The sequence below is a fragment of the Gluconobacter cerinus genome, from assembly GCF_002723935.1.
GTDB lineage: Bacteria > Pseudomonadota > Alphaproteobacteria > Acetobacterales > Acetobacteraceae > Gluconobacter > Gluconobacter cerinus.
The window spans coordinates 171986-287328 of the sequence record NZ_BEWM01000003.1; the positions used below are offsets into that span (position 1 = coordinate 171986).

A 115343-nucleotide genomic window follows, 5' to 3' on the forward strand; every position below is an offset into this window, starting at 1 on the left:
CCGTGCGCCATGGCTGCAATCAGAATGTTCACAAGACCAAGGCCAGCCATAAGAATCATACGGTTTCTGAGAGTGTCAAAAATAGCAGGCTGAGGGCGCATGGCCCGACGGGCTCGCAGGAATGGTCCGCGAACTGTCGTTATGAAAACCACCGCCATGGCAATCCCGATCAACTGCATCGCATTGATCGTCCAGTTTACGGCAGCAAAGCCGCCTTCATGGAAAACAAGCGCCCAGCCGCTCACCAGGGAAAAAGGCACAACCTGCCAGAGGCCTTTGAAAAAGCGTGTGTAGTTCTGCAAAAGAACCGAAGAGCGTGGTCCGGGGTCGAGGAGGCCGACTGTGGAGCGGACAACCAGCGCGGAGTAGATTGATCCGCCGATCCAGTATGTCATGCACAGAAGATGGATTGCGAGCACTAGGCTCCAGAGAAGTGAACCCGTCATTGATCCTCGTCATGGTCAGGTGGGTGAAGGAAGAGCAGGGATATCCCTGATGTATCGGCTGGAGGTTACCCGAGGGGAATGTCCAAAGGCCATAGGGAACGCGGATGTCGCCTGTGCTTTGTGTAAGCATGCCCGCTCATCAGGAGAAAAAAAGAGTTATGCCTCCATACCCTCTTGCGCTGCTAACACCCGAGGAAAGCGACATGATGGATCATGCTGCTTCGGCTGTCGTTCCTGTTGCGCAACTCATGGAAAATGCGGGATGGGCCGTTGCTCGAGCCATTCGCAAGCGGTTTCAGAAATGTCGCGTGGCCGTTGTTTGCGGCCCGGGTAACAACGGAGGAGACGGTTACGTCGTGGCCCGTCTTCTGGCGCGATGGGGATGGTCGGTCCGAGTGGTGGCGATGGGTGCTCCCAAAGAGGGTAGGCCGGCATTTGTCGCTGCGTCAGGATGGGGTGGTCCTGTGCTGCCATTCGAGAAAGCATCTCTGGAAGGAATTGACCTGCTGGTTGATGCTGTTTTTGGGTCCGGATTGAAGCGTCCAGTCAGTGACGACGTAGCTGAAATGCTCGCAGCTGTTCCTCGGCGTGTGGCGATCGATATGCCGAGTGGCGTATCCGGAGAGACTGGAGAAGTGCTCGGTCAGGCACAGGGTTGCGCGTTGACGGTCACGTTTGTGAGGCCACGGCCAGGTCATTTTCTGGAGCCTGGGCGAGGATTGTGCGGGGAGTTGGTCTGCGCCGATATCGCTATGCCTGAGCAGGCATGGAGTGGCCTGACGCCAAAAATAAGTTTCAATTGGCCGGGGCTTTGGGAGCTGCCGGTCTCCGGAGAGGGAGACTATAAATATCGACGCGGTGTTGTGAGTGTCTGTGGTGGTGCTGTTATGCCGGGCGCTACAAGGCTGGCAGCACGAGCCGCACGGCGGACAGGTGCCGGGCTTGTCCGCATCGCAGCCCGAAAAGCTGCCGAAGCCTATCGACTCGGCGACCCGGGACTAATCATTGATGACCAGCCTCTTGGCTCCCTGCTGGAAGATTTGCGACGGAAGGTTTGGATCTGCGGGCCCGGCCTGACCCCTGAAGAGGTTTCCGAAGTTCTCCCTGCGCTATTGGCCGCAAAAAAAACGGTTCTTGCGGATGCTGGTGCTTTGGCATGGGGAGCGGAAGACCTTTCTCGTCTGAAAGGCGTGGCGGCTGTCACGCCGCATATCGGCGAATTCAAAAAGCTGTTTGGCCCTGTGACGGGGAGTCGAACTGAAGCTGCCTTGAATGCTGCGCGTGAGTTGAATGCCGTGATGGTCATGAAGGGGGCAGATACGATCATAGCTGCGCCAGACGGACGCATTGCGATCAATGCGCACGCCACATCGGCGCTTGCTACGGCAGGATCGGGCGACACACTGACGGGGGTGATTGGGACTTTGATGGCTGCGGGAATGGAGACCTGGGAGGCGTGTTGCGCGGGTGTCTGGCTGCACGGTGAGGCGGGAATACAGGCAGCCCGTGATCACGGTGGGTGGCCCGTCGCAGAGGATCTGGATCTTCCCCTGGGAGAGGCGCGGAGCGTCGCGACAGAGCTTTCAAAGGCGGATTTAAGCAAAAACCCGGTGGCCGCCCTGTTGTGAAGTAGCGTTTCATGCGCTAAAGGCCGCGCTTCCAAGGTTCGGTAACACGAACCCCGGAGACGGGGCTGAGCGGGCGTGGTGGAATTGGTAGACACGCCAGATTTAGGTTCTGGTGGCGCAAGTCGTGGGGGTTCAAGTCCCTCCGCCCGTACCAACCCGGTTTCCTGAGAAGAGATTTTAACATACCCGACCGAGAGGATCGCCTGGCTCATGCAGGTTACGCCCACGCTCAACGAAGGACTTAAGCGCGCCTTCACTGTCGTTGTCCCGTCTGCCGACCTGCAGGCTCGTCGCGCAGCCCGACTCGCAGAAGTTGCGCGCACGATCAAGCTTCCGGGTTTCCGTCCGGGCAAGGTGCCGGCATCTCTCGTCAAGCAGCGTCATGGCGCAGCCGTGAATGCGGAACTGATGGAAGAAGTTGTTAACGACACGGTTGGCAAGCTTCTTCAGGAACAGGACGTCCGTCCGGCTATGCAGCCGAAGGTAGAGCTGGTTTCTGCTCCGGACTCTGATGGCGATCTGGAATTCAAGATCGAAGTCGAAGTTCTGCCGGAAATTGCAGTTCCTGACCTGTCTGGTCTGAAGCTGACACGTCTGACCTCCAAGGTTGACGAAGAAGTCGTGAACAAGGCTCTGGCTGACCTCGCCCGTCGCAGCCGCAAGTTTGACGCCATCGAAGAAGATCGCGCTGCCGTAAAGGGTGACGTGGTCTGCGTTGACTTCGTTGGCAAGCATGATGGCACGCCGTTTGACGGTGGCACGGCTGAAGACGTGAACGTCGAAATCGGTGGTGAAGGCTTCATCCCGGGTTTTGCCGAGCAGATGGAAGGCATGAAGGCCGGGGAAGAGCGCGTTATCAACGTGACGTTCCCGGAAGACTATCAGGCTGAAGAACTGGCCGGTAAGGCTGTGACCTTCGACATTAAGGCGAAGTCCCTGAAGAAGCCTGTTGATCCGGAAATCAACGATGATCTGGCCAAGGATATTGGTCTTGAGAGCATCGAGCAGATCCGCTCCCTGATCACGGAACAGGCTGAAGGCGAGTACAAGCAGCTTTCCCGTCTGCGCATCAAGCGCGAGCTTCTGGACGCCCTGTCCGAGAAGACCGACTTTGAAGCCCCGCAGAGCATGGTTGACGCCGAGTTCGGCCAGATCTGGACCCGCGTCGAGCAGGATCGCGAAGCTGGTCGCATGGACGAGGAAGATGCAGGCAAGGACGAAGAGACCCTGCGTGCAGATTACCGTCGTATTGCAGAGCGTCGCGTAAAGCTGGGTCTGCTTCTGGCTGAAATCGGTCGCAAGCAGGAAATCCAGGTTTCCCGCGAGGAACTGCTGGGTGCGATGCAGCAGGAAGCTCAGCGTTACCCGGGTCAGGAAAAGATGGTTTTCGAGTTCTTCTCCAAGAACCCGCAGGCTGTTGAAGGGCTCCGTGGCCCGATCCTGGAAAACAAGGTTGTCGACTATCTGATCGAGCTGGCTGATGTCACCGAAAAGGAAGTCACACCTGAAGAACTCGCAGAAATCCCGCCTGCCGAGCTCTGAGAGTACTGACGTAAGAAGGACGGGCACTCTCAGGAGTGCCCGTTTTGCTGTCTGCTCCCTTTGACGGAACGCTCTCTCGGGTCCATGTTAGAGAGAACAGACAGCCCATCGGGCATTGAGGAACAGACAGTATGACCATTGGGGACCGCGATCCCGTCGAGGTGTTCAACAACTCTCTGGTGCCGATGGTGGTCGAACAGACTGCCCGCGGAGAGCGAGCTTTCGACATTTTTTCACGCCTCCTTCAGGAGCGTATCATCTTCCTGACCGGCCCGGTTTACGATCAGGTTTCATCCTTGATCAGCGCTCAGCTTCTGTATCTTGAGAGCGTTAATCCGACCAAGGAAATTTCGTTCTACATCAACAGCCCTGGCGGTGTCGTTTCCGCTGGTCTCGCGATTTATGACACGATGCAGTACATTCGTTGCCCGGTTAGCACTGTCTGCATTGGTCAGGCTGCGTCCATGGGGTCGCTGCTACTGGCGGGTGGTGAGAAGGGGCATCGTTACTGCCTGCCGAATGCGCGCGTAATGGTGCATCAGCCATCTGGTGGAGCGCAGGGTCAGGCGTCCGATATTGAGATTCAGGCTCGTGAGATCCTGTTGATCCGTCAGCGCCTGAACGAAATCTATCGTGAGCATACTGGGCAGACGCTTGAAGAGATCGAGCGCAAGCTCGAGCGTGACAGCTATCTGTCTGCTGAAGAAGCGAAAGAATTCGGTCTGATTGACGCTGTTGTGCGACGTCACCCCAACGTGGCAGCCAGTCAGGATTGAGTTTGTTTGAAGTGACAGGGGAGCAGGTTGCTCCCCTTGGAAAGAAAAAGCGGCATACCGATATGCCGCTTTTCATGTCTTGGAGCCCAGGGCTTCGGGGTTGCCGAAGGCTGAGACCTCGGCCTAGAGTTTTAAGTGCTTCCGCATGTCTGCTGCCGAAAAGTGGTCGGTGCGTGCGTGAGGGGAAAGAGGAACAGCGATGAGCAACAAATCCGGCGATTCCAAAAACACCCTGTATTGCTCGTTCTGTGGGAAATCCCAGCACGAAGTGCGCAAGCTGATCGCTGGCCCGACAGTTTTCATCTGTGATGAATGCGTTGAGTTGTGCATGGACATCATTCGCGAGGAGCATAAGACGCATCTCGTGAAGTCCCGAGACGGTGTTCCGACGCCAAAAGAAATCTGCAAGGTTCTGGACGATTACGTCATTGGTCAGTTCGAGGCCAAGCGCGCGCTTTCTGTGGCCGTTCATAACCACTATAAGCGTCTGGCCCATGCTCAGAAGAGCAATGACATCGAGATCGCGAAGTCCAACATCCTTCTGATTGGCCCGACCGGAACAGGCAAGACGCTGCTGGCTCAGACGCTGGCTCGTATTCTTGATGTACCGTTTACTATGGCTGATGCCACGACGCTGACCGAAGCCGGTTATGTGGGCGAGGACGTTGAAAACATCATCCTGAAGCTTCTTCAGGCATCAGACTATAACGTTGAGCGTGCGCAGCGTGGCATCGTCTACATCGATGAAATCGATAAGATTTCTCGCAAGTCCGATAACCCCTCCATCACGCGTGACGTGTCGGGCGAAGGTGTACAGCAGGCGCTGCTCAAGCTGATGGAAGGGACAGTTGCGTCCGTTCCACCGCAGGGTGGCCGAAAGCATCCCCAGCAGGAGTTCCTGCAGGTGGATACGACGAACATGCTGTTCATCTGCGGTGGTGCATTCGCGGGCCTGGACAAAATCATTGCCGCTCGCGGCAAGGGCTCGGGCATTGGCTTCGGAGCGGATGTGCGTTCTGATGACGAGCGGCGTCTTGGAGCAATTCTTCAGACCGTCGAACCTGAGGATCTTCTCAAGTTTGGTTTGATTCCAGAGTTCATCGGTCGTCTGCCTGTTATCGCGGCTCTGAACGATCTGGATGAAGCCGCTCTGATCCAGATTTTGAGCAAGCCCAAAAATGCGCTGACCAAGCAGTATGCGCGTCTTTTTGAGATGGAAGGCGTCAAGCTGACATTTACGGAAGATGCACTTTCCGCCATTGCCAAGCGTGCTATCGAACGTAAGACAGGCGCACGTGGTCTTAGATCGATCATGGAGAATATTCTCCTTGGAACGATGTTCGATCTTCCCGGGCTGGACAGCGTTGAGGAAGTCGTCATCAATCGTGAAGTGGCGGAAAGCAAAGCCAACCCTGTTTATGTGTACGGGAAAGGCAAAAGCGAGCCGGCTGAGCAATCTGCCTGAGGATGTTGAAGGGGCCGTCTTGTCAGGCGGCCTTTTCGTTCCGACATTCTGGATAGATGCTGTCTGAATTCGTGCCTTTTCTGCATGAAGAGACATCACGGTGTTCGCGCTGCCAGGCAGGCGGAGGCCGTGGGATCGTCCCTATGGAGATCAAGTGAATGACTGACGATACCAAGCCTAAGACGCGCCGTCGCACAAAGAAGGTGGATGACGCCGCAGTTGTGGAAAAGAAGCCTGCCCGCAAGCCGCGTGCCAAAGCCGCGGCTGCCTCTCCTGTGGAGGCTGTGACTGAGGTAGCCCCGGCTCCTCGCCAGGATGTCATGGCTGTTCTGCCGCTGCGAAACATTGTTGTGTTTCCGCACATGATTGTTCCGCTTTTTGTCGGGCGGGAAAAGTCAGTTAAGGCGCTGGAAACTGTCACACGCGATAGCAAGCAAATCCTGCTTGTTGCGCAGAAAGATGTTTCGCAGGATGATCCTTCTGCTGACGACATTTACCGTTACGGCACGGTTTCCACCATCCTTCAGCTGCTGAAACTGCCAGACGGTACCGTTAAGGTTCTGGTCGAAGGAACCCGTCGTGTTCAGATCACGCGTCTGTTCGATGTGGATGGTCACTTCGAAGCTGAAGTGAAAGAAATTGCGGAGGAGCCTTTGTCGGCTACTCCGGGCAGTGATCTGGAAGCTCTGGGTCGCTCAACGGTTTCCCAGTTCGAGCAGTATATCAAGCTCAACAAGAAGATCCCGCCTGAAGTCATGGTCTCGATCAACCAGATCGAGGATCTGTCAAAGCTGGCAGACACAATTGCCAGCCATCTGAATCTCAAGATTTCCGAAAAGCAGGAAATTCTCGAGATGGCCTCTGCTGAGCAGCGTTTAGAGCAGGTCTTTGCTCATATTGAGACAGAGATTGGCGTTCTGCAGGTTGAGAAGCGTATCCGGAACCGCGTGAAGCGGCAGATGGAGAAGACACAGCGCGAATATTATCTCAACGAGCAGCTCAAGGCGATTCAGAAGGAGCTTGGGGAAGGCGAGGATGGCAAGGACGAACTTGCTGAGCTTGAAGAGAAGATCAACAAGACGCGCCTGAGCCGTGAAGCCAAGGAAAAGGCCCATGCCGAGCTGAAAAAGCTGCGTGGCATGAGCCCGATGTCTGCGGAAAGCACAGTCGTCCGGAATTATCTGGACTGGCTGCTGGGTATTCCGTGGAAAAAGCGTTCCAAGATCACCAAGGAGTTCACGCACGCTGAAGGTGTGCTTGAAGCCGAACATTACGGTCTGGAGAAGGTCAAGGAGCGTATCCTTGAGTACCTTGCAGTGCAGACGCGTTCCCAGAAGATCAAGGGACCGATCCTCTGTCTCGTAGGGCCGCCGGGTGTTGGTAAAACGTCTCTGGCACGGTCAATCGCCAAGGCAACAGGACGTCAGTACGTTCGGATGTCCCTAGGTGGTGTGCGCGACGAATCGGAAATCCGCGGTCATCGCCGGACGTATATCGGGTCCATGCCTGGAAAAATTATCCAAGGCATGAAGAAAGCGAAAACGTCTAATCCGCTATTCCTGCTGGATGAGATTGACAAACTGGGCGCGGATTGGAGAGGCGATCCTTCGTCTGCACTTCTGGAGGTTCTGGATCCGGAGCAGAACTCAACGTTTGCCGATCACTATCTGGAAGTCGATTATGATCTTTCGGATGTCATGTTCGTGACGACGGCTAACAGCCTGAACATGCCGCAGCCACTGCTGGATCGTATGGAGATCATCAATCTCTCCGGCTACACGGAAGATGAGAAGGTCCAGATTGCGCGTCGTCATCTGCTGTCAAAGCAGGCTGAAGCCCACAATCTCAAGCCGGATGAATGGTCTGTCTCCGATGAGACGCTGATGGAGTTGATTCGCTCCTACACGCGTGAGGCTGGCGTCAGAAATCTCGAGCGTGAGATTGCCCGATTGGCTCGTAAGGCCGTGAAGGAAATCATCACGACGGGTGTGACGCATGTTGAGATCACGCCGGACAACCTGGAAAAATACGCAGGTGTCCGCCGCTTCCGTCATGGTGAGACCGAGACGGAAGATATGGTCGGTGTCGTGACCGGACTTGCCTGGACTCAGGTCGGCGGTGAGATCTTGACGATTGAGAGCGTCATGGTGCCTGGGAAGGGGCAGGTGAAGCAGACTGGCAAGCTGGGGGAAGTGATGCAGGAGAGCATCTCGGCCGCCCTGTCTTATGTCCGATCACGAGCTCAGGACTTCGGCATCCGGCCACCTCTCTTCGAGAAGCGCGACATCCATGTGCATCTTCCAGAAGGGGCTACGCCAAAGGACGGTCCGTCCGCAGGTATCGCGCTTGCTACGTCTCTTGTCAGTATTCTGACGCAGATTCCCATCCGTAGAGATGTGGCGATGACGGGCGAAATTACGCTGCGTGGTCGTGTGCTGGAAATTGGTGGTTTGAAAGAGAAGCTGCTTGCAGCGCTTCGGGCAGGGATCAAAACTGTTCTTATCCCGAAGGATAATGAAAAGGATCTTGTCGAGGTTCCTGAGAATGTCCGGCATGCTCTCAAGATTATTCCAGTCAGTCACGTCGACGACGTTCTGAAAATTGCTCTCACGCGTATGCCTGAGGCGATCGAATGGGATGAAAACGTCGATCCTGTAGGCGGAATTTCGGCTGAGAAAGTGGCTCCAAGGGCACTTCCGCACTAACGGTTGGGTTCTTATACGATTCTAACAGTTGACGCGGCCAAAAAGCGCTTCATAGTGCGGCCGCAGATCGAACAAGCGCCTGAGCCGCAAGACTCTTCGGAGGTTGGCTCAGGTGCTCTTAACACCAGAAAGGCACATCATGGAGAAGCCCCTCAACAAGCAGGAACTGATCGCCGCCGTTGCTGACGCCGCCGATCTTCCGAAGGCCAAGGCCAGCGAAGTTGTCGATGCGGTGTTCAGCACGATCGAGAAGACGCTTGCCAAGAAGCAGGAAGTTCGTCTGGTTGGTTTCGGTAGCTTCGTGACCGCTACGCGTAAGGCCGCCAAGGGCCGTAACCCGCGTACGGGCGAAGAGATCGACATTCCGGCATCCACCTCTGTCCGTTTCAAGCCGGGCAAAGGTCTTAAGGACGCCGTAAGCGAATAATTTCGCTTTTTTGGTTCTGAGTGCCTTTACGGGTGCTCAGAACCGTGTATATAGGCCACGTGTTTTCAGAGGGCGATTAGCTCAGCGGTAGAGCGTCTCGTTTACACCGAGAGGGTCGGCAGTTCAATCCTGTCATCGCCCACCACATGAAGACTGTTTTTTGACTATGGCCTGGCGTTTCGAAGTTTATGAGACGTTGGGATCGACTTCCGATCTCTGTAAAGAGAAAGCCGAGGCTGGAGCCCCCGAGAGGCTCGCCGTTCAGGCACTTTTCCAAACATCAGGGCGTGGAACCCGGGGTCGCAGTTGGGTAGATCCCGGCGGTAATCTGGCAATTTCTCTGTTGTTCAAACCGCAAAATCCTGAAATTTTTTTGACTGCGTGCCCGTTTCTGACCGCTTTGGCGCTTTACGAAACAGCGCAGAGTTTCTGCCCCTCAAAAGCAGAATTTTTGCTGAAATGGCCGAATGATTTACTCCTGAATGAACGCAAAATGGCGGGAGTTCTGATTGAGGCGGGTGGTATTGCGTCTAACAGGTGGGTTGTTGTCGGTATTGGTGCAAACCTGGCGCAGGCGCCTGACGTCCCTGGCCGTCAGTTGGCAGCCCTTTCCGAGGTCGCTCCTGCAGTCGATCCCATCAAGTTTGGCGAGGCACTGACGGCGGAAATGGACCGTTGGATTGCTTCGTGGAATGATCATGGTTTCGAAGTCATTCGTCGAGCATGGCTCGAAAGAGCGCATCCGGTTGGACGTCATCTTGCGGTTCAGCGTGGTGAAACTTATATAACAGGTTCATTTTCAGGGTTGGATGAACAGGGGCGACTGCTTCTCGCTCTCCCGGGTGGTGAAACCATACCGGTCGTAACAGGTGATATCCTGCTGGGTTAAAGGGACCGGATCGGAACGTGCTTCTCGTCATTGATGCTGGCAACACCAACGTTGTGTTTGCCGTCCACGACGGTCAGTCGTGGATCGGTCAGTGGCGCATGTCCACCAGCGACTCCCGTACAGCAGATGAATATGCCGTTTGGTTACTGGGCCTTTTCGATCGTATCGGGCTGACGCCTGCGTCTGTCACGCGCGCGATTATCGGAACTGTTGTTCCCGCAGCATTATATGATTTGCGGCGTTTCTGTCGCCAGTGGCTGGATGTGGAGCCACTTGTGGCCAATGCGGGCCTAGATTGGGGCATTGAAGCGCTAGTCGATAATCCGGCAGAACTTGGTGCGGATCGTCGATTGAACGGTCTGGCAGCCCAGCACTTTTATGGTGGCCCGCTCATTGTTGTTGATTTTGGCACGGCAACAACGTTTGATGTCGTGAATGAATACGGTCAATACTGTGGTGGAGCGATTGCTCCGGGCGTCAATCTGTCCATTGATGCCTTGCACAGAGCGGCCGCTCGATTGCCACGGATGAGCATCGGGCGCCCTCTGAACGCAATTGGCCGAAGCACAAGCGTTGCCATGCGTTCCGGACTCTTCTGGGGCTATGTTGGCCTGGTTGAAGGGATCGTAGGAAGAATTTCCGAAGAAATGGGCGGACGCCCCAAGATTGTTGCAACAGGCGGTCTTGCGCCTCTGTTTTCAGAGGGCACCAATTTGTTTGACGTGATGGCCCCGGATCTGACTCTGGATGGCCTCCGTCTTCTGGCGGACCGCAATGCGCTCCTGCCGATCTTAAATTCCCCCGAAGGCATGTAGGCTTTCGGCAATGAATATCGCTCATGATGGTAACACACGTAAGGAATAACTATGACGGATACACCTGACGGTTTGTCCTTCCTGCCTTTGGGCGGGACAGGCGAGATCGGCATGAATTTCAATCTCTACCGCCTCACTAAAAACAGTAAGGAAACCTGGCTCGCCATCGATTGCGGCATTGGCTTCTCAGGTAACGACACGCCTGAAGCTGAAGTGCTGATGCCGGACCCGACGTTTATCGCGGATCGTGCAAAGGATCTGTGTGGGTTGGTCATTACACATGCCCATGAAGATCATCTGGGTGCAGTAGCTCATCTCTGGCCTTATCTGCGCTGCCCGGTTTATGCCACGCCGTTCGCTGCCGCAGTACTGCGTCGCAAGCTGCATGAAGCGCATCTGGTTAATCAGGTAAAAATTCATGTGGTGATGCCGGGCTCGCGCTTCCATGTCGGCCCGTTTGATCTTCAGTTTGTGTCGGTGACGCACTCTGTCGCGGAAGCGCAGGCAGTTGCTCTGCGGACGCCCCATGGCCTGATCGTTCATACCGGTGACTGGAAGCTGGACGAAAATCCGCTTGTTGGCCCGGTCACTGATCTGGAAGAGTTCCGTCGTCTAGGTGACGAGGGCGTTCTGGCGATGGTGGGTGATAGCACCAACGTCATGAAGGAAGGCCGTTCAGAGTCCGAAGCGGACGTCCGCAAAGGCCTGACGGATCTGATCACAAGCCTTCAGGGGCGTGTGGCCGTAACGTGCTTTGCCAGCAACGTGGCGCGCGTTGAGAGCATTGCGAAGGCTGCCATGGCGGCTGGTCGTGCTGTCATGATCGTGGGCCGTTCCCTGCGTAATCTTGAAACTGCTGCCCGTGAGTGCGGTTACTTCAGCGATCTGCCGCCGTTCCTGACGGAGCAGGACGCACGCGACGTCCATGATGACAACCTTCTGATGATCATCACGGGAAGCCAGGGCGAGCCTCGTTCTGCCCTGTCCCGTATCGCGTCCGATACTCATCCGAACATTTCGCTGGGTGAGGGTGACACGGTCATCTACAGCTCCCGCGTTATTCCGGGGAATGAGCAGGCTGTCATGGCTGTGCAGGACAACCTGTCCCGTCGTGGTGTGACTGTTCTGACGGACAAAGACGCGAAGGTTCATACGTCCGGTCATGCAACGGGCGATGATATTCGCGTTCTGTATGGCATTGTCCGTCCGAAATACAGCATCCCAACACATGGCGAATGGCGTCATCTGACGGCTCATGCGGCCTTGGCCCATGAAATGGGTTCTGATCCGATCCTGCTGGAAGATGGTGACATCCTGAACCTGTCGCCGGGTGACGTGAAGGTTGTCGATACGGCACCGACTGGTCGCCTGGCGCTGGATGGCGGTCGTCTTCTGCCCATGACGGGTGGTGTTCTGGCGGCACGTCGCAAGATGCTCTTCAACGGCATGGTTCTTGCGAGCTTCGCTGTTGATGACGAAGGCTATGTGATCGGTGAGCCAAAGATCAGTGCGCCAGGCCTTCTGGAATCGGAAGATCCGGAAAGCATTCGCATTCAGGAAGAATTCGCTGATTCTATTGACGAAATTCCTGATGAACTGCGAAAGGACGACACGGCATTCCGTGATGCGGCCAAGACGGCCCTGCGCCGTGCCCTGGGGCGCAAGCTCCAGAAGCGTCCGCTTGTCGATGTTCATCTGCTGCGCGTCTGAGAGAATAGAGTATGCGTCTGAGTAAAGCCTTTCAGCCGACGCTGAAGGAAGTTCCGGCGGAGGCGCAAATTGCGTCTCATCGCCTGATGCTACGTGCAGGTCTGGTTCGCCAGACCTCCTCGGGTATTTATGCCTGGCTGCCAGCGGGCCTGCGTGTTCTTCGGAACATCGAGCAGATCATCCGCGAAGAGCAGGATACGATTGGCGCACAGGAAGTCCTGATGCCGACACTGCAGTCTGCTGATCTGTGGCGTCGTTCAGGGCGTTATGACGCTTATGGTCCGGAGATGCTGCGCATTCAGGACCGTCATGGTCGTGAGTTGCTTTACGGACCGACGAACGAGGAAATGATCACGGATATCTTCGGATCTTCTGTGAGCTCCTACAAACAGCTTCCAAAGGCGCTGTATCATATTCAGTGGAAGTTCCGTGATGAGGTGCGTCCCCGTTTCGGTGTGATGCGCGGTCGCGAGTTCCTCATGAAGGACGCTTATTCCTTCGATGCAGACTATCAGGGCGCGGTTAACAGCTATCGCCGCATGATGCTGTCTTATCTGAGGATCTTCCAGCGTCTCGGTGTTCGCGCTGTTCCTATGGTTGCTGATACGGGGCCGATCGGTGGTGATCTCAGCCATGAGTTCCTGGTTCTCGCGCCAACAGGTGAAAGCGGCGTATTCTTTGACGCTGCCCTTGAAGAGCAGGATTGGCTGGGCCGCCCGGTTGATTGTGATAACGAGGAAGATCTCGCCGCATTCTTCTCTTCCGTGACGGATCACTATGCCGCAACGGATGAGAAGCACGACGAGGCTGCCTGGGCGGAAGTGCCGGATGACCGGAAGCGGGAAGGGCGTGGCATCGAAGTTGGCCACATCTTCTACTTCGGCACCAAGTACACGGAATCCATGGGGATCGAAGTCAGCGGTGCCGACGGGACGAAATTCTCGCCTCACATGGGGTCTTATGGGGTCGGTGTCTCCCGGCTGGTCGGTGCTATCATTGAGGCATCGCATGACGACGCTGGCATCATCTGGCCGGATTCCGTTGCGCCGTACAAAGCTGCGATCCTCAACCTGCGTCCGGGTGATGAAGCCTGTGATGCGATCTGTGAAGAGATCTACGGGGCTGATCCAGAGAACTTCATGTACGATGATCGCTCCGAGCGCGCGGGCGTGAAGTTTAACGATGCTGATCTGATGGGTCATCCCTGGCAGATCATTGTCGGTCCTCGTGGTGCCAAAGAAGGCAAGGTTGAACTGAAGCGCCGTGCAGATGGTGAGCGGTTCGAGCTGCCGGTGGCTGAAGCGCTGGCCAAGATCGGAGCCGCCTGATGTTTGGCCGCTTCGAGCGTATGGTGGCAGGGCGCTATCTGCGTGCCCGCCGTGGCGAACGCTTCGCCTCGATCATTGCAGTTTTCTCATTGGTCGGAATTGCGCTCGGAGTGGCCACACTCATCATCGTGATGTCGGTGATGAACGGGTTCAAGGCTGATCTGATGGGGCGTATCCTGGGTCTTCACGGAGATCTCTCTGTGTATGGCTATGGCCGCCCCATTGAGGCCTATCAGAACGACGTTGAGGCTATCCGCTCTATTCCCGGGGTCAAATCCGTCACACCCATGGCGCAGGGAACTGTGCTGGTCGAAGCCGGACGGTATTCGACGGGTGCGGAAGTCCAGGGTATTGCACAACAGGATTTTCGTGACTGGCGCGCCTTAAGCAGTGGTATTATCGCCGGGTCGATTGATCGTTTCACGGGAGACGACGCCGTTGCCATTGGGACGACCATGGCGGATCGTGCGGGTCTGACGATCGGTTCTCCAATTACACTCCTTTCCCCGGACGGTCAGGCGACACCATTCGGCACGATGCCGCGCGTAAAAACGTATCATGTGGCTGCCATCTTCGATGCCAATTGGAACGATTATAATTCCAACATCGTTCTGGTGCCGCTTCCGGCTGCGCAAAAGTTTCTGATGCTTGAAAATGCAGTGTCGCTCATTCAGGTTTCGGTAGACGATCCTATGAACGTCCAGCTTACGCGTCAGGCCGTTGTCCAGCGTCTGGATGATCCACGCCTACGCGTTATTGACTGGAAGAACAGCGCAAATGGCTTCCTGGATGCTGTGACGGTTGAGCAGAACGTCATGTTCCTCATTTTGACGCTCATTATTCTGGTGGCTGCTTTCAACGTCATCTCGTCCTTGATCATGATGGTGAAGGACAAGACGCGGGATATCGCGGTTTTGCGGACGCTTGGTGCGAGCCGCGGCGCAGTCATGCGGATATTCCTCATGAATGGCGCTTTTGTCGGGATTGTCGGGACGGCTGCCGGTTCTGCCCTTGGCATTGCGTTTGCCCTGAATATCGAACGCATCCGGCAGTGGCTCCAGTCTCTTACCGGCACCAACCTGTTCAACCCGGAAGTTTACTTTCTCGAGCGTCTTCCGGCGAAGCTGGTCTGGTCGCAGGTTGGAGAAGTGATTGCCATGTCTCTGGTGCTTTCTCTTCTCGCAACGCTGTATCCATCATGGAGAGCAGCGCGAACTGATCCAATTGAGGCGTTGCGTCATGAGTGAGACACAGATGCCAGCATTAAAGCTGGAGAATCTGACGCGTCGTTTTCGGTCAGGTGAAGAAACGCTCGAAATTCTATCGAATGCCGAGTTTACGCTTTATCCCGGTGAAATTGTTGCCCTTGTTGCGCCGAGCGGGACCGGAAAATCTACGCTCTTGCATCTTGCCGGGCTGTTGGAAGCTCCCACCGACGGTACAGTTTATATCGGTGGCAAGGCGGTAAGTGGACTGAGCGATAGCGTTCGCACTGCTGTGCGGCGTGATCAAATCGGGTTTGTGTATCAGTTTCATCATTTGTTGGGTGAGTTCACAGCGCGCGAAAATGTCATGTTGCCCCAGTTGGTTGCGGGTGTGTCCGCAAAGGTGGCGCGGGCGCGTGCCGAAGATCTATTGGGACGTTTTGGATTGTCTAATCGCCTGAATTCTCTGCCCGGCCGCCTGTCTGGTGGTGAGCAGCAGCGGACTGCTATCGCGCGGGCCTTAGCCAACCGGCCAAAACTTCTCCTTGCGGATGAGCCAACCGGCAATCTGGATATTGGGACGTCTGATCACGTTTTTGATGAGCTATTGCGTGCCGTTCGTGAGGAAGGCGTTGCAGCACTGATTGCAACGCATAATCAGGAACTTGCGGCCCGTATGGACCGGACGGTAACGTTACGGGATGGGAAGCTCGTACCGTTTTGAGTTGAGGTGACCGGCAAGAAGAGCGCTGTATCTGCTCGCCGGTCCTGATAGAATAGAGGCATGTCTCATGCCGATTTTGTCCATCTCCGTAATCACTCAGCCTACTCCCTGAGCCAGGGCGCCATTCGCATTCCAGATCTGGTTAGTCTGGCTGTGAAGAACGGTATGCCTGCCGTTGCATTGACGGACAGTGGCAACCTATTTGGTGCTCTGGAATTTTCTCTTTACTGCCGAAGCAGCGGTGTACAGCCGATTGTCGGCTGTCAGCTTTCCCTTCCATCCCGCAGCACCAAGCCCGGAGCTCCTTCTGAGCCGCTGGTAGTGCTGGCCCGGAACGAGACGGGGCTGGCCAATCTCCAGATCCTGTCCTCTGAGGGCTTTCTGAACGGTGATCCGGCTGATCCAACAGTTGCTGTGGATGTGCTGTGCCAGCACGCCGATGGGTTGTTCCTTCTGACTGGCGGCAATCGTGGGCCGATCAATCGGTTGATTTACGACGAGCAGAAAGGTGAGGCAGAAGAACTGCTGCGTCGTCTGGCAGACGCTTTTCCGGGTAATATTGCGGTGGAACTCAATCGCTTCGGCGCGGCGGGTGAACGCGAAATCGAAAGCGTTCTGATCCCACTCGCGGACAAGCTTGATATTCCCCTTGTCGCTACCAATGAGTGCTTCTTCCCGACGCCTCAGATGCACGAAGCCCATGATGCGCTTATCTGTATTGCGCAGGGGCGGACGATGGCCGAAGCCGATCGTTGGCACGTTTCCCCGCAGGCCTGGTTCAAGACGCCGGCCGAGATGCGTGAGATCTTCAAGGATCTGCCAGAAGCTTGTGACAATACGCTTATTATTGCGCAGAAATGTGCCATCGCTGCATGCACGCGAAAGCCACTTCTGCCGATTTGCCCGAAGGTTCGTGAGGGTTCAACGGAAGAAGAAACGCTTCGTGCCATGGCATGGGAAGGGCTGGAGAAACGCCTTGAAGCGATCAGTGCGGACGAAGATAAACGAAAAATCTATTCAGATCGTCTGCAAACTGAACTCGACATCATCGCGAAGATGGGCTTCCCCGGCTACTTCCTGATCGTGGCTGACTTCATTCAGTGGGCAAAAGCGCATGATATTCCCGTCGGGCCTGGGCGTGGATCGGGTGCAGGTTCACTGGTGGCTTATGCACTGACCATCACTGATATTGATCCGCTACCCTTCGGCTTGCTGTTCGAGCGCTTCCTGAACCCGGAACGTGTCTCGATGCCTGACTTTGATATCGACTTCTGTCAGGACCGCCGAGACGAAGTTATCCGCTATGTCCGTGAGGAATACGGTGGAAGCCGTGTCGCTCAGATCATTACCTTCGGTAAGCTTCAGGCCAAAGCTGCCGTCCGTGACGTCGGGCGTGTACTTGGTTTGCCTTACGGCATGGTTAACCGCGTTGCAGAACTGATCCCGAATAATCCTGCCAAGCCAGTGACGCTGGCGCAGGCGATCGAGGGCGAACCGCGCCTTCAGGAGATGCGAGACAGCGATGAAGCTTTGAAACGGCTTCTGGAAATTGCTCTTCAGCTTGAAGGTCTCTATCGGCACGCTTCAACACACGCTGCAGGCGTCGTGATTGGTGACCGAGAACTGGTCGAGCTGGTGCCGCTTTATCGAGACCCGAAGAGCGACATGCTGGTCACCCAGTACAACATGAAGTTTGTTGAGCAGGCTGGACTGGTCAAGTTCGACTTCCTTGGTCTGACGACATTAACAATTCTGAAGCGTGGTCTGGATTTCCTTAAAGAACAAGGAATTATCGTCGATCTCTCACGTATCCCATTAGACGATAAAAAGACTTTTGAAATGCTCGCAAAGGGAGACACGGCCGGTGTCTTCCAGTTTGAAGGCGCGGGCATGCGCGACATGCTCAAACAGATGGCCGCCAGCCGTCTGGAAGATCTGATTGCCGGTGTGTCGTTGTATCGACCGGGGCCGATGGCCAACATTCCGGACTATTGTCGGCGTAAACATGGCGAGGCATGGGAGCCGCCTCACGAAGAAATTCGGGATATTCTGGAAGAGACCTATGGGATCATGGTCTACCAGGAACAGGTCATGCAGATCGCTCAGAAAATGGCGGGCTACAGTCTTGGTGGTGCTGACCTTCTAAGACGCGCCATGGGCAAGAAGATTGCGTCTGAAATGGAGAAGCAACGCGAGATCTTCACTGATGGCGCTACGGCCCGGGGAATTCCAAAAGATAAAGCCGTAGAAGTCTTTGATCTTATGGCTCGTTTTGCGGACTACGGCTTTAACAAGTCACATGCCGCTGCCTATGCTCTGGTTTCGTATCAAACGGCTTGGATGAAAGCGAACCATCCAGTCGCATTCCTTGCTGGCTGTATGTCTCTGGCACGGGAAAAGACGGATAAACTCGCTGCGCTTTGTCAGGAAGCAAAGCGTATGAAAATTTCGGTACTTCCCGTTGATATCAATCGCTCAATGGCGGATTTCTCCATTGAGACACTGGAAGACGGGCGTCAGGGCATTCGTTATGCGCTTTCAGCCATCAAGCGCGTTGGGACTGCGGCCATGGAGGCGGTGGTGGCAGTACGCGGAGACCGTCCTTTCAAAGATCTGACAGATTTTGCAGAGCGATGTGACCCTAAAAGCATTAATAAAATTCAGATAGAAAATCTCGCAAAATCAGGAGCTTTTGATAGTCTCCTTAAAGACCGCCACACTGTATTCGCGAGTGCGGACATCCTCATCCGCCGGGCGCAAGCGAGAGCGCAGGAACAGCAGGTTGGTCAGACGGGTCTGTTTGGCGGGAGCGGACAGGAGCGGGAAATTCTCCGTCTGAATGAGGGGCGCCCTTGGCCGGATTTCGAGCGCCTTTCACTGGAGGCGTCTGCTATTGGTTTCCATATGAGCGCCCATCCTCTGGATGCATACCGCACGGTCCTCAGACGCTTGGGGGTCACGCCGTCGAACGCACTGGAAAATGCTGCAAAAACAGGGAGTACCCGTGTCAAAATCGCTGGATGCGTCGTGGATAAAAAAGAGCGTCCTACCCGAACTGGCAAGAAGATGGCGTGGGTCAATCTTTCGGATAGTGGTGGTGGCTGTGAAGTCACGCTCTTCGCTGAGACATTGATGTCCTGCCGGGATCTTTTGGTCGCAGGGCAAGCTATTCTTGTGCAGGCTGAACTCAAACTGGACGGGGACGCTTTGCGGATTACGGCACAGAGCGTCATGGATCTAGAGGTCGCAGCTGCTGCTGAGCGGTCTGAAATGCGGGTGTGGCTCCGCCAGTCAGCCGCTTTGCCCAGTCTTTCTGAAATGCTTGAAGAAATGCGTGGCGGACATGGGCGTGTCGTACTGCTTCCTTCTCTGGAAGAGACGCAGGATGTGGAAATCCTTCTGCCCGGGACATATCGCGTGACGCCTCGGTTGGCTGAGCGGATGCGAACCATCCGTGGCGTAGAGAAGGCTGAACAACGATAAACCAGAGAAAATTCTTGCAATAAGGGCGCGTATCAGCCATATCGCGCTCGTCCGTTTTCTTCCCTTCAAGGAGGTTGGCGGACAATCCGCACGCATGACCATGAGGTTTTCTGGTGTTCCGCAAGGGACGTCGTCATGCGGAGGTCTAACCAGATGCTAGGAATTTGAATCATGGCAATGCCAGAATTCACCATGCGCCAGCTCCTTGAAGCCGGCGTTCACTTCGGTCACCACACCCGCCGTTGGAACCCTGCAATGGCGCCGTACCTGTTTGGTATTCGCAATCAGGTCCACATCATCGATCTGCAGCAGACCGTTCCCCTGCTGGACCGCGCCCTGAAGCTGGTCCGCGAGACGGTTGCAAACGGTGGTCGCGTTCTTTTCGTTGGAACGAAGCGCGCTGCTGCTGAGCATGTTGCTGAAGCTGCCCAGCGTTGCGGCCAGTACTACGTGAACCACCGCTGGCTCGGCGGTATGCTGACGAACTGGAAGACCATTACGGGTTCCATCAAGCGTCTGCGCCAGATCGACGATATGCTGTCCGGTGACACGGCTGGTCTGACGAAAAAGGAAGTTCTCGACATCACGCGTGACCGTGAGAAGCTCGAGCGCTCCCTCGGCGGTATCAAGGAAATGGGCGGTCTGCCTGACCTGATTTTCGTGATCGACACGAACAAGGAAAAGCTGGCTGTTGAAGAAGCCAACAAGCTCGGCATTCCGGTCATTGGCATTCTGGACAGCAACTCCAACCCGGCCGGTGTCACGTACCCGATCCCGGGCAACGACGACGCTATCCGTGCCATCACCCTGTACTGTGACCTGATTTCTGGCGCAGTTCTGGACGGCATTTCTGCTGAGCTGGCTGCTTCCGGCCACGATATCGGCGCTGAAGAAGAGCTTCCGGCTGAGACCGCAGTTCTTGAAGCTGCCGTCGCCGAAGGTGAGCAGGCTCCAGCCGCTAACTGAGACAGCGTGCCGTGTTCTCTCTGATGGCACGGCAACTGAAAAACATGCATGCGGTCGGGCGTTTACGCTCGGCCGCATGATCTTTTCGAGGGATAAGAGAACATGGCAGAGATCACCGCAGCCCTGGTTCGCGAGCTACGCGAAAGCACCGGCGCAGGCATGATGGATTGCAAGAAGGCTCTGACTGAAGCCTCTGGCGACATGGAAGCCGCCATCGACTGGCTGCGCACGAAGGGCCTGTCCCAGGCTGCCAAGAAGTCTGGCCGTACCACGGCAGAAGGCCTGGTTGGCGTTGTTTCCGGCCCGAACCGCGCCGCTATGGTCGAAGTCAATGCCGAGACGGACTTTGTTGGCCGTAACGAAGCATTCCAGGCTTTCGTTGAGCAGGTTGCTCAGGTTGCTCTGGAAGTTGGTGATGACCTGGAAACCATCAAGGCTTCCAAGGTTCCGTCTGGCCGTACGGTTGCTGACGAACTGACGCACCTGATCGCCACGATCGGTGAAAACATGTCCATCCGTCGTGCCAAGGTTCTGTCCGTAGAGACCGGCGTTGTCGCAAGCTACGTGCACAGTGCACTGCGTCCGGGCATTGGCAAGATTGGTGTTCTGGCTGCTCTTGAAGCACCGTCCGAGAGCGAAGCTATTCTGACGCTTGGCCGCCAGATTGGTATGCACGTTGCTGCAACCCGTCCTGCCGCTCTGGATGTTGCAAGCGTTGATCCGGAATCTCTGGAGCGTGAGCGCGCTGTTCTGATCGAGCAGGCTCGTGAGTCCGGCAAGCCGGAAGCCATCATCGAAAAGATGGTCGAAGGTCGTGTCCGCAAGTTCTACGAAGAAGTTGTTCTTCTTGAGCAGGTCTGGGTGCTGGACGGCGAAAGCCGCGTGTCCAAGGTCGTTGAGAAGGCTGGCGCGAAGCTGATTGGTTTCGAGCGCTTCCAGCTTGGCGAAGGCATCGAAAAGGAAGAAAACGACTTCGCTGCTGAAGTGGCTGCTGCTGCTGGCACGAAGTAACATCTTTCTTTTTCCGGCTGATGGGCTTGCCTGTTCAGTTGGATACGAGAGACTGGAAACTCCCGCATGGTTATCGTGCGGGAGTTTTTCTGTTTTCAGGGGCTGTGGGGCTGTTTTGCAATGATGGAATGGGAAGCCGCTGCGCTTGTTCTCTCCGTTCGACCCTACGGCGAAGGCAGTGCACTTGTTCATCTGTTGAGCGAAGAGCACGGTGTTTCGCATGGAATGGTCCGTGGTGGTGGTTCACGGAAACAGGCCCCGCTTTGGCAAACCGGTAATCTTGTTATGGCCAGATGGCGCGCCCGGTTGTCTGATCAACTTGGAGGTGTGACTGCCGAGCCGGTGCAAAGTGTGGGCGCCAGATTGCTGGACTTGCCGTTGCAACTGGCGATGGTCAGTAGTGCATGTGCCCTCGCTGACGGGGCGCTCCCACAGGGTGAGCCTCATCCTGAGCTTTTCATGCGCTTGATCCGTCTACTTACATTGATTGCTGTTGCTCCCGAGCCGCCTCCCATGGCGGCCTATATTCGCTGGGAACGTGAACTGCTCGGTGGCCTTGGGTACGGTCTGGATCTTTCGACCTGTGCAGTTACGGAGACGACTGAAGATCTGGATTTTGTCTCTCCACGATCTGGCCGGGCTGTCAGCGTTGCGGGAGCAGGAGAATGGCGGGACCGTCTATTGCCGCTTCCGGCCTTCCTGCGACATGATGAAGAAGAAGGTCTGCCTGACGAATGGCTACAGGGAATGACCCTGACAGGTCATTTCCTGGCACGCTGGGTTTTTGGCGTCCGGCATCAACCATTGCCTGCAGCCCGCGAAAGGCTTTTTGAACGTGTCCGTAAATTGACGGAGCCAAACGAGTTTCAGAGCGATGAGGTCAGTATTGTACCTGAACCGGACCTGGGCGAAGGCCACTGACGACATCCGGGTCCGCGCGCCAGTTCCAGACTGACCAGTCCCATCCCGGATGCTGATTAATTTCTGCGGTCATACGGTGTTCTTCATTCGCAGAGACATGGTGGCCGGACTGGTAAGCGTGGTAAGCTGATATATTGCCCATATAGACGCACCCGCAGGCTGTCGGATCCGCATAGAGCAGGACCGGAATATTGCCTTGCATGCGGTACGTCATGGTGTTGGCAGGAAGCAGGTTCATCATTTGCCAGCGGGCTGTTGTGTCGGCCGGATGGGCGACAAAGCCGCTGCGAGCCAGTGTATCCTCCTCATGGAGGATGGGCCGGTAAGGTGAACAGGCCGAAAGAAGAACGAGGGCGGCGCTGGACAGAAGCGGGCGCCAGTGTCTAATTCCTGCGGAGAAAAGGGGAAGTGCATGGGCGTTGATCTGGCGGGTCATATTGAGGATACCAAGCTCGCGGAGGCTCTGAGCGAGCGATATATTGCGTATGCGATGTCGACGATCATGTCGCGGTCCCTTCCGGATGTGCGTGATGGTCTCAAGCCGGTGCACCGGCGCCTCCTCTATGCGATGCAGCAGCTACGCCTTGATCCCACATCAGGGTTTAAAAAGTGTGCACGTGTCGTCGGTGACGTGATCGGTAAGTTTCATCCGCATGGTGATGCGTCCGTTTACGAAGCGCTGGTGCGTCTGGCGCAGGATTTTGCCGTTCGGTATCCGCTGGTTGAGGGGCAGGGCAACTTTGGCTCCATCGACGGTGATGGCGCGGCTGCCATGCGATACACGGAAAGCCGCCTGACGGAGATTGCTCAGACGCTGCTGGATGGCATCAACGATGATGCTGTTGATTTCCGGCCAACCTACGACAACGAAGATCACGAACCGATCGTCCTGCCTGGGACGTTCCCGAACCTTCTGGCCAATGGCTCCGCGGGTATTGCGGTGGGCATGGCGACAAGCATTCCGCCTCACAATGCTGGTGAAATCTGCCGAGCTGCAAAGCTTCTGATTGAGAAGCCTGAAGCAACAGTTGCGGAACTCGTCGATTACATTCCAGGCCCTGACTTCCCGACCGGTGGCATTCTGGTGGAAGATCGGGATTCGATTATCCGGTCTTACGAAACTGGCCGAGGCAGTTTCCGGACACGGGCGCGTTGGGAAGTTGAACAGGGACGTTTCGGTACGTGGTGCATTGTCGTCACTGAAATTCCCTATCAGGTGCAGAAATCCCGGCTGATCGAACAGATTGCCGAGTTGATGGAGCAGCGTAAGCTGCCCTTGCTCGGGGATGTCCGGGATGAAAGCACCATGGAAATTCGTCTGGTGCTGGAGCCCAAGACCAAGGGATGTGATCCTGAAGTCCTGATGGAGACGATGTTCCGCAACACGGCACTTGAGAGCCGGTTCAGTCTGAACATGAATGTTCTGGGCGGGGATCGTGTACCGGGTGTTCTGTCAATCAAGCAGGTCATTCAGGCTTGGCTGGCACATGTGCATGAAGTGCTGGTTCGACGTTCCAACCATCGCCTTGCGGCAGTCCTGCGTCGACTGGAAATTCTTGACGGCTTTCTGGCGGTTTATCTGAATCTTGATGAGGTTATCCGCATCATCAGAGAAGAAGATGAGCCCAAGGTCTGCCTTATGAAGACCTTTACTTTGACGGATATTCAGGCGGAAGCTGTGCTGAATATGCGTCTGCGCTCTTTGCGGCGCCTGGAAGAGATGGAAATCCGCAAAGAACGTGATGCGCTGGCGGATGAGCGGAAGTCTCTTGAAACCCTTCTGGGGTCTGAAAAGCGGCGTTGGACACGGATTGGAAAAGATCTGGACGCCACGATCAAGAAGTTTGGCAGTGGCCCACTAGGTGATCGCCGGACAACAATTGCTGAACCGCCCAAAGCCATCGATATTTCAGCGGCTCTGGAGGTTGATCGTGAGCCTCTGACAATCCTGCTGTCCAGCGAAGGCTGGATACGGGCCATGAAAGGTCACGGATTGGACCCGGAAGGCCATCGCTTCAAGGAAGGCGATTCACCAGGACTGATGGCGGAGTGTCAGAGCACAGACCGGGTCTGTCTGATCGCCAGTGGCGGAAAGGCGTTCACACTCAAGGCTGCGGATCTACCCCGCGGGCGTGGTTTCGGTCAGCCAGTGCGGACACTGATGGATATCGCGCAGGAAGAACGCATCGTGGCGATGTTCCCCGTGACGGAAGATGGCAGACGCCTGATCGCGTCCGAAAGCGGGCGTGGCATGATTGTCTCTGAGGCCGGTATTGTTGCTGAGAAGCGGACAGGCAAGCAGGTGTTCAACGTCAAGAATGGGGAAAGCGTTTTTGCCTGTATTCCGGCAGTTGGAACGCATGTTCTGGCGGTTGGGCATAACAAGCGCGTTCTTATTTTCCCAATGGAACAGGTTCCTGAGATGACGCGTGGATCAGGCGTCTCTCTGCAGAAGCTGGGAGATAGCACGTTGCGGGATCTTCGAGCGTTTACGCTTGAAGAGGGCCTTTTGTGGCAGCCCGGGCAGCGTGTACGACCTGCTGCTGATCTGGCCCCGCTTGAAGGACGGCGCGGTGCAGTTGGGCGTGCTGCCCCGCAATGGATCCTGCGCAAACCAAGCTGATGTCAGACCGGTGCGGCCAACGTTTCCCAGTGACCGCCCTGAAAGATCTCAGCCGGACGGAAGGTGGCCTTGTAAGCCATTTTCCGGCTGCCGGGGACGTAATAGCCCAGATAAAGGTGAAGACTTCCGCGCCGCTTGGTCAGATTGATCAGCGTCAGGATTGAATAGGTTCCCCAGGAGGCCGTCGGGCTGGATGTATCGTAGAACGTATAAACTGCGGACAGGCCGTCAGACATAATATCCACGAGGCTGACGCAGACGAGTTGGCCTTCAGGGGTTCGAAATTCCACGACAACCGTTTCCACCGGCGTGTTGGAAATCAGTTCGACGTAATCCTGCCAGGACATGTGGGCCATGTCGCCGTCCGTGTGACGGCTTTCCTGATAGGCGTGGAACAGGGCAAACTGCTCCTGCGTTGGCACCGGCGGTATGATGACAGCATTGGTATTTTCGTGATGCTTCCAGACGCGCTTCTGGGCACGCGAAGGCGTGAAGAGTCCTACAGGAAGGCGCAGGGGTTTGCAGGCCCGGCAGTCGATGCAGACAGGTGCGTAGGCGATTGTATGGCTGCGCCGGAAGCCAGCCTGGGACAGACGGTCGTGCAATGCTGAAGCATTCGGGCCGGAAAGATCAGTCAGAACCTTGCGCTCCATGCGATCAGGCAGGTACGGGCATGGTGCTGGCTCGGTTGTGTAGAAGAGCTGTGGGCGGTGTTGCACAGGGCCGCTCCTCCAATGGAAAACCAGATGCGTTCTTCAGCCTAACCCAGACAGGACGCTGGCGCATCCATCATCTTTGCGGGAAGAGTATAGCCTCGGCCTGATTGGGAGTTTTATGAGGCACTGGACCATTCTGGATTGTGTTCTGACGTTTTTTCGCTGGGCGCTTCCCATCTGCGTGACGCTCCATGCGCTGCGGCATAAACGGAATACGTCTGCCTGTGCCGGGTGGATTGGCGTGTGTTGGGTCGGGCCGTTTGTCGGGACAGCGCTTTATCTGATGTTCGGCATCAACCGGGTGCATCGCCGGGCCCGGAAGATGATCGATCATCATTCCTGGGAAGGACGGGAGCTGCTCGCCAAATACCGGCAGGTGATGGACGGCCATCTGGCGCCATTGGCGAAGATGCTCGGACGACTGACAGAGCGGCCGCTAATGGGGGGGAACTCCGTCAAAGTGTTGCATGATGGGGATAATGCCTATCCCGTCATGATCGAAGCCATCAATCAGGCGCAGACGTCGATCGTGCTGTGCTCTTACATTTTCCGGGCCGACAGGATCGGAGAAATGTTCGCGGAAGCTCTGGTCGAAGCACACAGAAGGGGCGTCGAAGTTCGTGTTCTGGTCGATGGAATCGGGAGTGGATATTTCAGGTGTGCGATTGAACGCCGCCTGCGACGGGACGGCGTGAAGTGTTCGCGGTTCATGCATTCTGTGTGGCCGTGGCGCATGCCGTTCATCAACCTCCGCAATCACCGTAAAATTCTGGTGGTGGATGGTCGTCTCGGTTTCATGGGTGGACTGAATATTGGTGAGGAGAATATGCTTCGTCTCCGTACCAAACTGCCGGTTGCGGACACGCATTTCCAGCTGCGCGGGCCGATTGTGCATCAGCTTTCCGTAGCATTCGCTTGGGATTGGTCTTTTACAACCGGAGAAGAGCTTCGTGGGGAGCCGTATCTGCCTGAGCCGGTTCCGGTTGGTGATGTACCCATGCGGATTGTTACGTCTGGGCCGGATGCGGATCTGGAGAAGATTGAATACGGAATGCTTCAGGCCATCACGTTGGCAAAGACGCATGTTCGCCTCATGACGCCATATTTTCTGCCAGACGATCGATTTTCAGCCGCATTGAATTTGGCGGCTCTACGAGGCGTGGTGATTGACGTTGTCGTGCCCAGGAGCAGCAACCATGCCATCATTGATTATGCACGAGATGCTAATCTGAGGCCGTTTCTGGATGCTGGATGCCGCGTATGGATGGCCGATCCGCCCTTCAACCATTCCAAGCTTATGGTTGTGGACGATGAATGGAGCTTTGTTGGCAGCACTAACCTGGACGTACGCTCTCTGCGGTTGAATTTCGAAATCAATCTGGAGATTTACGATACAGGCGTCGCGCGGGACCTGTCTGCGTTCATGGATAGTCACCGGAAAAACCGCCTGACCCATCACGATATTGATCGGACGCCGTATCTGATCCAGATTCGCAATGCGGCGCTCCGGCTTTTTCTTCCTTATCTGTAACCGTCAGGGATTGAGGCGCAGCGTCACCGAGATGGGCCGGTGATCAGAGCCAAAGCGTGGCAGGGCCTTCGCCTCAAGACGGTTCACGCCACGCACGAGGCATCGGTCCAGTCGCAAGGGAAGGCGATCCAGCATGCGGTGTGTCTTTTCACGAGGGCCAACGTCGTGAAAGCCAGGTAAAAGCACTGGGCCAACAAGATTGAAGTCCCCCATGATGACGGCACGCCGATGCATGTTGGCTGTCAGACTGCGTAATTGCCTGCGGTTCAGGATCTGACCGTGCGACAGATGGACGTTGGCGAGAGAAAAATTTCCAAAATCGAGAATCTGCGCAGTACGCTTGACCATCAGGCCCCGCGGCAGATGACAGAAAGATGGAGGCTGCGTGAAGGGTAGGCGGCTCCAGCAGGCTGTGCCATGTGGCCTCCCGGGTAGAGGGATGCGATCATAATATCCCCCCAGAATTTCCGGTAGGACGTCAACGGGCTCCTGAGCTTCCTGCATCAGGACGACGTCCGGGTTTTCCGAACGAATGACGGTGAGGATGTCTTCCAGTGATGCGCCGTCCCAGCGCAGAAGGTTCCAGCTGAGAACGCGGAACGGCGCGCCAGACATAAGGGATGCCGTCACTTAGAAGACTCCGAAATATAGAGGGGGCCTGATTGTGGCCTGTGCGGACCAGCAGCGAACTCACTTGTCAGGGTGTAGCCGATGGCCAGAAGAACAGGGCCCAGAAAAATCCCCAGTCCGCCAAAGGCTACCACGCCGCCAAGAACTCCCAGAACGGTCAGGAGATAAGGGAGTTGTGCCCCTCGTGAAATGAAAATCGGGCGGATCAGGTGGTCTGCGCCTGAAATGACGATGACGCCATAAGCCGCCAGAAAAAGGCCATGTCCGACATGATGGGTCATGGCCAGCCAGATCGCGGCAGGAATCCAGATCAACGGTGCTCCGATGGGAAAGACAGCCACGAAAGCTGCGATCCCGGCCAGGAGAACGGGCGATGGGACACCTGCGATCATAAGGCCAATCCCGGTCAGGACGCCTTGAATGATGGCCGTGCCGAGCACGCCGTACACCGTGCCACGAATGGTCCGACCAATGACATTGATGAGCCGTGGTGTAGCGCGTGGGCCAGCAATGCGAGCAATGAGGGCTGTAATGGTCATGCCAAGGGCGTCGCCGTTCAACCAGAGGAAGAATGCGACGAACAGCGCCATGACCAGCTCAACGAGACCGCTGGCCAGTTTTACAAGAACGGCAAGCGTGAAATGAGCGATCTGCCCGAAGTAAGGACGCAGCATTTCCGTGGCGGCACCCACGTCATGCGTCAGATGATACCAGCCTTCGACCAGGTGTGGACCAGCCATAGGGATGCGCCCCATCCATGCTGGGGGTGGGCCAGCTGAGGCGGCCTTGAGAAGCAGCGTGTCCAGGCTGGCGATGGTTGCTGGAATATCGCTGATTCCGGCAGATGTCAGAACGGACAGAGGCACGATAATAGTCACGGCGCTGAGCATCATCATGGTGAGTGCAGCGAGAGCCGGACGAATATGGCGTCGCAGCCACCGATAGATGGGCCAACTCGCAAAAGTCAGGATTGCCGCCCAAAGGATGGCCGAAAGAAATGGCCAGAGGATGATTCCACATCCATAGGCAATTCCGACAAGGACGAAGCCAAGAATGATCCGTTCGGTCTTCATGCAATGGTTTTCCGGACGGTCAGGGGCTTCAAGGCTGGGACCTGCATGTTCATGACTGGACACTGTGCCACGCTCTGGCGTTCTGCGCATCCCTCGACCTATGGTGGATCCATGACGAACTCACCCCTTATCACCGCAAAAGACCTCCTTTCTGGAGGGATGGCGTATGTTCCTCTCGACGCCAGTGTTCTTCTGCCGGGTCAGAAGGGCGATCTGGACGCAGCTTTCCGTGAACGACGCCTTCCGAATGCACGCCGATTCGACATTGATGTTTTTGCCGATCCGGACAGTCCGCTGCCACATACGGTGCCAGGTGCAGCCCGGTTCTCCCGTCTCATGGGTGAACTGGGGCTGAGTGAAGAGACATCACTTGTCTTCTATGATGGCAAAGGAAGTGTCGGGGCATGCCGGGGGTGGTGGTTGGCCCGTCTTTTCGGGCATCAGAACGTGAAGGTTCTGGATGGCGGACTGGCCGCCTGGGAACTCGCGGGCGGCGCATTGGAACACGCTGTACCGCCGCCGCTACAGCCAGCGTCCTACAGGACGCGTCCACAATACCGGCTTCTTGCGGGAAGTGGCGACATTCTGAACGCTGATTCGCACACTGTCGTGCTGGATGCGCGAAGCCATGCCCGTTTCACAGCGTCCGTGCCAGAACCTCGCCCTGGTGTTCAAGGAGGGCATATGCCGGGAGCTCTCAGCCTCGACTGGATGCAGCTTGTGGATGAGGCCGGTTATTTTTTGCCCGTTGAGTCTTTGCAAGATCTGTTTGTTCCGGTCGCTGGGCGGCGGGTGATTACCAGTTGTGGGTCGGGTTTGACGGCGGCAACGCTCCTGGCTGGTCTGGCAATCGCTGGGCTGCCAGATGGCGCGTTATATGATGGGTCATGGGCTGAATGGGGCAGCGATCCACAGGCACCAATCGTGACGGGAGAAGAATAAGACATGAGCGACCTTGAAGCGAAGGTGAGTGCGGGCTGGAACCGTCTGGCGTCAACGCTGGTGCAAGGTGGCCGGGCCGATGTCAGGGAGAGCGGCACGCTTGTGAACCTTCCTGTCACACGGGGCTCGACAGTTCTTTTCCCAAGTCTTGAAGCCATGAACCGGATGGATGGTCGAAGCCATTCGCATAAGGCCGTGTATGGCGCCATGGGGACGCCCGTTCAGCATGAGCTGGAAAAGCTCCTGTCGCTCATTGAGGGGGGAACGCATACGCAGGTCGTCAACTCTGGTCTGAGTGCCTGCACGACGCCGCTTCTGGCGTTTCTGGGGCAGGGCGATCATCTTCTGCTTCCCGATTCGGTTTATGGTCCGACGCGTCGTTTCGCAGATACGATGCTCAAGCGGATGGGCATCAGCACAACCTATTATGCTCCCATGGCGACACGCGCAGAGATTGAGGGGCTGACCCGAGCCGAGACCCGGATTATTCTGGCGGAGAGCCCGGGAAGCCATACATTCGAGGTGCAGGATGTGCCGATGCTAGCAGATGTTGCTCATCAGGCGGACGCACTGCTGTTTCTGGATAATACCTGGGGCATTGGCGTGTTTCAGCCGTTTGAGCATGGCGTGGACGTATCCATTCAGGCTCTGACGAAATATCCCGGCGGCCACTCGGACGTCATTATCGGGTCGATCACGGTTAATGATGAGACACACTGGAAAACCCTGCGGGATGCGTCCATCCAGTTAGGTCAGTGCGCAAGCCCGGATGACTGCTGGCTCACCTTGCGTGGCCTGCGAACCATGGGAGTGCGCCTCACGCATCAGTCGCGTTCGGCTCTTGAGATTGCACAGTGGCTGAAGACGCGCCCGGAAGTTGCCCGGGTTCTGCACCCCGCTCTGCAAGACTGCCCCGGGCATGAATTTTGGAAGCGCGATTTTACGGGGGCTTGCGGTCTGTTCGGTGTTGAACTGCAACCAGATATCAGTGTCGAAGCTGCGGAACGCATGATTGATGGCCTGAGCATGTTTGGGATCGGCGCCTCATGGGGCGGTTACGAGAGCCTTGTTCTGCCGACCACGGGTCATGTCCGACGTGTGACCGAGGCTGGGGTTCCAAAGGCCGCGACGTTCCGTCTGCATATCGGTCTTGAAAGTGTAGATGATCTCAAGGCAGATCTGGCGCGTGGCCTGGACGGCTTGCGGCAGGCCGATCAGTAATGCCACGCAAGGAATGGGTGATCTGGTGGGTCATGGTCTGCGGGTATGTCTTGGTGACTGCGACCCTGCTTTATGGCATCTGGCTATTTGGAACGGCGTTTTTCCTGAGGATTAATTTCTGGATCACGCTGTTCATCATGGCCGCAATGATCCCATCTTTTCTGGATCTGAAGCGTCGCAAGAACGGATCAACGCCGCCGAAACCCTAGCGCTTCTGCCACATGATGACGCTGGATCTGCTGAGTTCCTTCCAGATCAGCAATTGTTCGCGAGACGCGCATCAACCGTGTCAGGCCGCGATTTGAAAGGCGCAGTTTTTCGGCAGCCTGTTCAGCCAGGGACCTCGCATCATCGTCCATGACAAACAGGTCTGGCGAGGCCTGGGCATTGCACACGTTCTGACGGGTAATCTGTCGATCGCGTGCTTTTTCAACGCGGGCACGGACTGTTGCGCTGTCTTCACCCCGAGGCGAACGACTGATCTCGATGGGCGAGAGCGGGTCAATTTGCACGCAGAGATCCATGCGATCCATCATCGGACCTGAGATCTTTGCGCTGTAATCTTCTCCGCATCGAGGGGCTTTGCGGCAACTCCGTTCCGGGTCTCCCAGATATCCGCAACGGCAGGGATTCATGGCCGCGATGAACTGAAAACGGGCTGGGTAGGTTGTGTGCTGGGCAGCGCGGGCGATCGAAATTGAGCCGGTCTCGATAGGTTGTCGGAGAGCTTCCAGACATGACCGCGAGAATTCGGGCAATTCATCCAGGAAAAGCACACCATTATGGGCAAGGCTGACTTCGCCGGGTCGTGCTTTGGCCCCGCCACCGACCATCGCGGGCAAACTGGCGCTGTGATGAGGCGCACGATAGGGCGGCCGGATTGTCAGGCGACCGTCTTTCAAGAGCCCTGACACACTGTGGATCCGGCTTGTTTCCAGCATTTCCTCAGTCGTCAGATCCGGCAAGATACCGGGCAATCTGCACGCAAGCATGGATTTTCCAGCACCTGGTGGTCCGCTCATAAGAACCGAATGTCCGCCAGCGGCGGCAATTTCCAGTGCTCGACGCCCAAGAGCCATGCCCTTTACGTCAGCGAGGTCAGGGCCATAATCCGGGGTGTATCCTTCTGCCGCGGGAACGGGCGTTAAAACCTGTTCGCCACGGAAATGAGACACAACGCCGAGCAGGGTGTCGGGAGCCAGAATGTCTTGGTCTGGATTGCCCCAGCGAGCCTCTCTTCCCTGCAGCGCCGGGCAGATTAACCCTAGAGAATGTGCTGCAGCACCAAGTGCTGCGGATAAAACACCGTTAACCGGGTTGATCCGTCCATCCAGCGAAAGCTCACCGACGGCCGCATAGGCAGAGACAGCTTCGAACGGCAGAATTCCCATGGCGACCAAAAGCCCGAGCGCGATGGGAAGGTCAAAATGTGCACCTTCCTTGGCGAGGTCTGCGGGGACGAGATTGACCAGAATACGTTTTGGAGGAAGGGCCAGGCCCATGGCTGTCAGGGCAGCACGGACACGCTCGCGTGCTTCGCCGACTGATTTATCCGCCATGCCGACCAGCAGAAACGCTGGAAGCCCTGTCGAGACCTGAACTTCAACCGTAACCGGAACAGCTTCGATGCCAGAAAAGGCAAAGCTTTGGATACGGGCAAGGGTAGGAGTGTTCTGGCCAGATGTCGTCATGGAACGAGATCTTAGCCAGAACATATTACTGGATGGTTAACGCTGGTAAATCAGGCGCGCACGAAGCGTTCCATCAAGGGCGCGCAGGCCGTCCAGAAGGTGCTGGTCCATATCGGGGCCCGTCGATTCAGCCTCGACGACAACGTAACCAACTTCACCGTCCGTTTGCAGATATTGCGCCGTCACATTGCAGTTCTCGGCTGCGAACAGCTCGTTGATCTGGCGCATAATGCCGGGACGGTTGGCATGAACGTGCATGAAACGCGTGCCACGTGGCCGCTCCGGGAGCTGCACGCTCGGGAAATTCACGGCACCAATAGTGGAACCAACATCGGAGTAATCCACAAGCTTGCGGGCGACTTCAACGCCAATCCGCTCCTGTGCTTCCATGGTAGAGCCGCCGATATGCGGGGTGAGAATAACGTTTTCCAGGCCCTGAAGCGGAGAAACGAAACGCTCTCCTGCAACTTTGGGCTCCACTGGGAACACATCCACGCCAGCACCCATGAGATGGCCGTCCTTGAGGGCTGCAGCCAGAGCTTCAAGGTCAACGACACTGCCACGGGCGTTGTTGAGAAGAATCGAGTTGGGCTTCATGGCCCGGATCTCGGCTTCTCCGATCAGGAGGTCTGTGTCCGGTGTCTGGGGAACGTGCAGTGTGACGATATCGGACTTGGCAAGAAGGTCCTTGAGCGTCGCAACTGCAACAGCGTTACCGTGCGGGAGGCGGGGCATGATGTCATAATACAGGACGCGCATGCCGAAAGCTTCGGCCAGAACGGAAAGCTGTGAACCGATGGAACCGTAACCGACGATACCGAGCGTCTTACCACGGACTTCCCACGCATTAATGGCGGATTTGTCCCAGCCACCTTGGTGGCACTGTTCAGAACGGGATGGAATGCGGCGCATCAGCATGACCACTTCACCCATCACCAGTTCGGCGACGGAGCGCGTGTTGCTGTAAGGCGCGTTGAAGACCGGAATACCGGCCATGCGGGCAGCGGTCAGATCGACCTGATTTGTCCCGATGCAGAAGCAGCCGATGGCCATCAGTCGATCAGCGGATTCAATAACTTCGCGCGTCAGCTGCGTCCGGCTGCGAATACCCACCATATGCACGCCTTGCAGTGCTTCCTTGAGGGCATCGCCTTCAAGAGCGCCTTTCAGACGCGTGACCTCTGCATAACCCTGCACATTAAAATGCTCGACAGCACTCTCATGGATGCCTTCAAGCAGGAGGATGCGGATCTTGTTCTTGGGGAGAGAGAAGTGCGTTTCCATATTTCCATCCCGGTCCTGAACCGGAAGGCTCCGGCTCTCATTCCAACCTGTCCCGGCCCATGATCACCGGGGCGTCATGCCTAGCCCATCGTTCCCGGATGGGAAAGGTGGTTCACGATGTCTGTGAGCAGGGCAGGGTTGCCGCACGCCAGAACGGTTCCGTCACTTTCGAGCGTAAGAGGCTTGCCCTGCCAGTCCGTGATGCTGCCGCCTGCGCCTTCAATGACTGGAACAAGTGCACCCCAGTCCCATGGGTTCATGGTGCATTCGGCGATTACATCGATCTGGCCAAGCGCCAGTAGTCCGTAAGCGTAACAGTCGCCGCCCCATGATGTCCGCCGGACCTGCTTCTGGAGGCTGGCAAAGCGTGGTGCGTGATTGGGCGTCATGATTTCCGGGGATGTGCAGGACAGTTCAGCCTGCCCAAGAACCGGGCATATGCGTGTGCCAATCTGACCGGGTAGTCGGGCAGACACAAAGCGTGTCCGTTGCCCGGCAAGGCCTATCCACCGTTCGCCCGTCAATGGTTGATCAATCAACCCCAGAACAGGTCGTCCTTTATGGAAAAGCGAAATAAGGGTTCCGAAGGTTGGGCGGCCGGTCAGGAATGCGCGTGTTCCATCAATCGGGTCCAGCACCCAGAGCCAGTCTCCCTCGTGACCGCTCATTCCGCTTTCTTCGCCCAGGATAGCGTGCTCTGGCAGAGCATCTTCCAGAATGGAGCGCATGACTTTTTCAGCCGCCCGATCTGCAACAGTGACCGGGCTGTCATCGGATTTGGCATCAGCCTGTAGTGAGGTGCGGAAATGGGGGATGACCGTCTCGCGGGCAGCGTCTGCACAGGCTTCGGCGACGACAAGTGCCTTTTCCAGAACTGTTTCGCTCATATTTTCTTTCAATTCCTGCCAGAAAGCCGTGTGTGAGATTGACGCCCGATCAGGCGGGCGGCATCAGAAGGGCCATGCGTCCGATCATCGTCATTCCCTCCAGACTTGCCTCGACCCGCCTCCCACGCAAGCCCCTTGCGGATATTGGTGGCCTTCCCATGATTGTCCGCGTTGCGAAACGGGCTTTGGAAGCAAAGATCGGGCCAGTGGTTGTTGCTGCGGGCGATCAGGACATTCTTGATGCCGTCAGTGAGTTAGAGGGCGTGCAAGGTGTCTTGACCGACTCGTCTCTGGCCAGCGGTTCAGATCGTGTGCATGCAGCCATCCAGAAGCTTGATCCGTCTGGAACTTACGACGTGGTGATCAATCTGCAGGGAGACCTGCCTTTGATTGATCCGGCCAGTCTGACTGCCGTGCTCGAGCCGCTGGAAAATCCATCCTGTGATATCGGGACGCTTGCTGCTCCCGTTCAATCAGACTGGGAAAGAGATGCCGAACAGGTGGTCAAGATCGCCTGTGATTTTGGCGACGCCGCGGTGACACGCGCACTTTATTTTTCGCGTATGCCCATTCCGTGGGGCGCGGGGCAGCATTGGCATCATGTTGGCGTATATGCCTGGCGTCGAGACGCATTGGAGCGCTTTGTCAGGCTGCCACCGTCGGCACTGGAGCGGCGTGAAAGTCTGGAGCAGCTTCGTGCGCTGGAAGCAGGAATGAGCATCGGGTGTGCCCGGATAGAACATGCTCCGCAAGGTGTTGATACGCCTGAGGATCTGGAACGAGTGAGAGGACTGGTCTGATGCCGGTAATTGCTTTTCAGGGGCAGCCTGGCGCCTATTCGGACCTCGCATGCCGACAGGCTCGTCCGGGTTGGACGACCCTTCCCTGCGCGAGCTTTGCAGCTGCGATTGAAGCTGTGCATGATGGTCGGGCAGATGAAGCGCTTTTGGCCTGTGAAAATTCGCTCGCCGGGCGTGTGCCTGACATTCATTCTTTGCTGCCGGATGCAGGGCTGCACATCGTTGGAGAGCACTTTCAGCGTGTGGAGCACTGCCTTCTGGCCGTGCCGGGTACGGAAATCTCTGACATCCGGCGTCTTCACACGCATCCAGTTGCACTCGGGCAGGTCCGTAAGCTTATTCATGAGCTGGATCTGGAAGTTGTGCCGGAGTTCGATACGGCTGGTGCTGCCGAAATGGTCGCGAAATGGGGCCGGAAAGAAGATGCTGCCATCGCTTCTTCGCTCGCAGGAGAGCTGAACGGTCTCGTCATCTTGCGGTGTAACGTTGAAGATGCGGCACACAACACGACGCGCTTTTATCGCGTGGCACCTGTGCCAAGTTTTCCCGATTCTCAACGCAATGACACGTTGACTACGCTACTCATGAAAGTCGGCAACAAACCCGGGGCGCTTTACGCGGCATTGGGTGGATTCTCACGTCATGGTATTAATATGACGAGAATTGAAAGTTACATGCTCAACGGCTCATTCGCGGCCACGCAGTTCCTGATGGATGTTGAAGGACATCCAGAGCAGCCTGCATTGGCGGCTGCTTTGAAAGAGCTGGAGCATGTCAGCGATAATTTGAAGATTCTGGGTGCATACCCACGCAGTCTTGCTCGTTCCAGCGCATGACGCTGACGGATCTAGAGAGCAGGATGGTGCGCATGATGAGCAGAGGCAAGGCAATGGTGGAGACGGGCATGTATCAAGGGTCGCTGACGGCTCTGATCACTCCGATGGGTACGGATGGGCGTATCGATTTCGAGGTGGCGACAAAGCTTATTGAGCGCCAGATTGAAGCGGGGACCAGCGGGCTCGTACCGGCAGGGACAACCGGCGAAAGCCCGACGCTGTCGCACGAGGAGCATGGCCAGATCATTGCCCACTGCGTTGAGACATCGAACGGTCGTGTTCCTGTCATGGCTGGAGCTGGCTCAAACAGCACATCTGAAGCTGTGCAGATGGCGCGACATGCTCATTCTGTGGGGGCGAGCAGCCTGTTGGTTGTGGTTCCGTATTATAACAAGCCCACCCAGGAAGGCCTGTATCGTCATTTCATGACGATCGCCGATGCGACGCCACTTCCGATTCACGTATACTGCATTCCAGGTCGGTCTGTGGTGGATCTCACGCCGGAGACACTGGGACGCCTCGCTCAGCATCCCAATATTGCTGGCGTAAAGGATGCTACGGCCAATCTAGCTCGTCCCATCGCTGTGCGACGCAACGTGAAGAAGCCGTTCAACCAGCTTTCTGGTGACGATAACACAGTGGTGTCGTTTCTTGCGGCAGGTGGTGATGGCTGCATTGGCGTGACGTCAAATGTCGTCCCTGCGTTATGCGCAGAAATGCACAGCGCCTGGCAGGAGGGGCGAATCGAAGACGCAATCGAAATTCAGGATCGTCTCTCTCCGCTGCATGATGCCATGTTCATGGAAAGCAACCCGGGACCGGTGAAGTACGCTATGTCTCGGCTGGGTCTGTGCAATGCGACCCTGCGCCTTCCACTCGTGGAGCCTCAGGAGGCAACGCGGAAGGCTATCGATGCTGCTTTACGATCTCTCGATCTATTGGACTGATATTTTTAATGGCCGGAAAAAAAGAGAAGAGCGGCATGATCTCTCACGGGATCGTCGCTCAGAACCGTAAAGGCCGGTTCGATTACACGATTCTGGAAACTGTAGAGGCTGGAATTGTTCTGAAGGGGCCGGAGGTCAAAAGCCTTCGCTTGGGACGTTCAACCATTACCGAGGCCTATGCGGCAGAGCGTGATGGAGAAATCTGGCTCTTTAATTCCTACATTCCGGAATATCAGGGGGGCGTTCTTTCCCGCTTTGAGCCAAGAGCCCCTCGCAAACTGCTGCTGCATCGGAAACAGGTTGCGCATTATCTGTCCGCTGTGACGCGTGCCGGTGCATCGCTTGTGCCGCTGGACATTCATTTTAACGCCCGCGGGGTCGCGAAAGTGACGATTGGTTTGGGGCAGGGGCGCAAGAAAGAAGACAAGCGACATGCAATCGCTGAGCGCGACTGGCAACGTGATAAGGCTCGCTTGATCCGGAATAAGGGTAAGGAATACTGAGTTCTCGCGACACCGCCTTGTTTGGCTAGGGCACGTAATTTTTAGCAGTCATTAAAAAAGCCGCTGTGGAAAAATCCACAGCGGCTTTTTTTAGTGCTCAGCAAGATGCCGAAGCTACCGATCAATCAACGTTGATTGCAGCAGCTTCCGGACCCTTCTGACCCTGAACAACCTTGACGTTGATCGCCTGGCCTTCGTCGAGAGTCGGGAGCTGTGAACGCTCGAGAGCGGAAGCGTGGACGAAGATGTCCTTACCGCCGGAGTCAGGCGTGATGAAGCCGAAGCCCTTGGTGGCGTTGTACCACTTCACGGTGCCGCGGATGTCCTGTGCGTCGGACAGGTCAGGAGCCGGACGGCCCGGACGTGCTGACGGGCCACCGAAGCGCGGCTGCGGAGCTGCACCGAACTGGGCGCGCGGGCGGGGAGCTTCAGCCGTGCTTTCGTCAACGGAAATGACTTCAGCAACCTGGCGACCCTTCGGACCCTGGCCAATGCGAACAACCACGGTTGCACCCGGGTTGACGCTGCTTACGCCAGCGTTGCCAAGAGCGTTGGCGTGAAGGAAGACATCGCCCGAGCCGTCAGCCAGTTCAACGAAACCGAAACCCTTTTCGGTGTTGAACCACTTAACGCGGGAGCTGATTTCTGGGCCGGAAGCGGTAACGAAGCTGCTGCCAGCGCCACGACGAGGTGCGCCGAAGCCACCACCACCACCGCCGCCACCGAAGCCGCCACGATCGCCGCCGCCGAAGCCGCCACGATCGCCGCCGCCGAAGCCGCCACGATCACCATAGGATGGCTGGGACGAATAGTCCCCGTCAAACCCGCCGCGGCGAGGTGAGTTAAAGCTGCGGTCGGTTCTGTTGTTTCTCAACGGTCTAATCCCGAGACTGGGGTGCCACGGAGGGCTTCTATCCCCTGCCATGACGTATTTCAAAAAGGTGAGAAAAGCCTCAGGCCTTCCTCTGAGGGAATCACTAGCATGGTTTTTTCCCGCACTGCCACAACGAAAGTGCGAGAAGTGCCCAACTCGCGCGGATTTTAAGATTGTCTCAGTCCGTCAAGGTGCTCCGAAGGCTTTGCTTTGACGCTCAGTAATGACATAAAGACACAAATTGATAACGTCATTACCCTGATCGTACGCGAGATGCAGAGGTGCCCATGCAGACCCGACTGACTCTTTCCTTCGGGGCTATTGCCCTGCTTGCACTGGCATCCTCGTCCGCATTGGCGACTCCTCTTCAGGATCCACACGGTACCTGGACCATTCAGGGCGAGAACGATGCTGTCTCGACCCTGAAGGGAACGTCTGATCAGTATTACACGTCTGGTCTGCGCATTAACTGGACTTCGGGGACCGATAACCTTCCCGAACCGATTGCGAATCTGAATCATTTCCTGATGGGAAATGGCATGCAGCGTATCAGCATCGGTTTGCAGCAGCTGATCTATACCCCGCGCCAGACCCAGATGGCCCAGCCGCCACTGGGAGACCGTCCTTACGCAGGTCTGATGCTCGGCACCGTTAACCTTATTAATGATACAGATCTGTCCCGTACCGTCATGGGTATTCAGTTTGGTGTCATGGGCCCTGCAGGTCTTGGGCGTCAGGTGCAGAACGGATTCCATAATCTGATCAGCGACACGCCGAACAAGGGATGGGTGCACCAGCTGGCGAATCAGCCAATCATGCAGATTCAGGCTGGTCGAATCTGGCGTCTGCCAGTCGTGAATGTTTACGGCATCGGCATGGACGTTTTGCCTGCAGTGTCGGGTGCCGCGGGTGATTACCGAACCTATGCAGATGCGGCTGCCACCTTCCGGGTCGGACAAGGGCTGGACAGCGATTTCGGTAACTCGACGATTGGGCCGGGACTGGATGGTACAGATGCGTTCCGTGGAACGCGTCCTGTCGCTTGGTACTTTTATGGTGGTGTAGAGGGGCAGGCCGTTGGGTACGACGCCACGCTTCAGGGTAATACCGTGCGTCCCGACTCGCCTCACGTCGAAAAAGTCTGGGATGTAGGCGAAATTCATGCCGGCGTGGCCGTGATGTGGCACGGTGTGCGCCTCTCTTACAGCCAGAACTGGCAGACGGCTCAGTTCAAGTCGCAGAAAGCGGGCCTGTTTAACTATGGGTCGCTCAAGCTCTCTGTTAAATTCTAAAGCGTAATTCTTAGCTGGATCTTCGGATCAAGAAAAAAGCCCGACCGCAAAAGCGGGACGGGCTTTTTTCTTAAGCGGACTGTGACGCAGGCTTGGCCTGATCTCGAACCGGAGAGCCAAGAAGATATCCTTGGACCTCTTCGCACCCATAAGCATCCAAGAAGGCCATCTGGGACTCGGTCTCTACGCCTTTGGCACATGTCGTGATGTTCAAGGCGCGTGCCAGGGCGAGAATCGCGCACATCACTTCATTTGCGCGGTTGTTTTCGCCGAGGCTGTTAATGAATCTGCGATCAAGCTTGATCTGATCCAGCGGATAGAAGCGAAGGCGCTCAAGGGACGAGAAGCCAGAACCGAAATCATCAAGCGCCAGCCTGACGCCGAGCGCGCGGACGCGGGACAATTCACGGAACGTGATGTCTTCTGGCCCGAAGAAGCGTGGCTCCGACATTTCAATTTGCAGGCGTTCAGGGGCGAGGCCGCTTTCCTGAAGGATTTCCTTGACGAGTTTCGAGAGACGCTCACTCACGAGCCAGACTGGCGAAATATTGACGCAGACCCTGTGGGGGACGTCCCAGCTCGCCGCAGCCATGCAGGCTGTTTTAAGGCTCCAGCTATCGAGCATTTCAACCAGGCCGGCTTCTTCTGCGCAGCGAATAAAGAGGGCCGGCGGGACTTCGCCGTAGCCTGGTCTATTCCATCTTAGCAGCGCCTCATGAGCCACGATTTGCTGTGATGCGGTGTCAACAACCGGCATCCAGTTCAGAAAGAGTCCGTTCTGTTCCACGGCAACGGCAAGATCCTGCTCCAGGCTGGAGGACAGGATATGCATCCGTGTTGTTTCTTCGTCCGCGCGTCTCTCGTGACCGCCACCCAGGCGTTGGGCTTCCATAAGCGCAGCTTTGGCGCTGGTGAGAAGGTCATCAACCGTGTGGCCATCTTCCGGAAACATGCTCCAGCCGATGGACAGGGAGAATGGAAGAGAAGAGCTGGCAAGGGCAACAGAGGCTTCAGAAATCCGAAGAATGGATGTCATCAAGGATCGTGTCGTAACCTGCGTGTAGCCTGGTGGCGTCAAGACAATGAAGTTGCCACCCCCCATACCGCCAAGGAATGCGCCCTGAGGTAGGAGCTTCTCGATCCTCCGGACAATCTCTTCCAGAATGATGTCGGCGACATCCCAGCCGTAGCGCTCATTAATGAAAGACAGATGGTCCAGGTTGAAGCGAATTAAGCCGAATTTTGCTCGTTTCGTCAGGCCCGCAGTCTGCTCAATGTACCACTGAACAGATTCCATGCTCTGCATGCGGTTCGGCAGGACTGAACCGCTATTGTAAATCGGGTTCCGGGTCAGGTCTGCGAGGTCTGCGAGTGCATCCAAAGTCTGCTGGCTTGAAAGGTCAGTTGTCTCACACGCAGCAAAAAGGAAGAGAGATGTGGAAGTGCGCTTTTGTCGGGGCAGGCTTCCAACATTGATCCCGGCAACAGATCGCCCTGCTATGCTGAATGTCTTAGGCGAAGTGCTTTCTGAAAGTTCTTCGCACGGCAATTCACCCAGCGCATCGGCTAAAAATACACCAACGGAGGCAATTTCAAGGGGCGCAGAGTCCTTTGACAGGGCCACTATTCCCGCTGACGAAGCGCCAGTGAGCAGGCGTGCCAGTCTCAAGAGAGGCAGGTAACTGGCGGACGACGTCCCTTTCAGGAAAGAAGCTGCATGCTGATCGTCACCAGTTGAGAACATACTGTAAACCCGATTATGGATAAGTCGTAAAACCGTCAAAGAACGATAAAGTTCCTTCTCGGAAGGCAGATTAACAATTCTTTCTTAAAGGTCCTTTAACCAGAAATCAAAAGCCTGTCGGGTTCGGAGCGGTCAAAGAGCGTTAGCATAATTCTCAATCCGGCCCCGCGCGGGCCTTCCAGCGACGGATTGCGCATAAGTTCTCGCTCGCTGTCCTGTTGCATTGCCGCCAAAAGCAGCGAAATTCTTGCGCCTTGAGCTAATCGGAAGCCAGGCAGTCCAGACTGACGGTCTCCAGCAAGGTCGCCGCCGCCGCGGATTCGATAATCCTCGTCAGCAATCATGAATCCATCGTTAGTGTCTCGCAAAAGCGTTAACCGCCTGACGGCTGTTGGGGTGGCCATGCCATCATGGAGCAGCAGGCAGAAGGACTTTTTTGAACCGCGCCCGACGCGACCCCGTAACTGATGAAGCTGAGCGAGCCCAAAGCGTTCTGCCTGCTCGATCACCATGACCGAAGCATTCGGTATATCCACGCCGACCTCAATAACGGTTGTGGCAACGAGAATACGTGTTTCACCCTGCCGGAATGCTTCAAGTGCGGCTTGCCGGATGGCGATGTCCTGTTTGCCGTGTGCTAATCCAACTATGTTGGGAAATCGCTCTCCAAGCATCGCCCACCGCTCTTCGGCCGCTGCGGCAGACTGTGTTTCGCTGTTTTCAATGAGAGGGCAGACCCAGAAGACCTGCACCCCATCTGCGACAGCGCGGGATATGGCGGCCAGAATGTCTGGCATGGCATCCATATTATGCAGGGTCGTGCGAATGGGCTGCCTGCCTGCAGGTTTGGAATCCAGCCGACTTATGCTCATTTCTCCCCATTCCATGAGCTGAAGGGTCCGGGGAATGGGAGTGGCGGTCATGACCAGAATGTCTGTGGCCTGTCCCTTGGCGCTCAGATTCATTCGTTGCTTCACGCCAAAACGGTGCTGCTCGTCAATGACGGCCAGTCCAAGGTCCGCAAACGTCACGCCTTCCTGAAACAGGGCGTGAGTCCCGACGATGATGCGCGCAGTTCCATCGGCAATGGCCGCCAGTGTCTCGCGGCGTGCTGCGCCTTTGATCGTCCCGCTCAGATAAACGCATTGGGTGGGACAAAGGCGGGACACTGTCTCGAAGTGTTGGCGTGCCAGAATTTCCGTTGGCGCCATGAGGGCCGCCTGGGCACCGGATTCCACGGCTTGAAGCATGGCATTCATCGCGACAAATGTTTTGCCGGCGCCCACGTCTCCTTGCAGCAGACGCATCATGGGAGCAGTGGCCGCCATGTCCTGACGGATTTCAATGATAGCTGAAGACTGGGCCGCCGTTGGCTTATGACCAAAGCGATGATTTAGCTCTGCCTGGAGTGTGCCCGTGCCCGGCATGCTGCGGCCTATCCGGCTGCGTGCTTTAAGACGAGCCAGTCCAAAACAGAGCTGGTCAGCAAGAAGTTCATCCGCAGCAAGACGGGAAAGTGCGCGCTCTCGCACTGGCGCCCATTCGACATGAGCAGGAATGCTCTCCGGGGCCTGCAGAATATGCAGCGCCTGTGTAAAAGCTGGCCAGCGGCGCTTTTGGACAAGAGCGTGGTCCTGCCATTCTGGAAAATCGGGCAGAAGCGTCAGGGCAGCGCGCATGGCTTTGCGCACGGTGTAGGGAAACAGGCCTGCGGTCAGGGGCCAGACGGGTTCAAGTCTGGGAAAGCTGTCACGCTTTTCCCATGTTGTGACGTGATCCGGCTGGGGCATCGTCAATTCACCCTGGAACCGGCTGGTCTTGCCAGAGACAAGAAGCTCTGCCCCGACCGTTGGGGCAGGCATGTTTTTCTGCTGGAAAAAAACCAGATCCAGCCTTCCCGTGTCGTCTTCTGTGCGAATGATGGAGGGTTGGCCGGGGCGTGCAGCCTTGCGGATTGAGAGGACACGGACACGCGTTGTCAGGATTTCTCCGGGTGCGAGATTGTGTCCTGCGGCAACTGTGCGCAGAATACGACGGTCAACAATTCGCTCGGGAAGGGTGAACAGCAGGTCCAGGACGCGCCGTCCCCCTGCGATCTTTTCCAGCAGACTTGCATGTCTTGGCCCGATTCCGGGCAGGGACGTCAGTGGTGCGAAGAGTGGAGCAAGAAAATCTGGAGAGGGCTGTTCGGACTGCATTGCAACGGGCGCTCCCCGGGGCTTTTCTTGGTATGGCAGGGTCTGGAACGGCAGGTATAGGGCAAGAGCAGGATGGAACAAAACGAAACCATGAGCCGTGAAATGCCCCTCACATCCTTTGGTCCGACCGTCTGGGGTGTCCCGGACGGGAGTGTGGCGCTGCTGCTTCGCCAGCGGCTGGCAGAGCATGAAGGGCCGTTGCTGCATGTTGCGCGGGACGACGCTGCTGTTGCGGCTCTGATGGACATGCTGTCCTATCTGATGCCGGAAGTTGAAGTTCTGCGCCTGCCTGCGTGGGATTGCCTGCCTTACGACCGTGTCTCTCCCAACGCTGCTTTGGTTGCGGAGCGTGTTGGAACATTGTGCCGCCTGCTGGAGCCGACGAAAGCCCGCCGGATCGTTCTGACGACCGTGCACAGTCTGTTGCAGCGCGTACCGCCGCGATCGGCTTTCAAAGGCCAGTCCATCAGTGTGGCTACGGGTGAAATGCTCGATCAGTCTCTTCTGATCGAAGTTCTCGTCGCCAATGGCTACACGCGGACTGATACGGTCATGGAAGCGGGTGAGTTTGCGGCGAGGGGCGGCATTTTCGACCTTTTCCCAGCCGGTGCACCAGACCCGATCCGCCTCGACCTTTTCGGTGACGAAGTCGAAAATATCCGTGCCTTTGATATCGCGACGCAACGCTCGACAGAAAAGCTCGCGCGTTTCGAGTTACGACCGGTCTCGGAGTTCTCTCTCAGTCCAGAGAGTATCAGTCTTTTCCGCACGGGGTGGCGCGATACGTTTGGGCCATCAGCCGCATCTGACACGCTTTATGAGAACGTCTCTGACGGGCGGCGTTATCCGGGTCTGGAGCACTATCTGCCGCTTTTCCATGATGGCGATGGCCACCAGATGGAAACGCTGCTGGATTATCTGCCAGACGTTGCAATCAGCTTCGACAGCCATGCACCGGAGATTCTGAAAGCCCGTCTGGACATGATCGCCGATCACTATGAGGCGCGTCGTGTTCCTGTTCGTGATGGCGAGATGCCGTATCGGGCGCTTCCGCCGCATCGTCTCTATCTGGACCAGCATGGCTGGAATGCCATGCTCTCTAGGGCGCCATCTGTTTTGCTGAATGCATTTGGCAAGCCGGATCTGGGAGAAGGCGTAGAAGCCGGAAGCCGTCCCGGACCGCTGTTTGCCCGGGCCAAGGATGGGTCTCGCGAGGGTGTTTTTGAAGCGTTTGGCAAGCAGGTTGAAGAGTGGGCGCAGTCTGGGCGCCGCACGTATGTCACGGCCTGGAGCCGTGGCTCGCGGGAGCGGATTGCCCATCTGCTTCAGGAACATGGTGTCGGCGTTGAAAGTTATGACGACTGGCCGTCCGCAGCAGGCATGTCCCGCGGGACAGTTGGTCTGCTCGTTCTCGGGCTGGAGCGTGGGTTCGTTTCAGATCGTCTGTGTTTTGTGTCTGAACAGGACCTTCTGGGAGAGCGTATTTCCCGGCCGCCCCGTCGCAAGAAGCGTGGGGAACAGTTCATTTCTCAGGTGGGCGAGATTTCCGAAGGGGACCTCGTTGTTCATCAGGAATACGGAATTGGACGCTATGTCGGGCTTGAGACCATCCGCGAAGGGCTGGTTGCGCATGACTATCTTTCCATTCTGTATGATGGAGAGCAGCGTCTTCTTCTGCCGGTAGAAAATATCGAACTCCTGAGCAGGTTCGGTTCGGAGCAAGCCAGCGTCCAGCTCGACAAGCTCGGCGGCACGGCCTGGCAGGCCCGCAAGGCCAAGATGAAATCGCGCATCCGCATCATGGCGGGTGAACTGATTCGGACGGCAGCTGCGCGTGCATTGCGTGAAGCTCCGACGCTCGCGCCGGCAGAGGGACTGTGGGACGAATTCTGTGCCCGTTTCCCGTTCGTGGAGACGGAAGATCAGTCCCGTGCCATCGCTGATGTTCTGGAGGATATGAGCTCCGGTCGCCCGATGGACCGCCTGGTGTGTGGCGACGTCGGCTTTGGAAAAACCGAAGTTGCCTTGCGTGCGGCTTTTGTTGCCGCGCTTTCAGGAATGCAGGTGGCTGTTGTTGTTCCGACAACGCTTCTAGCTCGTCAGCATTATCGTGGCTTTGTGGCGCGATTCGAAGGTCTGCCAGTTCGGATCGGGCAACTGTCACGCATGGTGACCCCCAAGGAAGCGACAAAAGTCCGCGAAGAGATGGCGGATGGGCGTCTGGATATCGTCATCGGAACGCATGCCCTTCTGGCCAAGACGGTCTCTTTCGAACGTCTGGGCCTGTTGATCATTGATGAAGAGCAGCATTTCGGCGTCTCTCACAAGGAGAAGCTCAAGGCCCTGCGGGAAGACGTGCACGTCCTGACACTGTCAGCCACGCCGCTGCCCCGTACGCTCCAGTTGTCCCTGTCCGGTGTGCGGGAAATGAGCCTGATTGCGACGCCGCCAACGGATCGTCTGGCAGTTCGCACGTTTATCACGCCGTTTGACAGCGTTATGATCCGCGAAGCGATTCAGCGTGAGCGTTTCCGTGGTGGGCAGGTGTTCTGCGTGTTGCCGCGACTGGCTGATCTGGACCGGATGGCAGAGCGCCTGGCCGAGATTGTTCCGGATGCGAAGGTCATTCAGGCCCATGGCCGTTTGACGCCGACCGAACTGGAACGCGTCATGACCGAATTTGCCGACGGCAAATATGACATCCTGCTTTCCACCAATATCGTGGAGAGTGGTCTCGATATGCCCAGCGTGAATACGATTATTATTCATCGGGCAGATATGTTTGGCCTGGGACAGCTTTATCAGCTTCGGGGGCGTGTGGGGCGAGGCAAGCAGCGTGGCTATGCCTATCTGACCTGGCCGCAGACGAACCCATTGTCGGCCGCTTCTGAAAAACGTCTGGAAATTATGCAGACGCTCGACTCACTTGGTGCTGGCTTCACATTGGCGTCGCACGATCTGGATCTTCGTGGTGCCGGAAATCTGCTGGGGGATGAGCAGTCCGGGCATATCAAGGAAGTCGGGATCGAGCTGTATCAGCAGATGCTGGAAGATGCCGTTCTGGATCTGCGTCGCGAACGCGGTCGGAAGGCGGAGGAAGAAGACAGCTGGACGCCGAATATTATCCTCGGATTGCCTGTGCTGATTCCAGACACTTATGTGCCTGATCTGCCGGTTCGGCTGGGGCTATATCGGCGTATTGCGTCCCTGACCGGAGAGGCGGAAGTCGAGGCCATGCGCGCTGAACTCGTGGACCGGTTCGGATCCTTGCCGCCAGAGGTGGGGAATCTTCTGGACGTCGTGCTCATCAAGCGTCTGTGCCGTGAGGCTGGTGTGGAGCGTCTGGAAGCCGGGCCGAAGGGTATGGTGCTTCAGTTCCGCAAGAACCGGTTCCAAAACCCCGCCGGGCTGATCGACTGGGCGACTCGTAAGAAGGATTCGGGCGTGAAGATCCGCCCCGATCAGAAGCTGGCTATTATTCGCGAAATGACGAACGCCACCCGCATTGGTTTTGCGAAGAAAGTAACGACCGTTCTGTGCAAACTCGTGCGAAAACTGGAAGACGCCGACTAAGCGTTTTTCCAGCTTCCGCAGTGGCACTCAGGGAACGGCGATAGGGAGCGGAATACGGTTAACCGTCGCTACGCCGCCCTGAAGGGCAATATCCCACGTGGTGGTGTCGCCGCTCTGGCGTCCCATCAGGCGGGCAATGGTAAGGGCGGTGACCACTTTGGTCGGGGCTGTCTGGCGAATGGCCTCGATCAACTGCGCAACATTGGTGATGCTGACATGGGTGTCTGCGGTGGATGTTGCAGCTGACGAGCCGATCTGAATGGTTCCTGTGCCATCAACAGTGCTGCTTCCGGAAATGGCATGCAGGGCGTTGATCGTGATCTGCTGTGAGGAGCCGGAGAGGCCGCTTACGGACAGATCGGCGGACAGGGACGACGGAATGAGTGGCTGTTTCGAGTCGTGAATGCCTGTTCCATTGACCTTGATGCGGAGCTCAGGGCTGGTCTGGACTGCGTTGATCGTCGCGTGCTGGATGGTCATTGTGTGACCAGGGCGGGACAGTTTTACGCTGTTCCATGAGGCTTCTGGCGTTCCTTCATGGATGTTGTGGACTGTAATGGTGGCATCTTGCCCCTGACAGGCTGGGCTGATACCGCCACGGAAAGCGCTTAGTGCTGCATAAGCGGCCGTTGCATTGAACTGTTCGAGTTTGGCTTCCGTGACTGCGCCTTTGGGGTCTTTCAGGGTGATAGGCCCGATATCGAGGCCGATGCCGGTTCCTGTCAGGGTGGCGTGCAGGCCTGATGCTGAAAAGCCGTGGGCGGCAGCCTGGTGCCCGTTCAGGGAATAGGTGAAGCAGGACGCAGGAATGTTCGGCAGCGTGTCTGCGAGAGCAGGTGACGTGAAGGAAGGCAGAGCCGTTGCTAATGCTGTTACGAGAAGGGTTTTAAAAGACATCATGCCCTCAATGCTGTGGTGTCTGATCTCTCAGACAGAAAGACTGTTAAGACTCTCTTAGGATTATGGAGAGACAATGGTTCCCCATAATCCTTCCTTGCGGGTGAGTGTGCATGTCTTCGTCCATTTCCGCCATGCCAGCGGTGCCGCAATACCTGTCCATCGTGAAAGACGAACAGGCCTCCGTGAACCGATGGGAAAAGACCAGTTCATCTTCGCAGCAGGCATTGACGGCGCTCAAAGCGGAGGCCTCTTCCATCACGACGCCTGATCAGCTTCTGAAGAACTACAAGGCGCTGAAGGTCGTTCTTGGCGCCTATAACATGTCTTCCAATATTGATCAGACGGCCGTCCTTAAGCAGCTCATGACGCAGGACCCTACGTCTTCCAAGTCGTTGGCACAGAGAAGCGGGAATGCGTCCTGGAAAGCGTTTGCGACCGCGTTTTCAGACTGGTCGACGTCTCCCCTCTCGTCAGAAGACACTTTGTCTAAAATCGCCCAGAATTACCTGACGAACGGGTATGAAAGCAGCGTTCAGGACGAGACGCCGGGCCTTGGGGATGCTCTTTATTTTACCCGAACCGTCACGTCAGACATGAAGCTTTCCAGCATCATGGCAGATCCGAAACTGTTGAAGGTGGCGGAAAAAGTGTGTGGGTTCGATACAACCCAGTTTGGTGCACTGGATTATGACCAGCAGGTTCGACTGCTGGGGAACAAGCTCGATCTTTCACGTCTCAGCACGTCCCAAGGCGTGCAGCGGTTTGCTGAACAATATCTGGCGCTTCTACAAATCAGCCCTGAAGCATCTACGACGCCTGCCAGTATGCTCACACTTTACGGAAGTGGAGGGACATCGGACGGTATTCTGTCCCTTTTTACAGGAAGCAGTAGCAGTTCCTCGTCATCGCTGTATTCCGCACTTCTCTGAGCCGGTTGCGTGACATCCTGAGAGGAGGCCTGTATCGCGGCTAGGGAAACGTGGCAGCGAAAAGGATCTCTTCATGGCGGGACTGGACCCTGAAGACTGGAGCGGCATTCGTGCCATGGGACATCAGATGCTGGATGCTCTGTTTGATCGTATGGAACATGTCGGGGAAGGCCCGGTCTGGCGCCCTATGCCGCAGGCAGCCAGGGATGAGCTGAGAACAGGCTTTCCTGCCGAAGGGACCTCTCTGGAAGAGCTGCATGAGCGTTTCACTGAGCTCGTTGTTCCCTATGGCAATGGAAATACTCATCCGGGTTTCATGGGCTGGGTGCATGGCGCCGGAACACCCGTCGGGATGCTGGCAGAAATGCTGGCGGGCGGTATGAACGCCAATTGTGGTGGCCGCAGCCATGCCGCAAATGAAGTCGAGCGTGAAGTTATTCGCTGGGCTCTCTCCATGGTGGGGATGCCGGAAGATGGGTCGGGCTGTTTGGTGACGGGCTCATCCATGGCCAACTTCATCAGCATTATTACGGCCAGTCGGGCGCGTGATCCGTTGTTGCGACGGCATGGCGTTGGGCAGAGCAGAATGGTCGGATATGCCGCGACAACAGCCCACGGGTGTCTGCCTCGTGCCTATGATCTTGCTGGTTTCGGAAGCGAGGCTTTGCGCCGTGTTCCGGTGACGGGTGATCATAGGATGGATCTTGCGGCCCTGCGCCAGATGATCACCGAAGACCGCCAGAGCGGGCTGGTGCCCTTCATGGTAGCCGGAACGGCCGGAACGGTGGATTGCGGCGCTATTGATGATCTTCAGGGGATCGAGGCTATCGCACGGGAGAACGGCCTCTGGTTTCATGTGGATGCAGCCTTCGGGGCGCTGGCCTGTTTGTCGTCACGTTTCAAGGCGCAGCTTTCCGGCATTGAAAAGGCTGACAGTCTGGCATTTGATTTTCATAAATGGGCACAAGTTCCCTACGATGCGGGCTGTGTTCTGGTGAGGAATCGTGAACTTCATGCGGCCGCGTTTGCTCAGTCGCTCGACTATCTGACGCGCGAAGCCAGAGGGCTTGCGAGTGGCGCGCCCTGGTTCTGTGATTTCGGGCCAGATCTTTCCCGCGGGTTCCGGGCGCTCAAAGTCTGGATGACGCTGGGCCATTATGGCTCACAGCGTATGGGGCAGATGGTGGAAGAATGTTGTGACGTTGCACAGCATCTTGCGCGCTGCGTGCAGGCTACGCCCGGGCTCGTTCTGCTCGCGCCAGTAACGCTGAATATTGTGTGCTTTGGAATAGAGGGCCTGTCAGATCAGGGTGTTTCCGAGCTGGTGCAGGATTTGCATGAAAGCGGTGTAGCGGCCCCATCCACAACGCGGATCAACGGTCGGTTGGCGGTGAGGGCGGCGATCGTTAATCACCGCACCACCACCGTCGATACCGACCGTATGCTGGATGCCGTTATCGCACTCGCCGCTGACCGGCGGGGGTAAACAGTTCACTCAATTGAGCCATCATGGTGCCGCCGAGGTCTTCGGCGGAACTGATGGTTACGCTGTGTCGATAGTAACGCGTGACGTCATGGCCGATGCCGATGGCCAGAAGCTCCGTGTTCCGATCGCTTTCGATCCGCTTGATGACCTCACGCAGATGGTTTTCAAGATAGTTGTGCGGATTGGCGGAGAACGTACTGTCATCCACAGGCGCACCATCTGAAATCACCATGAGAATATGGCGGTGTTCCGGACGCCGTTTCAGGCGCTTCCAGGCCCAGAGCAGCGATTCGCCGTCAATGTTCTCTTTGAGGAGACCATCACGCAGCATGAGGCCAAGGTTTTTCCGGGCCCGGCGCCAGGGCGTATCTGCATCTTTGTAGATGATGTGACGCAGGTCATTCAGGCGTCCCGGCTCGGGTGGGCGCCCATTTTTGACCCATTGCTCCCGGCTCTGACCACCTTTCCATTGGCGCGTCGTGAAGCCCAGAACTTCGACTTTCACGCCGCAGCGCTCCAACGTGCGGGCGAGAATGTCGCCGCAGATGGCGGCCGTTCCAATTGGGCGGCCACGCATTGAGCCTGAATTGTCGATCAGGAGTGTGACGACCGTGTCGCGAAACTCCATTTCGCACTCATACTTGTACGAGAGCGGCATGGTTGGGTTTGTGACGACGCGGGAGAGGCGCCCGGCATCGATGATGCCCTCTTCCTGCTCGAACTCCCAGCGGCGTTGTTGCTGAGCCATGAGCCGCCGTTGCAGACGATGCGCAAGACGGGAAATCAGGCCCTGAAGTTGAACAAGCTGCTGGTCGAGCTGTTGGCGTAGCCGGTCCAGTTCGTCCGGGTCACAGAGGTCAGCAGCCCCGACTTCTTCATCGAACCTTGTGGTGTAAGCTTTATAGGTTGAGCCGCCGCCGATGGCCGTGCCTTCACCTGACTGGTCAGACGGCCCCGCAGCTTCTTCCGAACCTGTTTCAGGGGAATCAAGCGCGTCGGAAGACGTCTCTGTTTCGCCTGTTATTCCGCTTTCACCGCTTTCTGGCTGATAACCATCTTCCTCATCAGGGTCATCCCCTGCAGGTGTCTGGTGATCTTCCTGCGGGACGGCGGCTTCATCTTCGGAAGGTTGTTCGTCTTCAGATAAATCGTCTGAAGGGGCCTGCTGTTCGATTTCCTCGGGGAGTTCTGTGAGCTGGCAGGCACCGAGCAGATGTGTGATCGCGCGTGCGAAGGCTTTTTGGTCAGATTGCGTGACGGCCATTTCCGCCAGTGCGTTTTTGGCAGCCGGAGAGAGGGACGCGCGCCAGGCTTCCAGCGCCGGGCCGGCCTGCGAAGGGGTATGCTCCCCCGACATGGCCTCCCGAGCTAGCAGGCTCAAAGCCATGGAGGCAGGCATTTCGTCCTTGGTGGCCATGCGGTTACAGCCCGCCTCGGCACACTGCTGGATGACACGCTGGTCAAGATTGGCACGAACGCCGGCCATATGGCGGGAGCCGTAAACTTCACAGCGCGCCTGTTCGAGGACGTTAAACGCCTCCTGAGCTTGCTGCTCTGGAAACTGTGCGTTCAGGCCACTCTTGTGGTAGCGCAGCTTCAGCGCCGCAGCATCGGCTGCTCCGCGAATTTTCTGAATTTCGCGGTCATGCATACTGCGGGACAGGTAGGGCAGTTGCACGGCATCAGGTGCCGGCGGAGCGGGCAGCCTGTTGCCAACAACCGCACCCTGAAAATCCACGCTCTGTTCAGGCGTGCCGCCCATGGCGCGAAGGGTTGCGATTGTGGCGCGGCGGAAACCTTCCTGACGGTTTTCGTCAGGAGGGGAGTTCTTGGGCGCGGACAAGGTTTTTTACTCCACCGGGGAGGTGTTGAAACAGCGCTGATAGTATTCCGCAACAATACCGCGCTCGGCTTCGTCACACTTGTTCAGGAACGTGAGGCGGAACGCGAATGCGACATCGTTGAAAATGTTGAAGTTCTCAGCCCAGGCAATGACAGTTCGTGGGGACATGACTGTGGAAATGTCTCCGGCCATAAAGCCCGAGCGAGTCAGATTGGCCAGAGCGACCATACGCTCGACCATCTTGGTCTTGTCCTTGTCTTCCGCGCCGATTTTCAGCTTGGAGGTGACAATTGCAACTTCCTGTTCAAGCGGCAGATAGTTCAGGGTCGCGACGATGTTCCAGCGATCCATCTGGCCCTGATTGATCTGCTGCGTGCCGTGATACAGGCCTGTCGTGTCACCAAGGCCAACGGTATTTGCGGTCGCAAAAAGTCGGAAGGCCGGGTTGGGACGGATCACGCGGTTTTGGTCCAGAAGGGTAAGGTGACCCTCTGCTTCGAGAACGCGCTGGATCACGAACATCACGTCCGGACGGCCTGCGTCATATTCATCGAAAATCAGCGCACAGGGATGCTGCAGGCACCAAGGCAGCAAACCTTCACGGAATTCCGTTACCTGCTTGCCGTCGCGCAGCACGATGGCGTCCTTGCCGATGAGATCAATGCGGGACACATGGCTGTCGAGGTTGATACGGACGCAAGGCCAGTTCAGGCGCGCAGCAATCTGCTCAATGTGGGAGGACTTTCCCGTTCCATGGAAGCCCTGAACCATCACGCGGCGGTTATAGGCAAAACCCGCAAGAATGGCGCGCGTCGTGTCTTCATCGAACTTGTAGGATGGATCGATGTCGGGGACGTGCTCTGTCCGGATTGAATAGGCTGGGATCTGAAGATCAGTCTTGATGCCGAAGACTTCACGCGAAGACACCGTGAGGTCGGGCGCACCAAGAACACTGGTTGGGACCGCAGAACTTTCGGCGGTGGTGACGGTTTCCGGGGCGTCGATCGTCGCGAAATCACTCATGAGACTGGCGGACTTTCATTGAATTCAGGAATGTTCTGAAAAGATGGGCCTTTAGGCTCTATTCTTCCAGAGAGAAAATCAGGAAACGAACTCTGACTCGCGACTGAAATGCGTTTTCAGCACGGCGTACGCTGATCCGATGGCCTTGAAACGCTCTTCAGCCTGCTTGTCGCCAATATTCGCATCAGGGTGATGGCGGCGGGCAAGGGCACGATATCGGCTTTTGACGTCATCCAACGAGACGGGCCATGTCAGGTCCAACGTTGCGAGAGGCAGTCGAAGCGGTTCTGGTGGGCCGTCGGCTGTGGCGCGCTGACGTGCACTGTCTTTGGCGCGCTGGGCTCGGTCGCGGCGGCTGGCACCGAGAATATCCAGTGGGTCCAGAACATCTTCTGCGTTGAATTCGGCTTTCTGTGCCGCACCCGTCCCAAGTTTCCACGAAGGGCGCTGCCAGGACGTGTCAGCTCTGAGTTGGGCTTCGATCTGGGCGGGTGTCATGCCGCGATAGAAGTCCCATCGCGCGTTATAGTCGCGAACGTGTTGAAGGCAGAACCAGAAGTAGGACCGCAGGGCATCGCGCCCGCGGGGAGCGCGGTAGCCGGCAGGCTCCGCACAGCCTGGATGATCGCAGGTCTGGTCTGGTGCCTCTGGATCGGGGTCAAAAGCCCGATGTCTGGTAGATTTACGCTGCATGGTGTCTGATATGGGCAATGTGAGCCGTTTGATGCAAGCGGACAAACCAAGTCGGATTTAATTGACCATGACGCAGCCCCTCACCAGGCGGGACCGAATTGCTGAAATTCTTCACCGGGAACTGGCTCCGAGCGTCCTTGAAATTCAGGATGACAGTGCCCGGCATGCCCATCATGCAGGAGCAAAAGCTCTGGGGAGTACGGGAGAAACGCATTTCAATGTGGCGATCACCAGCGCGAAATTTGACGGACTAAACCGGATTGCCCGGCACCGTCTTGTGAACGGATTGCTCGCCGGGGAGTTTGAAACAGGACTACATGCCCTGTCTCTTGTTCTGCACGGAGAAACCACTCCATGAAGCGTGCCCTTCTGGCTCTTCTGTTTCTGTCTGGCTGCGCCACAAGTGGGTACGGACATCTCCCTGCAGACCAGCAGGCGGATGTGCACAGAATTGAAACCTACATGAACGGCGTGACCGGGATGCAGGCGTCGTTCAATCAGACTGGCCCAGATAATGGGGTGAGTGCCGGACGATTCGTCTATATGCCCGCTCATCTGCGACTGGATTACGTGACGCCGCATACGATGGAACTGGTTGCCGGGGATGGTCATCTGGTTCTGGATGACATGGATAGCGGGGCGGTGACCCACCTGTCCTTGAAGCGAAACCCTTTGGGGCTCCTTCTTCATTACCCGATTCGGTTTGACCGTGGGATTCAGGTGACTGACGTGCGGCGCGGGCAGGGATCGCTTCAGGTTTCGGTTGCTGAGGCGGACAACCCTTCCCAAGGGCTGTTGACGCTCCAATTCTCCGATACGGCTGGGAAACTGCTGCTCATTGGTCTGCAGGGTGTGGATGCCCGGCAGAATCATTTCAGCGTATCTCTAGGGAATGTAGTGGAGGGGGTAACAGTAACCCCTACCGTCTTTACTCCTCCCGGGGGATAGATCCGAAATGCGCTGGCCAGGAGGCGGCCAGCGCACGATCCAGTTCTTCCATGGAAAGAGCCGGGTTGAAGCGCCTGAGGCTGGTGACGCCAAATTCCCGGATTCCGCAGGGTACGATGCCGTCAAAGTCATCCAGGGCCGGATCAAGATTGATCGAGACGCCGTGCCAGCTGACCCAGCGGCTGACCCGGATACCAAGCGCTGCGATCTTGGCTTCCTCGCCGGTGAGAGGATCAAAACTCCAGACGCCGATACGTCCTTCTCTCGTAAAGGCCGTTACTCCTAGGCGGCTAAGAGTTTCAATGATCCAGGTTTCAAGTCCTTTCACAAAGGCACGAAGATCCCTGGGAGGTATTGTACCATTGGGCTGGCTGAGGTTTAGAAGAACATAAGCAAGTCTCTGTCCCGGGCCATGATACGTCCACTGCCCGCCTCGGCCCGCTTCGTACGTCGGGTAGTGATGTGGGTTATAAAGATCCTGCTGCTTAGCAGACGTTCCGGCCGTAAAGACAGGGGGGTGCTCTACGAGCCAGACGACGGGATCAGCTGTTCCATCGTGAATCTGGCGCGAGCGGGTGGCCATGAAGTCCAGAGCATCAGGGTAGGGTGTTAGCCCGTCGGATTTTTTCCACAAAATTTCTTCACAAATATCGTTTCTGGTCATTGCTCTCGTTTCAGGCATCAGCTATATCGCCCCTCACCGGACGGTCTTGCACTACACAAGACGGTTTGTCACGGGGCGGCCGTGGCGGAATGGTAGACGCGCAAGCTTGAGGTGCTTGTGGGGGCAACCCCGTGGAAGTTCGAGTCTTCTCGGCCGCACCATCACTCTTCGGAGCTGATGGAAAAAATCTCGAAAAAATCATAATTATAAAAAACACCCTGAATGCCGATGTTAAGGCATCCAGTGTGGTGTTTTATTCTGTGCCATTTTATTGCCAGACTGTTCGTCCACCGTTATGCCTGACTATGTTTTCATTTGAACGCTGCTAGCTTTGTGCTCAGTAATCAAATGATATTCTGGCTGATGTGTGAGGTTTCGTGATCAAGCCCTTAAAGAAAGCAGTTCTTCCCGTCGCAGGACTGGGAACGCGCTTCCTTCCGGCCACCAAGGCTATGCCGAAGGAAATGCTTCCTGTCGTCGACAAGCCTCTGATTCAGTATGCTATCGACGAAGCTCGTGAAGCTGGTATCGAAGAATTCTGTCTTGTCACAGGGCGCGGCAAAGACAGCCTGATCGATTATTTCGATATTGCTTACGAGCTTGAGGCAACGCTGAGGGAGCGTGGCAAAAAAAGTGCGCTTGAAGCACTTCAGCCAAGCAGCGTGCAGGCAGGATCTCTTGTCGCTGTGCGTCAGCAAGAGCCGCTAGGTCTTGGTCATGCAATCTGGTGTGCTCGTTCCTTTATCGGAAACGACCCATTCGCAATTCTGCTTCCGGACGACATCGTGAAAAGTGGCCGCAGCTGCGTTGCTCAGCTTGTGGATGCTTACAACCAGACCGGTGGAAATGTTGTCGCGGTAACGGAAGTGCCGCGTGAGCATACAAATCGGTATGGTATCCTCGACGTGGGCGCCGATGACGGCAAGCTCGTTGAGGTCAAAGGATTGGTTGAAAAGCCGAATCCTGAGGACGCTCCTTCAAACCTGTCCATTATCGGTCGCTATGTTCTGACGGCTGATGTGATGGAGCATCTCGCCAAGCTGGAACGCGGTGCTGGCAATGAAGTGCAGCTTACTGACGCCATGGCCAAGATGATCGGGCATGTTCCGTTCCACGGACTGCGTTACGAAGGCACGCGTTTCGATTGTGGTGACAAGGCTGGCTTCTTGGAAGCACAGATTGCTTTCTCCATTGATCGCCCTGACCTCGGCGATGCGGTTAAAGCCTTCCTCAAGAAATATGTCGACGTCGTCTGACATCTTGGGAAACAGCATTATCTGCTGATGATGCTGGGGCTGGTTTAAATAAGTAAGGGAGGGTGTTGTCGTTTTAATTACGGCAACACCCTCCCTTTTTCTATTTTAAGCCTCGACACGAATTTACATCTGATCATTTCAAATTTTTTTCGCGGTTTCGTTTTTGTAAAAACGCTGGGCAATAATGCAAATCTCATGGCATGAAGAGCGTCATGTCCATGCCATTTCAGTCTTTTCTAGAGCCGGGTCAGATTGTGCAGCATCCCGATTTTCCTGAATGGGGATGGGGACAGGTGCAATCGGCGATTGGTGAGCGTGTTACGGTCAATTTTCAGAACGAGGGAAAAGTTCTGATTGACGCGTCCCGTGTGGAGCTGAAACTGGTTCAAGGCTGATTCAGGCCTTTGGCTCGTTCTCTATTCTCGAAGCTTGGTCGCAGTGCTCTGGACGTTCTCCTGCCTCCAGTGTGCGGAGTGTGCGGAGCAGACGTCATGACGAACGGTGCGTTCTGTTCTGACTGCTTTGCTGAAGCAAAGAGAATTATTTTTCCATGCTGTGAAAAATGTGGCGTTTCTCTGCCTGGTGAAGCTTTTGGAGGGACGCAGAAAACCTGTGTATCCTGTCAACTGTGCCCCCCGGCCTGGCGATCTGCCCGTGCTGCCTTTGAATATGATGATTGGTCCCGGCGCCTTATCCTGCCCATGAAATATGCTGACCGGACTGAGAACGCACATATTCTTGTGCATGAACTGTCTCGGGCAGGTTCTGCCTTGCTGGATCAGGCGACCGTTTTAATCCCCGTGCCGATGCATCGAACCAAACTGTGGCGGCGGCGATACAATCAGGCCGCTCTATTGGCGCAGGGTTTGTCTCGAAGAAAGGGGATTACGCTGCTTGCTGACGGATTGACGCGTCGGCAGCCCACCAGACCTTTGGCCCGTTTGTCCGCCAAAGAGCGTCAAATGGAAATTGCCGATACAATTATTGTCCGCGCCGGGCGGGAAAAACGCATTGAAGGGCAGGCCGTTCTTCTGGTGGACGACGTGCTCACGACCGGTGCCACGGCTTCTGTTTGCACTGGTGCTCTTTTGAAGGCCGGGGCATTGTCAGTGGATATTCTTGTTGCAGCGCGGACCTGCAAAGGCGATGAACAGGACGTTCCGTATCCCGAGGAGTAAGAACTTTATGTCAGAAATTGAAATCTTTACCCAACCGGGATGCCCTTACTGTGTTCACGCTGTCGATCTTCTAAGATCAAAAGGTGTGGCCTTTAAGGAGATCAACGCGCCACACGGAACCCGAGAGCGTGAAGAATCCATGAGCCGTTCGGGGCGCAGGACTGTCCCTCAGGTATTTGTGAATGGGCAATCTCTGGGGGGCTGTGACGACATTATGGCTTTGGATCGGGCCGGACGGCTTGATTCTCTGCTTGGCGGTGCCTGAATGCGCTGGGGACGGCTTTTCGCAGGTGCATTACTCTGCCTGACGCCCTTCATGGGGTACGCTGAGGCGCCGGCAGTCTCTCAGGCAGCGACTACGCCGTCAGAGCTGGGCCTTTGGCTATCCGCGGGTAAAGACGGTGTTTTCTCGATCGAGCACTGCGGCAATGCCTTGTGCGGCAAGCTCGTCGGAATGGACTATGACGGGGAGATGCCCAAGGACGTTTGGGGCCGGGCAGAATGCCATCTTTGGATTTTGACAGATTTTGTCGCAGCAGAAGACCAGAAATGGCGGGGTCACATCCTTGATCCTCGGAGCGGACGTATCTATCAGGCGTACATCTGGCTCTCCGAGCCAAATGTTCTAAAGCTGCGTGGCTTTGTTCTTGGAATGCCTCTGTTGGGTCAGACCGAGACCTGGACGCGATATACCGGAGGCTCATTCGGGCCACAGTGTAAGATGCCTCCGCAGCCTCACTGAGAAACTACAATGGCAGGTCATATCTCTCTGATATGGTTTGCCAGGAACATGCAGGCCAATCTCAGGTCTCTGATTCTGCCGAACTGAAAGGACCGTGGAACCACTATGTCCCACACTGTTTCCCGCCGCGATTTTGCGCTCGGGCTGGCTGCTGGTGCGGTTGGCGCCAGCGTGGCAGGCACGTCTTATGCCGCTGACGAACCAAAAATTGTCCCTGTTCCTCCGCCGTTGCCCAAGCTGGTTTCCAAAACAGTATGTTTTGTCGGGGGGTACACCAAGCATGCCCCTGCAGGTGGTGCTGGAAATGGGCAGGGCATTGCCGTGTTCGAGATGGATCGGGATTCAGGCGTTCTGACGCCAATCACGACCTACACGGACATTGCCAGTCCTTCGTTTATCACGCTCTCCGCAGATAACCATTTTCTGTATGCGCTGAGTGAGATCGACGACTACAACAAGGCCGGAGACGGATCTGTCACGGCTTTTGCCGTTGATCAGAAGACGGGTTCCCTGCGCAAGCTAAACAGTGTCAGCTCTGGTGGTGCTGTGCCAGCGCATCTGAGTGTTCATCATTCAGGTCGTTATGTTCTGGTCGCGAATTATGTGGGTGGCTGTGTTGCAGTCCTGCCGATCCGAAGCGATGGATCGCTGGGTGAGGCAACCGATGTGGTGCATAATACGGGGCCGCGTCAGCCAGAGCGCGCAACGGATAATCCGCAAGGTAACTTTGCCGTTTCTGACCATTCCGGGTCTCATCCACACATGATTCGTTCCGATCCGAGCGGTCGCTTCGTGATCGCGGATGATGCGGGTCTGGATCGAGTTTATGTCTGGACGCTGAATCTGGCGACTGGGAAGCTCATTTCGGCAAAAACACCATATTACGATATGGAGCCGGGGTCTGCGCCGCGTCACTTCGAGTTCAATCACTCGGGGCGCATTATGTACAATCTGTGTGAGCAGAACTCGAAGATTGTCGTGTCCAGCTTTGATCCTCTGACGGGCACAATCACGAATATCCAGACGGTCAGCACCGTCACACCTCATTTCCGAGGGTCAACGCTGGCTGCGGAAATCCTGATTTCTGCCAGTGGAAAGTACGTATACGCGTCTAACCGCTTGGGGGATTCACTCGCGGTATTCGCGATTGCCGCGGACGGAACGCTGTCCTTGCAGGATGAAGTTTGGATGCATGCCGATTATGGCCGCGCCATGATGTTCGATCCGTCTGGAACGTTCCTGTTCTGCGCTAACCAGCGCTCGGATGCGGTGACGTCCTTCAAGGTGGACAAGAATACCGGGCAGCTTGCGTTTACTGAGAACTTTACGCCTGTCGGTAGCCCGACGACGTTTGCGTTCATGAACACGCAGGTCTGACATTCAGTGGAAAAGGCGCTCTTCGGAGCGCCTTTTTTATTTCAGCCCTTCGTGAACATTGCGATGTAGTTCACGCCGGTGTCGCGGGTCGTGCGCCAGCGCGGGGGCAGGTAGCTCATGCCGGCAATATCGGTCATGCGCAGGCCGGCGTTCCGGGCCATGGCTGCCAGTTCTTCCGGCTTGATGAATTTCTTCCAGTCATGTGTGCCCACAGGCAGCATGCGCAGAAGGTATTCCGCGCCTAGCTTTGCCATCGCGAACGAACGCGGTGTGCGGCTCATTGTAGAGACGGCAACCATGCCACCCGGGCGGGTCAGGGTTGCAAGCATGTGCAGGAAATCCTGCGGATCGTTGACGTGTTCGATGACTTCCAGAGCTGACACGACGTCGAATTCTGCGCCTTCCTCGACCAGATCTTCCGCGCTGCCATTACGATAAGTCAGAGATGCGGCACTCGGTGGTAGTGGGTAGGTAGCCTGATGGGCGCGGGCGGCTTCGATCCCGTCCGGGCTTGCATCAAGGCCGAGTGTCTCGAACCTCAGCTTTGCAAAAGCTTCGCTGGCGAGGCCTGCGCCGCAGCCAATATCAAGCAGGGAAAGGCTTTTTCCTTCAGATGGCTTGAGAGAGGTCGTCCGGGAGGCGACCCAGTCCGTCCGCAGGGGGTTCATGGCGTGCAAAGGGGCCATCGGGCCACGTGGATTCCACCAGTCCTTGGCCAGCGCACTGAAATGGGCGATTTCGGAATCGGAAACGGAAGAGCGATGTGAGGTGCTTCCGGAAACGGTTTCTGAGGCCATCAGAACTGTCCTTCTGTGTGTCCGCATGATGCCGTCGGCTGGACGCGGCGTGGCGAGACGAGTATGTGGACCGGCAGAGTCTGTTCAGAAGACCGGCCGGCAAATCTGTTTTGTGCCGTATCCGATGCCAGACCCGAGCGCGCAACGCCAGACACGTACTGGAGCCTTATCCGCGATGTCCATGTCCGATACTCCCGTTCACGACCAGATTTCGGGTCGTGCCGATACTCTTTCCATGTCTGTGGATAGCGGGAAACGGAAAACGATCGTCATGAAATTCGGCGGAACATCCGTCGGAAATATTGAACGCATCCGGATCGTTGCGCAGCGGGTCAAGGCCGAGCATGCGCTTGGGCGTCGGGTGGCTGTTGTTGTGTCTGCCATGGCCGGTGTGACCAATCAGATGGTCGGATACTGTTCCGAACTCGATCCGCTGGCGGACCCGAAGGAATATGACGCCGTTGTAGCGTCGGGTGAGCAGGTTACGAGCGGTCTTGTGGCTATTGCGCTACAGGCACTGGGCGTTCCGGCACGGTCTTTTCAGGGCTGGCAGATCCCGCTTGTGACGGATGATGCGCACGGGAAAGCATCCATTGATGGCGTTGACGGCACGGAACTGCTGAAATGCCTTGATAATGGGATTGTGCCGGTTATTGCCGGCTTCCAGGGAGTTGGTCCGGATAACCGGATTGCCACACTTGGACGTGGCGGATCGGACACATCTGCTGTAGCGATTGCCGCCGCGATCCATGCGGATCAATGCGACATCTATACGGATGTTGATGGAATTTATACGACGGACCCGCGTATCGTGAAGCGTGCGCGGAAGCTGGATCGCATCACTTATGAAGAGATGCTTGAACTCGCTTCCGTGGGCGCCAAGGTACTTCAGACCCGCAGTGTCGGGCTGGCGATGCGTGAAGGGGTCCGTGTACGTGTGCTGTCGTCATTCTCCGAGACGGACGATGACAGTGGGTCGATTGTGGTGGATGAGGACGAGATCGTGGAGAAGGAACTGGTTGCGGGCATTGCCAGCTCGCATGATGAAGCAAAGCTCTCCGTCCGGCGTATTCCGGACCGTCCGGGCATTGCCGCGGCCATCTTCGGACCTCTGGCTGAAGCAAACATCAATGTGGACATGATCGTGCAGAGCACGGGCGTTGACCGCATGACGAACATGACCTTCACGGTCGGCAAGAGCGATGAGGCTGCTGCCCGTGCCGTTCTGGAAAGTGCCCATGGCATCATCCAGTATGGCGAGCTTGAGACATCCCACAATGTGGTGAAGATCAGCGTCGTGGGTGTTGGTATGCGTTCGAATGCCGGGCTTGCTGCGACCATGTTCGCTACGCTGGCGGAGCGTGGGATCAACGTGCAGGTGATTTCCACCAGTGAAATCAAGATCTCCGTCCTGATTGATTCGGAATATAAAGAGCTTGCGATGCGTGCACTGCACACCGCGTACGGGCTGGACAAGAAAGAGGAATCCTCTACGTGAGTGCAATGACGGACGCCCGCGAGACCCTGAACCGCCTTTGGAAGCCGGGATGTGACTTCCTGGGCAGCGAAGTCGCCATTCTTGGCGGGGCGATGTCCTGGGTGAGCGAGCGCAATCTTGTCTCCGCCATTTCCAATGCTGGCGGTTTTGGCGTGATTGCCTGTGGTGCGATGACGCCGGAGCGCCTTGAGGAAGAAATCGTTGCCACGCAGGCTCTGACGAAGCGCCCGTTTGGTGTGAACCTCATCACCATGCATCCGGAACTTGAGCGACTGGTCGATGTGTGTGTTGCACACAAGGTTTCCCATGTCGTTCTGGCTGGTGGTGTGCCGACGAGTGCCATCATCAAGCGTGTTCGTGATGGTGGAGCGCGTGCGATCGGCTTTGCGCCTGCGCTGGCACTTGGCAAGCGTCTGGTAAAACTTGGTATCGAAGCGCTCATCATCGAGGGTTCGGAAGCTGGTGGCCATGTCGGCCCAGTTTCCCTGACGGTTCTGGCACAAGAAATTCTGCCGCACATCAAGGACGTTCCTGTCTTTGTGGCGGGTGGTCTGGGCCGTGGTGATGCCATCGTGTCCTACCTTGAGCAGGGCGCTTCCGGTGCGCAGCTTGGAACGATCTTTGCTGCGTCTGAAGAGAGCATCGCGCACGAAAACTTCAAGAAGGCGTTCCTGCGGGCCAATGCCCGTGACGCTGTGACATCCGTGCAGCTTGATGAGCAGTTTCCGGTCATTCCGGTTCGTGGTCTTGCCAATGCTGGAAGTCGTGGCTTCCTGAAGCATCAGGCAGAGACGATCCGCACGTTCCAGAGCGGTGGTGTCAGCAAGGAAGATGCTCAGCTTTCCATCGAGCACTTCTGGGCTGGTGCACTTCGTCGTGCCGTAATCGAGGGTGACGTCGAGAACGGGTCTGTCATGGCTGGCCAGTCTGTTGGTATGGTCAAGGAAGTCCGTCCGGTTTCCGAAATCATTGCCACACTCGTTGAGCAGGCTGTCGAAGCCATTGCGAAGCGGGAAGATCGCGTTCACGCTTCTGCCTGATCAGGTTTTATCAGCCATGTCTCCTCCCTCCGACCGTCCGATGCCGCTTCGCTCAGATCAGCCCAGTGTTGGCACGATTCTGCGTACGCGACGGGAGGAGTTGGGATGGCAGATAGATGACGTTGCGCAGTGGTTACGCATCCGGGCGCGTCTGCTGGTTGCGCTTGAAGCTGATGATCTCTCGTCTCTGCCAGGTGTGGCGTATGCTGTCGGCTTCCTGCGGACGTATGCCCACGCCATGCAGTTAGACGCAGATGGGTTGGTTGCCCGTTTCCGTCGAGAATATCGCGGGGTCGTCAATCGGAAGACGGATCTCGTCTTTCCGCAGCCTGAGGGTGAGCGCGGGCTGCCTATTGGTCTGCTGGTTGGAGCAGGGCTTGTTGTTGTCGTGGCGGCCTATGCGGGATGGTATCGGTTTGCCTCGCATGACAGTCCGGCAGACCGCCGCATTCCTGCTGTTGCGGAACTGATGCCAGGTGCCGCGACGTCTGCGACCACGTCTCCTCAGGTGGCGTCTGTTATGCCCGGCAGGGCACCAACTCCCGATCCCTCTCTGCCGCATGATCCACTTCCTGCGTCTGTCGCTCCAGTTGTGCCGGCTCCGGCACCACAGCCGGTTATTGCACCGACTGAGTCTGCAACGCCTGCAGCATCGCCAGCACCTCCTTCGCCGAGCACAGAAGAGGATGACGGCGCGCCGAACAATACGGATCAGTTTGGCCCTGCTACAGATGTTCCTGCCGAAACTCCCGCTCCAGCCGTCCCTGTCGGGGCTGTTGTCGTGCGTCTGTTGGCGCCTGTCTGGATGCAGGTGAAGGACAAGGACGGTCATGTTCTTGTGTCTCGCGTGCTTAAGGCTGGCGAAAGCTGGCAGGGTGACGCTTCTGCAGCGCCATTTCGCATGTCTTTCGGCAATGCGGGTGGTGTTGTCCTTTCGACAGATGGCTGCACGAGCGCGCCTCTAGGTCGTCAGGGCGAAGTGCGCCGGAATGTTGAAGTTACAGCGGATGCCATCCGTTCAGGTGCATTCGGCAATGGTGTTGCTCTTCCGGCACAGCCGTCTGCCGTGGTGCCTACGCCTGCAGAGCAAAATGTTGACGGGTCGACTGCGGGCGCACCAGATGACTCGTCTGCGGCGCCTGCTGTGAAGCCTGTAATACGTCGCCCTAAAAAAGCTCCTACGCCTTCCGCAGAAGTTTCTGCTGACGATCTGAATGCCCGGCAACTGGATCAATCGTCTCCATCGCATTAAACAGGGGGGTAACGCCCCTGACCCAAAGGACCCGGTTATCCCGGGCACGAAGAGGTAAATCATGAGCAGCTACCGCCCCTATCAGCACATCGAGCGTCGCAAGTCGCGCCAGATTCATGTCGGCAAGGTTGCGGTCGGTGGTGATGCGCCGATCTCCGTGCAGACCATGACCAATACCCTGACGTCTGACGCGCAGGCGACGATTGACCAGATCCGTCTCGCCGAACTGGCAGGTGTGGACATCGTTCGTGTGTCCTGTCCGGATGAAGCCAGCACGGCCGCTCTGAAGGAAATCGTTCATGAAGTGAACGTGCCGATCGTCGCTGACATTCACTTCCACTATAAACGCGCGATCGAAGCCGCGAAGGCCGGTGCGGCTTGCCTGCGTATCAATCCGGGCAATATTGGCAGTGCCGAGCGCGTGCGTGAAGTTGTGAACGCCGCCAAGGATTACGGCTGTTCCATCCGTATCGGTGTGAATGCTGGCTCGCTGGAAAAGCACCTTCTGGAAAAGTACGGTGAGCCTAACCCGGAAGCCCTTGTTGAAAGTGCTCTGGAGCACGCAAAGATCCTTCAGGACCATGATTTCCATGAGTTCAAGATCAGCGTGAAGGCGTCTGACGTGTTCATGGCGGTTGCCGCCTATCAGCAGCTTGCAGACTGCTGTGACCATCCACTGCACATCGGCATCACGGAAGCTGGCTCCAAGCGTGCTGGTACGGTGAAGTCTTCCATCGGTCTGGGCAATCTGCTCTGGGCGGGCGTGGGTGATACGATGCGTGTTTCGCTGTCTGCTGCACCGGAAGAAGAAGTGCTGGTGGGCTGGGACATTCTGAAGTCCCTTGGCCTGCGTCATCGTGGTGTGAAAATCATTTCCTGCCCATCCTGTGCCCGTCAGGGGTTCAACGTGGTCGAGACGGTCCAGACGCTTGAAGATCGCCTCCAGCACATCAAGACGCCGCTGACGCTCTCCATCATCGGATGCGTTGTGAATGGTCCGGGTGAAGCCCTGATGACTGATATCGGTGTGACCGGCGGTGGCTCGGGCCGTCACATGGTCTATTCCGCTGGTCGTCAGGATCATACGATGCCAGCCGTAGACATGATCGAGCACATTGTGGATCTGGTTGAAACCAAGGTTGCCGCCATTGAGGCAGATAAGGCTCAGACCGAAGCTGCTGCAGCCGCTGAAGCAGCCAAGCAGATGGATCCGGCGAGCCACTGATGTCAGGACTGCAACCGCCCCGCGGCACACACGACCTCATTGGCGATACCATGCGCCGCCATCACCATGTGGTGGAGACGGCGCGTTCGGTCCTCGAGACCTATGGCTTCGAGGAATGGAGCACGCCGATCTTCGAAGACACGCGGGTTTTCTCCCGCACGCTCGGTGAGACATCCGATGTCGTGTCCAAGGAAATGTACACGTTTGAGGATCGGGGTGGCGAGAGCATCACGCTGCGTCCCGAGAACACAGCCTCAATCTGTCGTGCGCTTGTGACGAACGGTTTGACCCAGTCCTTACCTCAGAAGGCGTTTTATCACGGGCCGATGTTCCGTTATGAGCGCCCGCAGAAGGGGCGTTATCGCCAGTTCCATCAGATTGGTGCGGAGCTGCTGGGCGCAGAAGGTCCTCTGCGAGACGCCGAAGTCATCACAATGGCCTACGACATTCTGAAAGCGCTTGGTCTTTCGGAGCATGTTGTTCTGGAAATCAACACGCTCGGGGATATTGCGTCCCGGCAGGCGTGGCGTGAGGCTCTGGTGGCGTATTTCCGTCAGCACGCAGATGCGCTTTCTGAAGAAAGCCGTGTGCGTCTTGAGGTAAATCCGCTGCGAATTCTGGACAGCAAATCCGAGCAGGATCGTGCGCTGCTGGCCGATGCCCCGGCTTTTGCGGATTATCTGAACGATGAGTCTCGTAAATTCTGGGACGGACTGCGCTCCTACCTGACGGCATTTGGCGTGGAGTTCGTCGAAAACCCGCGGATTGTGCGTGGCCTTGATTATTACAGCCACACGGCCTTCGAGTTCGTGACGACGAAGCTGGGTGCTCAAGGCACTGTTCTGGCTGGGGGACGCTACGAAGGGCTGGTTGAGCAGATGGGCGGTCCTGCTGTTCCGGCAATCGGCTGGGCTGGTGGTATCGAGCGTCTTGCCTTGTTGCTTGAGGACGCGCCTGCTGTTCCTGCTGGAATTGCAATTGTTCCTATGGGAGACGAGGCTCTTCTCAAAGGTGCTGCAATTGCCCGGTCCCTGCGCGAAGCGGGACTGCGTGCTGAAATTGAGACACGTGGGAACATGAAGAAGCGCATGGAGCGCGTCGTGAAGTCCGGTGCATCTCATGCGATTGTTCTGGGTGATGAAGAAATTGCGCGCGATGTCGTGCAGCTTCGTGATCTGGGAACGCGTGATCAGCAGGAGGTATCTGTTGCGGATCTGGTTCAGGCACTGAAGGGCGCCTGACACGTGGCATTTGACGACAGGCTTGAGCGAATTGTTGCGCGGTCGGAGGAAATTCAGGCTCTGATGTCCGCAGGTGAGGCGACGGGGGAAGAGTTCACGCGCCTCTCACGGGAGTATGCAGAACTCGAGCCTGTCGTTGCTTCAATCCGGGCCTGGCAGGACGCCGACACACAGCGCGATGGCGCCAAAGCTCTTCTTTCTGACCCGGAAATGAAGGAACTGGCTCAAGCTGAGCTGGAAGAGATTGAAGCCCAGATTCCTGAACTGGAGCACAATCTCCGACTCGCTCTTCTTCCCAAAGATGCAGCGGATGAACGCAGCGCTATTCTGGAAATTCGTCCGGCGGCAGGTGGTGATGAGGCGGGGCTTTTTGCCGCCCAGCTTTTCGATGCCTATCGCCGGTTTTCGGAGCAGAATGGCTGGCGTTTTGAAGTCATGGAATATGCCGAGAATGAAGTTGCAGGCCTGAAAGACGGCATGGCGACAATTTCCGGCCGTTCCGTGTTTGCTCGCCTGAAGTATGAGTCTGGCGTGCATCGCGTACAGCGCGTCCCGGCGACTGAAAGCCAGGGGCGCATTCATACGTCCACGGTGACGGTCGCTGTTCTGCCGGAAGCCGAGGAGGTGGACGTCACGATTAATGACGACGATCTGCGAATTGACGTTTATCGTGCGTCGGGCGCGGGTGGACAGCACGTCAACAAGACGGAAAGTGCTGTTCGCATTACGCATATTCCTACCGGCGTCGTAGTGGCGATGCAGGAAGAAAAGAGCCAGCACAAGAACCGTGCCAAGGCTATGAAAATCCTCCGTGCACGTCTGTATGAGCGGCAGCGATCAGCTGCTCATGAATCCCGTGCCGCTGATCGGCGCTCTCAGGTTGGAACAGGGGACCGGTCAGAGAGGATTCGGACGTATAACTTCCCACAGGGGCGTGTGACGGACCATCGCATCAATCTGACGCTCTACAAGATCGAACGCATCATGGCGGGCGAGTTTGATGAGATTATCGATGCGCTGACACGTGAAGAACAGACAGAGCTTCTGGCCGCTGAAGGCTTTTAAAGCCTCAGCTGCTGGGAACCGCGCAAACAGCAGCCCGTCCATGCCGATGAGTGGCGACGGAAGGGTCGTTGTAGTCTACCAAAAAAAAGTCTGTGAAATTATTGCTGCCAACAGCATCCAGGGCATGGTCTTGCGGGCTATGAAGCTGGCCGTCGCTGCTGACCTGATGCGTTTCCTGATGTCCGTTGTGCATGATGGTGATTTCGCCACACAGGGCATAGTCAACATCGTTGCGTCCGGCAGGAAGCGTGATGGTTTGGGTTTCTCGTGATTTGGATAAGCCGAGGCGGAAGGTCGCCACCAGGTTACCGTTCAGGTAAAGGCGAGAGACTTCGGAGATTTCTTCAGGAGCACGTTCATCGGTGACGGTGAAGGTGCCAGGAAGTTCAGACTGGGCGCTGGCTGAATGCAGGGCGCATCCCAGAAGAAGGACCGAGAAGAAAAATGCACGTTTGGACTTCATGATCACAGGTATAGCAGGTTCACTGACAAAATGACTGCAAAAGATGACATTCTTCAGCGTGCAGCGGTGGTCTTGCAGCAGGCTGGACTTGAAGATCCTCGTCGTGAAGCCCGATTGCTGCTGTCTTGGGCCACGCATCGTGATCTGGCTGGATTGTTCGCTCTGAACGTTCTTTCTGAGGATGAAGCGAATCGCTTTGAGACGGCTGTTCAGCGGCGTGCGTCTCGCGAACCTTTGGCTTTCATTACGGGTGAAACGGGGTTCTGGACTCTTGATGTCTTTACGTCACCAGAGACGCTGATCCCCCGGGGAGACAGTGAAGCTCTGATAGAAGCGCTCCTGATCGTTCGGCCGGACAAGGCGGAGGCTCTTACCATGCTGGACCTTGGAACGGGGACAGGGTGCCTGCTGTTGTCCGCGCTTTCAGAATATTCCCGGGCGTGGGGGGTCGGCGTTGATCTTGCACCTGAAGCGGCGCTTCTGGCCCAGCGGAATGCGGTTCGGAACGGACTGGAAAAACGCAGTGCATTTTTGGCAGGGAACTGGGATTCTGCCCTGAACGGGCAGTTTGATGTCGTGATTTCCAATCCGCCCTATATCGAGAGTGCTGACGTGCCCGACCTGATGCCGGAGGTCTCCCGCTATGAGCCCGCCCGGGCGCTGGATGGAGGAACGGACGGCCTGGATGCCTATCGGTTGTTGTGTGACGCGTTACCCCGACTGCTTGTTCCGGGGGGACATGCCATTCTGGAAATGGGCATCGGGCAGATCGATGCTGTGTCCGAACTGGGGAGCCGGCGAGGGCTGAAAGAGGTCGCGCGGCATGATGATCTGGGGGGCATTGCACGCGCTCTTGTTCTGCAGCGGACAGAAAACTGAGGAAAGACGTTGGCTTCAGGGCCGAGAGTTGGTATGACCCAAAAGCTACGTTTTGGAGTGAAAGCCGTAATGGCGGTTTTTTCCTCACGGAGTTGCTCCTGTTGGCCGTCTTTCAGTAAGCCGGTAACAGATGAGAAGGCTGGCCAGTGTCCAGCCACAGCGAGATAGACAGACGTCTTTTCGACAGCGGCGGATGCATCCTTCTGCAAGGGCAGAAGAGGGGCCCGCCATCAGGAAAGTGCATCACGGGTCGATGAATATGAAGCGTATAAGAGGCCGGCATCATCGTGCAGGCGGCGGGACACCACGCACAAGTAGTTCCCAGACCCCTCTGAACCGCAACCATGTGTTTGACAGCAATGGCCCGGACCTCAGAATTCGCGGAACTGCTCAGCAGCTTTTCGAGAAGTATCTCCAGCTTGGTCGGGATGCCACCGGAACCGGGGACCGTATTCTTGCGGAAGCCTATTTCCAGCATGCCGAGCACTATTTCCGCATTCTTAATGCGATGAATCAGGCGGCCCAGCAGAGTCAGCAGGAGCGCAACGAGCGTCAGGCGCAGCGTCAGCGCGCTTATGAAGATCGTCGTGAGCCACATGGCGAAGAAAATTATCAGGGCGGCGACCGTGAAGGTGGCGAACAGCCTTCCTTCGAGGCCCAGCGGCCTCAGGACGCTTCAGCCGACGCTGAATAAGATTTGAAAAAGAGCCGGTCCTGAAAAGGTCCGGCTCTTTTTTATATCCGCCCTACAAACCGTTCGGGGAGGTGCCAGAGCTCGGTTCCATTGATGTGGAGGTCGAGCCGGTACTGGTCATGATTACGGTCAATTGCGCTTTGTTCGACCGCATGACGCCAGTTCTTTAGCCGCTGGTCCTGCTGATCGAATGTTGGGTGGACAATCGGGAGGCCTGCCATGTTGCGGAGCATGTTCTCCCAGTCCTGATCAAGGAGGCGCTGGTGCTGGCCAGCATTTTCTGAGCTCCAGGGTTGCGTTCGGGTTCGGTTCAGACGCCTGAGGCCTGAGGCAAGGTCTGCGTAACGCAGGTGGAAAAGAAATAGCGGTGCTGTCAGCTGAGGACTGACTTCTTTGCAACAATGAAAACCAGGAGCCCACGTCACCGCGGCGCGGATGAGTACCGGCTTACACATTGCACTCGAAAATCGTAAATGCTGCCTCTGGATTGAAACCGGCCGACTATAATCGAAGTCAGTTTCGCTGTTGGGCAGATGGATGACGTCTAGCCCCGTGGCTGTGACAACAGGGCTACTATTGGCAACGGCAAAATGGGTGAGGGACGGGTAAATGGCAGGATCTGCCAAGAGAAGCTCATCTACATCACTGTAAATGACACTGTCATACCATTCGAGAAGACTGGCACAGAATGCGCCAACGGCACGCGTACGTCGTTCGTCATCCTGAGGAGAGCGGGGAATTCGGATCCTGTTGACCTGACCAAGATGATCCGTCGATCCGTCATTGGAGCCATGGTCAATAACGTAACATGACGCTTCACCGACCTGAGCGCCATAATGCCGACGCCAGATCTGAAGATGTTCTGGTTCATTATAGGCCATGGTGACGACGGCAAGAGGCTTCTTGATCATGTCACCATGATACAAAAATGCTTTCAGATCAGATACCTGAAAGATTTTTATTTAATTTTAGGAAAATAAGGATGGTAGCGGTGGACGGATTTGAACCGCCGACCAAGGGATTATGATTCCCCTGCTCTACCACTGAGCTACACCGCCATCCCACCGGGCAACCCGGCGTTGAGGCGGGTTTTTAAGGGGGATCTGTTGGTGTGTCAACACGTTATCAAAAGGAAAATGCAGGATTTTAGTCACCGCATTTTTCACAATGGTCATATCTGTTATGGTTTTCTGAATCCCTCAATTCCCTCTTGATATGGAGCTTCCTGCCTAGTGACGCAGCACTTCGTCAGCACGCTGTTTGCCGTAAGGTCTTATTTTACGTGGCTTCCGGCAGCCGTTGTTTCTGTTCTGATGCTCGCGGTCGTGGGTATTCTGGCTTTTTATTGCGGTAATCTCGTAACGTCCCTGACGTTGCGGATCCCCGGCTCCCGAAGTGGTGCGCTGATCCGCCGGATCGTGGCTGCGCTTCGGCGTCCAACACGGATTATGATCGCACTGCTTGCGATGATTGCGGCTTTGCCTGCCGTGACAGGCTTTGCCTACGAGACTGAACAGAACCTCAGACTCTTTTTCCTGTTCCTGCTGGTTCTGACGTTTGGCTTTTCTGCCATTATCGTTTTCCGGATCATGACGGAAGCGTATCTCAACCGGCTTTCTTCAAGAGAACAGACCGACGACATCATGATTCGTACGCATCAGACGCAGATCCGCGTTCTGAGGCGCCTGACGGAAATCATGGTGGGCATTGTGACCGTGGCGTCGGCCCTTATGCTGTTCCCGTCTGTGAAACAGTATGGTGTGTCGCTCTTTGCTTCGGCTGGAGCCGCATCACTGATCGTGGGTCTTTCTGCGCGTGGCTTGCTGACCAATCTGATTGCAGGCGTGCAGATTGCCGTGACCCAGCCCATTCGTATGGAAGATCTCGTCATCATCAATGGTGACTGGTGCTGGGTTGAGGAAATCAACGCGACCTATGTTGTGCTGCGGGTGTGGGACTGGCGCCGTCATATTGTGCCGATTTCTTACTTCCTGGAGAACCAGTTCGAAAACTGGACGCATAATTCTGCGGCGATCATCGGTGTTGTGTTTCTATGGCTCGATTATGAGGCGCCAATGGATCGCATCCGGGAGATGCTCAATGAGATCATCCGCACATGCCCACTTTGGGACGGTAAGGTTTTTGATGCGCAGGTGGCGGACTGTAACTCTCAGGTGATGTCGATCCGTATTATCGCCAGTGCGCGCAATGCTCTTCAGAGCTGGGATCTGCGGTGTGATATCCGGGAAAAGATTATTGCGCGGATCAGGGAAGAATGCCCGGAGGCTCTGCCGCGGGCACGTTTTGCCATGATGCCACCCCGGCCGGGGGTTGAGGCTTGGCCAAGCGAGCTTTTGTCTCCAAAGATCGATCGGCCGCCGCCGGGGAGTTATATGGGTCCTGGAACGCCGGGAGCCTGAGACAGGAACCATCGCTTCGGCGGTGGTTTTTTCTTTTGAGGGACGTAATCGTTCTGCATCTGGCCGGATCAACTGATGGCTGTTACGTCGGATTTGAGTGTTTCTGCTTGAAACATGAATGCCGGATCTTGTGCAGGACTGAAGAAGATATGTCGGAACATCCTCAAACCATTCAGATCTTTCTTCCTTCAGGTGACCCGCAGGGCATTCGTACCGCAGCCATTACCACACGTATTGTGCAGGTGATTGAAATTCCCCGAGTGCGCCTTGAGGCCTTTTTGGCGATGCCTGAAGCCGGGTTTGTTGGTGTGTATGTTCTTTTTGGTGAGAATGAACAGACTTCCGCGCCCATGGCTTATGTGGGGCAAACAGGGAACCTGGGTACGCGCCTGAAGCAGCACAATGAGAAGAAGGATTTCTGGAACCGTGCAGTTGTGGCGTTATCTTTGACGCAGAGCCTGACGCTGACGCACGCTTATTATCTGGAATGGTTGTCAATCACTCGGGCCGCGAAAGCGCAACGCTTTGAGTTGGATAACGGTACGATCGGTACCAAGCCGCATACGCCACAAGCGATGGAAGCCGAATGCCGGGAAATCTTTGAAACATTCGATATTTTGCTAACGACGCTGGGCCGCCCGCTTTTTGATCCATTGATCAGGGCTCGTGTTGTTCAAACTCCAGTCATCACTCCGCATCACACCTATAATCCTGTGGCATCGGAAGATGCGGAACAGGAATTTTATTGCAGAGCATCCGGAGTGAATGGCCGGGCGCGGTATACTGAGGAAGGTCTTGTAGTTCTCGCTGGATCGTACGGGAGAACAGAGGTTTCCGAAGCGTTTCTGAAAAACGGATACTATCAAAAGCGGCAGGGCTTAATTGATCAAGGCGTTCTGAAGGTGGAGGGAAGTTGTGTCATCTATACGCGTGACACGCTTTACAAATCCCCCAGCTCATCCGCCGCTTATTTGCTCGGGCGGTCGGCTAATGGATGGTTTGAGTGGAAAAACAGCGTCGGTGTGTCTCTTGGAGAAGCCATGGGCCGCTATGGTGCCACGGAAGAAAGCGTTGCCGAATAAACGCTATTCTACCGTGAAACGAGACTTTCACCCTGCCATTGTGGAATTGCGGCGTCCGTAAAATACATATGTGACGATGCCGAGAATGACGTAGCCGGTGAGGAGAATAAGCGGCACGGGATTACCGTTGGCAACGGAGTGGATCATATCCGTGACGAGCGGAATGGTCATGAACAGGCAGAAAATAATCCCGAGCAGTGGTGTTATACCAATCCAGAAACCACGCACCCGGAACCCGCCCAAGGGGACACTGAAAGGCCGATACAGATCCGGCCGTGTGTTCCGCTGCCAAATGACCGTAAAGCACACGATACCAAAAGCCGCCGCTGTACCGATTGAAACCAGATCACTGATAATGTCGATGGGAAGCGTTGCCGTCATAATGGCAACGATGATTCCCAACACGATCGTGCCGAGCCAAGGGGTGCGGAATTTGGCATGAACCTTGCCGAACAGCGAGGGGATCAGGCCGTCACGGCTCATTGTCATGAGCACACGCGACTGGGCATACATCAGCCCCATCAGAACGGAACACAGTCCGATGGTTGCGCCCACATTAATGAAAATGGACAGCCAGGGCGTGTTCATTACGCGCACAGCGATGGCCAATGGGTCCGGAACGTCCAGATCTCGGTAAGGGACGATCCCGAGAAGAACCGCAGCAACGATGATGTATACAATCGTGCAGATCAGAAGGCTGCCGATAATCCCGATGGGGACATCCCGTGTCGGGTTCTTCGCTTCTGCTGACGCAGTCGAGACGGCTTCAAATCCGACATAAGCGAAGAAGATGATCGACGCTGCCCGGAAGATCCCTTTGACACCGTAGTGAAAGCCACCTTCGTTGGGCGGAATAAAGGGGTGCCAGTTTGCGGGGTGAATGGCATGGATGCCGAAGGCAACGAACAAACCAAGAACACCGACCTTCAGGATAACGATCAGCGTATTAACGCGGGCAGATTCCTCAATGCCACGCACCAAGAGGCCGGTTACCAGAAAGACTGCCGTCAGGCCGATAAGATCCAGTCGCCAGCCGGCGCTAATGGCAGTGCCGTCCGAACCGGGAACGGGCTGCAACGTCGCCTGAGTAAGGCTGAGGGGAATATGGACACCAAAAACGGCAAGGAGAGACGATGCATAACCGGACAGTCCGGCGGCGACGGCTGCACAGGAAATTCCGTATTCCAGAAGGAGCAGCCACCCCACGATCCAAGCCACTTTCTCCCCCATGGAGATGTAAGCGTAGGAGTATGCCGAGCCTGACACCGGAAGCGTGGATGACAGCTCGCCGTATGAAAACGCGGTGAACAGGCAGGCGAGGGCGGCTACCACGAACGAAACAAGAACAGACGGCCCTGCATATTCGGCAGCAGCCGTTCCAGTCATGACGTAAATGCCTGCGCCGATGGTGGAGCCGACGCCCAGCAGAATAAGCTGCGTGGCCGTGAGGCTGCGTTTCAACCCGTGCGCTTCATTCTCGGACATGATCTGTTCGAGACTCTTTCGACGGGCAGCCGTGGCTGAGGCGGATGAGCTGGATTGTATCGGAAGTGGCATGATCCCTAATCTGCCGGGAAAAGCGGCGTCTGGAAAGGTTTATAGAACGATGAGAACGCCTGCCACCAGGCCGGCAGCAATGCAGTAGATGCCGAAAGGCTTGAGAGCCCATTCGTCATGATTGCGGAAGAAGCGCAACATCAGGAGAGAACAGATAAGAGCTGTGATGCCGGCAGCGATGGCTCCCACCACGCACTGAAACATCACGTCGTGGGAAATCGTCATATGGCGCATCTGCCAGCCTTCCTTGACGGTCGCTGCCAGAACGACCGGCTGGGCCATGAGCAGGGAGAAACGGGCGGCAGTGCCGTGATCCAGTCCGCGCAGAAGACCGCCATTCATGGTGGCGCCTGAACGCGACAGACCAGGGAACAGGGCAAGACACTGCCAGAACCCGATAATCAGAGCATCCTTGGGAGACAGGGAAGAAATCGGACGGTGATCCGCCTGTCCGCGCTGTCTGCGGAGCCATTCCGTGACCAGAAGCAGCAGGCCATTCAGAACCAGAAAGCCTGCGACGGCCAGAGGCGCCCCGAAGATGGAGCGCAGGCTATGTTCAAAAAGCCCACCGAAGATGACGGCGGGGATGGTCGCGATGACGAGAAGGCCAAAAACCCGAATCGATTCAAGCTGGTTGTATCGGCCGTGCAGACCCAGCATCCCACGAAGGATGGCCATCCAGTCGCGCCAGAAGACGCCGGCCAGAGCCACCAGGGTTCCGACGTGCAGCATTGTCAGGAATGGCAGGAACATTTCCGAATGTTCGTCCAGGTTCCAGTGAAGGATGCCGGGCAGCAGAACGGCATGGCCGAGACTACTGACGGGAAAGGGCTCAGTAATGCCCTGAACGATGGCGAGAATGATGGCCTGAAAAAGCGTCATGGAGCCTGCACGGATGGGCGGAAAAGGAAGTCACTTGCCTGATGGCGCGAAGGGACGCAACCTTGACCGTGCTGTGGGGGAAGACTAACTCGCCAGCTTACCGGGTTTTTTGAAAGTTGAGGCACCACATGAAGGCAGGATACAGCGGGCGCGGTGGCGCCATTCTGGCAAGCGGTCTTGTCCTTCTCGTTGCCGGGGCTTTTCTTGTTTATGGCGGTGAGCTTCGCAAGGGGCCGGTTCAGCACAGCATCGTCATGCATGCGCAGTTCAATTCAGCGAATGGCTTAAAAGCTGGCGCGGATGTTGATCTCGCCGGGGTGACTGTGGGGCGTGTCCAGTCGATCAGCCTTAACCCACAAACCCAGATGGCGGACGTGACGTTTTCCGTTGATCAGCAGCTCAATCTTCCGGTTGATACGGCCGTCGGTATCGGTGCGCCGAGCATGACGGCTGATAACGCGCTTCAGATTGAACCGGGGAAAGACCCTAAGACGCTGTCTGCTGGCGGGGTCATCAAGGACACCCGCGACCAGCTTTCGTTGGAGCAGCAGGTCAGCAACTATATCTTTGGCGGTGGTAAGCTCGGGAACTGAGTTCCCTTAGTCGTTCATTGGATAGGATGCCAGCAGACGGCGCTGCTTGCGCCAGGAGTGCAGCATTCCGAAAGCGCCTGATGTCTTCCATCCACGCGCCTTGTTGGCCGCGCCGATAAGGAAGGTCTGGTGATAGTGTGAGAACTGTGCCCGATACGCTTCCCACAGGGTTGTGCGGCGGTCCCAGATATGGATTGCTTCGGAGCCGACACCGTTAATTTCGATAATGCGAAGGCCTTCTCCGCGCTGCAGGGCTTCAACCGACGGAACCTTCACGTCTACACGGCCGAAATAGAAATCCGGGACGTCTTTCATGATGGCGTCCAGGCGCGCGGTCAGCTCTGGGGTGGTATCAGCCCGGCCATCGCGAAAGACAGACCCTTTGCAATGATTGCCAGCAAACACGAGGGGTAGAACTTCCCCTTCTGCCAGAACGGACTTTTCCCGCCCCGCCAGACGCGGAAGATAGATTTGCGGAACCTGCCCCATGCGAGGATCACTCATGATGAGTTCTTCGATGGTAGAATGTCCGTCGCCCGTGAGAACCGGGGCTTCCTTGTATGTTACCGACGTGATGCGGCCTTGCGGTTGATCAGGATGGCGGATGTAAAACAGGCCGGCTTCGACAGGATAGTCGATGAGTTCCTGTACCATCAGGTCAACGTCGTTCGGGAACTGAGGGAGAACGCTTTCGAGTTGCTCCCGGGAGCGGACAAGTTTCACGCCCGTTCCGTTGCAGCCAATATCGGGTTTGACCACTACCGGAAATGACAGCTCCTTCCGTTCCATCGCGGCCAGCGCACGATCCAGCGCGCCCATGCCACTCGCAAAAACAGCGTACGGGGCAATAGCCTCCTGGGCGATTGGGCCAGCCATATCGAGAATGGAAGACTTGCTCTCTCCGCAAAGACCACCGGTCTCAATGCGCGGATTTGCGGCCGTCGGAATGCTGAGATCCCGGTACTTCAGGCCCATTGCGATCCAGTACAGGACGATGGGCGTGTAAAAGATGGAACCGGGCCAGAATTCGAAAAGCGAGAGGGGATTTTGTTCAGTCTCTGTCTTGGACATTCGGTTACTGGCTCACGGTCTGGATACGGGCGATCAGGCGCCCGACAACAACAATACACAGAACAAATCCCGCCAGTCCGGCCCAGCGCCAGCCTCCCTGATGCGCCAGAAGCCAGCCGCCAATGCGCATGGCCAGCAGAAACAGCAGTGTTGTCCACACAAGGGTGGCGAGCACTGCTGTCAGGGCAAACCGTAGGAACGGTGCGTGGAAGAAGCCGCAGGCTGTGTAGAGCGGGAGGCGCGCGCCGGGCACGAAGCGGGAAATGGCGACGATGCGGATGACGTTCTTGGAAAACCACTCCTGCGTTCGTTCCTGCTTGGGAAGCGTCAGGAAGCGGCGAAGACGGGGCCAGCGTGCACCAGCGGCCCCTAGGCCATATAGCCCGAGATCACCGATTGCGACGCCAAACCAGAGTGCACCCAGGGCCAGAGCGATGCTGACATGCCCCGCACGCGCAGCCACTCCGGAAAGAACGGTTGCCACGTCTTCGAGGATAAAGGTCCCCACAATGATGCTGACTGCTTTCAGCCAGGCAGGCTGTGACGCCAGGGCGGGGCCAATGGCTATCATGCCGCGGGATGTTCCATGATCATGGAACGTTGATGTCGCATGTCAGCGCGCTGGCGACAATCTCACGCCGGGCGTTTTGACCGGAGAATGCTCGAAAGGTTTTGCGGAAGACTGGTAGGGAGCATCACAGGTTGCTAGCGTGCGCTTCAAATGAACCACCCTCTGGGGGCTGATATTCCCGTGCTTAAAAGACGTCATCTTCTTGCTGCCTTTTCCTCTGTTGCCGGAGCGGCTGCGATGGGGATCCGCTCTGCTGCAGCTGAGGACTACGGTGCATTTCTCGCCGGCGTCCGATCACAGGCACTGGCGCAGGGGCTTTCTTCCAGCATCGTCTCCCGTGCTCTGGCTTTGACGCGAGAACCCAATGCCAAGGTTCTTAAGCTCGATCGGCATCAGCCGGAGTTCACCCTGACATGGGCGCAGTATCGTGATCGCGTGCTGCCGGAGTCGCGTTTTCAGAAGGGCCGTACTGTCTATTCGGGCGTAGAGAACGTCATGGCACCTGTCAGTGAACGCTTTGGGTGTGACGATCGGGGCGTGATGGGGATCTGGGGTCTCGAGTCGGGTTTTGGTGCGCATACCGGCACTTTCTCTGTCGTGGATGCCCTTGCGACTCTGGCATTCGATGGACGGCGTTCGACGTTCTTCCGTGGGGAGCTGATGAAAGCACTCCAGATCCTGAATGATGGTGATATCGCACCGGAAGCCATGATGGGCAGCTATGCCGGTGCCATGGGGCAGGCTCAGTTTATGCCGAGCGCGTATCTGCGGTATGCGGCTGATGGTGATGGTGACGGCAAGCGTAATATCTGGACGTCCCAGCCCGACGTGTTTGCGTCTATCGCGAACTATCTCGGGAAATGCGGTTGGCAGCCTTACGAGCCATGGGGACAGGAAGTCACACTGGCCAGCGCGTTAGATAAAAGTGAGATTGGCCGGACCAATACCAAGTCACTGGCAGAGTGGATGTCTCGCGGCGTGCGGCGGGCAGATGGCGCGCGTTTCTCCCGCACGGACGTAAAAGGCGCGATTGTGCAGCCAGATGGTCCGGGGACGCAGGCCTTCATGGTTTACCATAATTTCAACGTGATCCGTCGTTACAACCCGTCTGATTATTACGCGCTGGGCGTAGGTCTTCTGGGAACCGGCATTGTTTCTCCGTAATTTCGCGCCACTTCTGGCGTTCTTGCCCCTGGTTGGGGCGTGTCATCAGGATGATGAGCCTGCTAGTGCGCCGCATCCCCACTATGAGCTGGGGAACGCGTGGCATGGCCCGCAGGGCTGGTTTTATCCCAATGAGCAGTTCGACTATCGGGCAACGGGTCTGGCGACACGTGAGGCGCCGTTACATGGGCAACTGGCTTCTGACGGAGAGGCTTGGTCTTCGGGTGGAATGACCGGGTCACACCAAACCCTTCAACTGCCGTCGATCGTGACGGTCCGAAATCTGTTGAATGGGCGGGTGGTTCGGATCCGACTGACGCGGCGGGGGCCGGAAAGTGCAGGGCGCGTTGTCGCGTTGTCTCCAAAGGCCGCAGATCTGCTGGGCATGACGTCTGATACGCCTGTTGAGATTGTTGAAGACGAAACCGCGAGCCGTGCCGTTATGGAGGGACTGACGGGTGCACCGCATCTGGACGTCCAGTCTGCTCCGGTTGGGGAAGTTCGCGCAGAGTCGCTTGATGGTGGCGCTTCGAAAAAAGTCTATGGCAGCGACTCGTCTGTGGGTGGCCAACCGTCCGCTGCGCTCACGCCGTTACCTGTAACGTGGTCTCAGGGGATGACAGGTCCGCAGGGGCTATATGTTCTTCTTGGAAAATTTTCCGGGCATGGGGCCGCCGCAAGTGTGGCTGTGCGCTGTTCCGGCGAGGTTCAGCGTGTGCCAGATGGAGCAGGGCTGGACTGGCGCGTAAGGTCCGGACCCTATACCGATACCACCCAGGCCGATGCGGCACTGGACCGGACCCATGCGTGCGGGGTAGAGGGCGCGCGGATCATTGTGGAATGACGGCCGTGACTAAGGCCGAACAACTGGGGACGAACGTGCGGACTAGACGCTCTCTTTTCGGTGGTGTTGCGGGCTTTGCTGCCTGTGCTTCTTTTGGCGGGCCGCTGAGTGCGTTGGCACGCCCGCACCATCATGCCGCAGCTCATGCAAAAGCCGCTGCCGCCGCTTCGGATGTTCCGGCTGCTCCGGTTGGGACGCCTGCCAATACGCCGATTGGTCCGTTCGATACCGTTGCGCGCTGGGCTTACATTGTGGATTCCAGCACGGGTGCAGTTCTGCTGGATAAATCTGCAGATGAGCGGATGGCACCATCGTCCCTGACGAAAATGATGACGGCCTATATCGTATTCGGCATGCTGGCGACCGGACGTCTGCACCTGGAGCAGGGGCTTCCGGTCAGTGAGAAAGCCTGGCGGACGCAGGGTTCCAAGATGTTCGTGCCGCTGGGCGAGAGCGTACTTGTCTCTGAACTGATCCAAGGCATGGTCATTCAATCAGGCAATGACGCTTGCGTTGTTCTCGCAGAAGGGATCGCCGGCTCTGAAGAGCGCTTCGTCGCCATGATGAACGAAGAAGCTCCGAAGATCGGTCTGACAAATTCGCACTTCATGAACGTGACCGGTCTGCCTGCTGAAGGGCACTACATGTCCGCGCATGACGTCGCGACCGTGGCCATGCACCTGATCCGTGACTTCCCGCAATATTACCATTTCTTCGGTGAGACGGAATTCACGTTCAACAAGATCCGTCAGGGCAACCGTAACGTTCTGGTCGACAAGGGACTGGCTGATGGCCTGAAGACGGGTCACACCGATGCTGGTGGGTTTGGTCTTTGTGCCAGCTCCAGCCGGAACGGAAATCGCGTGATTGTCGTGATTAACGGGACAGCGTCCAGCAATGAGCGCGCGCATGAAGGTGAACGCCTTATGTCTTGGGCGTTTGCAAACTTCGAAAATGCGACGTTGTTCCGCAAGGGGCAGGTTGTGGATCATGCGCCGGTCTGGATGGGGGAACACAAGGCTGTACCGCTTGTCGCGGGTGCTGACATTGTGATGACCATGCCGGTGGGCTGGCAGCAGCGCTCCCATATTGCAGTGGATTATGCGTCACCAGTGATTGCACCGGTCGTTGAAGGTCAGGCCTGTGGTGCGATCGTAATTTCAGCGCCGGGCATGGGTGATATTCGTGTGCCGCTTCAGGCTGGTGCATCCGTTGCAAAACTCGGACTGGTTGGACGTGCGATGGCGCGCCTTGGTCATGGCCCTGCAAATTAAAAACGGTTTGTTCGTTACGCTGGAAGGTGGCGAGGGCGCGGGGAAATCCACACAGGCGCGCCTTCTGGCGGACCACATTCGCGGACTAGGGTACGAAGCCATTCTGACGCGCGAACCGGGTGGAACGCCGGGCGCAGAGGCAATCCGGCACCTTCTGCTGTTCGGAGAAGAAGAGCTGTCCTGGCGGGCAGAGGTGCTGGCTCATATGGCAGCCCGCTGTGACCATCTGGATAACCTCATTCTTCCGGCTCTTCAGCGCGGCGCAGTTGTAGTTTGTGATCGGTTCCATGATTCGACACTGGCTTATCAGGGCTATGGTGTTGGGCGAGGATCAACGGAACGTCTGGACTTCATTACTGGCGCGCGACGTCTTGTCGGGCGAGAGCCTGATCTGACCTTGCTGCTTGAACTCCCACGCGAACAGGCGCTGGAGCGGCTGGAAAGTCGCGGAGGTCGGACAGACCGATACGAAGGGCAGGCTGAGGCTTTTCATCAGCGTGTCCTTTCTGGCTTCGATGCGATTGCCAAGGCAGAACCAGGGCGCGTGAAGCGTATTAACGCTGGCCGCACTCCTGAAGCTGTCAGCCGATCCCTTCTGGATGCTGTGTCGGAGAAGCTCGGTCATACGGCGTGCGCGTCTGACGCGTGACGGATCCACGGCACACATTCGACCTGCGAGGCCACGAAGCGGCTGAAGAGACGTTTCGTGCTGCCCTTGCATCTGGGCGATTACATCATGCATGGCTGATTTCCGGCCCCGCCGGGATTGGAAAGGCGACGCTCGCGTTCCGGCTGGCGCGGATACTGCTGAATGGAGAAGATCCAGCATCTGCAGCTGCACGGCGTATTACGGCTGGGACGCACGGAGATCTTTTGGAAATCTCGCGTGCTGTGGACGAGAAAAAGGGTCGGTTGCGGGGCGAAATCACGGCTGCAGATGTGCGGCCGGTGCAATCCTTCCTGCACCACACAGCCACAGAAGGTGGGTGGCGTGTCGTGATCGTGGACGGCGCGGAATATCTGAACCGTTTTGCCGCAAATGCGCTTCTGAAAATTCTGGAAGAGCCGCCCCCGAAAGCTATTCTTCTGCTGACAACCGCGTCTCCCGGACGGCTGCTTCCGACCATCCGCAGTCGATGTCGCGCGCTTGCCCTTTCGCCTCTGCCTGACGCGGATATGCGCGTGCTGGTTCCTGATGTTCCGGAGGATGTTCTTGCGCGGTCTCATGGTTCTCCAGGGCGCGCATTGTTTCTTGCTCAGGATCGGGATGGAGCGATTGCTGCGTTTGTGGCGGAAATACTGGCAGGGAAGACGCTTACGGCTGATATGCTTCCTCTCATTGACCGGATTGCCCGTGAGACGGAAGGTTTCGCATTGCTCTGTGATTTGCTAGGCGAGGGACTGGCAGACCGTGCACGCTCGGCAGCACGACGTGGCGACCTGCCTGTTGCTGATTCTTCTGCCCGTCAGTGTTCGGAACTTGATACACTGAGGCGGCAGACAGACGGTTTTAATCTGGACAAGGCCCAGGCCATCCGTCAGGCAGTGGAACTCGCTGCCGGAACGTGAATGGCTCAGGCATGACAAGACGAGTGGACATGACGCGGCGCTTCACCATTACAACTCCGATTTTCTACGTGAACGGCGCTCCGCATATCGGGCATGCCTATACGTCCATCGCGGCTGACGTTCTGGCCCGTTTCCATCGCCTGAATGGTGAAGACGTCCTGTTCGTCAGCGGGACGGACGAGCACGGCCAGAAGGTCGAGCAGACCGCGACCGCTCAGGGCATGGAGACGCAGGCCTATGCCGACAAGATTTCTGCGTCTTTTCGCCAGATGCAGCAGGACATGGCGATCTCCACGGATGAGTTCATCCGCACGACGGATGAGCGTCACAAAATTGCTGCAAGTGCGTTGTGGGAGAAGGTAGCGGCCAATGGTCACATCTATCTCGGCGCGTATGAGGGCTGGTACTCCACACGCGATGAAGCGTTCATTGGTGAAGATGAGCTGGTCAAGAAGCCAGATGGAACGATGGTTGCTCCATCCGGTGCGCCAGTAGAGCGCGTCAAGGAGCCGTCCTATTTCTTCAAGCTGTCCGAGTTTCAGGACCGTCTGCTGAAGCTGTATGAAGACAATCCCGAGTTTATTGGTCCGCATGGACCGCGTCGGGAGATCGAGAGCTTCGTGAAGCAGGGGCTGAGAGATCTTTCCGTCAGCCGCACCAGCTTCAAATGGGGTATTCCGGTTCCGAACGATCCGGATCACGTCATGTATGTCTGGTTCGATGCGCTCGCTAACTATCTGACGGCTGTGGGCTACCCGGATCTGAATGATCCACGTGCGAAGTTCTGGCCGGCTGACCTGCATATTGTTGGCAAGGAAATCGCCCGCTTCCATTGCGTGTACTGGCCGGCTTTCCTGATGGCTGCGGGTATTGAGCTGCCGAAAAGCGTCTTCGCCCATGGCTGGTGGACGGTCGAAGGCGAGAAGATGAGCAAGTCTCTCGGCAACGTTCTGGACCCGAAGGCGCTGGCTGATGAGTTCGGTCTTGACGCGCTGCGGTTCTTCCTGATGCGAGAAGTGCCGTTTGGTGGTGATTCAAACTTCAGCCGTCGTTCGATGATTACGCGCACGAACGTCGAACTGGCGAACGATCTCGGCAATCTGTGCCAGCGGACGCTGAGCCTCGTGGCGCGCAATCTTGGTGGCATTGTCCCGGAACGCGGGCCACAGACGGAAGACGATCTGGCCATTCTGGCCACGGCGCAGCTTCTGCCGTCTCTGATGAACGAGCAGATCGAGCGCAAAGCCATTACGGATGCGCTTGAGGAAGTCTGGAAGATCATCCGTGCGGCCAATTCTTACATTGACCGTCAGGCACCCTGGGCGCTGAAGAAGACTGATCCGGAGCGGATGGCGCATGTTCTGCGTGTGTTGCTGGATGTGATCCGTGCGATTGCGACGATGCTTCAGCCCTATATGCCCAACACGATGGACAAGATGCTGACCCAACTTGGTGTGGAAGAGCACGAGCGGACATTCGCCGCTCTTGAAACGCCGCTTCCAGGTGGGCGCACATTGCCAAAGCCGGAAGGGCTGTTCCCGCGCTTCGTCGTCGAGGAAGCAGAATGACGGGACTGATCGACAGTCATTGCCATCTTGATCGTCTGGACGATGTGCCTGCCGCGCTGGAGATCGCGCGGCAGTCTGGTCTAGCTGGCATGATTACGATCGGGACGCGCTTTTCACAGGCAGAGATCCAGATTGGTCTGACGCGCTTTGACGCGCCAGGCCTTCGCGTCTGGTGTGCCATCGGCACGCATCCGGATCATGTGGGTGAAGAGCGTCGTCCTTCTGTGGAAGAGCTGGTTCAGAAAGCCGAGCCATCCTGTGTGGTGGCCATTGGTGAGTCCGGGCTGGATTATTTTCACAGCGGAGATGAGGCGAAACCGGCGCAGCACGCTGCATTCCGCACACATATTGCTGCGGCTCGTGAGACAGGCTTGCCGGTCGTCATTCATACGCGACAGGCAGACGATGATACGATCGCGATTTTGCGCGAAGAAAGCGGGAAGGGTGCGTTTCCTTTCCTGATTCACTGCTTTGCCTCGGGACCCAAGCTCGCTGAGGCTGCGCTTGAACTCGGGGGCTATATCAGCTTTTCCGGGCTTCTGACGTTTCCGAAATGTGAGGCAATCCGGGACGTTGCGCGGATCGTTCCTGAGGAGCGGCTGCTGGTTGAAACGGACAGTCCGTTTCTTGCGCCCGTTCCAAAGCGCGGTAAGCCGAATACACCGGGATATGTGGCCCACACAGCTGCGCGACTGGCGCAGGAGCGGGGGGTTTCCGCTGAGAAAATCGCGGATATCACCACCGAAAACGTACATCGTCTTTTTGCAAGGACACGCCTGTGAAAGTCACAATCCTTGGATGTGGAGGTTCTGCGGGCGTGCCAATGCTTGGTGGTCAGAACGGCTCACAAACGGGGATCTGGGGGCACTGCAATCCGCAGAACCCCAAGAACAGGCGTACGCGTTCTTCGATTGTTGTTGAAGGTGAGGGTGGGTTTCGGCTTCTGGTTGATTCCGGGCCGGATTTCCGCTCTCAAATGCTCAATTGCGGTCTGAGCCACATCGATGCAGTGCTCTATACGCACCCGCATAGTGACCATATCGCAGGACTTGATGATCTGCGGGCCATCAACCGTGTGATTGATAAACCACTTCCGCTTTTAGCCGCGCAAAGCACTTTGGAAGAGCTGCGGCAGCGGTTTGCCTATGCTTTTGCGCCTTGGAAAGGCCCGGATTTTTATCGTCCAGTCTTCAATGAGCAAGTCGTTACGGCTGGCGAAGACGTCGATTTTCCCGGTCTGGAAGGGCATATTTTCGAGCAGCGACATGGGCGGATCACGTCTCTGGGGCTGCGGTTTGGAAAATTTGCCTATTCCACGGATGTTGAAACATTGTCCGAAGACGCTCTGACGCTTCTGGATGGTGTGGATACGTGGGTTGTGGATTGCTTCCAGTATGAACCGCATCCAGCTCATGCCTGGCTGGAGCGTGTGCTGGAATGGCGCACGAAAATCAGGGCAGGGCGCACAATCCTGACTCATATGGGCACGGATATGGATTACGACATTCTATGCCAGACACTGCCGCCGGATGTGCGTCCGGCTTATGATGGAATGGTTCTGAAATTTTGAAAAAACCGGGCAGGGTGGTCTGCCCGGTTTTTCTGGGCTCAGAAGGTGATCATCGCGCCCGCTGACATGGTGTGATCGCTTTCATGGTTCGGGCCATGAGCATCGGATTCCGTGTGGGCATATTCACCCACAAGGAACATCCAGTCTGTCAGTGTGTAATAAAGTGCCCCGACTTCGGACTGATTGCGACGGACCAGCGATGGATTGTCTTCGCCCGCAGCCTGATAAAGATTGCTGACGCCATAGCTTCCAACCAGCTTCAGGCGTGGCAGGATCTTGTAGGAGGCCTGAACGTAATAGCCTTCCGAGTTTCGTTTGCGGCCGGACTGGGAAATGCCGTCAAACAGCAGGCCGGTCGTGCCCAAACCATTACCGTAATAGTAATAAGCCACGCCTTCAAACGGTCCGCGGGAGAGCTTGACGCCAACATCGCCTGCAGCGACGGTCGCGCCTTTGCGGCTGTCTGTACCCAGGGTTGAGCTTGTCAGGTTCTGGACGTGCTGGGTCAGGAAGCTGGCCCAGAGGCGTGTGGTGAAACCTGCAATTTTTGCGTCGTAGGTAACTTTACCCTGAACCATTGGCGAGCTGTGCTGCGTGCTTGTCGCAGACAGTCCACCGCCAGCATAGTTGAACGGATCCAGCGGCGTCATGATGCCGACAGATCCCTGAAGACCATGCCACTTTGGGGAGATGTAGGTGATCTGTGGAAGCCAATCCGTGTAGACGTAACCCACACCGATGCGGCCCAGAGACGTATTGGCCGGGTTGGCATTGCTTCCCGTACTGCCGACACTCAGCAATGTTGCATCATTCAGAATGGCATCAGATGCGAACAGGGCAATGTCACGACCGATCTTGATCGTACCAAGTCTGTCGGTGCCAGCTGTCATGTACACCTGACGGAAATCAACGCCCGCTGTTCCGAGGCCCACGGGGCTGCCACCGGAGTTGGCGTTGAACGCGCCGACATCTGCGTTGTTCAGTCCCGGATACATTCCGAAGACCGCGCCAAGTTTGATGCCATCCTGAACCGTGTTCAGTTTCAGGATGAGGCCACCAGGAAGCAGGCCGTTTCTGACGGATGAGGAATCAAATCCACTGGAGCCGGTGGAGACGCCACCTGCGACGGGCTTGCCGCCACCAGGGCTGTTATACGTGTAGAAGCCGTTAACGAAGCCTGAGAGATTGATCTCGATCTGGCCGGCCTGAACGGTTACGCCTTTGCCTGCGACGTAAGGTTTGACGCGCACAACGCTATCTGGATCGTAGCTCGCGCGCGCCTGACGGAGCATGGAACGTGTGTCACGTGCATCAGCCGCAGCTTCACTGGCTGCACGGCGTGCGGCCTGAGCGGCAGCGATGGTTGTGACGTCGGGGGGCTCAAGGCTGCCGTCATACTGAGTTGGATTGTATCGGCGGTATCGGTTGCGTTTTGCCGGGGGGCTTGAGGTACCATCCTGATTGGAAGATGCCTCGGATCGGCTGTGTCGCAGATGGTGTGCCAGAAGGCTGTTATATTCTCCGTGTGTCAGGCTGCCTTTGGCCCGAAGGATATCAAGAAGTTCGGTGTAATCGTCGGCGTGTGCGGTTGCAGGAAGAACCGTGAGAGACCCAACAGAAAAAACGCAGCTCAGAAAAGCAATCTGGCGCAATGAAAGGCGTGGCATGCAACAACCGCTCCAGCGGAGGATCCGGTTCACGACAATGGGTTCGTGCACCAGAAGAATTGATCTTCGTTTCACGTTAGCGCCAAAAATGACATTCTTCGCAACAAGTCATCGTGTATCACGGATATGTGAGTTTTCCGGCTGTTTTTGATATTCAAGTTGGCATAATATATCTTATACGACATGTATGTGAAGCAAAATATAAAACCTCTTCCGCATTTGCAGACCCAATATCAGAGACTGAAATCGGCTTATTCTCCACGATTTTGGCCTAGTTTGACGTTCTTTGCATTGAGTTAAGTGATTTATGGCATTTTGCCACTTCGTCTGATGCTTGTGGCTCTCTGGCATATCGCCGCGTGCGAATTTTCGTTTAGTGGCAAAATGCCATGATGACTGATCGCGGTTTGTTGATGGCATTCTGCCATAAGTTTTTCAGCCTCTTTACCCATGGTCTGATTGGCCTTTACCCATGGTCTCTCCTCTCTTCAGGCTGTGAGACTGTTTTGACCGAAGTGATTCCGAACGACCCTGTGGTCGATGCCGTGAAAGTGCCGTCTTCCATAGATTTGTTTGGGCATCCCAGAGGGCTTTGGGTCCTGGTGCTGACTGAAGGCTGCGTAGCATTCTCGCTTTACGGCATGCAGGCCATTCTGGTGCTCTATCTGGCGGACTACCTGCTCCAACCCGGGCATGTAGATCATGTGCTGGGTATGAGCGCGCTGAAGTCTTTCCTTGGCGCGCTTTACGCACCAGTCGGGACACAGGCTACGGCAGGTGCGATTACTGGCCTTTTTCTGGCGCTGATTTACGCAACCCCTCTTCTCGGCGGTATCGTCGCTGACCGGTTTCTCGGTCGAACCCGCACGATTTTCCTCGGTGCGATCCTTATGACAATCGGGCATGTTCTCATGTCTTTTGACTGGAGTTTTGTCATCGCCATCACCACGCTCCTATTGGGGCTTGGAGCGGCTGGTGGTCTACGCGCGCAGGTTGGCGCTCTTTATGCACTGGACGATCCACGGCGCTCAGAGGCCTATCAGATCTATTCGTTGGGTGTTCAGGCTGCGGTCATCGCAGCTCCTGCCCTATGCGCTTATCTTGCCATCAAGGCCTGGCACTGGGGCTTTCTGGCTGCCAGTCTAGGGATGCTGACGGGGCTTTTCGTCTATATATTGGGTAGGCGCTGGCTGCCGGAAGACGGCCATTCCAAAGCAATCATCCCTCGCCCATCTTTGACCCCTGCGGAAAAGAAAACAACAGTTCTGCTTTTGGCGCTTCTACCCGTTCTGGCTCTAAGCGCCCTGCCAAATTCCGAAATTTTCGATGGTTATTTGTTGTGGGGTCGTGAGCATTACCAACTGACACTTCTGGGGCACCCGTTTCCGGTCAGCAGTCTTGTGTCGCTGGATGGTCTAGTCAGTACTGTTTGTACGATTTCTGTTCTTGGTTTCTGGAAGCTCTATAATCGCCGCCGCCCGGACCTCGCGGAAATCACAAAGGTTGCCATCGGGGCCTTTATCGCGTCGTGTGGCCCGCTCGTTCTGGCCCTCGCATCGTGGCTTTATCCTGCGCCGCATCAGGTCAGTCTGCTATGGGGCATTGCTTTTCATACGATCAACGATATCGGCTTCAGCATGAGCTACGCGATCGGTATGGCGTTATATTCCCGTGCTGCTCCTGCGAGCCTCAATACTATTCTTGTCGCCTGCTTCACCCTGCATCTTTTTCTGGCAAACCTGATGATCGGGAAGCTTTCAACCCTGATTGGCCATGTCGCAGATGTTCCGTTCTGGCTTATTCACAGCGGGGCGTGCCTGCTGGCAGCCTGTATTCTGTTGGGATGCTCTTGCCTTTGGCGGGATCTGCTGGCGCCTGAGAAAAGAGCATCGTAATTGAACGTAGCATGAGGCCGGAATGAGGCTCAGGAAGACGCAATTCCCTTGAGCCCCTGAGCGGGAGCAAGCCTCACGCCTTCTGCCGTTTTCACGACGTATGGGTCCAGAAGGCCGTCTGCGCGCTTATTGCTGCGAGCGATGATGAGGCGCTGGACAATCGGGTAGTCGGTGATCAGTTTTTCGAATACCGGCTTGGGGATTGCCAGAAGATGGCTGAACTGAAGCGACCGGACTGTGCCCTGTAGCCTCTCGCCGCGAATGACAGAGGCAGCGCCGATCAGATCTCCGCTGCCAAAGAGGATTTCACGCTCTGGAAGATGAACTTCGGCCAAGCCCGCAACCTGTGCATAGACAACCCGGGCTTTTTGCCCACGCTTGAAAAGCACTTCGCCTGGTGAAACGAAACGCATCGCGACCTTCCGGGACAATGTGTGCAGAACACTGTCAGGCACGCCATTGAAAGCTGGGAAAGCTCGCAGCCGCTGTTCAATGCCGCTCTTGAGATTAAAGCGCAGCGGAGCTTCAAGACGCGCGCTCCGGCGTTCAATATCCCGGTGTAGTTCCCGATGCAGCTCCTCGGAAATGAGATTGTCAGCCTGAAGCGCATCGTATTCTTCGTCTTCCAGGCGCAGCGCGATCTGACGGAGAATACGGCTTTCGAGAGCTTCCGAGTAACCGGAATAATGCAGACGGAGTGTTTCCAAAGCATCGTCCAGAAGCTTGCGCTGACGTCCCAGAACCTCGGACACGATTTCCGTAATACGCGGGCCGAGGGTTGGCTCCATGCGCTGCCTCACAAAGCGCTGCAACGACAGTGACACGAGATGCGCGATGATCAGCATCTCGAAGCGTTCCATCATCGCGTACATCAGAGGTTCGTCGAAATGGAAGCGGCTGTGCAGTTCCTGGGCAACCCGGAATCTCACCGGCGGCTGTAGTCGGCGCTTCAGGGCGCGGACATAGCCATAACGCCCTTCAAGACGCGCGCCATCCGCCATGGCTTCAGCCGTCCGCAGGAGCGTTTCCATGACACGACGCGACAGGCCCTGAATGCGAAACAGGTCCAGCAGAAGGGAGCGTTCCTGATTGGCAATCGTGATGAGCGCGATATTGACGCGAGCGCGGTCGCTCAGGGCAGATTCAAAATTATTGGCCGCCCTCTCCTTTTCAGCGCGCTTTTCGATCCGGCTGATGACACCAATGCGCGTCTGCTCGCTAAAGCCCAGTTCATCAGACATCACGCGCGTCCGTTCCGCGACTTCACCAAGACCGATCCCTAGGATCTGTTGGCGGATCGCCTGATCGATCGGTGACAGTTGATCAAGCTTCAGGAACAGGACGAGTGAACGCAGGGTCGTCCCGTTAACCAGTAGGGTAATCAGCACAAAGCCTGTTGCGATGATACCGATGAAGTGCGCTACGGGGCTTGAGACGCTCTGGTTCTCGGTCACGGCCAGCGCGAGCGCCAGAGTAATGGCGCCGCGCAGGCCGCCCCAGACCATGGTAGCCTTGAAAGGCGTTGGGACAGGTGGCGAAAGCTTCGTGAACGCCAGGATCGGCAGCATACCGAACACAACGGCACCGCGCGCGACCAAACCTGCCACGCTCGCGATCAGGATGAGCACACAGTCCCACTTGGTCATGCCAATCAGGAGGCGCGGAACCAGCATGGAGGCAAGAAGGAACACGAGAGAGCCTGCCCAGAAAACGAGCTGCTGCCATAGCTCGTTCAGGAAGCGCCAGACTTGCGGACGGAAGGTGGACGGTCCATAAGCTGAGACTGTCAGGCCGGCTGCTGCCGTGGCGACAACGCCGGAGAAGCCGAGCATTTCGTCACACAGAATATAGACTGTGTAGGGCAGAGCGAGGGTCAGGGTGATTTCTGCTGCCGGGGCGCCGCCCAGGCCTGCAATGAGCAGCAGGGTCAAGCGGCCAAGGCAGACGCCGACAACGATGGCGCCACCAAAAGCCGACGCAAAATCAACGACAGCCTCACCGAGATGGATGTGCCGGTGGGATGTGACGGAGGCCAGCAGGATTGCGAAAATCGCAATCGCGGCGGCATCGTTCAGGAGCGCCTCACCTTCAACAAGGCGCGTCAAACGTGACGCAGCGCCGATCTCCCGGAAGATGCCTGCCACGGCTGACGGATCAGTCGTGGCGACAATGGATCCGAGAAGAAGGCAGACCACCAGGCTCTGATTGGCGAAGGGGTAAAGCGCCAGACCAATGGTGGCTGTGGAAACCACAACCGCTACAACCGCCAGCAGAAGCACTGTCGCCGTTTCATGAGCCAGACGACGAACATCAATGCCCATGGCACCCTGGAACACCAGAATGGGCAGGAAGATCAACAGGAAGGCCTCACTGTTGATCGGGAAATAGATCAGGGCTTCGGCGGCGCCATCCAGCAGGTCCGTTGCGGAGGAACGAACAACAAGAGACGCAGCGCCACCCAGAACGATGCCAGCAAGGGCCAGCAGAACCGTTTCGGAAATCTCAAGCCGTTTGGCCAGAGGCTGAATGATGCTGACGAGCGTGAGCAGGAACGCAATCGCGAGAAGAACGGCTGCAAGGCCTGTCACCATCATTGTATTCCGTACTCCCTTGGTTCGAAAACCATCCTAGAGACGGTTGCCGCCCCACGATAGCTCTGTCTTGCAAATTATGTGTCAGCGGCGGCAAGCCACTGTCTGACCTGGCTTTCCGGGTCTTCGGCACGAATGAAATCGCTTACGGCGGCAACGCTGTCTGCCCCTGCCTTCAGACAGGACGGCAGCCGATCGAGCGTGATGCCACCAATGGCCACCAGAGGAACATCGCCGCTGAGTTCACGCCACTCGGTCAGGCGCTCAACACCTTGCGGCCCAAACGCCATCTTCTTCAGTTTCGTTTCCCAGATCGGACCGAGTGCAACGTAATCGGGCTTGCAGGCCAGCGCACGCTGCAGTTCTTCATGGCTATGGGTCGAGATGCCGAGGCGAATGCCCGTCTGGCGGATGGCCTCAAGGTCTGCGGTCTCAAGATCTTCCTGCCCCAGATGCAGCCACTCATAGCCCAGTTCGATTGCCAGTTCCCAATAATCGTTCAGCACGAGGGCGACATTATGGCGGGCGGCCAGTTCCTGGGCAGTTTCAGCCTGCGCCCGGATTTCTTCAGACGGCATGTCCTTGAGGCGCAGCTGAATGAAACGCGCCCCTGCTCCGCCGAGGCGTTCGACCCAACGAGGATGATCAACGACAGGATAGATTTTCGAAGGCAGACGGGACATTTACAGCATTTCTCCACCGAGGCTGCGGGCCAGACCGAGGGTCGGGGTCGAGGGCACCGCCATATCGCGTTCTTCCATAGGGTCTGCAGCAAATCCGGCAAGCCCGGCTTCACACGCCAGGCGAAAGGCGGTGGCCATCTGGGCCGAGTTTCCCGCTTTGGCGACGGCCGTGTTGATCAGAACGGCATCGTATCCGAGCTCAAAGGCTGCCGTGGCATGAGAGGGCTTTCCAATGCCGGCATCCACGACCATGGGGATGTCCGGGAAATGGCTGCGCAATGCGCGGAGGCCGAAGAGATTGTTCAGCCCCCTGCCCGAACCAATTGGTGCGCCCCATGGCATCAGCACCTCAGCACCCGCACGGAGCAACCGTTCAGCCACAACCAGATCTTCCGTTGTGTAGGGGAAGACCTTGAAGCCATCTTCCGTCAGGATGCGTGTGGCCTCGACCAGACCAAAGACATCTGGCTGAAGCAGGTCTCCCTGGCCGATCACTTCCAGCTTGATCCAGTCCGTTCCAAAAACATCCCGGGCCATCTGTGCTGTGGTGACAGCTTCCCGAACCCCATGACAACCTGCCGTGTTAGGGAGAATGGGGACGTTCAGGCTCTGGATCAAAGACCAGAATGCCTGTCCTGCCTGAGCGCCCGCAGCTTCGCGACGCAAAGACACGGTGACAACACCTGCCTGAGCGGCCTTTACTGCGTCTGCGAGAATGGCGGGGCTGTCATATTGGGCTGTGCCCAGCATCAGCCTTGAAGAGAGTTCAGTGCCGTAGAACTGCATGTCAGCCTCCCTGCATGGGAGCAAGAATTTCGAGGACGGCACCCTCTTCTACCGTTTGTGCACTCCGCTGGGTGGCTGGAATGAAAAAACCGTTCAGGGCCGTCGCCACGCGCGCCTTGCCGTAACCCAGTTCATCAAGGACCGCGCCAAGTGTTCGCGCGTGAACTTCATGGAGTTCGTCATTCACGGTGATCTGCATGATGTCTCTCCCATCCAGGGGTATAAGAGGAAGAAAGGGTCTCAGGCCCGATCTGTTCCGAAAATGATGTCACAGACTTCTTGTGCACGCGCTGGCGATAGCAGGAAACCGTGACGATACATGCCATTGAGGGAGATGCTCTTCCCGTTCTGCTTCACCCTCGGAACATTGTCAGGATAGGCTGGTCTGAGGCCAGCATTAGCCTCCAGAAGCTCGGCTTCCGCGAAAGCAGGATGCAGCGTATAGGCCGCATTGAGCAGTTCGGTCATGGCACGCACCGTAATGCCGCGCGTATCATCACTCTCGACCATAGTGGCCCCGACCATGAAAACGCTGTCTGCCCTCGGGACAATATAGACCGGAATGCGCGGATGCAGCATGCGAACAGGTCGGTGAAGGCTGATTTCCGGGCAGCGCAGCAGAATCATCTCCCCGCGCATGCCTCGAAGGTCATTTTGCATGGTCCGGGCTGCTACGCCCGTACAGTCAACAACCCAATCGAATTCATCATCGTTAATCGCCTGAACAGTCAGGACCTGGCCACCTTGTTGCTTGAGGCGTTGAGCCAGAGCCAGCAGGGCCTTGCGAGGATCGACATGACCTTCTTCCGCAAAGAAGAGCGCCTTATCGAAACGGCCTGCAAGATCTGGCTCCAGCGCATCAATCTGGGGAGCGTTGAGGATTTCGAAGTGACTGGTGCGGCGTCCAAAGCGGTTTAACTCTGGCGTATCGCGAGGTGGCGCGACGACGAGGCTGCCTGCCCGCACAACGTCTGGAACGTGGGATTCCCACCAATTAAGCGACGTCAAACTGTCCTGAGTGACCTCGTCTGGTGCTGATTCTGCTTCACACCAGGGCGCCAGCATGCCGCCTGCAAACCACGAGGCACCAGCGCCAACCCGGCCGCCAATGTCATGAACTGTGACGTGCGCGCCGTGTTCCGCCAGTGCCACAGCGGTGACCATTCCGGCTACGCCAGCCCCTCGAACCAGAATGCGAGGTCCAGTCATCCATGTCCTCCTCGTAAAAGCGGGACGTGTTTAACATGGCTTGACTGTTTGGTCAGGAGGCGCGCACGGGGAGATGATCGGCAGGGTACAGAAAGATCGTATAGCGCCCTTCCGTCAGACGTTTGGCCGGAGTGCCAAATGTTCGCAGGGCCTCGGCTTCCCCGAAGGTTTCTTCCGGGTGTGGGATCAGGACGAAAAAGGCTTTTCCATCAAAGCTATGCCAATCCATTTTCTTGCGAATGTGCACGAACGGCGCAACCGTGCCGTCTCCCTGCTTCATCCCGGGGTAAATATGCATTTTTCCGAGAGAGGCCACTTCCAGGTTGCCGGAACTCCACCAGGAACCAACACCATCCGGTGGGAGATTGCGCTCAAGTCGGCTGAGAAGCTGGTTATCATCGGAACTTAGAAGGCCAGTCGAATGCGCTGGGAGGTTCCGGTAATCCGTAATGAGGGTGACGACCAGGATCATGGCTGCCAGACTCACGGCTACGCCTTTCTTTGGCCAGACAAGCGCTGTGAGGCAGGCCAGATCAATCCAAAGCGGAAAAAGATAGCGCGCGACAGCAATGGGGCTGCCATCCAGAGCGATGCGGTTGCTGAGAGCGAGTGCCACGAAATTCAGGGCGGCGGACAGAAGCAGCATCATGGGGAATGCGGCAATCTGGCCCCTGCTCTGCCATCCTGATCGGGCAATCTTGAAAGCCGCAGTAAGAGCGAGGGCGACGAGAAAAAGCCGGAGGCATTCCGGTATTGTGGATGCTACGGCCTGCCCGAAGGGTTCTGCTCCGTAGAGAAGAAGAATGGAGCGAACGGATGTCCCGAAGTTGCTGCCCAGTTGTTCCCATGGTGCGAAGCGGGTTTCCAACGGCTCCGTGGCAAAGCCGCCGGTCACGGCATTGATGTGCAGAATGGCTTTGGCCAGCACGGTTGCTGCCAAGGATGCGAGGACCAAAAGCCCACGTTGGCGAAGAGCAAAGTCCTGAGCCAGAAAAGCGTAGGCGATGATCGCCCCCGCTCCTGTCACTGCGAGTAACGGGTCTCCAATCACCCCGAGGCACAGTAGCACTGCGAAGGCCGCCAGTGACCGGTAGAAGCCCGATGAGAGAAACCGGTCAGCCCAGTGAAGTGCCCAAAGACCGTAAATCAGCGCGCCCATATGGATGGCAGAGAGCGTGATGAAATACGCCATCGGAGAGCGCATCAGGGGAAAGGCAAGCACTGGCAAAAGCAGGGTCGCTGCCCCGAGGCGTTCCTCAATGCCTCGTAAGCGCAGAAAAACCACCGAGAAAGCTGACGCGACAACGCCGACCCATAGGATTGCGGGTTGCACCATCAGGAGAAATGGGCTGCCTGCCGGTCTGCCTAACAGGTGCCATAGTCCACTCAGGAGGGCGCTGAGCGGGATATCGGACGTCCAGAAATCCGGCGGGGTCAGAACCCAGTCATGCAGGCGCCAGTTTCCATGCAGTACATCCAGCCCGGCAAGGAAATAGGACGCCTGATCCGATGTCTTGGGCCACAGCGAACAGACGTAAACCGCTAGAACGAGATAAAGCGTTAGCCCTATGATCGAGGCAATAAAATAGCCGTTTCTAAAAGAAAAACTTCCAAGAAATATTTTTGATATCATTGAGTTGAGACGGCTTTCTCAATTTTTATCTGAAGGTGAGATACGAGTATTTCGACTGGATGAGCAGGCCGCCGTCCGGCAAGACGCTTCGTCTGGCAACGACAGGAGAAGCCCGTTGCCAGAATATTGCCTTCCGCCTTGCTGGCCCAGTTCTGGGCAAAAATGCTGGCGGACAGATCGGCGTGTTCCTTCTCATGGCCGAACAGGCCAGCCATCCCGCAGCAACCAGCTTTGCCCGCATCTGCCTGAACGCCCAGATGTCGCAGAATGGCCTTCCAGTCCTCGGCACTTCCCGGGCGTACAGCCTGCTCTGTGCAATGTGAGATGATGGTCAATGCTGCTGTGTCAGGTTTTACCGCATTTGAAGGTATGATGCCCTTGGTGATCTGGCGTTTCAGAAAGGCTTCCAGTGAAAGCACGGTTGGGATGGCTTCCGACCCTGCGACATCCCGATATTCCTGCTCAAACATCAGACCTGTAGCGGCATCCAGAGAAATAACGGGTACGCCGTGACGAGCGATATTCTTGAGCTGCTTCAGGGTCTTGCGAGCAGTGGCTGAGAAGCCTTTACGAAATCCTCGTACATGCCGGGCCTTGCCATTATCCCACACGGACGTGACGCGCGGGTCCATCCCAAGAGATTTGAGAAGCGTATATGCGCTTTCGATGACACCGCCATCAAAGCTTCCCGTAAATGAGTCCTGAATCAGAACAACCGACCGGTCATTGTTTCCTGCTTGTTCAAGCCATTCTGTGCTGACCTGCGTGATTTTGGGCAGTCTCGCGGGGCTGATCTTCGGAAGATCGACAAGCCCCAGCTTCTTGAGAAATACAGTCGAGATCGGGTTCTGCATCAGAATATTGGCGAGCGTCGGCATCTGTCGGCCTACCTTCAGGAGAGGCTCGAGCCAATACACGAGATAGTCCCTCACCGGGCGGCGATGCTTGAGGAAATAGAGGTCCAGAAACTTCGACCGCATGGATGGAATGTCCACCCGGATCGGACATTGCGTCGCACAGGCTTTACAGGACAGGCATGTGTCCAGACTGGCTTTGAGCTCGGCTGTTAGCTCGGGAAGCGCACTTTTGTCAGCGGCAGTATCTGGGAGCGAATTCAGTCGCGCCCAGCTTCGCAGCAAGGTCGCTCGGCCCTTAGGTGACTGAAGCCTGTCCTTGGTAGCCTTGTAGGACGGACACATGGCCATGTCAGGTTCGCGATTATAGCAGGCCCCATTTCCATTGCAGCTCACAGAGAGGCTGAAGTCATCTCGCAGATCTGAGGAAATCTGCTCGTCAAACTGACCTTTGAACGGGATGCCATCTATCCGGTCTACTGGATATTTGACGCCGACCGGCGCAAGCTTCCCACGATTAAAAATATCTTTGGGATCAAAGACTTCTTTAATGCGGCAGAGCTCTGCGAAGAGTGTCTCCCCAAAGAAAAGAGGCGAAAATTCTCCACGGTAACCACGCCCATGCTCCCCCCACAACAACCCACCATGGCGTTTGGTCAGGTTGGCCACGGCGTCAGAGATCGGGCGGATCAGGGCTCGATCATGTTCGGACAGCATATCCAGAAAAGGACGGACATGCAGACAGCCAACATCGGCATGCCCGAACATGCCGTAAGACAATCCGTATCCGTCGAGAATGCCCCGGAACTCAGATACATAATCAGCTAGGGCTTCCGGTGGAACGGCTGTGTCTTCGACAAAAGCCACGCCCTGTTTGTGGCCATCCGGACGACCGAGAAGCCCCACGGATTTTTCACGCAGGGTCCAGAGCTGATTAATGATCGACTGATCAGAAACAGGTTTGTAATCAATGACTTCGTAAGGAGAGCTTTCAAGGAGAGTAACGGCTTCCTGCATTTGTTGATGGAGATGGTCTTCGTCATCTCCAACGAACTCAACAAAACTCATCCCTCGCACCGGTTGCTCTGAACGGGCACCAAGAACGCTTTCCAGGGATTGCCAGACAATATCCTGTGACGCTTTCTCCAGCACACGGTCATCCAGCACTTCCACTGCTGAAGGATTGGCTGGAAGAATGGTCTGGACGTCTCGGAGGGTGCTGTCGAAACTGGCGTAGCGCACGACGAGAAGCTGACGATATTTCGGAAGCTTCCGAACACGCAGCACAACACGCTTCGTTAGGGCCAGCGTTCCCTCTGAACCCGCCAGCAGGCGAGCCAGACTGAACTGGCCGTTCTCAAGAAGAACGTTTTCGAGGTTATACCCGGTCAGTCCCCGGTTCATGTCTGGAAAGACCCGACGGATCTCGCCCGCCTGCTCCGTCACTACACGGTACACTTCGCGATAGACCCGTGCGGAGAGATCGCTACCAGTCTTCTTGTGCTCAAGAGCGTCGCTGGTCAGTTTTTCAACATGGAGATTACTGCCATCCGATAGCACCACATCCATGGTTTCAATGTAGTCAGATGTGCGGCCGTAAATGCGAGAGCCCTTGCCGGAAGCATCGGTCGCAATCATTCCGCCGATCGTGGCGCGGGTCGCAGTTGAAACTGTAGGCGGGAAAAAATAACCGTGGGGCTTAAGAAAGGCATTCAGTCTGGCCAGAACAACGCCGGGTTCGACGGTTACGTGCCCAGTGTCAGGGTCAAAATCCAGAATGCGATCCAGATATCGGGCCACATCAACGACAATCCCTGCAGTCAGGGATTGACCGTTGGTTCCTGTGCCGCCTCCACGCATGGCGAGTGTGAGAGAGCCGTCTTCTGCCGCACGCACGGCACGGTTCAGGTCTTCGGCTGTTCGGGGGTAGATGACGGCCAATGGAAGACGTTGGTAAATGCTGTTGTCTGTCGCCCCGACTAATCTGGCAGAGACCTGAGGCGTGACATCCCCCTCAAAGCCTTCGGCAGCCAGTCTGGCGAGGAAAACATCGCGGATGTGCAATTCAGATGCGGCAAGATAGAGGCCGGAGCGTCCGGCCACACCTGTCAGATCTGCATCGCCACCCATGTTCGTTTCTCCCCGGTCGTATAGCGTGTTGGAAGACTATCCTCGACGAAATGAAGCGTCTTGGAAAGTCCTCCTCACGGAAAGAAAATGTCCTTATTCCACCGTGACAGATTTCGCCAGATTGCGAGGCTGGTCTACGTCCGTACCCTTCAGAAGAGCGACTTCATACGCCAGAATCTGGACTGGGATAGCATAGAGGATGGGGGCAACGAACGCATCGACGTCCGGCAGGATGACAACATGCTCCGCAACACCTTCCAGACGCTTGGCGCCGGCGGCATCTGTAAAGGCCAGAATACGGCCGCCGCGAGCCTTGGCTTCCTGAAGATTGGAAAGCGTCTTGTCGAACAGGATGGTTGATGGAGCGATCGCGACAACCGGAACGGTTCTATCGATCAGGCTGATCGGACCATGCTTCAGTTCACCGGCCGCATAAGCTTCCGCATGGATATAACTGATTTCTTTAAGTTTTAGAGCGCCTTCGAACGCGATCGGTGTGCAGATACCACGACCCAGATACAGAACATCGCGAGCTTCCGCGACAATGCGCGCCATTTCCTGAATGGCCTCAACGCGTGTGAACACTTCGGCGGCCCGAGACGGCAAATCAAGTAGGCTTGCTGTCAGGGTTTCTTCCCGTGTCTTGTCGATCGTTCCGCGGGCTCGTGCAAAATCAATAGAAAGAGCTGCAAGAACAGAAAGTTGCGCCGTAAAAGCCTTGGTTGAGGCTACAGAAATTTCCGGACCAGCAACCATGCCCAGGACGAGATCGCTTTCGCGGCCCATCGTCGAATGCTCGACATTTAGAACCGACACAATGCTCTGTCCTGCCTTCTTGAGGCTGCGCAGGACACCAAGCGTATCTGCCGTTTCGCCAGACTGGGAAATCAGCAGTGCCACGCCCTTGTCTGGTTGCGGTGCATCGCGATAGCGCATTTCAGACGCCACATCGATTTCCACCGGAACGCGAGCGAGGGATTCAAGCCAGTAGCGCCCGACCATGCCCGCATAGAAAGCAGACCCACAGGCTGTAATCGTGACGCGGGGCACCTGTGCCGGATCGAAAGGCATTTTCGGCAGGGCAATTGTTTTGGACGCTGGATCCGTAATGCGCTGAAGCGTCTGGCCGATGGCGACCGGATGTTCGTGCAGTTCCTTCTCCATGTAATGGCGATAGCCATCCTTGCCGACCTGCCCCGCCATGAACGCAATGTTCTGGATTGGACGGCTGACTTCCTGACCGTCCCCGTTGAAGATGATGACATTTCCGGGCGTCAGTTCGCACCAGTCTCCATCATCCAGATAGGTGATGCGGCTTGCCAGAGGTGCCAGGGCGAGGCTGTCGGAGCCAAGGAACATCTCGCCGTCGCCGTAACCTACAGCGAGAGGCGCACCGTGCCGTGCGCCGATGAGCAGACCATCATGACCCTGAAAAATGATAGCAATGGCATAAGCGCCTTCAAGACGCTTGATGGCCGCGAAAGCGGCATCACGCGGTGCTTTGCCCTGATCAAGGTAGAAATCGACGAGATGGGCGACTGTTTCTGAATCCGTGTCGGACAGGAAAATCCGGCCTTCACTTTCAAGCTCGGCCTTCAATGTCGCAAAGTTTTCGATGATGCCGTTATGCACGATGGCAACCCGGCCTGCCGCATGGGGATGGGCATTGGCTTCTGTCGGTGCGCCGTGTGTGGCCCAACGCGTATGGCCGATGCCTGTGGTGCCGGTTAGCGGATCAGCCTTCAGAACAGCTTCAAGATTATCAAGTTTGCCAGCAGCGCGTCGGCGATCAATCGTGCCGTCGGCTGTAAGCGTGGCGATGCCTGCAGAGTCATATCCGCGGTATTCAAGCCTGCGGAGAGCTTCAAAGACGATCGGGGTGGCTGGACGATGGCCTACAACGCCACAAATTCCACACATCAGCCCTGCTCCTTTTTGGCTTTAAGGGTCTGTTTGATTTCAAGTCCGCGGTCTGGCTTGATTGTCTGGCGAGCGCGCCCGAAAGCGAGTGCACCGGCCGGGACGTCTTCCGTGATGGTGCTTCCCGCAGCGATCAACGCGTCATCGCCAATTGTGACGGGGGCCACCAGAATGGCATCAGAGCCGATAAAATTGCGGGCACCGATCGTCGTGCGATGCTTGAAGTATCCATCGTAATTGCAGGTGACAGTCCCTGCTCCGACATTGGTTTGTGCACCGACGGAGGCGTCACCCAGATAGGTCAGGTGATTGGCTTTTGCGCCAGGGCCTAGATCAACATTCTTCAGCTCAACGAAATTACCGACATGGGTATCGGCAGCGCAGATTGTTCCGGGTCTTAGCCTTGCATAAGGGCCGATCATGGCGCCCTCGCCCACGGTGCAGCCCTCAAGATGAGAGAAAGCACGGATCAGGGCACCGCTGCGAACCGTGACGCCTGGGCCAAAAAAGACATTTGGTTCAACGACGACATCCGGCTCCAGGCAGGTGTCGGTGCTGAAGAATGTGGTTTCTGGAGAGACAAGTGTGACGCCGCCTTCCATCGCAGAAATGCGCAGGCGCTGCTGAAGCGTGGCTTCTGCCTGGGCAAGCTCTACACGTGAATTGACGCCAGCCAATTCAGTCTCGGGCGCTTCCACGCACTGGACGCGGCCTTCCGAAGCGGCCATTGCGACAACATCGGTCAGATAATACTCACCCTGCGCATTGTCATTGCCAACAGCTGCCAGCCACCGCCGGAAATCTGCGGCACCTGCGCACATGACGCCTGCATTGCAGAGTGCGATTTCACGTTCCTGCTCGTTTGCGTCTTTGTATTCTACAATTCGGCTGACGCGGCCCTGCTCTTCAACAATGCGTCCATAACGACCTGGATCGGCCGGGCGCATCCCAAGGAGTGCGAGGCTCGCCCCGCCCTGCCGGGCTTCCGTGAGACGACGCATTGTATCGGCTGTGATCAGCGGGTTGTCTGCGTAGAGAACCGCGATATCGCCGTCTCCGAACAGGTCTTTTGCAGTATTGGTCGCGTGTGCGGTGCCCAGACGTTCGGTCTGAACGACTGTTCGGTATGGCTGAACGGCTTTTTCCAGTTCAGGCATATCCGGTCCGACGACGACAACGACGTCGTCAAAGATTTCTCGGGCCGTATCGATGAGGTGTGTGATCATCGGGCGGTTTCCAAGGCGATGCAAAGCCTTGGGAAGACGTGATTTCATCCGCGTGCCGAGGCCCGCTGCAAGGATGATGGCTGTGGTGTGGCGTGCGGTATTGGTCATGTTCCGTTCCGGGTATCCAAACCACGCCAATCCGTCAAACGATGGTTGAGTTAAGCTCCATCACTTCCGATTGCCATTTATTGCGAAAGGACTGCGGTGGATTTTGAAGGTGGAAGTGGCTGTTGCATGACAACAGTGACGTGCCCAAGCTTGGGATGATTGAATTCGATCCGCACTGGGACAAGTCCAGCACCATCGATCTCTTTAAACCAGGCTGACCCGGGCTGTGGCGCGGCCATTTTCGAGCGATTTGGAGAGTCTTTTACAAAGCCTGCAATCTGTTGGCCGACAAAGTCGCAGCGAAGCGCCGGACCGGAATAGGCCTGCTTATGACTTTGAGGAATGTCAGATGTAACGGGACCATGCACCGTCATTTTTGTCAGACGCAGCCCATCAAAAATAACGCCAGATCCCTCACAGCTTTTCGTTTGGGTCAGGGTTTCAAGAAGTCGCGCCATTCCACTGAGCGTATCAATGGTATGGGGGAGATCGCTGTCCGGAATGGGATCGCGGTCTGTTTCCGCAGGCTCCAGAATGTCTACATGCGGCGTGTTGCCATTGTAGGTCAGCAGAACACGCCGATGTTGGCCCCGGGATAGCCCTCCGCTGTCATAACGGATGGGTTTGACGTTGCCGCCCGGAACGAAGTCGCCCTCGACGCGGGAATGAATGTCCATCGTCACGAACCAGCTGATCAGGCCTGCCGGTCTGATATGCGTCGTTCCGCCATAGCCCCAGGGCTCGATCTGATACGAGGCATCCGCGTCAAGCACATGAAGTCCGCGCATATAAATGGCGAACGTTGTGTTGACCTGTCCGGCCGCATGAGCTGTAGGCGCGAAGCCAGCCAGCAGCATTCCTGCTGCGGCCAGCGCGCGAAGGCCCTTAAACGTCAAGGTTGGCAACCTTGAGGGCATTACCCACAATGAAGTCTCGGCGTGGTTCGACCACGTCGCCCATCAGCGTGGAGAACACCTGGCCAGCCTCTTCCACATCGCCAACCTTGACCTGCAGCAGGGTGCGGGTCGAAGGATCAAGTGTGGTGTGCCAGAGCTGCTCATCATTCATTTCGCCAAGGCCCTTGAACCGGTTGATTGTTAGACCACGACGGCCCTGAGCAAAAATCCGGTCCATGACGTTGGACGGGCCAAACAGCGGAAATTCCTGCGTGTCCAGACGAAGTATGGCTGGCGTCATGAAGTCACGTGCCAGACGCTCGCCTTCCGAAGCAAGCCAGCGTGCTTCAGCAGATTTCAGAATGCTCTGCTCCAGACGGTAGATCTCGCTGACGCCACGTACAGAGCGGGCACATTCAATGCCCGTGCTGGAAAGTGAAACTTTCCAGCCACGTTCATTGGCAGGTGACGCTTCTTCCAGGTGGCGCTGGAACTCTGGAATACGATCGCTGATCGCTGCTGGATCAATATCAAGCACGCGGGATACAGCCGCCTGCTCCAAAATCCACACTGGGATTTTGGTTGCGATATTTTTCAGGTTCTGTGCCGCTGCAATCAGGAAGCGGACTTCTTCACGAAGCTCTTCTCCCGTGAGCTCAAGGCCATCGCCGAAGCGTAGCGAAGCATTTGCCAGAGCCTTGTCGAGCAGATACTGCTCCAGCGCAGCATCATCCTTCAGGTAGCGCTCTTCCTGGCCACGCTTGGCCCGGTAGAGTGGCGGCTGGGCGATGTAAAGATACCCGTGTTCAATCAGTTCTGGCATCTGCCGGAAGAAGAACGTCAGAAGCAGCGTCCGAATGTGGGAACCGTCCACGTCGGCGTCTGTCATGATGACGATCTTGTGGTAGCGCAGTTTGGCAGCCGAGAAGCCACCCTGATCGACTTCACCACGACCAATGCCCGTACCGAGCGCCGTGATGAGTGTGCCAATTTCCGCAGACCCAAGCATTCTGTCGAAACGGGCGCGCTCAACGTTCAGGATCTTGCCGCGCAGCGGTAGGATGGCCTGGAAGCGACGGTCACGTCCCTGCTTGGCTGTGCCACCTGCAGAGTCACCCTCAACGATGAAGATTTCTGCTTTGGACGCATCACGCTCCTGACAGTCAGCCAGCTTGCCAGGCAGCGAAGAAACGTCGAGCACACCCTTACGGCGCGTCAGTTCACGCGCACGACGGGCAGCCTCACGGGCGCTGGCTGCGTCAATGATCTTGGCGACAATCGCCTTGGCTTCCTTTGGGTGCGTCTCAAACCAATGTGAAATCGAGTCAGCTGCCGTGGCATGAACGACCGGCTGAACCTCGGACGACACCAGCTTGTCCTTCGTCTGGGACGAGAACTTCGGGTCCGGAACCTTGACGGACAGGATGGCAGTCATGCCTTCACGCATGTCCTCACCCGTCAGTGAGCCTGCTTCACGCTTGGCAACACTTTCTGCATATTTGCCAACAACACGCGTCAGTGCCTGACGGAACCCAGCCAGATGCGTGCCGCCGTCTCTCTGTGGAATGTTGTTGGTGAAGCACAGCATTGTCTCGTGATAGCTGTCGTTCCACGTCAGAGCGAACTCGACGCGGATACCGCTTTCAGTATGATCAATGAGGCCGGTGATCGGCGGGTTAACAATGGACGTCTTGGAAGCGTCAAGCCATTCCGCGAAAGCACTCAGGCCGCCCTCGTAGAAGAACCGAAGTTCCTTGCTTTCAGCGTGACGCTCATCGCGCAGGATGATTTCCAACCCCGAATTCAGGAATGCCAGTTCGCGAACGCGACGTTCCAGAATGGAAAGTTCAAAATCGACCCTCGTAAAGGTCTGCTTGCTTGGCTTGAACGTCACTAATGTGCCACGTGGCTCGTCTGACGGCCCTACAACCGTCAGGGCTTCATCGCGTTCACCGTGCTGGAAGCGGATCTTGTGCTCCAGACCATTCCGCCAGATGCGAACTTCCATCCACTCGGACAGAGCATTCACTACAGCGGCGCCCACGCCATGCAGACCGCCGGAAACCTTATAGGAATTCTGGTTGAATTTGCCGCCAGCATGCAGCTTCGTCAGCACGACTTCAGCGGCGCTGATGCCCTCTTCCGCGTGCATGTCTGTGGGGATGCCGCGGCCATCATCACGGACGGAAACGGAGCCGTCTCCGTTGAGTGTCAGGATGCAGCGGGTGGCGTGTCCGGCCTGGGCTTCGTCAACGGCATTATCGATGATTTCGAACACCATGTGGTGCAGGCCGGAGCCATCATCCGTGTCACCGATATACATGCCGGGGCGTTTGCGGACAGCGTCCAGTCCCTTCAGTACCGAGATCGAGGAGGCGCCGTAATCGTCACCGTCTGCGCCTGGAATCTCCGGCTGGTTCTGGGTCTCTGACATGCGCGAGGCGGTCTCCGTGGAACTCTGAAAAACTGTTGTATGACTATAGCGTGTCACAGGCCGTGAGGCCAGAGCACACGCATCATGCGGGCTGGATATGACCATCCTGAACGCTGAAAAAGCCCGCTTTTTCGATCAGGCTTGAAAACGGATCAGGATCTGTTCCGGTCAGGAGAACCGGCGTTTTCAGCTTGCTTAGACTGGACAGAAGCGCATCCCGTCTGGGCTCATCCAGATGAAGAAGCGGTTCATCCAGCAAAAGAGCAGGTGCAATGCCCCTGCTCTTTTCGATCAATGCAGCATGACACAGAACGACCCCCAAAAGCATGGCTTTTTGCTGCCCGCTGCTTGAGAGTTCGGCAGACCGTCCTGTGGTGTGATCAAAAAGAAGAAAATCCGCCTTATGGGCACCCAAAGATGTACTGCCTTTAAGGCGATCATCCCGCCGACTGTCCCTTAACTTTGCCCGCAACCAGTCTTCCACCTGCAAAGCCGGGCTGATCATCAGTTGTTGCGTAATGGCGCAGTCAAGATGCAGGCGGCTTTTCGGAAAATCGGAACTGTCGAAGGGGTGGGTGTTCATGCTTTCCACAAGCGCCAGCCGAGCGGCTGATGCGGCGACGGCATGGCGGGCAATGGAATCCTCCAGCGACGTGAGCCAGAGCCCCTCGTCCGGTCTTTCCGACAGCAAGCGGTTACGACTGGAAACTGACCGCTCATGAGCGGTCATTTGCCGGGCATGATCCGGCGAAAGCGCCATGACCAGACGGTCAAGGAAGCGTCGTCTGCCGCCCGCGCCTTCAAGAAAAATCCGATCCATCTGTGGCGTTAGCCAGACGCAGGAGAAGATTTGAGCAATTTCTGCCTGAGACCGAACGGAAGAGCCATCAAGTTGAAATGAACGTCGGCCGTTCTCGGAGAGGTTTGCTCCAGTCCCAAGAACAGTCTGGTCGATCCCATGAGAGAACGTTGCAGCAACGCCCCAGTGATCGGCATGTGTGCGGCACAGCGCTTGAAGAGGCGCGCCTCGTAGGCCTCGTCCAGGAGCCAGAAGCGAAACGGCTTCCAGAAGATTGGTCTTTCCAGAGCCATTCTGGCCGGTCAGAACGGAGATATTTGTCTCAGGCTTCCAGACGGAATGCCGGTAATTCCGGAAATCCGTCAGGGCAAGGCGCGTTAGTCTCAATGCGGACCGATCAGACCCGCATCGGCATCAGAACATACAATGCAGAAGGTGATGCTGTGTCACGAACCAGCGTTGGAGCTGAGCTATCTGCGAAAGCAAACTCGACTTCAACATCGATCTGATCCGTGATGTCCGTCAGGTACCGCGCCTGAAAGCCAATTTCGATCGGAGGCGCGTCATACGTGACCGTGCTGTCGTCCAACTCTTCCTGTGCCACGCCCTGATCGGGGCTGATGGCCGACAATGTCAGCATGTTGTGCGTGACAGAGAGCTTGACTGGGCGGGAGCGCTCTTGGCTGATGGCAGCAACGCGACCTACCGCAGCAGCGAAATCCTTTTTCGTGATACGCAGAATGCGGTCATTGCCCTTGGGGATCACGCGCTCATATTCCGGGAACGTGCCGTCAATCAGCTTTGACGTCAGCAGGACAGGTCCAGCTTGGAACTGAATACGTGTATCTGAAAGGGAAACCTCCAGATCGGCCGCGCCCTCGTCCAGCAGCTTGCGAAGTTCAGCAACGGTCTTGCGCGGGATGATAACGCCCGGCATGCCACGTGCGCCTTCCGGAAGTTCGGTCTCGACGCGCGCCAGGCGATGTCCATCCGTTGCGACGGCGCGGAGCATCGGGATGGCGCCGCTTTCCGTAACGTGCAGATAGATGCCGTTCAGGTAATAACGCGTTTCTTCGTTGGAAATCGCAAATTTCGTCCGGTCGATCAGGCCACGTAGCGTTCCTGCAGGAATGCGGAAGCGGTGCGGGAGATCGCCAGCAACCATGGCCGGAAAGTCATCAACTGGAAGAACGTTGAGGCTCGTCGCGTAACGGCCCGCACGCAATGCGAGGGGCGCATCGCTCTCAGGATGATCGAACTCGATTTCCACGCCGTCTGGCAGTTTGCGCACAATTTCGAAAAGTACGGCTGCGGGGACTGTGGTGGAACCTAGGCGCTCACCTGCTGCCGGAACGTCTTCGACGACCGCAATTTCCATATCCGTGGCCGTGAGGCGAAGCACATCGCCTTCATAGGACAAGAGAACATTCGCCAGAATGGGAATGGTGTTCCGCTTTTCTGCAACGCCATGAATATGCGCCAGGGCCCGTTGCAGCAGGGTGCGGTCAACCTTGAATTTCATCGTTTTTTTCCCTGGGTCGGCAATCTTTAAGTTTTGCCGTTTCTTAGCAGACAGCCGTCTCCGGTGAAAGGCACCGAAGGCGACTTGTCGTCTTCCTTAACCTTCGAGCATCCGGCGCAGAAGTTCGACGTCTTCTGCAAAGGACGGATCCTGCTCCATCAGTTCACCAACGCGATTAACCGCATGCATGACGGTTGTGTGATCACGATTGCCAAACTTGCGTCCGATCTCGGGAAGAGAGCGGCTTGTCAGTTGCTTTGCGAGGAACATTGCCACCTGCCGTGGGCGAGCAACAGCACGTGCACGGCGCGCAGAAGACATGTCCGTCAGGCGGATATTCCAGTGCTCGGCAACCTTGCGCTGGATTTCCTCGATTGTGACGCGACGATCATGCGCTTTCAGCATGTCTTTGAGGACATCCTGCGTCGTATCCAGTGTGACAGGGCGCCCGACCAGATCGGCGTGTGCGACAAGGCGATTCAGTGCGCCTTCAAGCTCACGAACGTTCGATGTGATCTTGTGGGCAAGATACTCAAGCACCTTTGACGGAACATGCGTGCCTGAGGCTTTCGCCTTGGCTTCCAGAATGGAAATACGCAATTCAAAGGTGGTGGCATGAATATCTGCGACCATGCCGCAGCCGAGCCGCGTTCTCAGGCGGTCTTCGAGCCCCGACAGATCGGATGGGCTTTTATCGGCGCTGACAATGATCTGACGTCCGGCATCAACAAGGGCGTTGAACGTATGGAAGAACTCTTCCTGCGTATTATCCTTGCCGATCAGGAACTGAAGATCGTCGATCATCAGGACGTCCACGGAACGAAGCTGTTCCTTGAACTCCATGGTGGACTGCGAGCGGATCGCCGCGATGAAGCGATACATGAACTTCTCAGCTGACATATAGGCAACCGAGACATTGCCCGTCTTCGTCAGTTCAGACCCAATGGCATGCATAAGATGCGTTTTGCCGAGGCCGACGCCACCATACAGGAAGAGCGGATTAAAACCGGGGCTGGATGGCTTTTCGGCCACACGACGCGCGCAGGCATAGGCAAACTCATTTGGCTTGCCGACGATGAACGTATCGAAAGAAAAGCGTGGGTCCAGCGGAACAGCAAGATCGCTGCGAACCTCATGACTGGTGGCAACCTGCGCTGTCACTTCCTCGATGACGCTGTCACCGTCCGTCTCAACTGATGGAAGGACTTCAGGTAGGCCACGCTTGACCTGCAGTTCAATGCCCTGCACGTCCTGTCGTTCGGTACGCCACAAGGTCTGGAGACGCTCTTCGTATTGGCTGCGAACCCAGTCTCTCAGAAAGCGCGTCGGCAGATAAAGGATGAGTTCACCATCCTCCAGTGGGCCAAGAACGATCTGACGAAGCCAGGTGCGGTATTCGACTTCACCGACCTCGCCCTTCAGCTTCTCGCGAACCCTGTGCCAGGAAGTTTCCAGCGGGCTCGACGAGCCGGGGGCGGAGGCGCTGGCGTCCAGATACTGAGCGTTTTCCACCTATGGTACCCCCTTTCATTTCGGCCCCGGGACTTGCGGGGCGTCTGTCTTGATTCCCTGCGCGCAGGGTGAATACGTCCTCAACGGGAAGTGACCACACAAGCTGCATGGCGCTTCAGAAAAAGCTGACGCTTCCCGGAGAAAACAGAGCCTCTGGCACTGACTTGATCTGACAGGATAGGCGTCTGGTCAGACCGAAGCAAGCTGGAACACGAAAGGTTCAGAAGTGCTGCAGAGGGGTGTTGCCATATAGTCAAAAAAGAACGCGCTCCCGTGAGAGAGCGCGTTCTTCAGTTCAAACCCTGCAAAGGGTCTCAGGCCGTGGCGAGAGACTTGATGCGGGCAGAAAGACGGGACAGCTTGCGGCTGATCGTGTTCTTTGCAACGACACCCTTACCGGCAGCGCGCTGCATTTCAGGCTGTGCAACCTTGTATGCTTCGGCAGCAGCCGTCTTGTCACCGGACTGGATGGCCTGTTCGACCTTCTTGATGAAGGTACGCATACGGGACATGCGGGCGACGTTGCGCTCGCGGCGACGTTCGTTTTGACGGATGCGCTTACGGGCAGAAGCTGTATTTGCCATGGATCTTTCGGTTCAGTTAGCGGTCTTGTCGCGGAAAATGATTGGCGCCCTCTACCCGTCATGAGCGGCGGCGTCAAGCGTTTTACACATTTTATACACACTGCCACCAATGGGGCGGAGGCCACTATTTCTGGCAGTTTGCACAGAAAAATGTCGAGCGCCCCGCCTGGGTGATGCGTGAAATGGTGGAGCCTGCCCCACATTGGCGGCATACCTCGCCTTCCCGCCCATAAACAAGGTGGAGATCCTGAAATCCCCCTTTCGTCCCGTCAGCCTGAACGTAGTCTCTTAAAGAGGAGCCTCCTGACGCGATGGCCTCTTCCAGAACAGTTCGAATGGCATTCGCAAGGCTGTCGGCTTCTTCCTCTGTCAGCGTTGTGGCCGCGCGTGCGGGATGGATATGGCTTCGGAACAGCGCCTCACACACATAAATATTGCCGAGGCCCACAATCAGCTTCTGGTCCAGAAGCGCTGTTTTGATCGGCGTACGGCGACCCTGCAGGACCGTATGAAGATACGGGCCAGTCATATTCGTGGATAAAGGCTCGATTCCCAGGCCGCTCAGAAGGCGATGTGCGTTTTCCTGGTGTGTGGGAACCACATCCACCATGCCGAACCTGCGTGGGTCAACGAGGCCAGCGCGTGCTCCGTTTTCCGTTTGCAGGACAAGGTGCTCATGTTTTGGCGGAGTCGTATTCATGCCTGACTGCCCAAGGAGCAGTCTGCCGGACATTCCCAGATGGAGCATCATGCTCCATCCGTTCTCGACGCGCATCAGGATATACTTGGCGCGACGATGGAAGGAGAGCACGGTCTGCCCTTCAAGCCTTTCCCGGAGATCCAAGGGAAATGGCCACCTCAGGTCAGGGCGGTTGACAGTAACGTGACGGATCCTCTGCCCCTGAAAGGCATCCTGGAACCCACGCATGACGGTTTCGACTTCTGGAAGCTCTGGCATGACTGGTCACAAAGATATATCGATTGCCCCATGACCGATAGCGCTGAACATAACGTCCCGCCCTTCCCGTCTTCCGAGCAGACCGGAGACACCACGGATTTTGGTTACCGCAATGTCCCGCGGAACCAGAAGAAGACAATGGTCAGGGAGGTGTTCGAGAGCGTCGCTGGCAAATATGACATCATGAATGATGTCATGTCTCTGGGGATCCATCGCGTTTGGAAGCGGATTTTCGTGGGCATGCTCGGTGCCCGTCCGAACATGAAGCTGCTGGATCTGGCTGGCGGTACAGGTGACATTACATTCGGCTGGCTTCGTGCAGGCGGTGGGCCGGCCATTCTCTCTGACATTAACTCGGCAATGTTGTCCGTCGGGCGCGACCGCGCAATTAAGGCTGGTCTGATTGGCCAGATTGAAGTGTGTGTCGTTGACGCCGAAGCGATTCCCCTGCCCGATTGTTCTGTTGATCGCGTGACCATCGCTTTTGGTCTGCGGAACTGTACGGACAAGGATGCAGTGCTTCGTGAAGCGCGTCGTGTTTTGAAGCCGGGTGGACGCTTCTTCTGTCTTGAATTCTCTCGTGTCGAAATTGCGGCTCTCTCGCCTGTCTATGATACGTGGTCTTTCAAAGTTCTTCCTAAAATGGGGCAGTTGATCGCCAAGGACGCTGAGAGCTACCAGTATCTTGCTGAGAGCATCCGTATGTTCCCGGACCAGGAAACACTTGCTCAGATGATGCGGAATGCAGGTCTGGAGCGTGTTCAGTATCGCAACCTGTCTGGCGGTATTGCTGCCATTCACTCTGGTTGGCGTCTGTAATTGATGCGCCGCATTCTGCTGATTGTTGGCGGAGGAATTGCTGCTTATCGGGCGCTGGAACTGGTGCGCCTGCTAAAAGCAGACAATGTTTCCGTGACACCGGTTATGACGGATGCGGCAAAAGCGTTCATAACGCCTCTTAGCCTTGAAGCTCTGTCTGGGGAGCGGGTGCATGATGCGCTCTTTGCTCCCACGCAGGAGAGCGAGATTGGCCATATTGCTCTGGCACGCAGCGCAGATCTTGTTGTGGTCTGCCCGGCTACAGCCAATCTCATGGCCCGTATGGCGCATGGGATGGCCGATGATCTGGCCACAACGCTCCTTTTAGCCACCACGACGCCTATACTGCTGGCTCCTGCCATGAATGTGCGCATGTGGGAGCATCCCGCGACACAGGCCAATCTCGCCCTTCTGAAAGAACGTGGCGTGCGGGTCGTAGGCCCCGATGAAGGCAGTATGGCGTGTGGGGAGTTTGGTCCGGGGCGTTTGGGCCAACCTGACGTCATTCGGGACGCAATCCTAGAGGCGCTAGCGTCAGATCATTCTTTGGCCGGCAGACATGCTCTTGTTACTGCGGGGCCAACAGTTGAACCTCTGGATCCTGTCCGGTTTCTCTCCAATCACTCTTCTGGCAAGCAGGGCTATGCGATTGCCGCCGCTCTTGCGGCGCGAGGCGCAAAAGTAACACTTATCAGTGGTCCGGTTACTCTGTCCGTCCCGGCAGGTGTCGTCTGTGTAAAGGTTCAGACGGCACGTGAGATGTTAGGGGTATGTGAAGCCGCGCTTCCTGCCGAAATTGCCGTTTGCACCGCCGCGGTCAGTGACTGGCGCGCAAAGGCCGCGGCTCAGGGTAAAATCAAAAAGACCAGTGAAGGGCCGCCTGTTCTCGAACTGGTGGAAAACCCGGATATCCTTGCAACTCTCTGTCGACTGGCAAACCGGCCGAAACTGATCGTCGGCTTTGCTGCTGAGACTGATGACGTGCTCGACAATGCTGTTGCCAAGCGTCAGCGCAAGGGGTGTGACTGGCTGGTGGCCAATGATGTGCGTCGCGGTGTCTTTGGAGCAGACAGAAATTTGGTCAGCCTGATCACTGAGACGGGCATCGAAACCTGGCCTGAAATGGACAAGTCTCAGGTTGCCGGGAAACTGGCACAGCGGATTTCTGACGTCTTCGTCTCTTCAATCCCCTGAAAATCCAAGATAAGAAAGGCCCCATGATGACCGATCTTATTGATGTACGGATTACACGCCTTCCTCATTCCGAGGGGCTGCCTCTGCCAGCTTACGCCACCTCTGGCGCCGCTGGTTTTGACTTTGTTGCTGCAATTGCAGAACCCATCGTTATCGCACCGGGTGGCCGTGCACTTGTTCCCACAGGGCTATGCATTGCCCTGCCCTCTGCCTACGAACTTCAGATCCGCCCTCGGTCTGGCCTGGCCCTGAAGCACGGCATTACACTCCCGAATTCTCCTGGCACGATTGATGAAGATTATCGTGGGGAAATTGGCATTATTGTCATGAACGCCGGGAGTGAGTCCTTCACGGTAGAGCGTGGCACCCGCATTGCTCAGGGGGTTTTGGCGCCGGTTTCCCGTTTGAAGTGGCAGGAAGTTTCTTCTCTCGATGAAACGGATCGCGGTGCACGCGGTTTTGGCAGCACAGGCCACTGAGACGCTTCGGGACATGCAGAAAACACTTGAGCCTCCGGAAGAACCTTCCTTACTCTCGGTCATCATGAAACCGGGAGGACAACAGTCATCATGACGGGCAGCCCGCTGGCCATGCCCATTCGCGTCATGCATCGCTGGCGACAGCGTATGAGTGGCGTAGAGTTATCAATTCTGTTTGCCATGACGGGTCTGTGCCTTTTCTTTCTGAAGAGCGCAGTCTGGGTGCCAGGCACCCTGCCCTTGCCACTCAAGCCAGCATTCCCGATCTGGCAGGAAGTCGTCTGGACTGTTTTCCACGCGGCGCTGGCTCTGACGACAGTCGTTGTGGTGTCGCTCGTGCTGGCAGGTACGGCGCGGCAGTTTCCACGGTTTCGCAGTATTCTGGTGCCTGCACTCTCTGTTGCGCGCGCTGTTCCGGGGCTTGGCCTGACGGGGCTATTACTTCTATTTTTTCCTCCCTTTGTCGTGATTGTAGCGGCAGCGGCCTTCAATATGATCTGGCGTGTTCTAACGGCTCTTCTCGATGCCCAGGACACGCTTCCAGCCGAGCTTGAAGAAGTCGCCACAGGCCTGCGTATGACGGGCTGGCAGCACTTTTGGCGGTTGCAGGTTCCGGTTGCCATCCCTCTGGTGACGTTCCGCGCTGTGCAGGCCATTCCGGGGTTATGGTTTCGCCTGCT

101 protein-coding genes, 4 tRNA genes and 1 pseudogene (2 of these 106 running past the window's edge) are annotated in these 115343 nt (G+C 56.6%); 65 read left to right on the forward strand and 41 right to left on the reverse strand.

Annotation, left to right across the window (positions count from 1 at the left end):
* Nucleotides 1-446: the 5' portion of a hypothetical protein gene (locus GCE01_RS07970; protein ID WP_099212234.1), read on the reverse strand. It extends 7 nt beyond the left edge of the window; only the first 446 of its 453 coding nucleotides appear in the window; it begins with the start codon at nt 444-446; its stop codon lies beyond the left edge, outside the window.
* Between the two features lie 158 nt (nt 447-604).
* Here GCE01_RS07970 and GCE01_RS07975 point away from each other — a divergent pair, with 158 nt between their 5' ends.
* From GCE01_RS07975 to recO, 18 genes are all read left to right on the forward strand, one after another.
* Nucleotides 605-2074, forward strand: coding sequence for an NAD(P)H-hydrate dehydratase (locus GCE01_RS07975; protein ID WP_244591132.1), 1470 nt, complete (start codon nt 605-607; stop codon nt 2072-2074).
* Nucleotides 2075-2143: 69 nt separating this feature from the next.
* Nucleotides 2144-2228, forward strand: a tRNA-Leu gene (locus GCE01_RS07980).
* Between the two features lie 56 nt (nt 2229-2284).
* A complete protein-coding gene (gene tig / locus GCE01_RS07985) occupies nt 2285-3616 on the forward strand; it encodes a trigger factor (RefSeq protein ID WP_046901424.1) in 1332 nt (443 codons plus the stop codon).
* A gap of 131 nt (nt 3617-3747) precedes the next feature.
* Complete coding sequence (locus tag GCE01_RS07990; RefSeq protein WP_046901425.1) at nt 3748-4392, forward strand: ATP-dependent Clp protease proteolytic subunit; 645 nt, start codon at nt 3748-3750, stop codon at nt 4390-4392.
* Nucleotides 4393-4591: 199 nt separating this feature from the next.
* Entirely contained in the window at nt 4592-5857 is a 1266-nt protein-coding gene (gene clpX, locus GCE01_RS07995; RefSeq protein ID WP_046901426.1) for an ATP-dependent Clp protease ATP-binding subunit ClpX, read from the forward strand.
* 158 nt (nt 5858-6015) lie between these two features.
* A complete protein-coding gene (gene lon, locus GCE01_RS08000; protein ID WP_099212236.1) occupies nt 6016-8562 on the forward strand; it encodes an endopeptidase La in 2547 nt (848 codons plus the stop codon).
* A 139-nt stretch (nt 8563-8701) separates the two neighbouring features.
* Nucleotides 8702-8989, forward strand: coding sequence for an HU family DNA-binding protein (locus GCE01_RS08005; protein ID WP_007282110.1), 288 nt, complete (start codon nt 8702-8704; stop codon nt 8987-8989).
* A gap of 70 nt (nt 8990-9059) precedes the next feature.
* Nucleotides 9060-9134: transfer RNA gene (locus tag GCE01_RS08010), tRNA-Val, on the forward strand.
* Between the two features lie 21 nt (nt 9135-9155).
* Nucleotides 9156-9878: a biotin--[acetyl-CoA-carboxylase] ligase gene (locus GCE01_RS08015; RefSeq protein WP_099212238.1), complete on the forward strand. Its 723-nt coding sequence runs from the start codon at nt 9156-9158 to the stop codon at nt 9876-9878.
* Nucleotides 9879-9895: 17 nt separating this feature from the next.
* Nucleotides 9896-10693 (forward strand): type III pantothenate kinase, encoded by a 798-nt coding sequence (locus GCE01_RS08020; protein WP_099212240.1) that lies wholly within the window; start codon nt 9896-9898, stop codon nt 10691-10693.
* Nucleotides 10694-10744: 51 nt separating this feature from the next.
* Nucleotides 10745-12403, forward strand: a complete 1659-nt coding sequence (locus tag GCE01_RS08025) for a ribonuclease J (protein WP_099212242.1) — start codon at nt 10745-10747, stop codon at nt 12401-12403.
* A gap of 11 nt (nt 12404-12414) precedes the next feature.
* A complete protein-coding gene (gene proS / locus GCE01_RS08030) occupies nt 12415-13731 on the forward strand; it encodes a proline--tRNA ligase (RefSeq protein ID WP_099212244.1) in 1317 nt (438 codons plus the stop codon).
* Complete coding sequence (locus tag GCE01_RS08035) at nt 13731-14978, forward strand: lipoprotein-releasing ABC transporter permease subunit (RefSeq protein WP_099212246.1); 1248 nt, start codon at nt 13731-13733, stop codon at nt 14976-14978. Before proS ends, GCE01_RS08035 begins: the two co-directional genes overlap by 1 nt.
* Entirely contained in the window at nt 14971-15660 is a 690-nt protein-coding gene (locus GCE01_RS08040; RefSeq protein WP_099212248.1) for an ABC transporter ATP-binding protein, read from the forward strand. Before GCE01_RS08035 ends, GCE01_RS08040 begins: the two co-directional genes overlap by 8 nt.
* A gap of 60 nt (nt 15661-15720) precedes the next feature.
* Nucleotides 15721-19143, forward strand: coding sequence for a DNA polymerase III subunit alpha (gene dnaE / locus GCE01_RS08045; protein ID WP_099212251.1), 3423 nt, complete (start codon nt 15721-15723; stop codon nt 19141-19143).
* A 171-nt stretch (nt 19144-19314) separates the two neighbouring features.
* The gene (rpsB, locus tag GCE01_RS08050) at nt 19315-20109 is read left to right on the forward strand and encodes a 30S ribosomal protein S2 (protein WP_046901435.1); all 795 of its coding nucleotides are present in this window, start codon (nt 19315-19317) and stop codon (nt 20107-20109) included.
* A gap of 102 nt (nt 20110-20211) precedes the next feature.
* On the forward strand, nt 20212-21120 hold the full coding sequence (gene tsf / locus GCE01_RS08055; protein ID WP_046901436.1) for a translation elongation factor Ts: 909 nt from the start codon (nt 20212-20214) through the stop codon (nt 21118-21120).
* A gap of 123 nt (nt 21121-21243) precedes the next feature.
* Nucleotides 21244-22041: a DNA repair protein RecO gene (gene recO, locus GCE01_RS08060; RefSeq protein WP_099212698.1), complete on the forward strand. Its 798-nt coding sequence runs from the start codon at nt 21244-21246 to the stop codon at nt 22039-22041.
* On the opposite strand, the gene GCE01_RS08065 is transcribed toward recO, so the two are convergent.
* Nucleotides 22001-22477 (reverse strand): hypothetical protein, encoded by a 477-nt coding sequence (locus GCE01_RS08065; protein WP_099212253.1) that lies wholly within the window; start codon nt 22475-22477, stop codon nt 22001-22003. The genes recO and GCE01_RS08065 overlap by 41 nt on opposite strands.
* Between GCE01_RS08065 and parC the strand changes: the two genes are divergently transcribed.
* The gene (gene parC, locus GCE01_RS08070; RefSeq protein ID WP_099212256.1) at nt 22454-24664 is read left to right on the forward strand and encodes a DNA topoisomerase IV subunit A; all 2211 of its coding nucleotides are present in this window, start codon (nt 22454-22456) and stop codon (nt 24662-24664) included. The genes GCE01_RS08065 and parC overlap by 24 nt on opposite strands.
* 2 nt (nt 24665-24666) lie before the next feature.
* On the opposite strand, the gene GCE01_RS08075 is transcribed toward parC, so the two are convergent.
* Nucleotides 24667-25383: an arginyltransferase gene (locus GCE01_RS08075; RefSeq protein ID WP_099212259.1), complete on the reverse strand. Its 717-nt coding sequence runs from the start codon at nt 25381-25383 to the stop codon at nt 24667-24669.
* A gap of 115 nt (nt 25384-25498) precedes the next feature.
* On the opposite strand from GCE01_RS08075, the gene cls reads away from it, so the two are divergent.
* Complete coding sequence (gene cls, locus GCE01_RS08080) at nt 25499-26911, forward strand: cardiolipin synthase (protein WP_099212261.1); 1413 nt, start codon at nt 25499-25501, stop codon at nt 26909-26911.
* A gap of 3 nt (nt 26912-26914) precedes the next feature.
* On the opposite strand, the gene GCE01_RS08085 is transcribed toward cls, so the two are convergent.
* Together GCE01_RS08085 and GCE01_RS08090 are read right to left on the reverse strand one after the other, a co-directional pair.
* Nucleotides 26915-27541 carry an endonuclease/exonuclease/phosphatase family protein gene (locus tag GCE01_RS08085; protein ID WP_046901441.1) on the reverse strand — a complete coding sequence of 209 codons (627 nt, stop codon included), beginning with the start codon at nt 27539-27541 and terminating at the stop codon, nt 26915-26917.
* On the reverse strand, nt 27538-28614 hold the full coding sequence (locus GCE01_RS08090) for an AI-2E family transporter (protein ID WP_099212264.1): 1077 nt from the start codon (nt 28612-28614) through the stop codon (nt 27538-27540). The genes GCE01_RS08085 and GCE01_RS08090 overlap by 4 nt, the downstream gene beginning before the upstream one ends.
* A 51-nt stretch (nt 28615-28665) precedes the next feature.
* On the opposite strand from GCE01_RS08090, the gene GCE01_RS08095 reads away from it, so the two are divergent.
* Genes GCE01_RS08095 through GCE01_RS08105 form a run of 3 tightly spaced genes read left to right on the forward strand, consistent with a single transcriptional unit; the run spans nt 28666 to nt 30986 of the window.
* Nucleotides 28666-29556 carry a sulfurtransferase gene (locus GCE01_RS08095; protein ID WP_244591133.1) on the forward strand — a complete coding sequence of 297 codons (891 nt, stop codon included), beginning with the start codon at nt 28666-28668 and terminating at the stop codon, nt 29554-29556.
* A gap of 3 nt (nt 29557-29559) precedes the next feature.
* The gene (gene metC, locus GCE01_RS08100; protein WP_099212266.1) at nt 29560-30777 is read left to right on the forward strand and encodes a cystathionine beta-lyase; all 1218 of its coding nucleotides are present in this window, start codon (nt 29560-29562) and stop codon (nt 30775-30777) included.
* Complete coding sequence (locus GCE01_RS08105) at nt 30777-30986, forward strand: hypothetical protein (protein WP_099212269.1); 210 nt, start codon at nt 30777-30779, stop codon at nt 30984-30986. Before metC ends, GCE01_RS08105 begins: the two co-directional genes overlap by 1 nt.
* Here the strand turns inward: GCE01_RS08105 and GCE01_RS08110 are convergent.
* The 3 genes from GCE01_RS08110 to GCE01_RS08120 form a co-directional block, all read right to left on the reverse strand.
* Nucleotides 30966-32468 carry a YifB family Mg chelatase-like AAA ATPase gene (locus GCE01_RS08110; protein ID WP_099212272.1) on the reverse strand — a complete coding sequence of 501 codons (1503 nt, stop codon included), beginning with the start codon at nt 32466-32468 and terminating at the stop codon, nt 30966-30968. The two genes, GCE01_RS08105 and GCE01_RS08110, sit on opposite strands and share 21 nt — an antisense overlap.
* 36 nt (nt 32469-32504) lie before the next feature.
* Nucleotides 32505-33752 carry a phosphoglycerate dehydrogenase gene (serA, locus tag GCE01_RS08115; RefSeq protein WP_046901444.1) on the reverse strand — a complete coding sequence of 416 codons (1248 nt, stop codon included), beginning with the start codon at nt 33750-33752 and terminating at the stop codon, nt 32505-32507.
* Nucleotides 33753-33832: 80 nt separating this feature from the next.
* The gene (locus GCE01_RS08120) at nt 33833-34639 is read right to left on the reverse strand and encodes an inositol monophosphatase family protein (RefSeq protein ID WP_099212275.1); all 807 of its coding nucleotides are present in this window, start codon (nt 34637-34639) and stop codon (nt 33833-33835) included.
* A gap of 74 nt (nt 34640-34713) precedes the next feature.
* On the opposite strand from GCE01_RS08120, the gene GCE01_RS08125 reads away from it, so the two are divergent.
* The 4 genes from GCE01_RS08125 to smpB are packed head-to-tail and all read left to right on the forward strand — an operon-like array spanning nt 34714 to nt 37725.
* Nucleotides 34714-35439: a 3-deoxy-manno-octulosonate cytidylyltransferase gene (locus GCE01_RS08125; RefSeq protein ID WP_174694820.1), complete on the forward strand. Its 726-nt coding sequence runs from the start codon at nt 34714-34716 to the stop codon at nt 35437-35439.
* The gene (locus tag GCE01_RS08130) at nt 35439-36275 is read left to right on the forward strand and encodes a prephenate dehydratase (RefSeq protein ID WP_099212278.1); all 837 of its coding nucleotides are present in this window, start codon (nt 35439-35441) and stop codon (nt 36273-36275) included. The genes GCE01_RS08125 and GCE01_RS08130 overlap by 1 nt, the downstream gene beginning before the upstream one ends.
* The gene (gene dapA, locus GCE01_RS08135; protein ID WP_046901448.1) at nt 36272-37222 is read left to right on the forward strand and encodes a 4-hydroxy-tetrahydrodipicolinate synthase; all 951 of its coding nucleotides are present in this window, start codon (nt 36272-36274) and stop codon (nt 37220-37222) included. The genes GCE01_RS08130 and dapA overlap by 4 nt, the downstream gene beginning before the upstream one ends.
* A gap of 8 nt (nt 37223-37230) precedes the next feature.
* Entirely contained in the window at nt 37231-37725 is a 495-nt protein-coding gene (gene smpB, locus GCE01_RS08140) for an SsrA-binding protein SmpB (RefSeq protein ID WP_046901449.1), read from the forward strand.
* A 121-nt stretch (nt 37726-37846) separates the two neighbouring features.
* Here smpB and GCE01_RS17350 read toward each other — a convergent pair whose 3' ends face one another.
* Nucleotides 37847-38599 carry a cold-shock protein gene (locus GCE01_RS17350; protein WP_099212281.1) on the reverse strand — a complete coding sequence of 251 codons (753 nt, stop codon included), beginning with the start codon at nt 38597-38599 and terminating at the stop codon, nt 37847-37849.
* A 287-nt stretch (nt 38600-38886) separates the two neighbouring features.
* Between GCE01_RS17350 and GCE01_RS08150 the strand changes: the two genes are divergently transcribed.
* A complete protein-coding gene (locus GCE01_RS08150; RefSeq protein ID WP_099212284.1) occupies nt 38887-39891 on the forward strand; it encodes a lipid A deacylase LpxR family protein in 1005 nt (334 codons plus the stop codon).
* A gap of 70 nt (nt 39892-39961) precedes the next feature.
* Here GCE01_RS08150 and GCE01_RS08155 read toward each other — a convergent pair whose 3' ends face one another.
* The gene (locus GCE01_RS08155) at nt 39962-41635 is read right to left on the reverse strand and encodes a putative bifunctional diguanylate cyclase/phosphodiesterase (RefSeq protein ID WP_099212286.1); all 1674 of its coding nucleotides are present in this window, start codon (nt 41633-41635) and stop codon (nt 39962-39964) included.
* A gap of 95 nt (nt 41636-41730) precedes the next feature.
* A complete protein-coding gene (gene recG, locus GCE01_RS08160) occupies nt 41731-43833 on the reverse strand; it encodes an ATP-dependent DNA helicase RecG (RefSeq protein ID WP_099212288.1) in 2103 nt (700 codons plus the stop codon).
* A 72-nt stretch (nt 43834-43905) separates the two neighbouring features.
* On the opposite strand from recG, the gene mfd reads away from it, so the two are divergent.
* Nucleotides 43906-47406 (forward strand): transcription-repair coupling factor, encoded by a 3501-nt coding sequence (gene mfd, locus GCE01_RS08165; protein WP_099212290.1) that lies wholly within the window; start codon nt 43906-43908, stop codon nt 47404-47406.
* A 27-nt stretch (nt 47407-47433) separates the two neighbouring features.
* On the opposite strand, the gene GCE01_RS08170 is transcribed toward mfd, so the two are convergent.
* Nucleotides 47434-48306, reverse strand: a complete 873-nt coding sequence (locus tag GCE01_RS08170; protein ID WP_099212293.1) for a DUF2125 domain-containing protein — start codon at nt 48304-48306, stop codon at nt 47434-47436.
* Nucleotides 48307-48416: 110 nt separating this feature from the next.
* On the opposite strand from GCE01_RS08170, the gene GCE01_RS08175 reads away from it, so the two are divergent.
* Both GCE01_RS08175 and GCE01_RS08180 read left to right on the forward strand, forming a co-directional pair.
* A complete protein-coding gene (locus GCE01_RS08175; RefSeq protein ID WP_099212295.1) occupies nt 48417-49235 on the forward strand; it encodes a DUF1217 domain-containing protein in 819 nt (272 codons plus the stop codon).
* A 73-nt stretch (nt 49236-49308) separates the two neighbouring features.
* On the forward strand, nt 49309-50721 hold the full coding sequence (locus GCE01_RS08180; protein ID WP_099212298.1) for a pyridoxal phosphate-dependent decarboxylase family protein: 1413 nt from the start codon (nt 49309-49311) through the stop codon (nt 50719-50721).
* On the opposite strand, the gene GCE01_RS08185 is transcribed toward GCE01_RS08180, so the two are convergent.
* The 3 genes from GCE01_RS08185 to GCE01_RS08195 form a co-directional block, all read right to left on the reverse strand.
* On the reverse strand, nt 50690-52564 hold the full coding sequence (locus tag GCE01_RS08185; protein WP_099212300.1) for a cobaltochelatase CobT-related protein: 1875 nt from the start codon (nt 52562-52564) through the stop codon (nt 50690-50692). The two genes, GCE01_RS08180 and GCE01_RS08185, sit on opposite strands and share 32 nt — an antisense overlap.
* Before the next feature lie 6 nt (nt 52565-52570).
* Entirely contained in the window at nt 52571-53587 is a 1017-nt protein-coding gene (gene cobS, locus GCE01_RS08190) for a cobaltochelatase subunit CobS (protein ID WP_099212303.1), read from the reverse strand.
* Between the two features lie 78 nt (nt 53588-53665).
* Entirely contained in the window at nt 53666-54280 is a 615-nt protein-coding gene (locus GCE01_RS08195) for a J domain-containing protein (RefSeq protein WP_099212307.1), read from the reverse strand.
* A gap of 67 nt (nt 54281-54347) precedes the next feature.
* On the opposite strand from GCE01_RS08195, the gene GCE01_RS08200 reads away from it, so the two are divergent.
* Nucleotides 54348-54638, forward strand: coding sequence for a BolA family protein (locus GCE01_RS08200; protein WP_099212308.1), 291 nt, complete (start codon nt 54348-54350; stop codon nt 54636-54638).
* The gene (locus GCE01_RS08205) at nt 54635-55228 is read left to right on the forward strand and encodes a LolA family protein (RefSeq protein ID WP_099212311.1); all 594 of its coding nucleotides are present in this window, start codon (nt 54635-54637) and stop codon (nt 55226-55228) included. The genes GCE01_RS08200 and GCE01_RS08205 overlap by 4 nt, the downstream gene beginning before the upstream one ends.
* On the opposite strand, the gene lipB is transcribed toward GCE01_RS08205, so the two are convergent.
* Nucleotides 55209-55910 carry a lipoyl(octanoyl) transferase LipB gene (lipB, locus tag GCE01_RS08210; RefSeq protein ID WP_174694821.1) on the reverse strand — a complete coding sequence of 234 codons (702 nt, stop codon included), beginning with the start codon at nt 55908-55910 and terminating at the stop codon, nt 55209-55211. The two genes, GCE01_RS08205 and lipB, sit on opposite strands and share 20 nt — an antisense overlap.
* Before the next feature lie 57 nt (nt 55911-55967).
* On the opposite strand from lipB, the gene GCE01_RS08215 reads away from it, so the two are divergent.
* The 8 genes and pseudogenes from GCE01_RS08215 to GCE01_RS08245 all read left to right on the forward strand — a co-directional run bounded on the left by GCE01_RS08215 (nt 55968) and on the right by GCE01_RS08245 (nt 60445).
* Nucleotides 55968-56053: transfer RNA gene (locus GCE01_RS08215), tRNA-Leu, on the forward strand.
* A gap of 216 nt (nt 56054-56269) precedes the next feature.
* The gene (galU, locus tag GCE01_RS08220) at nt 56270-57148 is read left to right on the forward strand and encodes a UTP--glucose-1-phosphate uridylyltransferase GalU (protein ID WP_099212317.1); all 879 of its coding nucleotides are present in this window, start codon (nt 56270-56272) and stop codon (nt 57146-57148) included.
* A gap of 212 nt (nt 57149-57360) precedes the next feature.
* Complete coding sequence (locus GCE01_RS08225) at nt 57361-57543, forward strand: DUF3553 domain-containing protein (protein ID WP_080951491.1); 183 nt, start codon at nt 57361-57363, stop codon at nt 57541-57543.
* Between the two features lie 9 nt (nt 57544-57552).
* Nucleotides 57553-57762 (forward strand): annotated as a pseudogene (locus GCE01_RS17355) (double zinc ribbon domain-containing protein); the annotation flags it as partial.
* An 87-nt stretch (nt 57763-57849) separates the two neighbouring features.
* On the forward strand, nt 57850-58326 hold the full coding sequence (locus tag GCE01_RS08230; RefSeq protein WP_244591168.1) for a ComF family protein: 477 nt from the start codon (nt 57850-57852) through the stop codon (nt 58324-58326).
* A 7-nt stretch (nt 58327-58333) separates the two neighbouring features.
* Entirely contained in the window at nt 58334-58591 is a 258-nt protein-coding gene (gene grxC / locus GCE01_RS08235; protein WP_099212323.1) for a glutaredoxin 3, read from the forward strand.
* A complete protein-coding gene (locus tag GCE01_RS08240; protein WP_046901467.1) occupies nt 58592-59068 on the forward strand; it encodes a DUF2147 domain-containing protein in 477 nt (158 codons plus the stop codon).
* Nucleotides 59069-59173: 105 nt separating this feature from the next.
* Nucleotides 59174-60445, forward strand: coding sequence for a lactonase family protein (locus GCE01_RS08245; RefSeq protein ID WP_064273179.1), 1272 nt, complete (start codon nt 59174-59176; stop codon nt 60443-60445).
* Nucleotides 60446-60486: 41 nt separating this feature from the next.
* Here the strand turns inward: GCE01_RS08245 and ubiG are convergent, their stop codons facing one another.
* Nucleotides 60487-61242: a bifunctional 2-polyprenyl-6-hydroxyphenol methylase/3-demethylubiquinol 3-O-methyltransferase UbiG gene (ubiG, locus tag GCE01_RS08250; protein ID WP_099212327.1), complete on the reverse strand. Its 756-nt coding sequence runs from the start codon at nt 61240-61242 to the stop codon at nt 60487-60489.
* A gap of 175 nt (nt 61243-61417) precedes the next feature.
* Here ubiG and GCE01_RS08255 point away from each other — a divergent pair, with 175 nt between their 5' ends.
* The 6 genes from GCE01_RS08255 to prfA all read left to right on the forward strand — a co-directional run bounded on the left by GCE01_RS08255 (nt 61418) and on the right by prfA (nt 68563).
* Entirely contained in the window at nt 61418-62740 is a 1323-nt protein-coding gene (locus tag GCE01_RS08255; RefSeq protein ID WP_099212330.1) for an aspartate kinase, read from the forward strand.
* Between the two features lie 5 nt (nt 62741-62745).
* Entirely contained in the window at nt 62746-63780 is a 1035-nt protein-coding gene (locus tag GCE01_RS08260) for an NAD(P)H-dependent flavin oxidoreductase (protein WP_099212701.1), read from the forward strand.
* Between the two features lie 16 nt (nt 63781-63796).
* Nucleotides 63797-65032, forward strand: coding sequence for a helix-turn-helix domain-containing protein (locus GCE01_RS08265; RefSeq protein ID WP_099212702.1), 1236 nt, complete (start codon nt 63797-63799; stop codon nt 65030-65032).
* A gap of 61 nt (nt 65033-65093) precedes the next feature.
* Nucleotides 65094-66257 (forward strand): flavodoxin-dependent (E)-4-hydroxy-3-methylbut-2-enyl-diphosphate synthase, encoded by a 1164-nt coding sequence (gene ispG, locus GCE01_RS08270; RefSeq protein WP_099212333.1) that lies wholly within the window; start codon nt 65094-65096, stop codon nt 66255-66257.
* On the forward strand, nt 66257-67498 hold the full coding sequence (hisS, locus tag GCE01_RS08275) for a histidine--tRNA ligase (protein ID WP_099212336.1): 1242 nt from the start codon (nt 66257-66259) through the stop codon (nt 67496-67498). The genes ispG and hisS overlap by 1 nt, the downstream gene beginning before the upstream one ends.
* Before the next feature lie 3 nt (nt 67499-67501).
* Complete coding sequence (gene prfA, locus GCE01_RS08280) at nt 67502-68563, forward strand: peptide chain release factor 1 (protein WP_099212338.1); 1062 nt, start codon at nt 67502-67504, stop codon at nt 68561-68563.
* 4 nt (nt 68564-68567) lie between these two features.
* Here prfA and GCE01_RS08285 read toward each other — a convergent pair whose 3' ends face one another.
* Nucleotides 68568-69026: a hypothetical protein gene (locus GCE01_RS08285; protein WP_064273185.1), complete on the reverse strand. Its 459-nt coding sequence runs from the start codon at nt 69024-69026 to the stop codon at nt 68568-68570.
* A gap of 30 nt (nt 69027-69056) precedes the next feature.
* On the opposite strand from GCE01_RS08285, the gene prmC reads away from it, so the two are divergent.
* Both prmC and GCE01_RS08295 read left to right on the forward strand, forming a co-directional pair.
* Nucleotides 69057-69905 carry a peptide chain release factor N(5)-glutamine methyltransferase gene (gene prmC / locus GCE01_RS08290; protein WP_099212342.1) on the forward strand — a complete coding sequence of 283 codons (849 nt, stop codon included), beginning with the start codon at nt 69057-69059 and terminating at the stop codon, nt 69903-69905.
* A gap of 259 nt (nt 69906-70164) precedes the next feature.
* Nucleotides 70165-70599, forward strand: coding sequence for a DUF4167 domain-containing protein (locus GCE01_RS08295; RefSeq protein WP_373321848.1), 435 nt, complete (start codon nt 70165-70167; stop codon nt 70597-70599).
* A 41-nt stretch (nt 70600-70640) separates the two neighbouring features.
* On the opposite strand, the gene GCE01_RS08300 is transcribed toward GCE01_RS08295, so the two are convergent.
* Nucleotides 70641-71510 (reverse strand): glycosyltransferase family 2 protein, encoded by an 870-nt coding sequence (locus tag GCE01_RS08300; RefSeq protein ID WP_174694822.1) that lies wholly within the window; start codon nt 71508-71510, stop codon nt 70641-70643.
* Nucleotides 71511-71582: 72 nt separating this feature from the next.
* Nucleotides 71583-71657, reverse strand: a tRNA-Met gene (locus GCE01_RS08305).
* Nucleotides 71658-71831: 174 nt separating this feature from the next.
* Between GCE01_RS08305 and GCE01_RS08310 the strand changes: the two genes are divergently transcribed.
* Both GCE01_RS08310 and GCE01_RS08315 read left to right on the forward strand, forming a co-directional pair.
* A complete protein-coding gene (locus GCE01_RS08310; RefSeq protein WP_099212355.1) occupies nt 71832-73019 on the forward strand; it encodes a mechanosensitive ion channel family protein in 1188 nt (395 codons plus the stop codon).
* 149 nt (nt 73020-73168) lie between these two features.
* Nucleotides 73169-74101 carry a GIY-YIG nuclease family protein gene (locus GCE01_RS08315; RefSeq protein WP_099212357.1) on the forward strand — a complete coding sequence of 311 codons (933 nt, stop codon included), beginning with the start codon at nt 73169-73171 and terminating at the stop codon, nt 74099-74101.
* A 27-nt stretch (nt 74102-74128) separates the two neighbouring features.
* Here GCE01_RS08315 and GCE01_RS08320 read toward each other — a convergent pair whose 3' ends face one another.
* Nucleotides 74129-75658, reverse strand: coding sequence for an APC family permease (locus GCE01_RS08320; RefSeq protein ID WP_099212360.1), 1530 nt, complete (start codon nt 75656-75658; stop codon nt 74129-74131).
* Nucleotides 75659-75697: 39 nt separating this feature from the next.
* Complete coding sequence (locus GCE01_RS08325; RefSeq protein WP_099212362.1) at nt 75698-76540, reverse strand: undecaprenyl-diphosphate phosphatase; 843 nt, start codon at nt 76538-76540, stop codon at nt 75698-75700.
* Between the two features lie 128 nt (nt 76541-76668).
* Here GCE01_RS08325 and GCE01_RS08330 point away from each other — a divergent pair, with 128 nt between their 5' ends.
* Nucleotides 76669-77133 carry an MlaD family protein gene (locus GCE01_RS08330; RefSeq protein WP_046901483.1) on the forward strand — a complete coding sequence of 155 codons (465 nt, stop codon included), beginning with the start codon at nt 76669-76671 and terminating at the stop codon, nt 77131-77133.
* Between the two features lie 6 nt (nt 77134-77139).
* On the opposite strand, the gene GCE01_RS08335 is transcribed toward GCE01_RS08330, so the two are convergent.
* The gene (locus tag GCE01_RS08335; protein WP_064273191.1) at nt 77140-78204 is read right to left on the reverse strand and encodes an ATP-grasp domain-containing protein; all 1065 of its coding nucleotides are present in this window, start codon (nt 78202-78204) and stop codon (nt 77140-77142) included.
* A 4-nt stretch (nt 78205-78208) separates the two neighbouring features.
* Nucleotides 78209-78775: a DedA family protein gene (locus GCE01_RS08340; RefSeq protein WP_099212365.1), complete on the reverse strand. Its 567-nt coding sequence runs from the start codon at nt 78773-78775 to the stop codon at nt 78209-78211.
* 150 nt (nt 78776-78925) lie between these two features.
* Here GCE01_RS08340 and GCE01_RS08345 point away from each other — a divergent pair, with 150 nt between their 5' ends.
* The 8 genes from GCE01_RS08345 to GCE01_RS08380 are packed head-to-tail and all read left to right on the forward strand — an operon-like array spanning nt 78926 to nt 86764.
* Entirely contained in the window at nt 78926-79939 is a 1014-nt protein-coding gene (locus tag GCE01_RS08345; RefSeq protein ID WP_373321849.1) for a lytic murein transglycosylase, read from the forward strand.
* Nucleotides 79926-80783, forward strand: a complete 858-nt coding sequence (locus GCE01_RS08350) for a septal ring lytic transglycosylase RlpA family protein (RefSeq protein ID WP_099212371.1) — start codon at nt 79926-79928, stop codon at nt 80781-80783. Before GCE01_RS08345 ends, GCE01_RS08350 begins: the two co-directional genes overlap by 14 nt.
* A complete protein-coding gene (locus GCE01_RS08355; protein WP_046901487.1) occupies nt 80780-82057 on the forward strand; it encodes a D-alanyl-D-alanine carboxypeptidase family protein in 1278 nt (425 codons plus the stop codon). The genes GCE01_RS08350 and GCE01_RS08355 overlap by 4 nt, the downstream gene beginning before the upstream one ends.
* Nucleotides 82041-82706, forward strand: coding sequence for a dTMP kinase (gene tmk, locus GCE01_RS08360; RefSeq protein ID WP_099212374.1), 666 nt, complete (start codon nt 82041-82043; stop codon nt 82704-82706). The genes GCE01_RS08355 and tmk overlap by 17 nt, the downstream gene beginning before the upstream one ends.
* The gene (locus tag GCE01_RS08365; RefSeq protein ID WP_099212377.1) at nt 82703-83626 is read left to right on the forward strand and encodes a DNA polymerase III subunit delta'; all 924 of its coding nucleotides are present in this window, start codon (nt 82703-82705) and stop codon (nt 83624-83626) included. Before tmk ends, GCE01_RS08365 begins: the two co-directional genes overlap by 4 nt.
* Before the next feature lie 29 nt (nt 83627-83655).
* Complete coding sequence (metG, locus tag GCE01_RS08370) at nt 83656-85194, forward strand: methionine--tRNA ligase (RefSeq protein WP_099212381.1); 1539 nt, start codon at nt 83656-83658, stop codon at nt 85192-85194.
* Entirely contained in the window at nt 85191-85976 is a 786-nt protein-coding gene (locus GCE01_RS08375; RefSeq protein WP_099212383.1) for a TatD family hydrolase, read from the forward strand. Before metG ends, GCE01_RS08375 begins: the two co-directional genes overlap by 4 nt.
* The gene (locus GCE01_RS08380; RefSeq protein WP_099212386.1) at nt 85973-86764 is read left to right on the forward strand and encodes an MBL fold metallo-hydrolase; all 792 of its coding nucleotides are present in this window, start codon (nt 85973-85975) and stop codon (nt 86762-86764) included. The genes GCE01_RS08375 and GCE01_RS08380 overlap by 4 nt, the downstream gene beginning before the upstream one ends.
* A gap of 38 nt (nt 86765-86802) precedes the next feature.
* Here GCE01_RS08380 and GCE01_RS08385 read toward each other — a convergent pair whose 3' ends face one another.
* Complete coding sequence (locus tag GCE01_RS08385) at nt 86803-88431, reverse strand: porin family protein (RefSeq protein ID WP_099212388.1); 1629 nt, start codon at nt 88429-88431, stop codon at nt 86803-86805.
* 389 nt (nt 88432-88820) lie between these two features.
* On the opposite strand from GCE01_RS08385, the gene GCE01_RS08390 reads away from it, so the two are divergent.
* Nucleotides 88821-90326, forward strand: coding sequence for a peptide MFS transporter (locus tag GCE01_RS08390; RefSeq protein WP_244591134.1), 1506 nt, complete (start codon nt 88821-88823; stop codon nt 90324-90326).
* A 29-nt stretch (nt 90327-90355) separates the two neighbouring features.
* Here the strand turns inward: GCE01_RS08390 and GCE01_RS08395 are convergent, their stop codons facing one another.
* The 16 genes from GCE01_RS08395 to mutM form a co-directional block, all read right to left on the reverse strand.
* A complete protein-coding gene (locus GCE01_RS08395; protein ID WP_099212391.1) occupies nt 90356-92920 on the reverse strand; it encodes a cation:proton antiporter domain-containing protein in 2565 nt (854 codons plus the stop codon).
* A 74-nt stretch (nt 92921-92994) separates the two neighbouring features.
* Complete coding sequence (locus GCE01_RS08400) at nt 92995-93600, reverse strand: thiamine phosphate synthase (protein WP_046901495.1); 606 nt, start codon at nt 93598-93600, stop codon at nt 92995-92997.
* Nucleotides 93601-94386 carry a thiazole synthase gene (locus GCE01_RS08405; RefSeq protein ID WP_099212394.1) on the reverse strand — a complete coding sequence of 262 codons (786 nt, stop codon included), beginning with the start codon at nt 94384-94386 and terminating at the stop codon, nt 93601-93603.
* Nucleotide 94387: 1 nt separating this feature from the next.
* A complete protein-coding gene (gene thiS / locus GCE01_RS08410) occupies nt 94388-94585 on the reverse strand; it encodes a sulfur carrier protein ThiS (RefSeq protein ID WP_046901497.1) in 198 nt (65 codons plus the stop codon).
* Nucleotides 94586-94626: 41 nt separating this feature from the next.
* Complete coding sequence (gene thiO / locus GCE01_RS08415; RefSeq protein ID WP_099212396.1) at nt 94627-95595, reverse strand: glycine oxidase ThiO; 969 nt, start codon at nt 95593-95595, stop codon at nt 94627-94629.
* Nucleotides 95596-95647: 52 nt separating this feature from the next.
* Nucleotides 95648-97228: a hypothetical protein gene (locus GCE01_RS08420; RefSeq protein ID WP_099212399.1), complete on the reverse strand. Its 1581-nt coding sequence runs from the start codon at nt 97226-97228 to the stop codon at nt 95648-95650.
* Nucleotides 97225-100212, reverse strand: coding sequence for an FAD-binding and (Fe-S)-binding domain-containing protein (locus GCE01_RS08425; RefSeq protein WP_099212401.1), 2988 nt, complete (start codon nt 100210-100212; stop codon nt 97225-97227). The genes GCE01_RS08420 and GCE01_RS08425 overlap by 4 nt, the downstream gene beginning before the upstream one ends.
* 93 nt (nt 100213-100305) lie before the next feature.
* Nucleotides 100306-102132, reverse strand: a complete 1827-nt coding sequence (gene glmS / locus GCE01_RS08430; RefSeq protein WP_099212405.1) for a glutamine--fructose-6-phosphate transaminase (isomerizing) — start codon at nt 102130-102132, stop codon at nt 100306-100308.
* A complete protein-coding gene (glmU, locus tag GCE01_RS08435; protein WP_099212408.1) occupies nt 102132-103466 on the reverse strand; it encodes a bifunctional UDP-N-acetylglucosamine diphosphorylase/glucosamine-1-phosphate N-acetyltransferase GlmU in 1335 nt (444 codons plus the stop codon). The genes glmS and glmU overlap by 1 nt, the downstream gene beginning before the upstream one ends.
* A gap of 77 nt (nt 103467-103543) precedes the next feature.
* Nucleotides 103544-104362 carry a DUF3108 domain-containing protein gene (locus GCE01_RS08440; RefSeq protein ID WP_099212410.1) on the reverse strand — a complete coding sequence of 273 codons (819 nt, stop codon included), beginning with the start codon at nt 104360-104362 and terminating at the stop codon, nt 103544-103546.
* The gene (gene gyrB, locus GCE01_RS08445; protein ID WP_099212412.1) at nt 104352-106796 is read right to left on the reverse strand and encodes a DNA topoisomerase (ATP-hydrolyzing) subunit B; all 2445 of its coding nucleotides are present in this window, start codon (nt 106794-106796) and stop codon (nt 104352-104354) included. The genes GCE01_RS08440 and gyrB overlap by 11 nt, the downstream gene beginning before the upstream one ends.
* Nucleotides 106797-106878: 82 nt before the next feature.
* A complete protein-coding gene (recF, locus tag GCE01_RS08450; RefSeq protein ID WP_099212415.1) occupies nt 106879-107982 on the reverse strand; it encodes a DNA replication/repair protein RecF in 1104 nt (367 codons plus the stop codon).
* A gap of 10 nt (nt 107983-107992) precedes the next feature.
* Entirely contained in the window at nt 107993-109117 is a 1125-nt protein-coding gene (gene dnaN / locus GCE01_RS08455) for a DNA polymerase III subunit beta (RefSeq protein WP_046901505.1), read from the reverse strand.
* Nucleotides 109118-109213: 96 nt separating this feature from the next.
* Entirely contained in the window at nt 109214-110629 is a 1416-nt protein-coding gene (gene dnaA / locus GCE01_RS08460; protein ID WP_046901506.1) for a chromosomal replication initiator protein DnaA, read from the reverse strand.
* Between the two features lie 314 nt (nt 110630-110943).
* Complete coding sequence (gene rpsT, locus GCE01_RS08465) at nt 110944-111213, reverse strand: 30S ribosomal protein S20 (RefSeq protein ID WP_046901507.1); 270 nt, start codon at nt 111211-111213, stop codon at nt 110944-110946.
* 124 nt (nt 111214-111337) lie between these two features.
* A complete protein-coding gene (mutM, locus tag GCE01_RS08470; protein WP_099212419.1) occupies nt 111338-112171 on the reverse strand; it encodes a bifunctional DNA-formamidopyrimidine glycosylase/DNA-(apurinic or apyrimidinic site) lyase in 834 nt (277 codons plus the stop codon).
* A gap of 30 nt (nt 112172-112201) precedes the next feature.
* Here mutM and GCE01_RS08475 point away from each other — a divergent pair, with 30 nt between their 5' ends.
* From GCE01_RS08475 to GCE01_RS08490, 4 genes are all read left to right on the forward strand, one after another.
* Nucleotides 112202-112990 carry a class I SAM-dependent methyltransferase gene (locus GCE01_RS08475; RefSeq protein ID WP_064273224.1) on the forward strand — a complete coding sequence of 263 codons (789 nt, stop codon included), beginning with the start codon at nt 112202-112204 and terminating at the stop codon, nt 112988-112990.
* Between the two features lie 3 nt (nt 112991-112993).
* Nucleotides 112994-114184 (forward strand): bifunctional phosphopantothenoylcysteine decarboxylase/phosphopantothenate--cysteine ligase CoaBC, encoded by a 1191-nt coding sequence (coaBC, locus tag GCE01_RS08480; RefSeq protein ID WP_099212422.1) that lies wholly within the window; start codon nt 112994-112996, stop codon nt 114182-114184.
* A gap of 23 nt (nt 114185-114207) precedes the next feature.
* Nucleotides 114208-114663 (forward strand): dUTP diphosphatase, encoded by a 456-nt coding sequence (gene dut / locus GCE01_RS08485; RefSeq protein ID WP_099212426.1) that lies wholly within the window; start codon nt 114208-114210, stop codon nt 114661-114663.
* A 90-nt stretch (nt 114664-114753) separates the two neighbouring features.
* Nucleotides 114754-115343, forward strand: the start of a protein-coding gene (locus tag GCE01_RS08490; RefSeq protein WP_099212429.1) for an ABC transporter permease subunit. The gene runs 1057 nt beyond the window's last position; 590 of the gene's 1647 nt are visible here — the first part of the coding sequence; the start codon lies at nt 114754-114756; its stop codon lies off the right edge, out of view.

What these genes read in the sequence shown, in the direction of transcription:
- GCE01_RS07975 (WP_244591132.1), top strand. Translation starts at nt 605, where the DNA reads ATGCCTCCATACCCTCTTGCGCTGCTAACACCCGAGGAAAGCGACATG.
- ispG (WP_099212333.1), top strand. Translation starts at nt 65,094, where the DNA reads ATGAGCAGCTACCGCCCCTATCAGCACATCGAGCGTCGCAAGTCGCGC.
- clpX (WP_046901426.1), top strand. Translation starts at nt 4,592, where the DNA reads ATGAGCAACAAATCCGGCGATTCCAAAAACACCCTGTATTGCTCGTTC.
- dapA (WP_046901448.1), top strand. Translation starts at nt 36,272, where the DNA reads ATGACGCTGACGGATCTAGAGAGCAGGATGGTGCGCATGATGAGCAGA.
- GCE01_RS08025 (WP_099212242.1), top strand. Translation starts at nt 10,745, where the DNA reads ATGACGGATACACCTGACGGTTTGTCCTTCCTGCCTTTGGGCGGGACA.
- GCE01_RS08095 (WP_244591133.1), top strand. Translation starts at nt 28,666, where the DNA reads ATGACTGGACACTGTGCCACGCTCTGGCGTTCTGCGCATCCCTCGACC.
- GCE01_RS08110 (WP_099212272.1), bottom strand. Translation starts at nt 32,468, where the DNA reads ATGACGACATCTGGCCAGAACACTCCTACCCTTGCCCGTATCCAAAGC.
- GCE01_RS08265 (WP_099212702.1), top strand. Translation starts at nt 63,797, where the DNA reads ATGTCTCCTCCCTCCGACCGTCCGATGCCGCTTCGCTCAGATCAGCCC.
- GCE01_RS08170 (WP_099212293.1), bottom strand. Translation starts at nt 48,306, where the DNA reads ATGATGTCTTTTAAAACCCTTCTCGTAACAGCATTAGCAACGGCTCTG.
- hisS (WP_099212336.1), top strand. Translation starts at nt 66,257, where the DNA reads ATGTCAGGACTGCAACCGCCCCGCGGCACACACGACCTCATTGGCGAT.
- metG (WP_099212381.1), top strand. Translation starts at nt 83,656, where the DNA reads ATGACGCGGCGCTTCACCATTACAACTCCGATTTTCTACGTGAACGGC.
- GCE01_RS08125 (WP_174694820.1), top strand. Translation starts at nt 34,714, where the DNA reads ATGCGTCCGATCATCGTCATTCCCTCCAGACTTGCCTCGACCCGCCTC.
- GCE01_RS08405 (WP_099212394.1), bottom strand. Translation starts at nt 94,386, where the DNA reads ATGCAGTTCTACGGCACTGAACTCTCTTCAAGGCTGATGCTGGGCACA.
- GCE01_RS08040 (WP_099212248.1), top strand. Translation starts at nt 14,971, where the DNA reads ATGAGTGAGACACAGATGCCAGCATTAAAGCTGGAGAATCTGACGCGT.
- GCE01_RS08155 (WP_099212286.1), bottom strand. Translation starts at nt 41,635, where the DNA reads ATGTTCTCAACTGGTGACGATCAGCATGCAGCTTCTTTCCTGAAAGGG.
- GCE01_RS08015 (WP_099212238.1), top strand. Translation starts at nt 9,156, where the DNA reads ATGGCCTGGCGTTTCGAAGTTTATGAGACGTTGGGATCGACTTCCGAT.
- recO (WP_099212698.1), top strand. Translation starts at nt 21,244, where the DNA reads ATGGAATGGGAAGCCGCTGCGCTTGTTCTCTCCGTTCGACCCTACGGC.
- GCE01_RS08065 (WP_099212253.1), bottom strand. Translation starts at nt 22,477, where the DNA reads ATGACCCGCCAGATCAACGCCCATGCACTTCCCCTTTTCTCCGCAGGA.
- GCE01_RS08320 (WP_099212360.1), bottom strand. Translation starts at nt 75,658, where the DNA reads ATGCCACTTCCGATACAATCCAGCTCATCCGCCTCAGCCACGGCTGCC.
- GCE01_RS08175 (WP_099212295.1), top strand. Translation starts at nt 48,417, where the DNA reads ATGTCTTCGTCCATTTCCGCCATGCCAGCGGTGCCGCAATACCTGTCC.
- GCE01_RS08425 (WP_099212401.1), bottom strand. Translation starts at nt 100,212, where the DNA reads ATGGGTGGCGATGCAGATCTGACAGGTGTGGCCGGACGCTCCGGCCTC.
- gyrB (WP_099212412.1), bottom strand. Translation starts at nt 106,796, where the DNA reads ATGTCAGAGACCCAGAACCAGCCGGAGATTCCAGGCGCAGACGGTGAC.
- coaBC (WP_099212422.1), top strand. Translation starts at nt 112,994, where the DNA reads ATGCGCCGCATTCTGCTGATTGTTGGCGGAGGAATTGCTGCTTATCGG.
- GCE01_RS08105 (WP_099212269.1), top strand. Translation starts at nt 30,777, where the DNA reads ATGCCACGCAAGGAATGGGTGATCTGGTGGGTCATGGTCTGCGGGTAT.
- GCE01_RS08225 (WP_080951491.1), top strand. Translation starts at nt 57,361, where the DNA reads ATGTCCATGCCATTTCAGTCTTTTCTAGAGCCGGGTCAGATTGTGCAG.
- lipB (WP_174694821.1), bottom strand. Translation starts at nt 55,910, where the DNA reads ATGCCTGAAACGAGAGCAATGACCAGAAACGATATTTGTGAAGAAATT.
- GCE01_RS08230 (WP_244591168.1), top strand. Translation starts at nt 57,850, where the DNA reads ATGAAATATGCTGACCGGACTGAGAACGCACATATTCTTGTGCATGAA.
- GCE01_RS08295 (WP_373321848.1), top strand. Translation starts at nt 70,165, where the DNA reads ATGAAGCGTATAAGAGGCCGGCATCATCGTGCAGGCGGCGGGACACCA.
- mfd (WP_099212290.1), top strand. Translation starts at nt 43,906, where the DNA reads ATGGAACAAAACGAAACCATGAGCCGTGAAATGCCCCTCACATCCTTT.
- grxC (WP_099212323.1), top strand. Translation starts at nt 58,334, where the DNA reads ATGTCAGAAATTGAAATCTTTACCCAACCGGGATGCCCTTACTGTGTT.
- GCE01_RS08180 (WP_099212298.1), top strand. Translation starts at nt 49,309, where the DNA reads ATGGCGGGACTGGACCCTGAAGACTGGAGCGGCATTCGTGCCATGGGA.
- GCE01_RS08330 (WP_046901483.1), top strand. Translation starts at nt 76,669, where the DNA reads ATGAAGGCAGGATACAGCGGGCGCGGTGGCGCCATTCTGGCAAGCGGT.
- GCE01_RS08390 (WP_244591134.1), top strand. Translation starts at nt 88,821, where the DNA reads ATGATGACTGATCGCGGTTTGTTGATGGCATTCTGCCATAAGTTTTTC.
- GCE01_RS08340 (WP_099212365.1), bottom strand. Translation starts at nt 78,775, where the DNA reads ATGATAGCCATTGGCCCCGCCCTGGCGTCACAGCCTGCCTGGCTGAAA.
- GCE01_RS08315 (WP_099212357.1), top strand. Translation starts at nt 73,169, where the DNA reads ATGTCGGAACATCCTCAAACCATTCAGATCTTTCTTCCTTCAGGTGAC.
- GCE01_RS08335 (WP_064273191.1), bottom strand. Translation starts at nt 78,204, where the DNA reads ATGTCCAAGACAGAGACTGAACAAAATCCCCTCTCGCTTTTCGAATTC.
- thiS (WP_046901497.1), bottom strand. Translation starts at nt 94,585, where the DNA reads ATGCAGATCACCGTGAATGACGAACTCCATGAAGTTCACGCGCGAACA.
- GCE01_RS08130 (WP_099212278.1), top strand. Translation starts at nt 35,439, where the DNA reads ATGCCGGTAATTGCTTTTCAGGGGCAGCCTGGCGCCTATTCGGACCTC.
- dut (WP_099212426.1), top strand. Translation starts at nt 114,208, where the DNA reads ATGATGACCGATCTTATTGATGTACGGATTACACGCCTTCCTCATTCC.
- GCE01_RS08260 (WP_099212701.1), top strand. Translation starts at nt 62,746, where the DNA reads ATGACGGACGCCCGCGAGACCCTGAACCGCCTTTGGAAGCCGGGATGT.
- rpsB (WP_046901435.1), top strand. Translation starts at nt 19,315, where the DNA reads ATGGCAATGCCAGAATTCACCATGCGCCAGCTCCTTGAAGCCGGCGTT.
- GCE01_RS08005 (WP_007282110.1), top strand. Translation starts at nt 8,702, where the DNA reads ATGGAGAAGCCCCTCAACAAGCAGGAACTGATCGCCGCCGTTGCTGAC.
- recG (WP_099212288.1), bottom strand. Translation starts at nt 43,833, where the DNA reads ATGCAGTCCGAACAGCCCTCTCCAGATTTTCTTGCTCCACTCTTCGCA.
- GCE01_RS08150 (WP_099212284.1), top strand. Translation starts at nt 38,887, where the DNA reads ATGCAGACCCGACTGACTCTTTCCTTCGGGGCTATTGCCCTGCTTGCA.
- parC (WP_099212256.1), top strand. Translation starts at nt 22,454, where the DNA reads ATGGGCGTTGATCTGGCGGGTCATATTGAGGATACCAAGCTCGCGGAG.
- GCE01_RS08300 (WP_174694822.1), bottom strand. Translation starts at nt 71,510, where the DNA reads ATGATCAAGAAGCCTCTTGCCGTCGTCACCATGGCCTATAATGAACCA.
- GCE01_RS08195 (WP_099212307.1), bottom strand. Translation starts at nt 54,280, where the DNA reads ATGCAGCGTAAATCTACCAGACATCGGGCTTTTGACCCCGATCCAGAG.
- mutM (WP_099212419.1), bottom strand. Translation starts at nt 112,171, where the DNA reads ATGCCAGAGCTTCCAGAAGTCGAAACCGTCATGCGTGGGTTCCAGGAT.
- GCE01_RS08120 (WP_099212275.1), bottom strand. Translation starts at nt 34,639, where the DNA reads ATGAGCGAAACAGTTCTGGAAAAGGCACTTGTCGTCGCCGAAGCCTGT.
- GCE01_RS08245 (WP_064273179.1), top strand. Translation starts at nt 59,174, where the DNA reads ATGTCCCACACTGTTTCCCGCCGCGATTTTGCGCTCGGGCTGGCTGCT.
- GCE01_RS08090 (WP_099212264.1), bottom strand. Translation starts at nt 28,614, where the DNA reads ATGAAGACCGAACGGATCATTCTTGGCTTCGTCCTTGTCGGAATTGCC.
- GCE01_RS08200 (WP_099212308.1), top strand. Translation starts at nt 54,348, where the DNA reads ATGACGCAGCCCCTCACCAGGCGGGACCGAATTGCTGAAATTCTTCAC.
- proS (WP_099212244.1), top strand. Translation starts at nt 12,415, where the DNA reads ATGCGTCTGAGTAAAGCCTTTCAGCCGACGCTGAAGGAAGTTCCGGCG.
- cobS (WP_099212303.1), bottom strand. Translation starts at nt 53,587, where the DNA reads ATGAGTGATTTCGCGACGATCGACGCCCCGGAAACCGTCACCACCGCC.
- smpB (WP_046901449.1), top strand. Translation starts at nt 37,231, where the DNA reads ATGGCCGGAAAAAAAGAGAAGAGCGGCATGATCTCTCACGGGATCGTC.
- GCE01_RS08240 (WP_046901467.1), top strand. Translation starts at nt 58,592, where the DNA reads ATGCGCTGGGGACGGCTTTTCGCAGGTGCATTACTCTGCCTGACGCCC.
- prmC (WP_099212342.1), top strand. Translation starts at nt 69,057, where the DNA reads ATGACTGCAAAAGATGACATTCTTCAGCGTGCAGCGGTGGTCTTGCAG.
- GCE01_RS08255 (WP_099212330.1), top strand. Translation starts at nt 61,418, where the DNA reads ATGTCCATGTCCGATACTCCCGTTCACGACCAGATTTCGGGTCGTGCC.
- serA (WP_046901444.1), bottom strand. Translation starts at nt 33,752, where the DNA reads ATGGAAACGCACTTCTCTCTCCCCAAGAACAAGATCCGCATCCTCCTG.
- GCE01_RS08375 (WP_099212383.1), top strand. Translation starts at nt 85,191, where the DNA reads ATGACGGGACTGATCGACAGTCATTGCCATCTTGATCGTCTGGACGAT.
- GCE01_RS08400 (WP_046901495.1), bottom strand. Translation starts at nt 93,600, where the DNA reads ATGTCCCGTCTGCCTTCGAAAATCTATCCTGTCGTTGATCATCCTCGT.
- dnaE (WP_099212251.1), top strand. Translation starts at nt 15,721, where the DNA reads ATGTCTCATGCCGATTTTGTCCATCTCCGTAATCACTCAGCCTACTCC.
- GCE01_RS08205 (WP_099212311.1), top strand. Translation starts at nt 54,635, where the DNA reads ATGAAGCGTGCCCTTCTGGCTCTTCTGTTTCTGTCTGGCTGCGCCACA.
- tig (WP_046901424.1), top strand. Translation starts at nt 2,285, where the DNA reads ATGCAGGTTACGCCCACGCTCAACGAAGGACTTAAGCGCGCCTTCACT.
- lon (WP_099212236.1), top strand. Translation starts at nt 6,016, where the DNA reads ATGACTGACGATACCAAGCCTAAGACGCGCCGTCGCACAAAGAAGGTG.
- GCE01_RS08475 (WP_064273224.1), top strand. Translation starts at nt 112,202, where the DNA reads ATGACCGATAGCGCTGAACATAACGTCCCGCCCTTCCCGTCTTCCGAG.
- thiO (WP_099212396.1), bottom strand. Translation starts at nt 95,595, where the DNA reads ATGACTGGACCTCGCATTCTGGTTCGAGGGGCTGGCGTAGCCGGAATG.
- GCE01_RS08285 (WP_064273185.1), bottom strand. Translation starts at nt 69,026, where the DNA reads ATGAAGTCCAAACGTGCATTTTTCTTCTCGGTCCTTCTTCTGGGATGC.
- GCE01_RS08355 (WP_046901487.1), top strand. Translation starts at nt 80,780, where the DNA reads ATGACGGCCGTGACTAAGGCCGAACAACTGGGGACGAACGTGCGGACT.
- ubiG (WP_099212327.1), bottom strand. Translation starts at nt 61,242, where the DNA reads ATGGCCTCAGAAACCGTTTCCGGAAGCACCTCACATCGCTCTTCCGTT.
- GCE01_RS08325 (WP_099212362.1), bottom strand. Translation starts at nt 76,540, where the DNA reads ATGACGCTTTTTCAGGCCATCATTCTCGCCATCGTTCAGGGCATTACT.
- GCE01_RS08385 (WP_099212388.1), bottom strand. Translation starts at nt 88,431, where the DNA reads ATGCCACGCCTTTCATTGCGCCAGATTGCTTTTCTGAGCTGCGTTTTT.
- glmU (WP_099212408.1), bottom strand. Translation starts at nt 103,466, where the DNA reads ATGACCAATACCGCACGCCACACCACAGCCATCATCCTTGCAGCGGGC.
- metC (WP_099212266.1), top strand. Translation starts at nt 29,560, where the DNA reads ATGAGCGACCTTGAAGCGAAGGTGAGTGCGGGCTGGAACCGTCTGGCG.
- rpsT (WP_046901507.1), bottom strand. Translation starts at nt 111,213, where the DNA reads ATGGCAAATACAGCTTCTGCCCGTAAGCGCATCCGTCAAAACGAACGT.
- GCE01_RS08345 (WP_373321849.1), top strand. Translation starts at nt 78,926, where the DNA reads ATGAACCACCCTCTGGGGGCTGATATTCCCGTGCTTAAAAGACGTCAT.
- dnaN (WP_046901505.1), bottom strand. Translation starts at nt 109,117, where the DNA reads ATGAAATTCAAGGTTGACCGCACCCTGCTGCAACGGGCCCTGGCGCAT.
- tsf (WP_046901436.1), top strand. Translation starts at nt 20,212, where the DNA reads ATGGCAGAGATCACCGCAGCCCTGGTTCGCGAGCTACGCGAAAGCACC.
- cls (WP_099212261.1), top strand. Translation starts at nt 25,499, where the DNA reads ATGAGGCACTGGACCATTCTGGATTGTGTTCTGACGTTTTTTCGCTGG.
- GCE01_RS08420 (WP_099212399.1), bottom strand. Translation starts at nt 97,228, where the DNA reads ATGATATCAAAAATATTTCTTGGAAGTTTTTCTTTTAGAAACGGCTAT.
- GCE01_RS08035 (WP_099212246.1), top strand. Translation starts at nt 13,731, where the DNA reads ATGTTTGGCCGCTTCGAGCGTATGGTGGCAGGGCGCTATCTGCGTGCC.
- GCE01_RS07990 (WP_046901425.1), top strand. Translation starts at nt 3,748, where the DNA reads ATGACCATTGGGGACCGCGATCCCGTCGAGGTGTTCAACAACTCTCTG.
- glmS (WP_099212405.1), bottom strand. Translation starts at nt 102,132, where the DNA reads ATGTGTGGAATTTGTGGCGTTGTAGGCCATCGTCCAGCCACCCCGATC.
- tmk (WP_099212374.1), top strand. Translation starts at nt 82,041, where the DNA reads ATGGCCCTGCAAATTAAAAACGGTTTGTTCGTTACGCTGGAAGGTGGC.
- GCE01_RS08395 (WP_099212391.1), bottom strand. Translation starts at nt 92,920, where the DNA reads ATGATGGTGACAGGCCTTGCAGCCGTTCTTCTCGCGATTGCGTTCCTG.